Annotated in this window: 92 protein-coding genes, 7 tRNA genes, 1 other RNA gene and 3 pseudogenes (2 of these 103 running past the window's edge); 81 read left to right on the top strand and 22 right to left on the bottom strand. The window is 66.8% G+C overall.

Annotated elements, in window-relative coordinates:
* Positions 1–869, top strand: partial view of an MFS transporter gene (locus ACW4E8_RS14480; protein WP_456805114.1) — the 3' portion only. The gene continues 382 nt to the left of window position 1, outside the view; the window shows 869 of its 1,251 coding nt (coding positions 383–1,251); the start codon falls outside the window, past its left edge; its stop codon occupies positions 867–869.
* A gap of 100 nt (positions 870–969) precedes the next feature.
* On the opposite strand, the gene fabI is transcribed toward ACW4E8_RS14480, so the two are convergent.
* Positions 970–1,758: an enoyl-ACP reductase FabI gene (gene fabI, locus ACW4E8_RS14475; protein ID WP_456805113.1), complete on the bottom strand. Its 789-nt coding sequence runs from the start codon at positions 1,756–1,758 to the stop codon at positions 970–972.
* Between the two features lie 211 nt (positions 1,759–1,969).
* Here fabI and ACW4E8_RS14470 point away from each other — a divergent pair, with 211 nt between their 5' ends.
* From ACW4E8_RS14470 to ACW4E8_RS14450, 5 genes are all read left to right on the top strand, one after another.
* Positions 1,970–3,871: an extracellular solute-binding protein gene (locus tag ACW4E8_RS14470; RefSeq protein WP_456805112.1), complete on the top strand. Its 1,902-nt coding sequence runs from the start codon at positions 1,970–1,972 to the stop codon at positions 3,869–3,871.
* A gap of 40 nt (positions 3,872–3,911) precedes the next feature.
* Entirely contained in the window at positions 3,912–4,961 is a 1,050-nt protein-coding gene (locus ACW4E8_RS14465) for a microcin C ABC transporter permease YejB (RefSeq protein ID WP_456805111.1), read from the top strand.
* Entirely contained in the window at positions 4,958–6,094 is a 1,137-nt protein-coding gene (locus ACW4E8_RS14460; RefSeq protein WP_013957256.1) for an ABC transporter permease, read from the top strand. Before ACW4E8_RS14465 ends, ACW4E8_RS14460 begins: the two co-directional genes overlap by 4 nt.
* Positions 6,091–7,752: an ABC transporter ATP-binding protein gene (locus ACW4E8_RS14455; protein WP_456805110.1), complete on the top strand. Its 1,662-nt coding sequence runs from the start codon at positions 6,091–6,093 to the stop codon at positions 7,750–7,752. Before ACW4E8_RS14460 ends, ACW4E8_RS14455 begins: the two co-directional genes overlap by 4 nt.
* Before the next feature lie 390 nt (positions 7,753–8,142).
* Positions 8,143–8,823, top strand: a complete 681-nt coding sequence (locus ACW4E8_RS14450) for a C40 family peptidase (protein ID WP_456805109.1) — start codon at positions 8,143–8,145, stop codon at positions 8,821–8,823.
* Positions 8,824–8,897: 74 nt separating this feature from the next.
* On the opposite strand, the gene ACW4E8_RS14445 is transcribed toward ACW4E8_RS14450, so the two are convergent.
* Entirely contained in the window at positions 8,898–9,818 is a 921-nt protein-coding gene (locus ACW4E8_RS14445; protein ID WP_456805108.1) for a patatin-like phospholipase family protein, read from the bottom strand.
* 247 nt (positions 9,819–10,065) lie between these two features.
* On the opposite strand from ACW4E8_RS14445, the gene gltX reads away from it, so the two are divergent.
* From gltX to ACW4E8_RS14410, 7 genes are all read left to right on the top strand, one after another.
* Positions 10,066–11,466, top strand: coding sequence for a glutamate--tRNA ligase (gene gltX / locus ACW4E8_RS14440; protein WP_456805107.1), 1,401 nt, complete (start codon positions 10,066–10,068; stop codon positions 11,464–11,466).
* A 274-nt stretch (positions 11,467–11,740) separates the two neighbouring features.
* Positions 11,741–11,816, top strand: a tRNA-Ala gene (locus ACW4E8_RS14435).
* 66 nt (positions 11,817–11,882) lie between these two features.
* Positions 11,883–11,958: transfer RNA gene (locus tag ACW4E8_RS14430), tRNA-Glu, on the top strand.
* 69 nt (positions 11,959–12,027) lie between these two features.
* Positions 12,028–12,104 (top strand) — tRNA-Asp (locus ACW4E8_RS14425).
* Positions 12,105–12,302: 198 nt separating this feature from the next.
* A tRNA-Ala gene (locus ACW4E8_RS14420) sits at positions 12,303–12,378 on the top strand.
* Between the two features lie 105 nt (positions 12,379–12,483).
* Positions 12,484–12,559, top strand: a tRNA-Glu gene (locus ACW4E8_RS14415).
* Between the two features lie 68 nt (positions 12,560–12,627).
* Positions 12,628–12,704, top strand: a tRNA-Asp gene (locus tag ACW4E8_RS14410).
* 86 nt (positions 12,705–12,790) lie between these two features.
* Here ACW4E8_RS14410 and ACW4E8_RS14405 read toward each other — a convergent pair.
* From ACW4E8_RS14405 to trxA, 6 genes are all read right to left on the bottom strand, one after another.
* Positions 12,791–14,143 (bottom strand): MATE family efflux transporter, encoded by a 1,353-nt coding sequence (locus tag ACW4E8_RS14405; RefSeq protein WP_456805106.1) that lies wholly within the window; start codon positions 14,141–14,143, stop codon positions 12,791–12,793.
* Positions 14,144–14,255: 112 nt separating this feature from the next.
* Positions 14,256–16,043 (bottom strand): ArnT family glycosyltransferase, encoded by a 1,788-nt coding sequence (locus tag ACW4E8_RS14400; RefSeq protein ID WP_456805105.1) that lies wholly within the window; start codon positions 16,041–16,043, stop codon positions 14,256–14,258.
* A 245-nt stretch (positions 16,044–16,288) separates the two neighbouring features.
* Positions 16,289–16,549, bottom strand: a complete 261-nt coding sequence (locus ACW4E8_RS14395) for a type B 50S ribosomal protein L31 (RefSeq protein ID WP_010814268.1) — start codon at positions 16,547–16,549, stop codon at positions 16,289–16,291.
* A 201-nt stretch (positions 16,550–16,750) separates the two neighbouring features.
* Complete coding sequence (locus tag ACW4E8_RS14390; protein WP_456805104.1) at positions 16,751–17,602, bottom strand: M90 family metallopeptidase; 852 nt, start codon at positions 17,600–17,602, stop codon at positions 16,751–16,753.
* A 112-nt stretch (positions 17,603–17,714) separates the two neighbouring features.
* Positions 17,715–18,977: a transcription termination factor Rho gene (gene rho, locus ACW4E8_RS14385; protein ID WP_010814266.1), complete on the bottom strand. Its 1,263-nt coding sequence runs from the start codon at positions 18,975–18,977 to the stop codon at positions 17,715–17,717.
* Between the two features lie 179 nt (positions 18,978–19,156).
* Positions 19,157–19,483, bottom strand: a complete 327-nt coding sequence (gene trxA / locus ACW4E8_RS14380) for a thioredoxin TrxA (RefSeq protein ID WP_010814265.1) — start codon at positions 19,481–19,483, stop codon at positions 19,157–19,159.
* A gap of 443 nt (positions 19,484–19,926) precedes the next feature.
* On the opposite strand from trxA, the gene ACW4E8_RS14375 reads away from it, so the two are divergent.
* The 3 genes from ACW4E8_RS14375 to ACW4E8_RS14365 all read left to right on the top strand — a co-directional run bounded on the left by ACW4E8_RS14375 (position 19,927) and on the right by ACW4E8_RS14365 (position 26,831).
* Complete coding sequence (locus ACW4E8_RS14375; RefSeq protein WP_456805103.1) at positions 19,927–20,199, top strand: hypothetical protein; 273 nt, start codon at positions 19,927–19,929, stop codon at positions 20,197–20,199.
* Between the two features lie 138 nt (positions 20,200–20,337).
* Positions 20,338–23,205 carry a PD-(D/E)XK nuclease family protein gene (locus ACW4E8_RS14370; RefSeq protein ID WP_456805102.1) on the top strand — a complete coding sequence of 956 codons (2,868 nt, stop codon included), beginning with the start codon at positions 20,338–20,340 and terminating at the stop codon, positions 23,203–23,205.
* Positions 23,202–26,831: a UvrD-helicase domain-containing protein gene (locus tag ACW4E8_RS14365; protein ID WP_456805101.1), complete on the top strand. Its 3,630-nt coding sequence runs from the start codon at positions 23,202–23,204 to the stop codon at positions 26,829–26,831. The genes ACW4E8_RS14370 and ACW4E8_RS14365 overlap by 4 nt, the downstream gene beginning before the upstream one ends.
* 164 nt (positions 26,832–26,995) lie before the next feature.
* Here the strand turns inward: ACW4E8_RS14365 and ffs are convergent.
* Positions 26,996–27,094, bottom strand: an RNA gene (gene ffs, locus ACW4E8_RS14360) — signal recognition particle sRNA small type.
* Positions 27,095–27,261: 167 nt separating this feature from the next.
* Between ffs and ACW4E8_RS14355 the strand changes: the two genes are divergently transcribed.
* The 11 genes from ACW4E8_RS14355 (at position 27,262) to ACW4E8_RS14305 (ending at position 40,601) form a co-directional block, all read left to right on the top strand.
* Positions 27,262–29,748: an adenosylcobalamin-dependent ribonucleoside-diphosphate reductase gene (locus ACW4E8_RS14355; protein WP_456805100.1), complete on the top strand. Its 2,487-nt coding sequence runs from the start codon at positions 27,262–27,264 to the stop codon at positions 29,746–29,748.
* A gap of 120 nt (positions 29,749–29,868) precedes the next feature.
* Complete coding sequence (locus ACW4E8_RS14350; protein WP_456805099.1) at positions 29,869–32,193, top strand: DNA polymerase III subunit gamma/tau; 2,325 nt, start codon at positions 29,869–29,871, stop codon at positions 32,191–32,193.
* 70 nt (positions 32,194–32,263) lie between these two features.
* A complete protein-coding gene (locus tag ACW4E8_RS14345) occupies positions 32,264–32,596 on the top strand; it encodes a YbaB/EbfC family nucleoid-associated protein (protein ID WP_013957243.1) in 333 nt (110 codons plus the stop codon).
* Between the two features lie 8 nt (positions 32,597–32,604).
* Positions 32,605–33,219: a recombination mediator RecR gene (gene recR, locus ACW4E8_RS14340; protein WP_013957242.1), complete on the top strand. Its 615-nt coding sequence runs from the start codon at positions 32,605–32,607 to the stop codon at positions 33,217–33,219.
* A gap of 76 nt (positions 33,220–33,295) precedes the next feature.
* Positions 33,296–34,201 carry a LysR family transcriptional regulator gene (locus ACW4E8_RS14335; protein WP_340519885.1) on the top strand — a complete coding sequence of 302 codons (906 nt, stop codon included), beginning with the start codon at positions 33,296–33,298 and terminating at the stop codon, positions 34,199–34,201.
* A gap of 179 nt (positions 34,202–34,380) precedes the next feature.
* On the top strand, positions 34,381–35,577 hold the full coding sequence (locus ACW4E8_RS14330) for a CaiB/BaiF CoA transferase family protein (RefSeq protein ID WP_456805098.1): 1,197 nt from the start codon (positions 34,381–34,383) through the stop codon (positions 35,575–35,577).
* Positions 35,574–36,542 (top strand): hydroxymethylglutaryl-CoA lyase, encoded by a 969-nt coding sequence (locus tag ACW4E8_RS14325; protein ID WP_456805097.1) that lies wholly within the window; start codon positions 35,574–35,576, stop codon positions 36,540–36,542. The genes ACW4E8_RS14330 and ACW4E8_RS14325 overlap by 4 nt, the downstream gene beginning before the upstream one ends.
* Positions 36,543–36,591: 49 nt before the next feature.
* A complete protein-coding gene (locus tag ACW4E8_RS14320) occupies positions 36,592–37,608 on the top strand; it encodes a Bug family tripartite tricarboxylate transporter substrate binding protein (protein ID WP_456805096.1) in 1,017 nt (338 codons plus the stop codon).
* Positions 37,609–37,788: 180 nt separating this feature from the next.
* A complete protein-coding gene (locus ACW4E8_RS14315) occupies positions 37,789–38,832 on the top strand; it encodes an ABC transporter substrate-binding protein (RefSeq protein ID WP_456805095.1) in 1,044 nt (347 codons plus the stop codon).
* A gap of 132 nt (positions 38,833–38,964) precedes the next feature.
* A complete protein-coding gene (locus ACW4E8_RS14310; protein ID WP_456805094.1) occupies positions 38,965–39,777 on the top strand; it encodes an ABC transporter ATP-binding protein in 813 nt (270 codons plus the stop codon).
* 32 nt (positions 39,778–39,809) lie between these two features.
* Complete coding sequence (locus ACW4E8_RS14305; protein WP_114132535.1) at positions 39,810–40,601, top strand: ABC transporter permease; 792 nt, start codon at positions 39,810–39,812, stop codon at positions 40,599–40,601.
* 62 nt (positions 40,602–40,663) lie between these two features.
* On the opposite strand, the pseudogene ACW4E8_RS14300 reads toward ACW4E8_RS14305, so the two are convergent.
* Positions 40,664–41,014: pseudogene (locus ACW4E8_RS14300) on the bottom strand (sensor histidine kinase); the annotation flags it as partial.
* Between the two features lie 162 nt (positions 41,015–41,176).
* Positions 41,177–42,394 (bottom strand): RNA-guided endonuclease InsQ/TnpB family protein, encoded by a 1,218-nt coding sequence (locus tag ACW4E8_RS14295; RefSeq protein WP_456805123.1) that lies wholly within the window; start codon positions 42,392–42,394, stop codon positions 41,177–41,179.
* Between the two features lie 69 nt (positions 42,395–42,463).
* Between ACW4E8_RS14295 and tnpA the strand changes: the two are divergent.
* Positions 42,464–42,827, top strand: a pseudogene (gene tnpA / locus ACW4E8_RS14290) (IS200/IS605 family transposase).
* Positions 42,828–42,904: 77 nt separating this feature from the next.
* Positions 42,905–43,105: pseudogene (locus tag ACW4E8_RS14285) on the top strand (porin); the annotation flags it as partial.
* 187 nt (positions 43,106–43,292) lie between these two features.
* Here ACW4E8_RS14285 and ACW4E8_RS14280 read toward each other — a convergent pair.
* On the bottom strand, positions 43,293–44,267 hold the full coding sequence (locus ACW4E8_RS14280; protein WP_010814246.1) for an NADPH:quinone oxidoreductase family protein: 975 nt from the start codon (positions 44,265–44,267) through the stop codon (positions 43,293–43,295).
* Positions 44,268–44,474: 207 nt separating this feature from the next.
* Here ACW4E8_RS14280 and surE point away from each other — a divergent pair, with 207 nt between their 5' ends.
* From surE to ACW4E8_RS14255, 5 genes are read left to right on the top strand one after another with little or no spacing between them, the layout of a single operon-like run.
* Positions 44,475–45,227 (top strand): 5'/3'-nucleotidase SurE, encoded by a 753-nt coding sequence (gene surE / locus ACW4E8_RS14275; protein ID WP_035826912.1) that lies wholly within the window; start codon positions 44,475–44,477, stop codon positions 45,225–45,227.
* A 28-nt stretch (positions 45,228–45,255) separates the two neighbouring features.
* Positions 45,256–46,176: a protein-L-isoaspartate(D-aspartate) O-methyltransferase gene (locus tag ACW4E8_RS14270; protein WP_211979880.1), complete on the top strand. Its 921-nt coding sequence runs from the start codon at positions 45,256–45,258 to the stop codon at positions 46,174–46,176.
* A gap of 8 nt (positions 46,177–46,184) precedes the next feature.
* Positions 46,185–47,039, top strand: coding sequence for a peptidoglycan DD-metalloendopeptidase family protein (locus ACW4E8_RS14265; RefSeq protein WP_456805093.1), 855 nt, complete (start codon positions 46,185–46,187; stop codon positions 47,037–47,039).
* Positions 47,040–47,045: 6 nt separating this feature from the next.
* Positions 47,046–48,224 (top strand): RNA polymerase sigma factor RpoS, encoded by a 1,179-nt coding sequence (gene rpoS, locus ACW4E8_RS14260; RefSeq protein WP_456805092.1) that lies wholly within the window; start codon positions 47,046–47,048, stop codon positions 48,222–48,224.
* The gene (locus ACW4E8_RS14255; protein WP_013957227.1) at positions 48,221–49,060 is read left to right on the top strand and encodes a 3'-5' exonuclease; all 840 of its coding nucleotides are present in this window, start codon (positions 48,221–48,223) and stop codon (positions 49,058–49,060) included. Before rpoS ends, ACW4E8_RS14255 begins: the two co-directional genes overlap by 4 nt.
* Before the next feature lie 27 nt (positions 49,061–49,087).
* Here the strand turns inward: ACW4E8_RS14255 and ACW4E8_RS14250 are convergent, their stop codons facing one another.
* Positions 49,088–49,942, bottom strand: coding sequence for an endonuclease/exonuclease/phosphatase family protein (locus ACW4E8_RS14250; RefSeq protein ID WP_456805091.1), 855 nt, complete (start codon positions 49,940–49,942; stop codon positions 49,088–49,090).
* A 257-nt stretch (positions 49,943–50,199) separates the two neighbouring features.
* Here ACW4E8_RS14250 and rlmD point away from each other — a divergent pair, with 257 nt between their 5' ends.
* Positions 50,200–51,504 (top strand): 23S rRNA (uracil(1939)-C(5))-methyltransferase RlmD, encoded by a 1,305-nt coding sequence (gene rlmD, locus ACW4E8_RS14245; protein ID WP_456805122.1) that lies wholly within the window; start codon positions 50,200–50,202, stop codon positions 51,502–51,504.
* A 66-nt stretch (positions 51,505–51,570) separates the two neighbouring features.
* On the opposite strand, the gene ACW4E8_RS14240 is transcribed toward rlmD, so the two are convergent.
* Positions 51,571–52,275, bottom strand: a complete 705-nt coding sequence (locus ACW4E8_RS14240; RefSeq protein ID WP_010809421.1) for a Bax inhibitor-1/YccA family protein — start codon at positions 52,273–52,275, stop codon at positions 51,571–51,573.
* Positions 52,276–52,649: 374 nt separating this feature from the next.
* On the opposite strand from ACW4E8_RS14240, the gene ndk reads away from it, so the two are divergent.
* The 16 genes from ndk (at position 52,650) to ACW4E8_RS14160 (ending at position 70,143) form a co-directional block, all read left to right on the top strand.
* Complete coding sequence (gene ndk / locus ACW4E8_RS14235) at positions 52,650–53,075, top strand: nucleoside-diphosphate kinase (RefSeq protein ID WP_456805090.1); 426 nt, start codon at positions 52,650–52,652, stop codon at positions 53,073–53,075.
* A gap of 53 nt (positions 53,076–53,128) precedes the next feature.
* Positions 53,129–54,283 (top strand): 23S rRNA (adenine(2503)-C(2))-methyltransferase RlmN, encoded by a 1,155-nt coding sequence (gene rlmN, locus ACW4E8_RS14230; RefSeq protein WP_456805089.1) that lies wholly within the window; start codon positions 53,129–53,131, stop codon positions 54,281–54,283.
* Positions 54,280–55,059, top strand: a complete 780-nt coding sequence (pilW, locus tag ACW4E8_RS14225; RefSeq protein ID WP_456805088.1) for a type IV pilus biogenesis/stability protein PilW — start codon at positions 54,280–54,282, stop codon at positions 55,057–55,059. The genes rlmN and pilW overlap by 4 nt, the downstream gene beginning before the upstream one ends.
* Entirely contained in the window at positions 55,052–56,014 is a 963-nt protein-coding gene (locus ACW4E8_RS14220) for a helix-turn-helix domain-containing protein (RefSeq protein ID WP_456805087.1), read from the top strand. The genes pilW and ACW4E8_RS14220 overlap by 8 nt, the downstream gene beginning before the upstream one ends.
* A gap of 48 nt (positions 56,015–56,062) precedes the next feature.
* Positions 56,063–57,355 carry a flavodoxin-dependent (E)-4-hydroxy-3-methylbut-2-enyl-diphosphate synthase gene (gene ispG / locus ACW4E8_RS14215; RefSeq protein WP_456805086.1) on the top strand — a complete coding sequence of 431 codons (1,293 nt, stop codon included), beginning with the start codon at positions 56,063–56,065 and terminating at the stop codon, positions 57,353–57,355.
* A 39-nt stretch (positions 57,356–57,394) separates the two neighbouring features.
* The gene (gene hisS, locus ACW4E8_RS14210) at positions 57,395–58,789 is read left to right on the top strand and encodes a histidine--tRNA ligase (protein WP_456805085.1); all 1,395 of its coding nucleotides are present in this window, start codon (positions 57,395–57,397) and stop codon (positions 58,787–58,789) included.
* Between the two features lie 70 nt (positions 58,790–58,859).
* Positions 58,860–59,492, top strand: a complete 633-nt coding sequence (locus ACW4E8_RS14205; RefSeq protein ID WP_456805084.1) for a YfgM family protein — start codon at positions 58,860–58,862, stop codon at positions 59,490–59,492.
* A 68-nt stretch (positions 59,493–59,560) separates the two neighbouring features.
* Entirely contained in the window at positions 59,561–60,736 is a 1,176-nt protein-coding gene (gene bamB / locus ACW4E8_RS14200) for an outer membrane protein assembly factor BamB (RefSeq protein WP_456805083.1), read from the top strand.
* A 219-nt stretch (positions 60,737–60,955) separates the two neighbouring features.
* Positions 60,956–62,299, top strand: coding sequence for a ribosome biogenesis GTPase Der (gene der / locus ACW4E8_RS14195; RefSeq protein WP_456805082.1), 1,344 nt, complete (start codon positions 60,956–60,958; stop codon positions 62,297–62,299).
* Positions 62,300–62,510: 211 nt separating this feature from the next.
* Complete coding sequence (hfq, locus tag ACW4E8_RS14190) at positions 62,511–62,750, top strand: RNA chaperone Hfq (protein WP_010809431.1); 240 nt, start codon at positions 62,511–62,513, stop codon at positions 62,748–62,750.
* A 225-nt stretch (positions 62,751–62,975) separates the two neighbouring features.
* A complete protein-coding gene (hflX, locus tag ACW4E8_RS14185) occupies positions 62,976–64,238 on the top strand; it encodes a GTPase HflX (RefSeq protein WP_456805081.1) in 1,263 nt (420 codons plus the stop codon).
* A gap of 152 nt (positions 64,239–64,390) precedes the next feature.
* Positions 64,391–65,755 (top strand): FtsH protease activity modulator HflK, encoded by a 1,365-nt coding sequence (gene hflK, locus ACW4E8_RS14180; RefSeq protein ID WP_456805080.1) that lies wholly within the window; start codon positions 64,391–64,393, stop codon positions 65,753–65,755.
* A 10-nt stretch (positions 65,756–65,765) separates the two neighbouring features.
* Positions 65,766–66,674: a protease modulator HflC gene (hflC, locus tag ACW4E8_RS14175; RefSeq protein ID WP_456805079.1), complete on the top strand. Its 909-nt coding sequence runs from the start codon at positions 65,766–65,768 to the stop codon at positions 66,672–66,674.
* Positions 66,675–66,873: 199 nt separating this feature from the next.
* Positions 66,874–68,025, top strand: coding sequence for an ATP phosphoribosyltransferase regulatory subunit (locus tag ACW4E8_RS14170; protein WP_035816333.1), 1,152 nt, complete (start codon positions 66,874–66,876; stop codon positions 68,023–68,025).
* An 85-nt stretch (positions 68,026–68,110) separates the two neighbouring features.
* The gene (locus ACW4E8_RS14165) at positions 68,111–69,451 is read left to right on the top strand and encodes an adenylosuccinate synthase (RefSeq protein WP_456805078.1); all 1,341 of its coding nucleotides are present in this window, start codon (positions 68,111–68,113) and stop codon (positions 69,449–69,451) included.
* A gap of 125 nt (positions 69,452–69,576) precedes the next feature.
* A complete protein-coding gene (locus tag ACW4E8_RS14160) occupies positions 69,577–70,143 on the top strand; it encodes a phosphoribosyltransferase (protein WP_010809437.1) in 567 nt (188 codons plus the stop codon).
* 48 nt (positions 70,144–70,191) lie between these two features.
* Here ACW4E8_RS14160 and ACW4E8_RS14155 read toward each other — a convergent pair whose 3' ends face one another.
* The 3 genes from ACW4E8_RS14155 to ACW4E8_RS14145 form a co-directional block, all read right to left on the bottom strand.
* Positions 70,192–70,803 carry an NAD(P)-dependent oxidoreductase gene (locus tag ACW4E8_RS14155; RefSeq protein WP_456805077.1) on the bottom strand — a complete coding sequence of 204 codons (612 nt, stop codon included), beginning with the start codon at positions 70,801–70,803 and terminating at the stop codon, positions 70,192–70,194.
* A 65-nt stretch (positions 70,804–70,868) separates the two neighbouring features.
* Positions 70,869–71,303, bottom strand: coding sequence for an Rrf2 family transcriptional regulator (locus ACW4E8_RS14150; protein WP_456805076.1), 435 nt, complete (start codon positions 71,301–71,303; stop codon positions 70,869–70,871).
* A gap of 387 nt (positions 71,304–71,690) precedes the next feature.
* Positions 71,691–71,777: transfer RNA gene (locus ACW4E8_RS14145), tRNA-Leu, on the bottom strand.
* Positions 71,778–71,847: 70 nt separating this feature from the next.
* Between ACW4E8_RS14145 and rnr the strand changes: the two genes are divergently transcribed.
* The 3 genes from rnr (at position 71,848) to ACW4E8_RS14130 (ending at position 76,062) form a co-directional block, all read left to right on the top strand.
* Positions 71,848–74,451 carry a ribonuclease R gene (gene rnr, locus ACW4E8_RS14140; RefSeq protein ID WP_456805075.1) on the top strand — a complete coding sequence of 868 codons (2,604 nt, stop codon included), beginning with the start codon at positions 71,848–71,850 and terminating at the stop codon, positions 74,449–74,451.
* Positions 74,452–74,546: 95 nt separating this feature from the next.
* Complete coding sequence (rlmB, locus tag ACW4E8_RS14135) at positions 74,547–75,290, top strand: 23S rRNA (guanosine(2251)-2'-O)-methyltransferase RlmB (RefSeq protein ID WP_456805074.1); 744 nt, start codon at positions 74,547–74,549, stop codon at positions 75,288–75,290.
* A gap of 4 nt (positions 75,291–75,294) precedes the next feature.
* The gene (locus tag ACW4E8_RS14130) at positions 75,295–76,062 is read left to right on the top strand and encodes an SIR2 family NAD-dependent protein deacylase (RefSeq protein WP_456805073.1); all 768 of its coding nucleotides are present in this window, start codon (positions 75,295–75,297) and stop codon (positions 76,060–76,062) included.
* A 51-nt stretch (positions 76,063–76,113) separates the two neighbouring features.
* Here the strand turns inward: ACW4E8_RS14130 and tal are convergent, their stop codons facing one another.
* Entirely contained in the window at positions 76,114–77,070 is a 957-nt protein-coding gene (gene tal, locus ACW4E8_RS14125; RefSeq protein ID WP_456805072.1) for a transaldolase, read from the bottom strand.
* 180 nt (positions 77,071–77,250) lie between these two features.
* On the opposite strand from tal, the gene rpiA reads away from it, so the two are divergent.
* Positions 77,251–77,937 carry a ribose-5-phosphate isomerase RpiA gene (gene rpiA / locus ACW4E8_RS14120; RefSeq protein ID WP_018309230.1) on the top strand — a complete coding sequence of 229 codons (687 nt, stop codon included), beginning with the start codon at positions 77,251–77,253 and terminating at the stop codon, positions 77,935–77,937.
* 69 nt (positions 77,938–78,006) lie between these two features.
* Here rpiA and ACW4E8_RS14115 read toward each other — a convergent pair whose 3' ends face one another.
* Positions 78,007–78,279: an oxidative damage protection protein gene (locus tag ACW4E8_RS14115; RefSeq protein WP_010809445.1), complete on the bottom strand. Its 273-nt coding sequence runs from the start codon at positions 78,277–78,279 to the stop codon at positions 78,007–78,009.
* 99 nt (positions 78,280–78,378) lie between these two features.
* Complete coding sequence (gene argA / locus ACW4E8_RS14110; protein WP_456805071.1) at positions 78,379–79,845, bottom strand: amino-acid N-acetyltransferase; 1,467 nt, start codon at positions 79,843–79,845, stop codon at positions 78,379–78,381.
* Between the two features lie 23 nt (positions 79,846–79,868).
* Between argA and hrpA the strand changes: the two genes are divergently transcribed.
* From hrpA to ACW4E8_RS14080, 6 genes are all read left to right on the top strand, one after another.
* Positions 79,869–83,906 (top strand): ATP-dependent RNA helicase HrpA, encoded by a 4,038-nt coding sequence (gene hrpA, locus ACW4E8_RS14105; protein WP_456805070.1) that lies wholly within the window; start codon positions 79,869–79,871, stop codon positions 83,904–83,906.
* Between the two features lie 153 nt (positions 83,907–84,059).
* Positions 84,060–85,058: a YVTN family beta-propeller repeat protein gene (locus tag ACW4E8_RS14100; protein WP_456805069.1), complete on the top strand. Its 999-nt coding sequence runs from the start codon at positions 84,060–84,062 to the stop codon at positions 85,056–85,058.
* Positions 85,059–85,076: 18 nt separating this feature from the next.
* On the top strand, positions 85,077–85,937 hold the full coding sequence (locus ACW4E8_RS14095) for a polysaccharide deacetylase family protein (protein WP_456805068.1): 861 nt from the start codon (positions 85,077–85,079) through the stop codon (positions 85,935–85,937).
* Positions 85,937–86,911 carry a sterol desaturase family protein gene (locus ACW4E8_RS14090; RefSeq protein WP_456805067.1) on the top strand — a complete coding sequence of 325 codons (975 nt, stop codon included), beginning with the start codon at positions 85,937–85,939 and terminating at the stop codon, positions 86,909–86,911. Before ACW4E8_RS14095 ends, ACW4E8_RS14090 begins: the two co-directional genes overlap by 1 nt.
* Before the next feature lie 129 nt (positions 86,912–87,040).
* On the top strand, positions 87,041–87,940 hold the full coding sequence (locus ACW4E8_RS14085; protein WP_456805066.1) for an EI24 domain-containing protein: 900 nt from the start codon (positions 87,041–87,043) through the stop codon (positions 87,938–87,940).
* Between the two features lie 12 nt (positions 87,941–87,952).
* The gene (locus ACW4E8_RS14080) at positions 87,953–88,777 is read left to right on the top strand and encodes a competence/damage-inducible protein A (protein ID WP_456805065.1); all 825 of its coding nucleotides are present in this window, start codon (positions 87,953–87,955) and stop codon (positions 88,775–88,777) included.
* A gap of 71 nt (positions 88,778–88,848) precedes the next feature.
* Here ACW4E8_RS14080 and ACW4E8_RS14075 read toward each other — a convergent pair whose 3' ends face one another.
* Positions 88,849–89,313 (bottom strand): rhodanese-like domain-containing protein, encoded by a 465-nt coding sequence (locus tag ACW4E8_RS14075; RefSeq protein WP_010809453.1) that lies wholly within the window; start codon positions 89,311–89,313, stop codon positions 88,849–88,851.
* A gap of 461 nt (positions 89,314–89,774) precedes the next feature.
* On the opposite strand from ACW4E8_RS14075, the gene ACW4E8_RS14070 reads away from it, so the two are divergent.
* From ACW4E8_RS14070 to ntrC, 4 genes are all read left to right on the top strand, one after another.
* Complete coding sequence (locus ACW4E8_RS14070) at positions 89,775–91,190, top strand: 3-hydroxylaminophenol mutase (protein ID WP_456805064.1); 1,416 nt, start codon at positions 89,775–89,777, stop codon at positions 91,188–91,190.
* 141 nt (positions 91,191–91,331) lie between these two features.
* Complete coding sequence (locus tag ACW4E8_RS14065; RefSeq protein ID WP_456805063.1) at positions 91,332–91,907, top strand: DUF4124 domain-containing protein; 576 nt, start codon at positions 91,332–91,334, stop codon at positions 91,905–91,907.
* 4 nt (positions 91,908–91,911) lie between these two features.
* The gene (gene glnL, locus ACW4E8_RS14060; protein WP_456805062.1) at positions 91,912–93,090 is read left to right on the top strand and encodes a nitrogen regulation protein NR(II); all 1,179 of its coding nucleotides are present in this window, start codon (positions 91,912–91,914) and stop codon (positions 93,088–93,090) included.
* 87 nt (positions 93,091–93,177) lie between these two features.
* On the top strand, positions 93,178–94,725 hold the full coding sequence (ntrC, locus tag ACW4E8_RS14055; protein WP_456805061.1) for a nitrogen regulation protein NR(I): 1,548 nt from the start codon (positions 93,178–93,180) through the stop codon (positions 94,723–94,725).
* Positions 94,726–94,797: 72 nt separating this feature from the next.
* Here ntrC and ACW4E8_RS14050 read toward each other — a convergent pair whose 3' ends face one another.
* The gene (locus tag ACW4E8_RS14050; protein ID WP_456805060.1) at positions 94,798–95,589 is read right to left on the bottom strand and encodes an HAD-IIB family hydrolase; all 792 of its coding nucleotides are present in this window, start codon (positions 95,587–95,589) and stop codon (positions 94,798–94,800) included.
* Between the two features lie 187 nt (positions 95,590–95,776).
* Here ACW4E8_RS14050 and ugpB point away from each other — a divergent pair, with 187 nt between their 5' ends.
* The 16 genes from ugpB to ccoG all read left to right on the top strand — a co-directional run.
* Entirely contained in the window at positions 95,777–97,093 is a 1,317-nt protein-coding gene (gene ugpB, locus ACW4E8_RS14045) for a sn-glycerol-3-phosphate ABC transporter substrate-binding protein UgpB (protein WP_456805059.1), read from the top strand.
* A 144-nt stretch (positions 97,094–97,237) separates the two neighbouring features.
* Positions 97,238–98,119, top strand: a complete 882-nt coding sequence (gene ugpA, locus ACW4E8_RS14040; RefSeq protein ID WP_456805058.1) for a sn-glycerol-3-phosphate ABC transporter permease UgpA — start codon at positions 97,238–97,240, stop codon at positions 98,117–98,119.
* A gap of 12 nt (positions 98,120–98,131) precedes the next feature.
* Entirely contained in the window at positions 98,132–98,980 is an 849-nt protein-coding gene (ugpE, locus tag ACW4E8_RS14035) for a sn-glycerol-3-phosphate ABC transporter permease UgpE (RefSeq protein ID WP_013957190.1), read from the top strand.
* A gap of 37 nt (positions 98,981–99,017) precedes the next feature.
* Positions 99,018–100,118, top strand: coding sequence for a sn-glycerol-3-phosphate import ATP-binding protein UgpC (locus ACW4E8_RS14030; protein WP_456805057.1), 1,101 nt, complete (start codon positions 99,018–99,020; stop codon positions 100,116–100,118).
* A 2-nt stretch (positions 100,119–100,120) separates the two neighbouring features.
* Positions 100,121–100,891, top strand: coding sequence for a glycerophosphodiester phosphodiesterase (gene ugpQ, locus ACW4E8_RS14025; protein ID WP_013957188.1), 771 nt, complete (start codon positions 100,121–100,123; stop codon positions 100,889–100,891).
* A 329-nt stretch (positions 100,892–101,220) separates the two neighbouring features.
* Positions 101,221–104,073 carry a 2-oxoglutarate dehydrogenase E1 component gene (locus ACW4E8_RS14020; RefSeq protein WP_456805056.1) on the top strand — a complete coding sequence of 951 codons (2,853 nt, stop codon included), beginning with the start codon at positions 101,221–101,223 and terminating at the stop codon, positions 104,071–104,073.
* A gap of 89 nt (positions 104,074–104,162) precedes the next feature.
* Positions 104,163–105,410 (top strand): 2-oxoglutarate dehydrogenase complex dihydrolipoyllysine-residue succinyltransferase, encoded by a 1,248-nt coding sequence (gene odhB, locus ACW4E8_RS14015; protein ID WP_456805055.1) that lies wholly within the window; start codon positions 104,163–104,165, stop codon positions 105,408–105,410.
* 100 nt (positions 105,411–105,510) lie between these two features.
* Positions 105,511–106,935, top strand: coding sequence for a dihydrolipoyl dehydrogenase (gene lpdA, locus ACW4E8_RS14010; RefSeq protein ID WP_456805054.1), 1,425 nt, complete (start codon positions 105,511–105,513; stop codon positions 106,933–106,935).
* Positions 106,936–107,025: 90 nt separating this feature from the next.
* Positions 107,026–108,123, top strand: coding sequence for a cell division protein ZapE (zapE, locus tag ACW4E8_RS14005; protein ID WP_456805053.1), 1,098 nt, complete (start codon positions 107,026–107,028; stop codon positions 108,121–108,123).
* Between the two features lie 105 nt (positions 108,124–108,228).
* Positions 108,229–110,799, top strand: a complete 2,571-nt coding sequence (locus ACW4E8_RS14000) for a heavy metal translocating P-type ATPase (protein ID WP_456805052.1) — start codon at positions 108,229–108,231, stop codon at positions 110,797–110,799.
* Positions 110,800–110,802: 3 nt separating this feature from the next.
* Positions 110,803–110,949 carry a cbb3-type cytochrome oxidase assembly protein CcoS gene (ccoS, locus tag ACW4E8_RS13995; protein ID WP_010809469.1) on the top strand — a complete coding sequence of 49 codons (147 nt, stop codon included), beginning with the start codon at positions 110,803–110,805 and terminating at the stop codon, positions 110,947–110,949.
* A gap of 153 nt (positions 110,950–111,102) precedes the next feature.
* Positions 111,103–112,551: a cytochrome-c oxidase, cbb3-type subunit I gene (ccoN, locus tag ACW4E8_RS13990; RefSeq protein WP_013957182.1), complete on the top strand. Its 1,449-nt coding sequence runs from the start codon at positions 111,103–111,105 to the stop codon at positions 112,549–112,551.
* Positions 112,552–112,569: 18 nt separating this feature from the next.
* Positions 112,570–113,232, top strand: coding sequence for a cytochrome-c oxidase, cbb3-type subunit II (gene ccoO, locus ACW4E8_RS13985; protein ID WP_010809471.1), 663 nt, complete (start codon positions 112,570–112,572; stop codon positions 113,230–113,232).
* A gap of 3 nt (positions 113,233–113,235) precedes the next feature.
* Positions 113,236–113,400, top strand: coding sequence for a cbb3-type cytochrome oxidase subunit 3 (locus ACW4E8_RS13980; protein WP_010809472.1), 165 nt, complete (start codon positions 113,236–113,238; stop codon positions 113,398–113,400).
* A gap of 2 nt (positions 113,401–113,402) precedes the next feature.
* The gene (gene ccoP / locus ACW4E8_RS13975; protein WP_456805051.1) at positions 113,403–114,320 is read left to right on the top strand and encodes a cytochrome-c oxidase, cbb3-type subunit III; all 918 of its coding nucleotides are present in this window, start codon (positions 113,403–113,405) and stop codon (positions 114,318–114,320) included.
* 73 nt (positions 114,321–114,393) lie between these two features.
* On the top strand, positions 114,394–115,343 hold the 5' portion of the coding sequence (gene ccoG / locus ACW4E8_RS13970) for a cytochrome c oxidase accessory protein CcoG (RefSeq protein WP_456805121.1). It continues 499 nt past the right edge of the window; the window shows 950 of its 1,449 coding nt (coding positions 1–950); it begins with the start codon at positions 114,394–114,396; the stop codon falls past the right edge of the window.

Below are 115,343 nucleotides of genomic sequence, written 5' to 3'. Positions count from 1 at the left end.
TCACGGGCTTTCCGCATGGCACTTACTTCGGCGTGGCGTCGCTGGTGGCCGCCAGCCTGGTCCCGCGTGAGCGGCGCGCGCAGGCGGTGGGGCTGGTGATGCTGGGCCTGACCACCGCCACGCTGGTGGGCGTGCCGATCGCCGCCACGGTCGGCACCTGGCTGGGCTGGCGCTCGGCCTTCCTGATCGTCGGTGCCCTCGGCGCGCTGACGGCGCTGCTGGTATGGCGCTGGGTGCCATTCGTGCCGGCCGACCGGCGTGCCAGCCCGCTGCGCGAACTGACGGCACTCAGGCACAAGCAGGTGTGGCTGACGCTGGGCATCGGCGCGATCGGCTTTGGCGGCATGTTCTCGGTGTTCAGCTATATCAAGCCGACCATGCTGGAGCTGGCGCATATGCCGGCGGCGGGCATCCCGGTGGTGCTGGCCTTGTTCGGCGTTGGCACGGTGGCGGGCAACCTTGCCGGCGCGAAGCTGGCCGACAAGGCATTGATGCCGACCATCGGCGGCGTGCTGGTGTGGGCGGCGCTGGTGCTGGGCGCCTTCACCTTTACCGCGTCGCATCCCTGGCTGGGTGCCGTCAATGTGCTGCTGGTGGGCACCACGGTGGCACTGGGCCCGGCCTTGCAGATCCGGCTGATGGATGTCGCCGGCGACGCGCAGACGCTCGCCGCGGCCCTCAACCACTCGGCCTTCAATATGGCCAACGCGCTCGGTGCGTGGCTGGGCGGGGTGACCATCGCCGCCGGCTATGGCTGGGAGTCAACCGGTTGGGTGGGCCTGCTGCTGGCGCTGGGCGGCCTGGTGGTCTATGCGTGGTCGATGCTGAGCATGGGCCGGCAGGGCGCGCCCGCCGCGGCGCAGGCGTGATGCAGGCGGACCTGGTGCGCGCACAGGTCCGCAAGGAACAAAAAAAGGGGTGCCACATCGGGCACCCCTCTTTCATCTGCGGCCCGCTGGCGGGCCGGGCTTACTCCGCGTCCGCGACGCTTGCGCCGACCACGTTGAAGCCGCCGTCGACATAGGTGATCTCACCGGTCACGCCGCTGGCCAGGTCGGACAGCAGGAAGGCGGCCACGTTGCCGACTTCTTCGATGGTGACGTTGCGGCGCAGCGGCGCGGCCTGCTCGAAGTGGCCGAGCAGCTTGCCGAAGCCCTTGATGCCCGAGGCGGCCAGGGTCTTGATCGGGCCGGCCGAGATGCCGTTGGCGCGGATGCCGCGCGGGCCGACCGACGAGGCCAGGTAGCGCACGCTGGCTTCCAGCGAGGCCTTGGCCAGGCCCATGGTGTTGTAGTTGGGGACCACGCGCTCGGCGCCAAGGTAGGTCAGCGTCAGCAGCGAGGCCTTGTCCGACAGCAGCGGCAGCGCGGCCTTGGCCAGCGCCGGGAAGCTGTAGGCGGAAATGTCATGGGCGATGCGGAAACCTTCGCGCGACAGGCCTTCCAGGAAATCACCGGCGATGGCATCGCGCGGCGCGAAGCCGATCGAGTGCACCAGGCCGTCGAATTTTTCCCAGCGCTGGCCCAGCGCCGCGAAGGTCGCGGCGATCTGCTCGTCGCTGCCGACGTCGCACTCGAACACCAGGTCGGTGCCGAATTCCTTGGCAAAGTCGCTGATCCGGTCCTTGAACCGTTCGCCGACATAGGTGAAGGCCAGCTCGGCGCCTTCGCGTTTGCACGCCGATGCGATGCCATAGGCGATCGACCGGTTAGAGAGCAAGCCGGTGATCAGGATCCGCTTACCTGCCAGAAATCCCATAAGTTCTCCAAGGTGGTGTATCAGGCACGTTTCGTGCGTCCGCCGTGCGGCCGTGCGCGTGCCTTTGCTGTCCTGCGGCCGTTTTTATTGCGCCGCGCAGAGGGAATGTCCGGATGGCTGGCGCCACCCCGGACGCATGTAAAATTGTCTCATACTTGGCCCGGCCGCAGAATGCCGGGCCCCACAGGTCATAGTGAAGGAATCCAACGGGATGCCTATTCAAGCACGTTGGCCGCTTCAGGCGGCATGGCAGTGCTTCCGGCGGGATGCGGTACTGCGCGGTTGGGTCGCAAGCGGGCTGGCGATGGTGCTGGCGGCGGGGGTCTCTCTCTTTTCCAGTCCGGCGCTGGCGGCGCATGGCTTCGCGCTGCACGGGGACCTGAAGTACCAGGCGGATTTCCGGCATTTCGACTATGCCAATCCCAATGCACCCGCCGGCGGCACGCTGACACTCGCCAATCCGGACCGGCGCACCAGTTTCGACAAGTTCAATCCGTTCACGCTGAAGGGCACGTCGGCGCCCGGCCTGAACGCGCTGATGTTCGAGTCGCTGCTGATCAGCAGCGCCGACGAGAGCGCCAGCGCCTATGGCTTGCTCGCCGAGGACGTCACGGTGGCGCCGGATGAGCTGTCGGTCACGTTCACCATCCGGCCACAGGCGCGCTTCTCCAATGGCGACCCGGTGCTGGCGTCGGATGTCAAATATTCTTATGACATGCTGATGAGCAAGGCCTCGAGCCCGGGCTACCGCAGCATGTGTACTGATGTGAAGACGGTGATCGTCACCGGCGAGCGCACGGTGCGCTTTGATTTCAAGCAGCGCAACCGCGAGCTGCCGCTGATCGTCGGCTCGCTGCCGGTGTTCTCGAAGAAATGGACGGCCAAGGTCCCGTTCGAGAAGCTGACCTTCGAGCCGCCGGTCACCAGCGGCCCCTACCTGATCGAGCGCTATGACGCCGGCCGCGGCATTATCTTCCAGCGCGACCCGAAGTACTGGGGCAAGGATCTCGCGGTGCGCCGCGGCACCTTCAATTTCGCGCGCGTGGTCTACCGCCTGTACAAGGACGAGACCGCCAAGCTCGAGGCCTTCAAGGCAGGGGAGTTCGACGCCATCATCGAATACAAGGCCAAGAACTGGGCCAAGAGCTACCAGGGCACCCGCTTTCGCAACGGCGAGCTGCTGAAGACCGACTTTCCGCACCGCAACGGCGCCGGCATGCAGGGCTTCGTGATGAATATGCGCAAGCCGGTGTTCCAGGACGTGCGCGTGCGCCAGGCCCTGATCCTTGCGCTGGACTTCGAATGGCTGAACCGGCAGTTGTTCTACGGCGCCTACAAGCGGCTGGACAGCTGGTTTTCTAACAGCGAGCTGGCCGCCAGCGCCACCTTCGACGGCCGGCCCGGCCCGGGCGAGCTTGCGCTGCTTGAGCCGCTGCGCGCGGAATTGCCGCCAGAGGTGTTCGGCCCGGACGTGGTCCAGCCCAGCACTGCGGCGCCGCGTTCGCTGCGCGACAACCTGCGCGAGGCCCGGCGCCTGCTGGCCCAGGCCGGCTGGACCTATACGGATGGCGCGCTGCGCAACGCCAAGGGCGAGACGCTGGTGTTCGAGTTCCTCGACGACGGCGGCGCCATGAGCCGCGTCATCACCACCTATGTGCGCAACCTGGAGAAGCTCGGCATCCAGGTGAACCAGCGCACCACGGACTTTGCGTTGTACCAGAAGCGGCTGGAGGATTTCGACTTCGACATGGTGTCGATCCGCTTCCCCGACTCGCAAAGCCCCGGCAACGAGCTGCGCGACCGCTTCTCCAGCGAGGCGGCCGGCACGCCGGGCTCGGACAACCTGTTCGGGCTGAAGTCGCCCGTGGTCGACAAGCTGGTGGATAACGTGCTGCACTCCCATACCCGGCAGGAGCTGGTCACCGCCGGGCGGGCGCTGGACCGGGTGCTGATGCATGGCTACTACATCGTGCCGAACTGGTACAGCGCATCGCATCGGGTGTCATACCGCAAGACGCTGGCCTACCCGGAGCGCCTTCCGTATTACTACACGGCCGAAGGCTGGATCCTGAGCCACTGGTGGCGCACGGACCTGCAGCCGCAGGCGCGCTGACGCGCCCCGCCGCGACCAAGACAAGGAAGAGGACCGGCCGATGCTTGCCTACCTGCTCAAGCGCATGCTGTTGATGATCCCGACGCTGGTCGGGGTCATCACGCTGACCTTCGTGGTGATCCAGTTCGTGCCGGGTGGCCCGGTCGAGCAGATGATGATGGAACTGAAAGGGCGGGGCGGCGCCGGCGAAGCCAGCGGCGGCGGCGCCGAATACCGCGGGCGGCGCGGCGTCGACCCTGAGAAGATCAAGGAGATCCAGGCCCTGTACGGCTTCGACAAGCCGCCGCTGGAGCGCTACTTCCTGATGCTCAAGCGCTTTGCGCAGTTCGACCTGGGCCAGAGCTATTTCCAGCACCGCAGCGTGTGGGAGCTGGTCAAGTCCAAGCTGCCGGTGTCGGTCAGCCTGGGTTTGTGGACCTTCTTCCTGACCTACCTGATATCGGTGCCGCTGGGCATCTCCAAGGCCATCCGCGCGGGCAGCCGCTTTGACGTGGTGACCAGCATCATCGTGCTGGTGGGCTATGCCATCCCCGGCTTCGTGCTGGGCGTGCTGCTGCTGGTGCTGTTCGGCGGCGGCACCTTCGTGCAGTGGTTCCCGCTGCGCGGGCTGACCTCCGACAACTGGGAGCAGCTCTCGCTGATGGGCAAGGTGATGGACTACCTGTGGCACCTGGTGCTGCCGATCACGGCGTCGGTGGTGGGCAGCTTCGCGGTGGTCACCATGCTGACCAAGAATGCCTTCCTCGAGGAAATCCGCAAGCAATACGTGCTGACTGCGCGAGCCAAGGGCCTGGGCGAGCGCCGCGTGCTGTGGAAGCACGTGTTCCGGAACGCGCTGATCCCGCTGGTGACGGGTTTCCCGGCCGCGTTCATCGGCGCCTTCTTCACCGGCTCGCTGCTGATCGAAACGCTGTTCTCGCTGGACGGGCTGGGCCTGCTGTCCTATGAAGCGGTGCTGCGGCGCGACTATCCGGTGGTGCTGGGCACGCTCTACCTGTTCACGCTGATCGGGCTGGTCACGCGCCTGATCTCCGATGTCTGCTACGTGCTGGTGGACCCGCGCATCCATTTCGAGGGCTTGCACCGATGAAACTGTTCACGCACGCGGCCCCCAACGGGCTGCCGCATTCGCCCTCGCCGCGCCAGCGCGCCTGGCAGCGCTTTCGCCGCAACCGGCGCGGCTACTGGAGCCTGGTGATCTTCGTGGTCATCTTCGTGCTGAGCCTGGGCGCCGAGCTGCTGTCCAGCAACCGGCCGCTGGTGGTGCACTACAAGGGCGAATGGTATTTCCCCATCGTCAAGGTCTACCCGGAAACCACCTTCGACGGCGATTTCGCCACGCCCGCGGACTACCTCGATCCGTATATCCGCGACCGCATCACCACCAACGGCAACTTCGCGGTGTTCCCGCTGAACCATTATTCGTACGACTCGCTCAACTACTTTGCCAAGGAGCCCAACCCGGCGCCGCCGTCGGCAGAGAACTGGCTGGGCACCGACGACCGCGGCCGCGACATCCTGGCCCGGCTGCTGTACGGCTTCCGCGTGTCGGTGCTGTTCGGCATGGCGCTGACCGTGATCGGGGTGCTGGTGGGCACGCTGACCGGGGCGCTGATGGGCTTCTTCGGCGGGCGCTTCGACCTGTTCTCGCAGCGCGCCATCGAGATCTGGAGCTCGATGCCGGAGCTGTACCTGCTGATCATCTTTGCCTCGATCTTCGAGCCCAGCCTGGCGCTGCTGATCATCCTGCTGTCGCTGTTCGGCTGGATGGGCCTGTCCGACTACGTGCGCGCCGAGTTCTACCGCAACCGCTCGCTCGACTACGTCAAGGCCGCGCGCGCGCTGGGCCTGTCCAACGTGCAGATCATGTGGCGCCATATCCTGCCCAACAGCCTGACCCCGGTGATCACCTTCCTGCCGTTCCGCATGAGCGCCGCCATCCTGGCGCTGACCAGCCTGGACTTCCTCGGCATGGGCGTGCCGCCCACCACGCCCAGCCTGGGCGAGCTGTTGGCGCAGGGCAAGGCCAACCTGGATGCGTGGTGGATCTCGCTGTCGACCTTCGCGGTGCTGGTGGTCACGCTGCTGCTGCTGACCTTCATGGGCGACGCGCTGCGCGATGCCTTCGATACCCGCCTGGGCCTGGCGGCGCTGCGCGGCCGGGTCGAGCCCAAGATCCCGGCCGGCGCGCCGACCGGGGCAGCGCCGGAGGCCACGCCATGACCGCGGTGTCTCCCATGATCCAGCCGGCCGTGGCGCCGGCCGCGGCGCCGGCGCCCGGTTCCACGCTGATGTGCGTCGACAAGCTTTCCGTTACCTTCGGCCACGGCGAGCATGCCACCCGTGCCGTGCGCGAAGTCAGCTTCGACCTGCGCGCGGGCGAGCGCTACGCGCTGGTGGGCGAGTCGGGCTCGGGCAAGACCGTGACCGCGCTGGCGATGCTGCGGCTGGTGGAAGACGCCTACTACGACGGCGCGATCCGCTTCGAGGGCAAGAACCTGCTGGACGTGTCCGATCGCGAGATGCGGGCCATCCGCGGCGCCGACATCGCGATGATCTTCCAGGAGCCGATGACCGCGCTCAACCCGCTGTATACGATCGGCAACCAGATCGTCGAGACACTGGCGCTGCACGAAGACCTGGACCGCCGCGCCGCGCGCGAGCGCGCCATCGCGCTGCTGGAGCGCACCGGCATCAGCGACGCCGCGCACCGCTTCGACAGCTTTCCGCACCAGCTCTCGGGCGGCCAGCGCCAGCGCGCCATGATCGCCATGGCGCTGGCCTGCCGCCCCAAGCTGCTGCTGGCCGACGAGCCGACCACGGCGCTGGACGTGACCATCCGCGCCCAGATCATGGACCTGCTGCGCGACCTGCAGGCCGAGTTCGGCATGGCGGTGATGCTGATCACCCATGACCTCAACCTGGTGCGTTCCTTTGCCCAGCGCGTGGGCGTGATGGAGAAGGGCGTGCTGGTCGAGACCGGCGAGACCGCGCAGGTGTTTGCCGCCCCCCAGCACCCCTACACCCGCAAGCTGATCGACAGCCGCCCCAGGCGCGAGGTGCTGCCGCTGGTGCCGCTGGCGCCGGTGCTGCTGGAAGCGCGCAAGCTGAGCGTCAACTACGCGCGCAAGCGCCGCGGGCTGGCCGGCTGGTTCGGCAAGGACCAGTTCGCGGCGGTCAAGGACGTGGACTTCCAGCTGCGCGAGGGCGAGACCGTCGGCATCGTCGGCGAGTCCGGTTCGGGCAAGACCACGCTGGCGCATACCGTGCTGGCGCTGCAGCGCAAGAGCGGCGGCACCATCCATTTCCTGGGCCGCAGCTTCGACACCGCCACGCGCGACGATCGCCGCCAGTTGCGCGCGCGCATGCAGGTGGTGTTCCAGGACCCGTTCGGCTCGCTGGCGCCGCGCATGACCATCGAGCAGATCGTTGGCGAAGGCCTGGCGCTGCACCAGCCCGGCCTGTCGCACGAGGGCACGCGCCAGCGCGTAATCGAAGCCCTGCGCGAGGTCGGCCTGGACCGCACCGCGCTGGGCCGCTATCCGCATGAATTCTCGGGCGGGCAGCGGCAGCGCATCGCCATTGCCCGGGTGCTGATCCTCAAGCCGCAGATCCTGGTGCTGGACGAGCCCACCTCGGCGCTGGACGTGTCGATCCAGCAGCAGGTGCTGGCGCTGCTGTCCCAGCTGCAGCACAAGTACAACCTCACCTACCTGTTCATCAGCCATGACCTGGCGGTGATCCGTGCCATGGCGCATCGGGTTCTCGTGATGAAGGCGGGGGAGGTGGTCGAGGCCGGCGACACCGAAGCGGTGCTGGGCGCACCCCAGCACCCCTATACGCGCAAGCTGATGGCGGCGGCGCAGGTCGGCGCTGCCTGAGCCGGAAGTGTGCGGCGCAGCAACGCCGCAGCCCCGCCTGGCTAGCATCCGGTTGATCGGACTAATCCGATAAACAAGATGCGAAATCCCGCCTATATCGTTGATTCGCCAGTCAAATCTGGCGAATTTGTAACGAACTTTGACATGTGAATGACAACCCTTTACCATCCCGCGAGAACTAGTTTTGGGGGTGGTCCGTCCGACGCATTGGATCGTGCACGGCACGTTTGCGGTGCAAGACAGGCCCGGTAAGCCTGGTGCGGATGTTGCATAGGGTTCACCCCGCAGGTTCTCAAGAATTTCTCGCGAAGTTCACGCGAATTTCACAAATACCCAGCCCGCCCCGGACTTGTGCCGGGGCTTGCTTTGGAACGATCAACGGGAGAACCAATGCAGCGATCGGTACTTCATTCCCTGGCGCGTGCCGCCGTCGGAATTGCCATTGCCTGCGGTGCGACTGTGTCGAATGGAGTGCTGGCGGATACGGTATTCAAGGATGCCGACGCCCGTATCGATGCCACGGCCCAGGCCGCGGACTCGCATGCGGAAGGCAAGCGCGGCTTGCTGTCGTCGGTGGTGAATTCCACCAGCAACGTTGCCAGCAAGGCTGGCGACCTGGTCATGAATGCGCTGGGCCTGATTGGCGTGCGTTACCGCTTCGGCGGCAACAGCCCCGAATCCGGCCTGGACTGCAGCGGCTTCGTCCGCTACGTATTCCAGGACACCTTCGGCTTCATGCTGCCGCGCCGCTCTGTCGAAATCAGCCGTGTCGGCACCACCGTGGCAGCCAGCGACCTGCGTCCGGGCGACCTGGTGTTCTTCAACACCATGCGCCAGACCTTCTCGCACGTCGGCATCTATATCGGCGACAACAAGTTCGTGCATGCCCCGTCCACGGGCAGCAAGATCCGTGTTGACGACATGCGTGCGTCTTACTGGGTGACCCGCTACAACGGCGCCCGCCGTATTGAGGATGGCAAGGAGGGCGGCGCCGATGGCCTCGGCGACATGGTCGAGACGCTCAAGCGCTACGACCCCAAGGTCGTCCGCGCATCGATGTACGGCGGCTGAGGGTTCGGCACGCTTCAAGCAAAAAGGACTGCTGCGGCAGTCCTTTTTGCGTTGGCGAGGCGTGGCCTCCCGGGTTATTGCGCTGCGACCGTTCCGGCCGGTGTCAGGCGGGCCTGCTCCAGCCGCTGCCGCAGCGCTGCCATCACCGCCATGGTGGCCTGTTCGCCGGCCAGTATGGCCCGGTTGCGGGCGTTGAAGTCGCTGCCGCCCATATCGGGCAGCTCGGGGCGGATCACCACGTCGGCGCGCGCCAGTGCCATCTTGTTGATCGACTGGCCCATGATCGCGGTGGTCTGCAGCAGCACGCCGCTCTGGCCGGCGTTCTTCTGCGCCGACGGGTCGGCCGAGATATTGACCGCGATGACAAAGTCCGCGCCCATGCTGCGCGCGGAATCCACCGGCACCGGCTCGACCAGGCCACCGTCGACATAGTCGTGCCCCTGGATCGACACCGGCTGGAACACGCCGGGCACGCTGCTCGACGCGCGCACGGCCTGGCCCGTGTTGCCGCGGCGGAACAGGATTTTCTCGCCGCTCTTGAGGTCCGTGGCGACGATGCCCAGCGGCAGCTTCATGGCCTCGATCGTCCGGTTCTGCACCAGCCGGTTGATGTAGTTCTGCAGCGCCTCGCCCTTGAGCCAGCCGCCGAAGCGGGTGCCAAAGGGCAGGGCCCAGTCGGCGATGGCAGCCTCGTCCATGGTCAGGGCCAGCTTGTTCAGCTGGAAGCCATTCAGTCCGCTGGCGTAAAGCGCCGCCACGACCGCGCCGGCGCTGGTGCCAGTGACCAGGTCGGCATGGATGCCTTGCGCTTCGAGCGCCTTGATCACGCCGATATGGGCAAAGCCGCGCGCCGCGCCGCCGCCCAGCGCCAGGCCGATCTTGACGGGCCGCGGCGCGGGCGGGGTGGTGGCGACCGGCGGCGCGGGACGCGGGCCGAACGAGCAGCCCGCCAGCAGGGCGGCCGCGGAGATGCCGAGGAAATGACGTCGTTGCATGAAGCGGGATCAGTAACCAGGTGGGACCGGCGGATACGGGGATGTGATGCGGGCGCTCCTCCATGGGGGCTGGCATCGCATTGCCTGAATCACCGGCATCACCTCAGACCGGCGCAAGCATAAATGATTCCGTGCTGCCCCGGCACGCCGGGCGGGGCGAGGGATGCGCGTTGGTATAATGCAAGGCCTGCACATACACCAGCCTGCGCGCCGCTGCGCGCGGGCTTTCTTGTTTCTGCCCCTGACCATGACCCAACGCGTCCGCACCCGCTTTGCGCCGAGCCCGACCGGTTTCATCCACCTCGGCAATATCCGCTCCGCGCTCTATCCCTGGGCCTTCGCCCGCCGCATGCAGGGCGACTTCATCCTGCGCATCGAAGACACCGACGTCGAGCGTTCGTCGCAGGAAGCGGTCGACGTGATCCTGGAAAGCATGGCCTGGCTGGAGATGGATATCGACGAGGGCCCGTTCTACCAGATGCAGCGCATGGACCGCTATCGCGAGGTGGTCGCGCAGATGGTCGAGTCAGGCCTGGCCTACCGCTGCTACATGAGCACCGAAGAGCTGGATGCCCTGCGCGAAGCCCAGCGCGAGCGCGGCGAGAAGCCGCGCTACAACGGCTTCTGGCGTCCCGAGCCGGGCAAGGTCCTGCCCGAGCCGCCGGCGGGCGTCGATCCGGTGATCCGCTTCAAGAACCCGATCGGCAGCAGCGTAGTGTGGGATGACGCGGTCAAGGGCCGCATCGAGATCTCCAACGACGAGCTCGACGACCTGGTGATCGCGCGCCCGGACGGCACCCCCACCTATAACTTCTGCGTGGTGGTGGACGACCTCGACATGAAGATCACGCACGTGATCCGCGGCGACGACCACGTCAACAACACTCCGCGCCAGATCAACATCATCCGCGCGCTGGGCGGCACGCCGCCGGTCTACGCCCACCTGCCGACCGTGCTCAACGAGCAGGGCGAGAAGATGAGCAAGCGCCATGGCGCCATGGCCGTGACCGGCTACCGCGACGAGGGCTACCTGCCCGAAGCCGTGCTGAACTACCTGGCGCGCCTGGGCTGGGCCCACGGCGACGCCGAGATCTTCTCGCGCGAGCAGTTCGTTGAATGGTTCGACCTGGAGCACCTGGGCAAGTCGCCCGCCCAGTACAACCCCGAGAAGCTGGCCTGGCTGAACAACCACTACATCAAGGCCGGCGACAACCAGCGCCTGGCCACGCTGACGCAGCCGTTCATCGAGGCGCTCGGCGGCAAGGTGGAAGGGGCGGACCTGGCCGGCGTGGTGGCGCTGGTGAAGGACCGCGCCAATACGCTGAAGGAAGTCGCGCAGGCGGCGCTGCTGTTCTATCGCGGCGAGCCGCAGGCGGATGCCGCGCTCAAGGCCGAGCACCTGACGCCGGAGATCCAGCCCGCGCTGACAGCGCTGGCCAGCCAGTTGGCCGCGCTGCCGGAATGGAAGCGCGAAGCCATCAGCGCCACCTTCAAGGCGGTGCTGGCCGAGTTCGGCCTGAAGATGCCCAAGCTGGCCATGCCGGTGCGCCTGCTGGTAGCCGGCCAGCTGCAGACGCCGGGCATTGATGCGGTGCTGGAACTGTTCGGCCGTGACACGGTGCTGCGCCGCCTGGCGGCAGCTGCATAAAAAGTCGTGAAAAAGTCCGCGCCGGGGGCTTGCGCTCCGGGCCGGACTTGCGCATAATCTCTTTCTCCCTGCAGCGCGGTCCCTGACCAAGCGGGCTGGCGGATCCGCAAGGATCTTCGCGATCTCCGAACTGATTTTTGAAGTGACGGGAAAGCGAAAAAAGCTGAAACGGGAGCTTGCAAAGATTAGTGGTTGATATATAATCTTGGCTTCGCTTGAAACGGTAGTTAAATCAGGCGAAAACGCAGCAAGTTGCAGTAAATGGCAGTACCATGGGGCTATAGCTCAGCTGGGAGAGCGCTTGCATGGCATGCAAGAGGTCAGCGGTTCGATCCCGCTTAGCTCCACCAAGATTTAGGTGTCATCCAGGTATTTTCGGGTGGTGCCAGACGGAACGTGTTGAAAGACAAGTTTCTGTCCCCTTCGTCTAGAGGCCTAGGACATCACCCTTTCACGGTGAGTACAGGGGTTCGAATCCCCTAGGGGACGCCATAACAGCAGGGCGTAATCAGACGTCCAGCATGTCGTCTCAAGCATTAGCTTGAAACGGCAGCCGACTAAGGAGTGGTAGTTCAGTCGGTTAGAATACCGGCCTGTCACGCCGGGGGTCGCGGGTTCGAGTCCCGTCCACTCCGCCAAAACTAAACCCGCATGGTTTGCGCCATGCGGGTTTTTCTTTGGGTGAGGGATTATGTCGTTAATCGCTGCAAACGCAATAAAAAATGTTGCATTCGTTGCGAAATTCGCTATATAATCCTGTCTTCGCTGCAAATGCTGCGGTAAGCGGCAGACAGCGAAGGTGGTTCCAGCAGTAACCGTCCAGCCGTACCGGATACGGGGCTATAGCTCAGCTGGGAGAGCGCTTGCATGGCATGCAAGAGGTCAGCGGTTCGATCCCGCTTAGCTCCACCAGAATTTGGGAAGCGTCTGAAAAGAAGCTTCCCAGGCGCGAAAAAGCCTGCTATGATGGCAGACTTTCCAGCGCAAGACAGAAAACGCGTTGTAAAACAAGTTTCTGTCCCCTTCGTCTAGAGGCCTAGGACATCACCCTTTCACGGTGAGTACAGGGGTTCGAATCCCCTAGGGGACGCCAAAACAACAGGGCGTAATCAAACGCCCAGCCAGTCGTCCGGAGCCAAGGCTCCAGTCGGCGCCGACTATGGAGTGGTAGTTCAGTCGGTTAGAATACCGGCCTGTCACGCCGGGGGTCGCGGGTTCGAGTCCCGTCCACTCCGCCAAATTAGAACGCCCGCGCAAGCGGGCGTTTTTCTTTTCCGGCTACTGAAATTGCGGCCGCCGCCCTTGCGGGCGGCCAGTGGCAGAGTCAGTTTTCCGGATCCTTGCTGACCCGGCTGAAATACCGCACCAGCAGCACGCCTGCAATCGCCAGGCTGATGCTGTTGGCGAGCCAGAAGCCGCTGGCGCCGCGCGTGAAGGCGGGCATGCCCTCGATCAGCCCGAAGCCCAGCACATATCCCCCGCCCAGTCCGATGCCCCACAGCGAGCCGGCGTAGATCAGCGTCGGAATCAGCGCGATCTTGTACGCGCGCAGGATAAACGCCGTCATCACCTGCACCGCGTCGAAGGCCTGGTAGAACGCCACGAACAGCACCAGCGGCAGCGCTGCCGCGACCACCGCGGGATCGCTCGCGTAGGCATGCAGCACCGGCTTGCGCAGCAGCCACAGCAGGGCACCGGTCAGCACCGCCAGCGTCACCGCCATGCGGATACCGCGCCAGGCAAGGCGGCTGGCGCCGGCCAGGTCGCGCGCGCCGAGATGCTGTGCCACCAGCGTCGAAGTGGCAATCCCCAGCGATAGCGGCAGCATGTAGGCCACCGCGCCCAGGTTGGCGATGATCTGGTGCCCGGCCAGCGTCACCGTGCCCAGGCGCGTGATGAAGATCGACATCAGCGTGAACGAGGTGATCTCGATCAGGTAGGTCAGGCCCATCGGCAAGCCCAGCCGCAGCAGCGCGCGCAGCGGGCCGGCGGCCGGCCAGCTCCACGTACTGAAGATCCGCAGCGGGTGATAGGCGCTGCCGTAGCGCAGGATCAGCAGCCCGGCAATGCACCAGGCCCAGCTGATCAGCGTGGAGGCCAGGCCGCAGCCGGGGCCGCCCATGGCCGGCACGCCCAGGCCGCCATGGATGAACCAGGCATTGAGCGGCACCTTCAGCGCCAGCCCGCCGATCTGCAGCACCGTCACCATGATCGGACGCGACAGCGCATTGTTCAGCGCCGAGTAGATGCGGAAACCCAGCGCCGCCGGCAGCCCGAAGGCGCCGAAATGCAGGTAGGCGGTGGCCTTCTCGACCAGTTCGGGCGGCGCCTTGGCGAAAGCGAGCAGCGGGGCCGGGAAGGCCAGCAGCAGCACGCCCGGAATCGCAAGCGCGGCGCCCAGCCATGCGGCCTGCCTGACCTCGGCGCCGATCGCCTCGATGCGGCCGGCGCCATAGAGCTGCCCGGCGATGGGCGACAGCGCCTGCAATACGCCCATCAGGCTGATATAGATGGTGACGTAGATCGAGCCGCCCAGGCCCACGGCGGCCAGGTCGGTCGCCGAGGCGCGCCCGGCCATCACGGTATCGATGACGCCAAAGGCGATAACGGCAAGCTGGCCGGCCAGCACTGGGCCGGCCAGGCTGGCGATACGGCGAAGGTCTTGGAACAGGGTCATTCAGGGCTCGGCAGGCTTGGTCAGGGCTGGATGGTCAGCCCGGCAGCCGCCTGCGGCCGGAATGGTTCGATGGCGCGACAGGCGCTGCGGTGGTGGTGACGCCGGAAAGGGCTCAGGGCTGGCGCGGCAGGCGGCGCCGCGGCAGGTCGGGGCGCGGATGGACGGCGCGCGCGGTATCGACCAGCCGATACATGCGGAAGCGCTCGTCGCGGTCCGCGGGGCGGCGGCCTTCCCAGGTCAGCCGCCACTCGAAATGCGAGATATTGCCGGGCTCGCCATAGTCGACCGAGTCATGGCGCAGCAGCACGTCGCAGCCGTCGTTGGGGCCGCCAAAGCGGATATGGCCGAAATAGGCGAACGACGCCAGCTGCGCATCGCCCATGCGGATCGGCTGGACGCACTGGTAGGCAGGGGGCAGCGCCATCGCCGCGGCCTGGGCCACGTCGCGGTAGGTCTTGCCGTAGTTGATCGAGGGCAGCCACAGCGTCATTGCCATGACCCACATCAGGGTGGTGCCGGCGGCGGAAATCACCACCGGGCGCCAGATCTGCTTGGGCGCGCGCGACAGCCGCCAGCGCACGATCAGCACCCACGCGACCGTGGCCGCCAGCGCGAACACCACCGCGGCGATGGTGAACTCATGCTGGTAGCCGGGCAGCTGGCGGAAGACATTGCGAGCGATGCGCGGCGGCCAGCCGGTGGTCTTGGCGATCCACATGAACCAGACTGTGCCGCCGAAGATGGTGAAGAACAGCAGCGCGAACCAGTCGATCGCGTTGATCACGCCGCGCGCCAGCGTGGGCAGCGCGAATGCGGCCAGCACGGCCATCGGCGGCAGCAGCAGGATGAACTGCACGTCGCCGGCGCTGCGTTGCAGGAACAGCAGCACCAGCACCGGCAGCAGCAGCGCCAGCGGCGCCGCCACATGGGGCGCGCGGCGCATGCCGGTCCACGCGATCCAGGCCCAGCCCGCGATCGGCCAGACCGGCCACGTGTACAGGAACAGGTTGCGCATGTTGAAGCCGAAGGTCGCCATATTGGGCGAGCCGTAGCTGCGGCGGTCATAGCGCGACCATTCGCGGATGAAGGTCACCGCCTCGTCGCGGTCGGCCGCGCCGAAATAGGCGGCCGCCAGCCAGGCCGACACCATCAGCAGCGCCAGCGGAATGCCGATGGCGGCCAGGCGCCGCCAAGGCAGCGGCTTGCACACCAGCGCGCAGACCGCGCTGCCGCCCAGCAGCGCCAGCGACAGCATGGGCCCGCTGGCCAGCGCCAGCCCGCCCAGCGCGGCGCCATAGACCAGGCTGCCCTGGATGGGCTTGTCGAGGCTGCGCACCATGCCGTACAGGGCCAGTGCGATAAAGGCGACCTGGCCGACCTGCGGCGTGGTCTCGTGCCCGCGCATGGCCAGGCCCACGCAGGCCAGGAAGATCAGCAGCGCGCCGTCGGCCAGCGTGCGGCCGTAATCGCGCGCGTTGGGCTGGCCGCCGAAGGCATAGGCAAATGGCTGGACCTCGTCGCGCCGGCCCAGCAGGTAGGTCGTGTACCAGATGCAGGCGCAGGTCGCGAAGAAGAACAGTGCCGTGGCCAGCCGCGCGGCGTCTGCCGCGCCCAGCCAGCTGCCGAAGCCGCGAATCATCAGCGCGCCGATCCAGAACACCAGCGGGCCGTCCTCGCTGTACGGGCGGCCGACGATATTCGGCATCAGCCAGTCGTGCAGGTTGCCGGTGGCCAGCTGCCACATCACGCCAAAGCCGGCGGCGTCCTCGTTCTTCCACGGGTCGCGGCCGAACAGGCCGACCAGGCCATAGATGATGCAGATCGCCAGCAGCAGCGCGCGCGGCAAGGCGCCGGTCGCGGCAGCGGTCAACTGGACTGGTGAGGTATTGGCTTGACGCATCGATGCTCAGGTCGGGCCGTGGCGCAATGGCGCGAAGGCCACAGTATCGCGCATGCGGCGGCCGCGCGGGCCGTGGCATGGCGTGGAAGCCTCACGGGGTGTGGGGTAAATCCAATGAATGCAGCGGTACCGGTCATGGTCCGGCACAAAAGCAAAGAGGCAGCCGATGCTGCCTCTTTGCTGTTTCGCACAGGCCCCGGAGCATCTGTCCGCAGGCCTTGCGAAGCGGGGTTCGCTGAAAGCGATTACTTCGCAGCCTTGCCCAGCTTGTTGCCGAACTTCTGGCGGAATTTTTCCACGCGGCCGGCCGTGTCCATGATCTTCTGGGTGCCGGTGTAGAACGGGTGCGATTCCGACGAGACTTCGATCTTGGCCAGCGGATATTCCTTGCCGTCCTTCACGATCTTGTCCTTGGTCTGGATGGTCGAGCGCGTGATGAAGCTGAAGTCGCTGGACATGTCCTGGAACACGACTTCGCGGTAATTCGGGTGAATGCCTTCTTTCATGATGAGTCCTTTCTGGTTGGGTAGCCAGTCCGTTGCAATCCGCTGTTCTCTGCCGAGGGCGAGAGCTTGCATGGCGCGGCGACGAACGAACCACTTGCCGGTAACGGGCAAACCGGGATTATGGCAGAAAAACAAATACTTGGGGAAGAGGCTGCGTCACGCGCGGCACAGAAAGTGTTGCGTAGGAATACGGCAAAAACATCACATGGAGGCCGGGTCCTGGCGATAGAAAGCGGCCAGCGACTGGTATACAACCGGCCAGTGCCGCGCAAGCCCGGTTGGTTCGACAAAAAATGCCTCTGACGTCACGGCAAAGAACTCGCTCGGCGCCTCGGTCCCGTATGGGTCGATGATGCGCAGCGCCGGCGGCAGCCGCTCCGGGTGCTCCCAGTCGGCCTCGTTGCGCGCGTCCCAGGCCTCGGCAAAGCGGTCGTACTCAGTCAGGAAGGTCTCGGCCCAGGCTTCCGCGTCGATGTCCGGGTGCAGCACGCGCGAGAAGGGCGGCACGCCGTCGGGCTCGCCGTTGAGCATGTCGAGCTTGTGGGCAAATTCGTGGATGACCACATTGTAGGTGTCGGCCGGCAGTTCGTGGTCGCTGCCGATGCCGGCCCCGGGGGTGTGCACGTCGGGCCAGGACAGGATCACCGGCCCGTGCTCCCAGGCCTCGCCGCTGGCTTCCTCGACCACGCCGTGCACCAGGCCGATCTCATCCTGCACGGTCCGGCGGATGATGAACTCGCCTGGGTAGAGCACGATGCCGTGCCAGCCCCGGTACCACGGCAGCCCCAGCTTCAGGATCGGCACGCAGGCCTGCACGGCAACGCTGGCCACCATGTCGTCGGCCAGCGGCAGGTCGTGCGCGGTGGAATATTCCTTTTCGGCGATGAACAGCGTGGCCAGCTCGCGCAGGGCCGCCAGGTCTTCGCTGCCGTAGCGCTGCACGAACGGCAGCGTGGCGACCGTGCGCGCCCACAGCGCATCGGGGATGGCGTAGTGCTCCAGCTTGCGGGCCCGCGAGCGGGTGCGCAGGAATGAGGTCAGTTTGCCGAGCATGGGCGTAGCGCCGTGCGCTGTGAAATGGTCCGGCAACAAAAGGTCGGGCAACAAAAAAGGCGTGCCGTGGCACGCCTTCCTGTCCGCCTTGCGGCGATGCTGCAGCGAGGGCTCAGCCGCCTCTGCGCATCATATCGAAAAACTCGGCGTTGTTCTTCGTGGCCTTCATCTTGTCCATAATGAATTCCATCGCCTGCACTTCATCCATGTCGGAGATGAACTTGCGCAGGATCCAGATCTTCTGCAGGATTTCCGGCTTGATCAGCAGCTCTTCGCGGCGCGTGCCCGACTTGTTCAGGTTGATCGACGGGTAGACGCGCTTCTCGGCCAGGCGGCGTTCCAGGTGCACTTCCATGTTGCCGGTGCCCTTGAACTCTTCATAGATCACGTCGTCCATGCGGCTGCCGGTTTCGATCAGCGCGGTGGCGATGATGGTCAGCGAACCGCCTTCTTCCAGGTTGCGCGCAGCACCGAAGAAGCGCTTCGGGCGCTGCAGCGCGTTGGCGTCCACACCACCGGTCAGCACCTTGCCCGAGGCCGGCACCACGGTGTTGTAGGCACGCGCCAGGCGGGTGATGGAGTCCAGCAGGATCACCACGTCGCGCTTCAGTTCGACCAGGCGCTTGGCCTTCTCGATCACCATTTCGGCAACCTGGACGTGACGGATAGCCGGTTCGTCGAAGGTCGACGCAACCACTTCGCCGCGCACCGAGCGCATCATCTCGGTCACTTCTTCCGGGCGCTCGTCGATCAGCAGCACGAACAGGTCCGCTTCCGGATGGTTGTTGGCAATCGCGTGGGCGATGTGCTGCAGCATCACGGTCTTGCCGGACTTGGGCGATGCCACTAGCAGCGCACGCTGGCCGCGGCCGATCGGCGCGATCATGTCGATGATGCGGCCGGTGATGTTTTCTTCAGCCTTGATATCGCGTTCGAGCGTGAGCGGCCGGTTCGGGTGCAGCGGCGTCAGGTTCTCGAACATGATGCGGTTCTTGACCGCTTCGGGCGGCTGCCCGTTGACCTTGTCCACCTTGACCAGTGCAAAGTAGCGTTCGCCGTCCTTGGGCGTACGCACTTCACCCTCGATCGAATCGCCGGTGTGCAGGTTGAAGCGGCGGATCTGGGACGGGCTGATGTAGATGTCATCCGTGCTGGCCAGATACGAGGTTTCGGGCGAGCGCAGGAAGCCGAAGCCGTCGGGCAGCACCTCCAGCGTGCCGTCTCCAAAGATGGTTTCGCCCATCTTGGCGCGCTTCTTCAGGATCGCAAACATCAGTTCCTGTTTGCGCATCCGTTGTGCGTTGTCGATCTCGAGCGTAGCCGCCATTTCGAGAAGCGCAGACACGTGAAGCGATTTGAGTTCTGTCAGGTGCATAGACGAGGGGTACAGATGGGCCCGGACGGGCGAGACCTAAAGGGAAGGGGGGAAATGAGCGAACGCTCGGGGAGTTGTTGGTGGCATCTTAGCACAATCCGACCGGTGCGCCAGGATGTGGCGCACGCACGTCGGATCGTGACAAAACCGGGACCGTGGGTCAGGTCCCGGCGCGCAGCTTACAGGTTGCCGTCGAGGAAGGCGGTCAGTTGCGACTTGGACAGCGCGCCGACCTTCTGGGCCGCGACCGCGCCGTTCTTGAACAGGATCAGCGTCGGGATACCGCGGATGCCGAACTTGGCCGGCACCTGCTGGTTTTCATCGACATTGATCTTGGCGATCTGCAGCTTGTCGCCGTAGTCCTTGGCGACTTCGTCCAGGATCGGCGCGATCATCTTGCAGGGGCCGCACCATTCCGCCCAGAAGTCGAGCAGGACGGGTTTGTCGGACTGGAGGACGTCAGCGTCGAAGGAGGCGTCGCTCACATACTTGATTTGTTCGCTCATGGCGGAAAACCTCTGGTTTCGCTCTGTTTATGTTGAAGGCTGGAGACTTCGGAGGGCCGAACCGTTACCTTACACGAGATTGCGCGGACCCGTCGGGCAGCCTCCGCAGCCCGCAAACAGGCTGTGGGGGCCGCTGCCGCGCCCGGTGCTGCCGATATGTTACCAGTTTGCCGATTTTCAAGACCGGCCTGGCAAACGCTCGAAAGACCGCCGGCACGGAAATGATTCTGCTGCAATCGGGGGATTCATTGAAATGCTTATTTTCTATGGCGCCGAGAGATTCGGGCAATCGCTTGCGGCACGCGAAAGGGTGTGTCATAGAATGCACTTATGCGTGCGTCGCGGTGCCGGTTGCGTGTGGCGTGCGCGTAGAATAGAAAGCGGTTCGCGGGCGGCGCCAGCGGGCCAATCCTGCATCCTGCGCCACTGACTAGGTCATCGACATGAACACCGATCCCCGCAAGCCTTCGCAGCCCGAGCCCGGCCAGGCGCCGGACGTGGACCACCTGAGCGATGCGCTGGACCATATCAGCAGCGCCGTGGAGACCAACAGCATCGCCAGCGGCGCCGCACGCGGCCTGGTCTACAGCATCATCGAGACCCTCGGTGCCCTGGTGGGCGACCCGGACCTGCCCGAGCATGCGCGCTCCGGCTATGAGGGCCTGCTCGAGACCGCGCGCGAGATCCGCGCCCGGCTGGAAAGCGGTTCGGACTGAGCCGGTTCCGCCTGTCCCGCATCACACTTGCCGCCAGCCGCTCAGGCCGGCGGCGCCCGTATTGTTTCCGTTGCATCCTGACGCTTTCGCCGACCGACGCAGTTCGCGCAGCCTTTCCGGGCTGCGCCCCACGCGCCCATGACGTCGCTACGTTTTCGCCCTGGCCCTGATTTCCTCGACCAGGCGGCCACTGCTGCCTGGTATTTCCTCGACCGCTGCGGCGCGCCGGAGGCGGGCGCGCACGTGGTCGTGCCCACCGCCGCGCAGATCCCGGGCGTGCGCCAGGCACTGGACGCCGCCGCGCGCGCGGCGGGCCGCCCGCGGCTGCTGCCGCGCGTGCTGACGCTGGGCCACTGGCTGCTCGACCTGCCGCCCGAGGGCGCCCCGGTGCGCAGCCCGGCCGCGCGCCTGCTGGCCGTGCAGCAGGCGGTGCGCGGGCAGGACTGGCTGCGCCGCGCCTTCGGCGCCCAGAACGAAACCGCCGCGTGGGGCCTGTCGCAGACGCTGCTGTCGATCTGCGACGAGCTCAACGCGCGCTGGCTCGAAGACGCGGCCATCCGCGACGACGACGAGATCGACGGCGACGATCGCGCCGGCCTGCTGCAGGGCGCGCTGGAACGGACCTATTCGCATCTGTCTGAGCGCTTCCTCGGCGAAGAGGCGCGCATCGTGCTGGCATTCTGGCAGGCGCTGTCCGGGCCGGACGATCCGCTGCCGGCGCGGCGCCGCGCCTTGCGCGAGCTGTCGCAGCAGCTGCGCGGCCCGGTGATCTGGATTGCCCCGACCCCGCCCACGCCGCTTGAAGCCGCGTTCCTGCGCGATGCCGCCGAGCTGGTGCCGGTGCTGCAGGTCGGCTATGACTGGACCGGGCAGGGCGAAACCGATGCTGACTGGTACCAGACCCTGCTGGCACTGTGGCCGGAGGCAAGGATCGCCGACGATGCCGAAGCCGTCGCCCCCCCGCCGGCCATGCCTGCGCTGCCGCCGCAGCGTCCGGCGATCCGCGTGGTCGGCAGCGCGCGCTTCGAGGATGAAGCCGCCGCGGCAGCCGCGCAGCTGGTGCAGTGGCTCAATGAAGGCCGCCGCCAGGTGGCGCTGGTCGCGCACGACCGCGTGGTGGCGCGGCGCGCCCGCGCCTTGCTGGCGCGCGCCGGCGCACCGGTGCGCGACGAGACCGGCTGGAAGCTTTCCACCACGCGCGCGGCCGCCGCGCTGATGCGCTGGTTCGACCTGCTGGTGCGCGACGGCGACACCGCCGCGCTGCTGGACCTGCTCAAGAGCCCGTTCTGCCTGCCGGAGGTTGCCGGGCGCGGCATGGCCATCGCGCTGCTGGAGCGCCAGGTGCGGCGCGAGGGCATCACCGGCGGCTGGGCGCGCCTGCGCCAGCTGTTCGGTAGTGCACCGACCGCCGCGCAGCAAGCTGCCGCGGACGATGAGGATGCCGCCGAAGCGCCGCGCCGCGCCGCGCACGCGCTCATCGCCGTGCTCGCCGACGAAGCCGCGCGCTGGCCGCGCGGCCTGGCGCAGCATCCGCTGGCAACCTGGCTGGAACGGCTCGACGGCATGCTCGACGGCCTCGGCATGCGCGCTGCGCTGGCCGCGGACGATGCCGGCAGCCAGCTGCTTGATGCACTGGCGCGGCTGCAGGAGTTGCCGCTGGACGAGACCGGCGGCCATGCCACGCTGTCGCAGGGCGAGTTCCGCGCGATGCTGTCGGCGCTGCTGGAATCGGTCGCCTACAAGGAGCCCTCGGCCAGCGGCCCGGCGCGCATCACCATCCTGCCGCTGAACGGCGCGCGCATGCGCCGCTTCGAGGGCGTGGTGATCGTCGGCTGCGATGACGCGCAACTGCCGTCCAGCGCCGCCGAGCTGATGTTCTTCTCCAACCAGATGCGGCGCGAGCTGGACCTGGAAGACCGCGAGGCCCGCTTTGCGCAACAGGCGCGCGACCTGGCCGAGGTGCTGCTGAACAACGACGACGTGGTGCTGACCTGGCAACGCTACGGCAGCCGCGGCGAGCCGCATCATGTGTCGGGCTGGATCGAGCGGATGGCGGCATGCTGCGCGCGCGCGGGCGTCAGCATCGAAGCCGCCGCCGCACCGCAGGCGCACGAGACCTTTGCCGATCCGCAGGGCATGCCGGCGCCGGCGGCAGAGCCCGCGCTGGTGCCCGTGCGCTGGAGCGCGCAGGCCTACAACATGCTGCGCCGCTGCCCCTACCAGTTCTTCGCCGGCCGCATGCTGGGCCTGGCCGGGCTGGAGACAGTCAGCGACGAGCTGGAAAAACGCGAGATCGGCGAACACCTGCACCACGTGCTGCTGCGCTACCACAAGGACCTGCAGGCGCGGCGCGAGCGCGGCGAGGCGCTGGCGGAAGACCAGCGCCTGGCCCGCCTGGCTGAGATTTCCGACGATGTGTTCGGCGCGCTGATGGCCGAGGATGGCAATGCCATTGCCTACTACCGGCGCTGGCGCGAGGTGATGCCGTCGTACGTCGCCTGGCAATCCGCGCGCGAGGCCGAGGGCTGGTTCTGGCGCGGCGGCGAGCTCGACGCCGGCATCGACCTGCCGATGCCCGACGGCCAGCCGCTGCGCCTGACCGGGCGCATCGACCGGCTTGACCAGGGCCCGGGCGGGGCGCATGCCGTGCTCGACTACAAGACGCAGAGCGCCACCCGCCTCAAGCGCAAGCTGGCCGAGGTCGAGGAAGACTGCCAGCTGCCGTTCTACGGCCTGCTGCGCGCCGATGCGGCAGCGGGCAGTTGGGTATCGCTCGAAGGCGCGCGCGAGGGCGCACCGGCGGCGCAGCGCGAAGTCGGCCTGCCCGATTTTGAAGCCGCCGTCATCTGGCTGGAACGGCAGATGCGCGACGACGTCGTGCGCCTGCGCCAGGGCGCCAGGCTGCCGGCCTTCGGCGATGCCTCCGCCTGCCTGTATTGCACCGCCCGCGGCCTGTGCCGCAAGGGCTTCTGGGAATCCACCGCCGTGCCGGCGCTGACATCATGACGCCCCACGACCCGCACCACGTCCAGCCTTACCAGCGCGACGGGGAGCCCGTCTCCGAGGCCGAGTTCACGCGCGCCGCCTGCGATCCCGCGCGCTCGGTGGTGGTCGAGGCCTGTGCCGGCAGCGGCAAGACCTGGCTGCTGGTGGCACGGCTGGTGCGCCTTTTGCTGGCCGGCGCCGCGCCGCACGAGATCCTGGCCATCACCTTCACGCGCAAGGCCGCCGAAGAAATGCGCGACCGCCTGCTGGAGGTGCTGGCGCAACTGTCGCGCGACAGCGACGACGACGTGATCGCCGCGCTGGTGCAGCGTGGCCTGACGCCGGACGCCGCGCGCGAGGCGCTGCCGCGTGCGCGGCGCCTGCATGCACAGGTGCTGGCCGCGCCCGGGCGCATGGCCATCGACACCTTCCACGGCTGGTTCGGCACGCTGCTGCGCGGCGCACCGCTGGCCTCGGGCATCGTGCCGGGCGCGGCGCTGCGCGAAGATGCGCTGCGCATGAAGCGCGAAGCCTGGGCCCCGGTCTGGCGCGCGCTGGCTACGGAGCAATACACCGAGCTGCGCGCCGCGTGGGAAACGCTGGTCGATACCGTGGGCGACTTCCAGGCACGCGCGCTGCTCGACGCGATGTTCCATGCCCGCAGCGAATGGTCGGCGATGCAGGAGGGCGGCGACCCGCTGCAGGCCCTGTCCGACTGCCTGGGCGAAGACGCCCAGGGCGACGTGCTGCTGCAGGCGCTGGCCGACGAAGGCTGGCGCGATGCCTGCGAGTCGCTGGCGCTGCGCCTGGGCGCGGCCGGCAAGACCGAGCAGACCCACGCCGCCCGCATCACCGATGCGCTGATGGCGATCACCGCATGGCGCGAAGCCGGCGCGGCGCCCGGCAAGCCCGCCGAACGGGTGTTCGCGCAGTTGCGCGCCGCGTTCTTCACCACCACCGGCGGCCCGCGTTCGCTGCGGCGCACCGCGGCGCTGGTCAAGGCCGTCGGCGGCGAAGGCATGGTCGATGCGTTGCTGGACGAGCATGCCTCGATCTGCGCCATGCTTGACGACATCAGCGCGCGTTGCTGCGAAGCCGCGGTGCTGGCGATCAACCGCGCGCTGTTCTGCATCGGCGATGCCTTGCTGACGCGCTACCAGCGGCACAAGGACGAGCAGCGCGCGATGGACTTCGCCGACCTGGAATGGCAGGCCGCGCGCCTGATGTCGGACGAAGAGACCGCCACCTACCTGCAGGTGCGGCTCGACGCGCGTTACCGCCATCTGCTGCTCGACGAGTTCCAGGACACCAACCCGCTGCAGTGGCGCATCCTGCAGGGCTGGCTGGCCGGCTATGCGGGCCTGGGCGAGCGGCCGACGGTGTTCCTGGTGGGCGATCCCAAGCAGTCGATCTACCGTTTCCGGCGCGCCGATGCACGGCTGTTCGGCGCGGCCGGCGAGATGCTGCGCGATGCGTTCGGCGCCACCGTGCTGCGCACCAACCGCACCCGGCGCAATCGTGCCGAAGTGCTGGACTGGGTCAACGCCGTGTTCGACAGCGCGCGCGCCGAGGGCCGCTATCCGCTGTACGCGACCCAGACCACGGCACTGGCCGGCGGCAACGGACCGGTCTGGCTGCTGCCGCTGGTGGAGCCCGAGGACAAGGCCGACGACAAGGCCACTGAAGCCGTGGACGGCGCCGCCGAGGACGAACCGGCGCAAGCCGCCTCGGCCCATCGCGACACGCTGCTGCAGCCACGCCGGCAGGCCGGCGACTCGCTGCGCCTGGAAGAAGGCCGGCGCGTGGCCGCGTGGCTGCGCCTGGTGCGCGACACCGTGCCGGTCCATGAAGGCGGCGAGCAGCGCCCCGCGCGCTGGAGCGACATGCATCTGCTGGTGCGCCGCAAGACCCATCTGGCTGACTATGAGCGTGCGCTGCGCGAAGCCGGCATCCCGTGCCTGAGCCCGCGCCGCGGCGGCCTGCTGGCCACGCTTGAGGCGCTGGACCTGTCGGCGTTGCTGGCGTTCCTGATGACGCCGGAATCGGACCTGGATCTCGCGCACGTACTGAAGAGCCCGCTGGTGGGGGCGACTGACGACGACCTGCTGGCGCTGGCCCGGATCGAAGGCGAGGGCAGTTGGTGGGCGCGCATCGAGTCAGGCGGCCTGCCCGAGCACGTATCCGATGCGCTGCGCGAAGGCGTGCAGCGGTTGCGCCAGTGGCTGCGCGTCGCGCCGCACCAGCCGGTGCATGACCTGATCGACCAGATCTTCCACGGCGGCGAAGTGCGGCGCCGCTATGCCGAGGCCGCGCCGCCGGATATCCGCGAACAGGTGCTGGCCAATCTCGATGCCTTCCTGAAGCTGTCGCTGGACCTCGACGGCGGGCGCTATCCGAGCCTGCCGAAGTTTATCGACGAGCTGCAGGAAATCCGCCGCGGCGACGAGGGCGAAAGTCCCGACGAAGGCGGCATGGGCGAGAGCGCCGAAGACGTGGAGCCGGCCGAGGACGATCCGGCGTTTGCCGGCCTCGACGCGGTCCATATCCTGACCGTGCATGCGGCCAAGGGCCTGGAGGCGCCGTTCGTGGTGCTGCTCGATGCCAACCACAGTGAGCCGGCCGCGGACCGGGGCGGCATCCTGGTCGACTGGCCGCCGTCGTCGCCGGTGCCTCGGCATTTCTCGGCCTACGGCAAGCGCAGCGAGCGCGGGCTGGCGCGTGCGCCGTTGTTCGAGGCGGAGGTGGCGCTGGGCGAGCGCGAGAACTGGAACCTGCTGTACGTGGCCATGACGCGCGCGCAGCAGGGCCTGCTGGTCAGCGGGGTCAAGGGCCGTGCCAGCCGCAGCGGTTCGGGCGAGGGCAATGCCGAGATCGCCGGCAGCTGGTATGTGCGGCTGCAGGCCGCATGCGTCGGCGAGATGGTGCCGGCCTATCCGGGCGAGCTGGCCGATGCGCAGGACCAGGCCCCGATGCCCGCGCGCCTGAGTGAGCCGGTGCGCTTTACCGACTTCCGGCTGCGCTATCGCGATGCAGTGGATGCGCGGCAGGGGATCGCGTTTGAAGAAGAGGGCGAGGCGGAAGCTGAAGACGAGTCCGACGGCATCGTCTTCAACGCCGCGGCCGCCCGCCACGGCGAGCTGGTGCATGCCTTGCTGGAACGCCTGACGCGCTATCCCGAAGCCTTTGCCGGCGTGCCGGGGATCGACACCGTATTGCGCTGGTTCCCGCTGACGGGCGCGCACCCCGGGCCGGCACGGCAGGCGTGGCGGCAACAGGTGGCAGAAGCGCTGGAGGCGGTGGCTGCGATGCTGCGCGCGCCGGCGCTGGCGCCGTTGCTGGGGGCAGGGGACGCCCGCAGCGCGCGCAATGAAGTCGAACTCTATGATGCGCGCGGCAGGCTGCTGCGTATCGACCGGCTGGTGGAATTCGACGACCGCGTGGTGATCGTCGACTACAAGCTGCGGCTCTTGCCGCAGGAGCATGCCGCCTACCGCGCGCAGCTGGGCCGCTATGCGGCCGCGATTGCGCCGATGTTCCCGGGCAAGCGTATCGAGGCCGGCGTGGCCACTGCGGACGGCGAATGGATTCCCGCCGAGCGCCTGGCGCCGCCGGTGTCGCCAATGCCGCAGCAGGGCTCGCTGTTCTGACGGCTGGCGTGGCACCCGGACAGGGTGCCAGAATCGGCGCAAAATGGGGTGTGCGGCGCGCGCGATCGCGACCCGGCTGTACTAAAGTGACAGGGACTGCGCTGCAAGCGACTCGTGCGTGCGGGCGGATATAGCGGGAGGGGTACAGCAGGAGGGGGTGTGAGGTGGACGAGCCTGACCCTCGGCACTGGCGGAAAACGGCTGTGGCTGCTTCGTTCCCGACCTGACCAGGTTGACCGCGCCACCATGCGAGGAGGCCCGTCCGAGCGGCATTGTACCCCAGACCGCGATACCGCGGAGAAATTGCGTTGAATGCCCTTTGCAATGGTGGGTCATTGCCCGCGGCAAATGCGTCGGCTTGATCTGGCGCAGGCAACGCGGGCCGCGGCGGCCCGACCATTCACCGTCCCAGACCGTGGTGAGCCAATACATGAACGCAAACGACCAGATCATTCGCGGCGCCCTGGCGCCGCAGGAAATCTCCACCGAAGTCCTGATCGAGAAATACGCCAAGGGCGAAGAGCGCAGCATTGCCGAGGTCAGGCAACGCGTGGCGCGCGCGCTGGCGCAGGCCGAACCCGAGGACCAGCGCGAGGCCTGGAGCGCGCGCTTCCTGTGGGCGCAGGAAAACGGCTTCGTGCCGGCCGGGCGCATCAATTCGGCGGCGGGCACCGGCATCCAGGCCACGCTGATCAACTGCTTCGTGCAGCCGGTGGGCGATTCGGTGTCGGAGCCGCGCGAGGGCCGCCCCAGCATCTACACGGCGGTGGCGCAGGCCGCCGAAACCATGCGCCGCGGCGGCGGCGTGGGCTATGACTTCTCGGCGATCCGCCCCGCCGGCGCGCTGGTGCGGGCCACGCACTCGCGCGCCTCGGGGCCGGTGTCGTTCATGAGGGTGTTCGACGCATCCTGCGCCACGGTGGAATCCGCCGGCGCCCGCCGCGGCGCGCAGATGGGCGTGCTGCGCTGCGACCATCCCGATATCGAGAGCTTTATCCACGCCAAGGACAAAGGCGACCTCAGCAACTTCAATATCTCCATCGGCGTGACTGACGCCTTCATGCAGGCAGTGCAGGCCGACGGCGAGGTCGAACTGGTGCATGAGGCCGAGCCAGGCGCCGACATGATCGCCGCGGGCGCCTATCGCCGCGACGACGGCCAGTGGGTGTACCGGCGCGTGCCGGCGCGCAACCTGTGGGACCAGGTCATGCAGGCCACCTACGACCATGCCGAGCCGGGCATCCTGTTCCTGTCGCAGATCAACGCCGACAACAACCTTTATTACTGCGAGCGCATCGAGGCCACCAACCCCTGCGCCGAGCAGCCGCTGCCGTCCTATGGCTGCTGCTGCCTGGGCTCGATCAACCTGACGCGCTTCGTGCGCCAGCCGTTCTCGCCGCAGGCTGCGTTCGATTTCGATGCCTTTGCCGAAGTGGTGCGCGTGGCCACGCGCATGCTCGACAACGTGCTCGACGTGACCTTCTGGCCGTTGCCCGAACAACAGGCCGAGGCCCACGCCAAGCGCCGCGTCGGGCTGGGCTACCTGGGGCTGGGCAGCGCGCTGGTGATGCTGGGCCTGCGCTATGACACCGAGCCGGCGCGGCAACTGGCGGCGCGGATCTCGGAACGCATGCGCGACGATGCCTACCTGGCGTCGACCGAACTGGCGGTGGAGAAGGGTGCCTTCCCCTTGTTCGATGCCAATGTCTACCTGCAGAGCGGGTTTGCCGGCCGGCTGCCCGAACGCTTGCGCGATGCCATTGCGCGCAATGGGTTGCGCAACTCGCACCTGCTGTCCATCGCACCCACCGGCACCATCACGCTGGCCTTTGCCGACAATGCCTCCAACGGCATCGAGCCGGCCTTCTCGTGGACCTACAACCGCAAGAAGCGGATGCCGGACAACAGCTATCGCAGCTTCGAGGTGGCGGACCATGCCTGGCGGCTTTACCGTCACATGGGGGCCGACATGGCCCAGTTGCCGGATGCCTTCGTCACCGCGCTGCAGATGTCGGCGCTGGACCATATGCGGATGCTGGAAGCGGTGCAGCCCTATATCGACACCAGTATCAGCAAGACCGTCAACGTGCCGGAGGACTACCCGTACGAAGCCTTCCGCAACCTGTACCTGGAGGCCTGGAAAGCCGGCCTGAAGGGGTTGGCGACCTATCGCCCCAATTCGGTGCTGGGGGCCGTTCTGTCAGTAGAGGCCCCGGCGGCGGCCATGCCCGCTGCCGTGGCCGACGACAATCCGCTGGTGCGCCCCTTCGGCAGCCGGCCGGTGGGCGACCTGGAGGGGGTGACGTCCAAGGTCGAATACCTGACCTACGAAGGCCACAAGACCGTCTACCTGACCGTCAACTTCATGCGCGTCGCCGGCGTGGCCGATGGCAAGCCGGTGGAGATCGAGCGCCCGGTGGAGTTCTTCATGCCGGCGGGACAGCGCAGCGAGGGCCAGCAGTGGATCACCTCGACCATGCGGCTGTTGTCGATGGTGGCGCGCTCGGGCGGCTCAGTCGCCAAGGCGCTGGCGGACATGCGCAACGTGGTGTGGGACAAGGGCACGGTGCGCTACGGCACGCTGGTGCGCCAGGACGGTACCGAGGTGCCGCGCTTCCATGACTCCGAAGTGGCCGCGCTCAGCTACGCGCTGCAGCGCATCCTGATCAAGCGCGGCTTCCTGGATGCCGAGGGCGGCCAGGTGCCGGTAGCGGCGCTGGCCGCCAGGCTGGCCCAGCGCGAGGGCGGGGGGCAGGCGCTGGACGCCGGGGCGGATCTCGCCAGCCAGGTCAGAGCCCCTGGCACCCCCGGTGTCGGCACCGGCAAGCCGTGCCCGGAGTGTGGCGCGCACGCCCTGCACAAGGTCGACGGCTGCGCCAAGTGCGCCAATTGCGGCTACGTGGGCGAGTGCGGCTGAGTCCCGCCGCGGGCGGGTTGCGGCCGCCAGGGCCGGCCCGCGCCGCGCGGGGCAGATAAAGACCGCAAGCCCGGGGCGGCGGCGGCCGGAGGCGGGCCGCCTTTTGCTACAATCGCCGCCATGAGTTATCAAGTTCTAGCGCGCAAATGGCGCCCCAGGGATTTCACCACGCTGGTCGGCCAGGAGCACGTGGTCCGCGCGCTCACGCACGCGCTGGAACAGCAGCGGCTGCACCATGCCTACCTGTTCACCGGCACGCGCGGGGTCGGCAAGACCACGCTGTCGCGGATCCTGGCCAAGGCCCTGAACTGCACCGGCCCTGACGGCAACGGCGGCATCACCGCGCAGCCGTGCGGGGTGTGCAAGGCCTGCACCGAGATCGACAGCGGCCGCTTCGTCGACTACATCGAGATGGACGCCGCCTCCAACCGCGGCGTCGACGAGATGGCGCAGCTGCTCGACAAGGCGGTCTACGCCCCGACCTCCGGGCGCTTCAAGGTCTACATGATCGACGAAGTGCACATGCTGACCAACCACGCCTTCAACGCCATGCTGAAGACGCTGGAAGAGCCGCCCGGGCACGTCAAGTTCATCCTCGCCACCACCGACCCGCAGAAGATCCCGGTCACGGTGCTGTCGCGCTGCCTGCAGTTCAACCTGAAGCAGATGCCGCCGGGGCATATCGTCTCGCACCTGGACCATATCCTGGCGCAGGAAGGCATTGCCCACGACGGCAACGCGCTGCGGCTGCTGGCCCAGGCCGCGCACGGCTCGATGCGCGACGCGCTGTCGCTGACCGACCAGGCCATCGCCTACAGTGCGGGCCAGGTGTCGGAAGACGCGGTGCGCGGCATGCTGGGCGCGATCGACCAGGGCTACCTGGTGCAGTTGCTCGATGCGCTGGCCGCCGAAGACGGCGCCGCCATGCTGGCGATTGCCGATGCCATGGCCGACCGCAGCCTGTCGTTTGCCGGCGCGCTGCAGGACCTGGGCTCGCTGCTGCACAAGGTGGCGCTGGCGCAGGCTGTGCCGGCCTCGGTGCAGGACGAATGGCCCGAAGCCGACGAGGTGCGGCGCCTGGCCGGCGTGTTCGACGCGCAGGAAGTGCAGCTGTTCTACCAGATCGCCAACCTCGGCCGCAGCGAGCTGGCGCTGGCGCCGGACGAGTACGCCGGCTTCACCATGACGCTGCTGCGCATGCTGGCGTTCCGGCCGTCGTCGGCGCCGGAGCCGACGACGGCGCAGGGCGGTGGTGCCGCACCTGTGCGCCAGCGCGGCGTTGCTGCGCTTGAAGCCGCCCAGCCCGTTGATACCCGCTATGCGACGGCTGCTGTCAACGCCGCCGCGCAGGCCAAGGCCGGAACTGCGGCGGCACCGGCGCCTGCCGCTGCGCCCCCCGCACGGGCGGTACAGCCCGCGCCCGTGGCCGAACCTGCTGCAGCGCCTGCCACAGTTGCTGCATCCCCTGAAGCCGCGCCAGCGCGCCCGGCCGCGGCCACCGGCAACGGGGCCATGTCGCCCGCGGCCGCGGCGCTGGCTGCTGCCCGCCAGGGTTCCGCCGCCCGCGGCGGCGGCCGCAAGGCGCCGCCGCCGGCCATGCCGGCAGCGCCGGCTGCCGCGCAGCGCCCGCCGGCCCAACCTTTGCGCGCACCCGGCGCGGCAGCCGTGAGCCGCCCGCCGGCAGCGCCGGCACCGGTTGCGAAGCCGCCCGCGCAGTCGCCAGCAGCGGCGGCAAGGCCCGCGGCGCGCCAGCCCGAGCCGGCATCCGTGCCGCCGTGGGAAATGGCGGGTGGCAGCGACGTGCCGCCGTGGGAGGAACTGCCGCCTGACCTGCCGGTCATCGGCCCCTATGACAGCGATCCTGGCTACAGCGACAACGGTTTCAACGAACCGGCATCGCGTGCCGCCGCGCCGCGCAACGGCGCCGCCCGGCCGGCCAGGGCGCCCGCGCGCGAGGCCGAGCCAGCCCGCGAAGCCGCTGCCGTGCAGCCGGCCGCGGCGCCGGCAGAGTCCGCCAGATTCGTCGCCCCGCGCCCGCCTGCCGCGGGCGAGGATGGCACTCCGCCGGCCTTCACCGGCGAATGGCCGGTGCTGGCCGCCGGCCTGCCATTGAAGGGCCTGGCGCAGCAGCTGGCCTACCAGAGCGAACTGACACAGGTGGTCGGGCGCACCTTCCACCTGCGCATCCCGGTCGCGGCCCTGGGCGAGAACGGCGTGGCCGAGCGGCTGCAGCAGGCGCTGTGCGACCACTTCGGCGAGCCGGTGCGCGTGGTCTGCGAAGTGGGCGGGGTTTCGGTCACCGCGGCGGCCGCCGATGCCGAGGCCCGCGCCGAGCGCCAGCGCCAGGCCGAGGCCGTGATCGAGGCCGATCCCTTTGTACAGGGCCTGCTGCGCGATTTTGGCGGCCAGATCGTGCCGGGCTCGATCCAGCCGCGCGCTGCCTGATCCGCGGCCTGCGTTTGCTTTACCGAATTTACTTCACCGAATTTCTTACCGAATCCAGGAGCATTCCATCATGATGAAAGGTCAACTCGCCGGGCTGATGAAGCAAGCCCAGCAGATGCAGGAAAACATGAAGAAGATGCAGGAGCAGCTGGCCCTGATCGAGGTCGAGGGCCAGTCCGGCGCCGGTCTCGTCAAGGTGGTCATGACCTGCAAGAACGACGTCAAGCGCGTCACCATCGACCCCAGCCTGCTGGCCGAGGGCGAAGACAAGGACCTGCTGGAAGACCTGGTCGCCGCCGCCTTCAATGATGCCGTGCGCAAGGCCGAAGCCACCTCGCAGGAAAAGATGGGCTCGATGACCTCGGGCCTGCCGCTGCCCCCGGGCTTCAAGCTGCCGTTCTGAACGCCACTGTGAAGGCATCGTCCCCGACCTCGCTGCAGGCACTGGTCGAAGCACTGCGGGTGCTGCCCGGCGTCGGGCCCAAGTCCGCCCAGCGCATGGCCTACCACCTGCTGCAGCACGACCGCGAGGGCGCGCGCAAGCTGGGCGATGCACTGCGCGGCGCGGCGGACCATATCCGCCATTGCCAGCGCTGCAACACCTTCACCGAGCAGGAGATCTGCGCGACCTGCCTGGACGACCGCCGCGACGCCTCGCTGCTGTGCGTGGTGGAAACCCCGGCCGACCAGGTCATGATCGAGCAGACCCTGACCTACCGCGGCAAGTACTTCGTGCTGATGGGCCGGCTCTCGCCGCTGGACGGCATCGGCCCGCGCGAGATCCATCTTGACCGGCTGCTCGCGCGCGCCACCGAGCCTGAGCTGGGCGGCCCGGTCGGCGAAGTCATCGTCGCCACCAACTTCACCAGCGAAGGCGAGGCCACCGCGCACTATATCGGCGAGATGCTCAAGGCGCGCGGCCTCAAGGTGTCGCGCCTGGCGCGCGGCGTGCCGGTGGGCGGCGAGCTGGAATACGTCGATGCCGGCACCATCGCGCGCGCGGTGATGGACCGCCGCAACCTCTGAGCCTGATCGCGCGGGGCTGGAACGCCAACGCGCCCGCGCGCCGATCACCGGATTCCTCCGCTTACCTGCCTGCCCCATGAACCTGGCCCGCTTCGATCTCGTCACGCTTGGCTTGTTCGTCGCCGTGGCCCGGCAGGGCAGCATCTCGGCCGGCGCGCGCCAGTCGCACCTGGCCGTGGCCGCCGCCAGCAAGCGCATCTCCGACCTGGAAACCGCGGTCGGCGCGCCGCTGTTCTTCCGCCATGCCGCCGGCGTGCAGCTGACCGAGGCCGGCCAGGCCTGCTTTCACCATGCGCTGACCATCCTGCAGGACGTCGAACGCATGGCCGGCGTGATGTCGGACTACGCCTCGGGTGTGCGCGGGCAGGTGCGGGTGTGCGCCAACACCTCGGCGATCACGCAGTTCCTGCCCGACGACCTGGCGTCGTTCATGCAGCGCCATCCCACCATCCGCATCGAGCTGGAAGAGCAGAACAGCCGCGACATCGTCGCCGCGCTGATCGAGAACCGCGCCGACGTGGGCATCTTTGCCGACCGCACCCCCGCGGCCGGGCTGATGACGATCGAGTACCGGCAGGACGAGCTGGTCATCATCACGCCGCCCAACCATCCGCTGGCCGCGCGCGGCCCGGTGCGCTACGCCGATACGCTGGAATACGACTTCGTCAGCCTGCCGCAGGAAACCTCACTGGCCGCGCGCCTGCTGGAAGAGAGCAGCCGGCTGGACCGGCCGTTCCGGCTGCGCATCCAGGTGCGCAGCTTCGATGCCATGTGCCGCATGGTGATGGCCGGCCTGGGCGTGGGGGTGCTGCCGCGCATCGCGGCCGAGCCGCACGTCAAGTCGATGGGGCTGTCGCTGGTGTCGCTGCAGGACGCCTGGGCGCGCCGCTCGCTGCTGATCGGGCTGCGCGACCCGGCCGGGCTGACCGTCTCCGCGCGCTTGCTGATCACCCACCTGTGCGGGGACCGGGCGCCGTTCTGACGCGCGCTTCCTAGGGGTTTCCCAGGGCCTTTCGCGTTCCGAGAAAGCCCGCTTCTCCGATTGCCGATTCCTGGCAGGCACCCTGCTGGGGCACACTCCGTCCGAACGCAATGTATGGCACGCCAGTCATTGGCCTTGCCGCACTGCAACAAGACAGCCGCATCGCACGGAGACACCCCATGGCGCATCAGATCCTCGAGGGCATTCGCGTCCTCGAACTCGGACAACTCATCGCCGGCCCCTTTGCCGCCAAGACCCTGGCCGACTTTGGCGCCCACATCATCAAGGTGGAGCCGCCGGGGCAGGGCGACCCGCTGCGCAAATGGCGCATGCTGCATGAAGGCACCTCGGTCTGGTGGGAGGCGCAGTCGCGCAACAAGGAGTCGATCTGCATCGACCTGCGCCAGCCGGAAGGCCAGGCACTGGTGCGCAAGCTGGCCGCCGAGGCCGACGTGCTGATCGAGAACTTCCGCCCCGGCACCATGGAGAAGTGGGGCCTGGGCTGGGATGTGCTGCATGCCGACAACCCGCGCCTGATCATGCTGCGCGTGTCGGGCTACGGCCAGACCGGCCCGAAGAAGGATGAACCTGGCTTTGCCGCCGTGGCCGAAGCCATGGCGGGCCTGCGCCACCTGACCGGCGAGCCCGGCCGCGCGCCGGTGCGCGCCGGCCTGTCGCTGGGCGACACCATCGCCGGCCTGCACGGCGCCATGGGCGTGCTGCTGGCGCTGTACCAGCGCGACGCGCGCGGCGGCGAAGGCCAGGTCATCGACGTGGCGCTGTACGAGTCGCTGTTCAACCTGAGCGAAAGCCTGCTGCCGGAATACTCGGCCTTCGGCGCGGTGCGCCAGCCCGCTGGCGGCGCGCTGCCGGGGATCGCGCCGTCCAACGCCTATCCCTGCGCCAGCGGCGAATACGTGCTGGTGGCGGCCAATGGCGACGCCATCTTCAAGCGCATGATGCTGGCCATCGGCCGCGCCGACCTGGCGGACGATCCCGCGCTGGAACGCAACGACGGCCGCGTGCAGCGCGTCGACGAGATCGATGCCGCCATTGCCGCCTGGACCCGCACGCAGACCGTGGAATCGGCGCTGGCGCTGCTGCGCGACGCCCAGGTGCCGTCTGGCCGCATCTATACCGTCAAGGACATCGCCGAAGACCCGCACTACCGCGCCCGTGGCGTGATCGAGTCGGTGACCTCGGCCGGCGGCCTGACGGTGGAAGTGCCGGGCGTGGTGCCCAAGCTGTCGGCCAGCCCCGGCGCCATCCATGACCGCGCGCCGGCGCTCGGCGAGCATACCGATGCGGTGCTGAAGCAGGCAGGCTTCGATGACGCCGCCATCGCCGACCTGCGCGCGCGCAAGGTGATCGCATGAGCGCCGCCACCAACCTGCGCGGTCCCGCCCGCGTCGAGATCAATGAAGTCGCGCCGCGCGACGGCCTGCAGATCGAGCCGGTGGTGGTGCCGACCGACGCCAAGGTCGCTTTCCTCGACGCGCTGTCGGCCTGCGGCTTTGCCCGTATTGAGGCCACCTCTTTCACCTCGGCCCGCGCCATCCCCGCGCTGGCCGATGCCGAGGCACTGATGCACCGCATGCAGCGCCACCCGGGCGTGCGCTATACCGCGCTGGTGCCCAACCTGCGCGGGCTGGAGCGTGCGCTGTCGTGCCAGCCGGATGAGGTCAACCTGGTGATGTCGGCCAGTGAGACGCACAACCGCGCCAACCTGCGCATGACGCGCCAGCAGTCGCAAGCGCAATTGCTGGCGATGATCGAGGCGGCGCGCGGCGCCGGGGTGCCGGTCAACCTTTCGCTGTCGACCGTGTTCGGCTGTCCCTTCGAGGGCGAGGTCGATAGCGCCGCGGTGATGGCACTGGCCACCCGCTTCGCCGAGGCCGGCGCGGCCGGCATCACGCTGTGCGACACCACCGGCATGGCCTACCCGAACCAGGTTGCGGCGCTGTGCGAGGCCTTCCAGGCCGCGCTGCCCGATACCGGCCTGACCATCCACCTGCACAACACCCGCGGCATGGGCCTGGCCAATGCCCTGGCTGCCTGGCAGACCGGCGTGACGCGCTTCGACGCGGCCGCCGGCGGTCTGGGCGGCTGCCCTTACGCCCCCGGTGCCAGCGGCAACGTCAGCACCGAAGACCTGGTCCACATGTTCGACTGCATGGGCGTCGAGACCGGCGTCGACCTGGGCGCGCTGCTCGACGTGGTGGCCGGCATGCCGGCGCTGGTCGGGCGCGACATCCACAGCCAGCTGCTGAGCGCCGGCCCGCGCCTGCGCACGCACCAGCCGCCGGCCTGGATGGCAGAGCATTTCGCCGAGCAGGCATAGCCTGGCACCCAGACAAGAACAACACATCCAAGAGATAACGGAGACCCTCATGAAGCAAGCCCTTCAACACAAGTCCACCATGCCCGCACGGCGCAAGGCCGTAGCCGCCACGCTGGCGGCACTCGGTGTGGCATGGTTCGCGCCCGTCGCCATGGCGCAGGACGGTACCTATCCCACCCGTCCGGTGACGCTGGTGGTATCGGCCGCGGCCGGTGGCACCACCGACATCGCGGCGCGCATGATTGCGGAACCGCTGTCCAAGGCGCTCGGCCAGCCGGTGGTGGTGGACAACCGTCCCGGCGGCAACGGCAGCATCGCCGCGCAACTGGTGGCGCGGGCCAAGCCGGACGGCTACACGCTGATGCTGCAGTACTCGGGCTTCCACGTGATCACGCCGCTGCTGGTCAAGAACCTGTCATGGGACCCGGTCAAGGACTTTGCGCCGGTGGCCAACATCTTGTCGGCGCCGCAGGTGCTGGTGGTGCGCCCGAGCCTGCCGGTCAAGTCGCTGAAGGAACTGGTGGCCTACGCCAAGGCCAATCCGGACAAGCTCAACTACGCCTCGTCGGGCAACGGCTCGCTGCAGCACGTATCGACCGAGCTGCTGAACCAGATGGCCGGCACGAAAATCACGCACGTGCCCTACAAGGGCACCGGCCCGGCCATGACCGACCTGCTGGGCGGCTCGGTGGACCTGACCATCACCACGCCGCCGCCGCTGATGGCCCATATCGCCGCCGGCAAGCTGCGTCCGCTGGTGGTGACCAGCAAGACCCGCCTGCCCAGCCTGAAGGACGTGCCGTCGGCGCCCGAGGCCGGCTACCCCGACCTGGACGTGTCGTCGTGGTTTGCGATGTACGCACCGGCCGGCACGCCCAAGCCGGTGATCGACAAGCTGACCGGCGAAATCGACAAGATCATGCGCACCGAAGCCTTCCGCAAGAAGGCCGAGGACCTGGGCGCCGAGGCCAGGTACATGAACCCGCAGCAACTGGCGCAGTACCAGAAGGCGGAACTCGCACGCTGGGCCAAGGTGATCAAGTCCGCCGACATCCACGCGGAATGATGGCGAGGGCTGAGGCAAGGTGATCGAAAGGTAAGGGCGCTAAGCTGGCGGGTTTGCTAGGTGTTGATACCGATGCGGTGCATCGCACCGTCCGGTAGCATCGCAATTTGCCGCACCGCGGCGCGCCCCCTTCGAGCGCACGTTGCCGCAGCGCCAGTCCACACGGGTAGGAGATCTCGCATGTATAACAAGAAATTCTGGAAGCAATTCCTGATCGCGCTGGCGCTGTTCCTCGCCGGCTGGTTCACCTTCGGCTATGCGCAGGCGCAGGGCAAGCCGGAGAAGACCAAGGTCACCATTGCGGTGGGCGGCAAGAACCTGTTCTATTACCTGCCGCTGACCATCGCCGAGCGCCTCGGCTACTTCAAGGAAGAAGGGCTGGACGTCGAGATCGTCGACTTCGCCGGCGGCGCCAAGGCGCTGCAGGCCGTGGTGGGCGGCAGCGCCGACGTGGTCTCGGGCGCCTACGAGCACACCATCAACCTGCAGGCCAAGGGCCAGCGCTACCAGGAATTCGTGCTGCAGGGCCGCGCCCCGCAGATCGTGCTGGTGGTGTCGAACAAGACCATGCCCAACTTCAAGTCGATCGCCGACCTGAAGGGCAAGAAGATCGGCGTGACCGCGCCGGGTTCGTCGACCAACATGATGGCCAACTTCGTGCTGGCCAAGGCCGGCCTGAAGCCGTCCGACGTGTCGTTCATCGGCGTGGGCGCCAGCGCCGGCGCGGTGGCGGCGATGCGTTCGGGCCAGATCGATGCCATGGCCAACCTGGACCCGGTGGTGTCGATGCTGACGCAGAAGAACGAAGTGCGCATCGCCTCGGATACCCGCACGCTCAAGGACACCCAGGCGGTGTTCGGCGGCAACATGCCGTCGGGCTGCCTGTATGCCTCGCAGGCGTTTATCCAGCAGAACCCCAACACCACGCAGGCGCTGACCAATGCCATGGTGCGCGCGCTCAAGTGGCTGCAGAAGGCGGGGCCGTCCGATATCGTCAAGACCGTGCCGGAAAGCTACCTGCTGGGTGACCGCGCGCTGTACCTGGCCGCGTGGGAAAAGGTCAAGGAAGCGATCTCGCCGGACGGCACCATGCCGGCCGACGGCCCGCGCACCGCGTTCAACGCGCTGGGCCAGTTCGACGCCGAGCTCAAGGGCAAGCCGATCAAGCTGGAAGAGACCTACACCAACGCCTTCGTGCAGAAGGCCAACGCCAAGTACAAGTAAGACCCTCGCCGTCGATGCCATCGGCCCGCTGTCCGCAGCGGGCCTTTGCTTTGACGCATTGACGGCCAATCCATCATCACCCGCCCGCGCGCGCGCCCCGGCGCCGCCACGGCGGGACCGAGACGGTTCACCATGAGCACTCCCGCACTTTCCCTCGACAAGGTCACCTGCACCTTTGTCTCGCGCGATGACCGCAGCCAGCGCTATACCGCGGTCAAGGACGTCACGCTGTCGATCCAGCCCGGCGAATTCCTTTCCGTGGTCGGCCCGACCGGCTGCGGCAAGTCCACGCTGCTGAACGTCGGCGCCGGCCTGCTGGAACCCTCCAGCGGCGAGGTGCGCGTGTTCGGCGAGCCGCTGCGCGGCATCAACCGCCGCGCCGGCTATATGTTCCAGACCGAGGCGCTGATGCCCTGGCGCAGCGCGCTGGACAACGTCGTCGCCGGCCTGGAGTTCCGCGGCGTGGCGCGCGCCGAGGCCGTGCAGCAGGGCGAAGAATGGCTGCGCCGCGTGGGCCTGGGCGGCTTCGGCGACCGCTACCCGCACCAGCTCTCGGGCGGCATGCGCAAGCGTGTCGCGCTGGCGCAGACGCTGGTGCTGGACCCGGACATCATCCTGATGGACGAGCCGTTCTCGGCGCTGGATATCCAGACCCGCCAGCTGATGGAGAACGAGGTGCTGGAGCTGTGGGCCGCCAAGCGCAAGGCCGTGCTCTTCATCACCCACGACCTGGACGAGGCCATCGCCATGAGCGACCGCGTGGTGGTGCTCTCGGCCGGCCCCGGCACGCACCCGATCGGCGAGTTTGCCATCGACCTGCCGCGTCCGCGCGACGTGGCCGAGATCCGCAACCATCCGCGCTTTGTCGAACTGCACGCCGCGATCTGGGACGTGCTGCGCGAAGAAGTGCTCAAGGGCTATGCCCAGCAGCTCAAGGTGGCCTGAGCCTTCCCATCACAACAAGACCTGAATTCACGATGGCATTCCGTAACGACTCCAAGGGCATGCTGCGCGTGTGGCAGCTGCTCGTCCTGGTGGTGATCCTCGGCGTGTGGCATATGGCCACGCGCTCGCAGCAGGTTGCCTTTTTCTTCGGCGAACCGCTGATGGTGGCGCAGCGCATCTGGAGCTGGTTTATCGTCGAGCGCGATATCTACCTGCACCTGGGCGTGACGCTGATCGAAACCGTGCTGGCCTTCGGTATCGGCACGGTGGCGGGGCTGGGCGTGGGCCTGTGGCTGGCGCTGAGCCCGCTGACCTCAGCCATCCTCGATCCCTACGTCAAGGCCATGAACTCGATGCCGCGCGTGATCCTGGCACCGATCTTCGCGGTCTGGTTCGGCCTGGGCATCTGGTCGAAGGTGGCGCTGGCGGTGACGCTGGTGTTCTTCATCGTCTTCTTCAACGTCTACCAGGGCGTCAAGGAAGTGAGCCCGGTGGTGCTGGCCAACGCGCGCATGCTGGGCGCAAACCAGAAGCAGCTGCTGCGCCATGTCTACCTGCCCAGCGCCACCAGCTGGGTGTTCTCGTCGCTGCATACCTCGGTGGGCCTGGCCTTCGTGGGCGCGGTGGTGGGCGAATACCTGGGCTCGGCGCGCGGCGTGGGCTACCTGATCCTGCAGGCTGAAGGCACGTTCGACATCAATACCGTGTTTGCCGGCATCGTGGTGCTGACGGCGTTTGCGCTGGTGCTGGACTGGATGGTTGGCATGGGTGAGAAGCGGCTGATGAAGTGGCAGCCGCAGAGCGGGGAGACGGAGAAGCTCTGAACTGAAGCGCCGATGCGAAGGGAAGGGCGGCTGCGGCCGCCCTTTTGCTTTGCCGGCAGCGCTCAGCCTGCGGCGCCTGCCTCAGGCGTATCAAAGCAGACCGATACGGTCAGCCCGCCTCCCGGCGTATCCCCCAGCACCACCGCTGCACCATGCAGCCGCGCAATCTCGCGCACGATCGACAGCCCTAGCCCGGTGCCTTCCACGGACTGTCCGCTCTCGCCGCGATAGAAGCGCCGGAACACCGCATCGCGCTCTGCCGGCGCAATGCCGGGGCCATTGTCGATCACCTGCAGCCGCGGCGCGCCGCCGTCCAGCGCCACGCGCACCGTGACCATGGCGCCGCGGCCGGCGTAGCGGATCGCATTGTCGATCAGGTTGCCTGTTAATTTCTGCAGCAGCACTCGCCGGCCGACGCCAGGGACTACATCCAGGGGATCCATGCCGGCGCCAGCTATGACTTCAAGCCGCCCTTCACGCTGTTCGGCGCGGTCTACAAGCAGAACTTGACATCCTCCCCTCCCTCGGCCTGCGGCCATCGCCTTACGGCGGAAAGGGAGGGGATTCCTTTGGCGCTACGCGATGAGTTGCGCAGTCGCTGCGGTGGGTTCCTGCTTCACCGAGCGGTCCGACTGCACCGACTCTCCACAGGCTGCAACGCGGTGTCCCCGCGCCAGAATGTTGATCGCTCCGACCACATCGGCGTTTTCCCCGAATCCGCACTCGACGCAGGAGAATCTTGCCTGCATCGTACGGTTTTGCGCCGACACCTGACCGCAGCACGGACACGTCCTGCTCGTGTTCTGCGGTGGCACAGCGATAAGCCAGCCCCCGTTCCACGCCAGCTTGTACGCCAACTGCCGGCGGAACTCGAACCAGCCCTGGTCGAGAATGGCCTTGTTCAGGCCGGACTTAGCCCGAACATTCGCGCCTGGGCTTTCGCCTGTTCCCGCCGCCGACCTGGACATGTTCCGTACCTGCAAGTCCTCGATACAGACCATCGCGTGGTTTTTGCTGATCGTGGTCGTGGCCTTGTGCAGGTAATCGCGGCGGGCGTTGCCGATGCGGGCATGGATGCGCTGGACTCTGGCTTTCGCCTTCCTCCAGTTTTTGCTGAACTTCGTCTTGCGGCTCATCGCCCGTTGAGCGCGGTGCAGTCTGGCTTCGTGCCGTTTGAAACTGTTGAGCGGGGCGAGGAACGTACCATCGCTGAACGTAGCGAATCGGGTAATGCCAACATCGATGCCGACTGCGCTGGTTGCTTGCGGCACCGGCTTCTCCACCGCACGCGCGGTTTGGATCGAGACAAACCATTTGCCCGCATTCAGAGATACCGTGGCGTTGCGCACCTCGCCAGGCACATTCCGGCTGCTGCGGTATCGAATCCATCCGAGCTTGGGCAGGAAGATGCGACTGTTGGCCTGATCCAGCTTGATCTGCTTCGGGTCGGGGTAGCGAAAGCTGTCGCGCCGCCCCTTCTTCTTGAAGCGAGGATGTGCGGCCCGTTTAGCGAAAAAGTTCTTGTAGGCTCGCTCCAGCTCCTTGAGCGCGTGTTGCAGCGGGTGCACCGGGGAGTCCTTGAGCCAAGGTGTTTCAGGTCCATTGCGCCACTCGGTGAGACGCTTTGCCATGGCCACATAGCTGATGAACTTGCCGCCAGCCTCGTAGTTTTTGATCTGTAGCGCCAGCGCCTTGTTGTAGACGAACCGGCACGATCCGGCGAATCGGTGCATGTCGCGCTGCTGTTCACCGCGCGGCATCAGTTCGAACTTGAAGGCCTGGAGTCGCTGCATCGTGCCAATGTACATGTGGCCGAAGAGCCCAAACGTGAAACTCTGTAAGGTCGCCACTGTGCTTGCTTGATGCATGTCGACTTGGTCTTCGTGACCAGTATCGGCGCCACGTGTTCACTAAGGAAACGTCAGACGCCTTTCGGGTCGTCTATGCCGGCGAAGGGTTTCCAGTCCAAACGGGTGGAGTGCGACGGCGAGGGCGACCATTCATCTGCTAATGAGCTATCCACCCGACGTCTCCGACTCTCCCTTTCTGGTGAACAGCCCCGATGGTGTTTCCAGTCGCATGATCCAGCAGAAGCGCTATCCCAGTATCCGCCAGAAACTGTGGGGTGGTGCGCTATGGTCGCCATCCCACTTCGCCGGAAGTTGTGGCGGAGCACCCATCGAGATCGTGCGCCAGTACATCGAGCGGAAGAGGATGCCGCATTAGACGGTTACGGCAGCATTGAGCCGCCTCCCCGTCGCGCTATCCTTCCCCGCCCTGAAGGGCGGAGTATGCCGCGCATCTCGATCAAGGGCGGCAACAACGCCGACCCGATCCTGTTCTCGCTGCGCGGCCAGTACGCGCTGTCCAAGCGCACGCTGGCCTACCTGTCGGTCGGCTATGCCGATGCGCGCAACGGGCAGAACGTCAGCGTCTCGCGCGACCTGGTCGGCTTCGCCAACAACCAGACCGGCGTCATGGCCGGCCTGCAGCATCGCTTCTGAGGAAAGGGCGGCCTGAATGGCCGCATCGGCCTGTTGGGAACTGCCCGCCGCCTGGCGCATGGGTGTGCGCCATCCAGGGCGGCTGGCAGCTTGAGGCGTGTTGCCTCAGCCGGGCGCAGGGCGTAGCCGCACGCCTTGCGCCCTTCTTTTACCGGCGGGCAGAGCGCGCCGCCGGCGTGCGTGCCGCTCAGGGCACGATCACGATCTTGCCGGTGACCTTGCGCGCTTCCATGTCCTTGAGCGCCTGCGGGGCCTGCTCCAGCGGATAGCGCGCCGAGATATGCGGGCGGATCTTGCCTTCCTTCATCCAGCCCAGCATCTGCGCCATATTGGCCTGGTTGGCCTTGGGCTCGCGCCGCACGAAGTCGCCCCAGAACACGCCCACCAGCGAGGCGCCCTTGAGCAGCGCCAGATTCAGCGGCAGCTTCGGGATCTCGCCGTTGGCAAAACCCACCACCAGGTAGCGGCCGCGCCATCCGATCGAGCGGAAGGCCGGTTCGGCATAGATGCCGCCCACCGGGTCATAGATCACGTCCGGGCCCTTGCCGTCGGTCAGCGCCTTGATGCGCTCGCGCAGGTCTTCGGTGCTGTAGTTGATCAGCGCATCGGCGCCGTGCTCCTTGCACACCGCCAGCTTTTCGTCGGTCGAGGCAGCCGCGATCACGCGCGCGCCGATGGCCTTGCCGATCTCGATCGCCGCCAGTCCCACGCCGCCGGCCGCGCCGAGCACCAGCATGGTCTGGCCGGCCTTCAGCTCGCCCCGGTCGATGACCGCGTGGTGCGAGGTGCCGTAGGTCAGCGTGAAGGCCGCCGCGGTCTCGAAGTCGATGCCGGGAGGCATCGGCACCACCGACGCCGCCGGCGCCTTGGCCTGGCTGGCGAACGCGCCGTTGCCCAGGTAGGCGATCACCTTGTCGCCGGGCTTGACATGGGTGACGCCTTCGCCGACCGCATTGACCACGCCGGCCAGCTCCGAGCCCGGGCTGAACGGCAGGGCAGGCTTGGCCTGGTATTTGTTCTGGATGATGAGCACATCCGGGAAGTTGACGGCGGCCGCCTTGACGTCGATGACCACTTCGCCCTTGGCCGGCACCAGGTCGGGCAGGGTTTCGATGGTCAGCGAATCGGGCGGGCCCCAGGCTTTGCACAGTACGGCTTTCATCTTGTCTCCGGTGATGTTGGTGGCATTTCACGCCAGTCAAGCTTATGCGGGCGGGCAGGGCAAGTGTAGCGCAGAAATAGCACGGTCGTTCTGTTCCATGCCTAAGCGATGGAGGTGGTTATTTGCGGCCTGCATACAGCGCCAGAAACGTGCTTTCAGGGCGGCGCACGGGCCGCTTGCGCTCGCGCGCTCAGGTACAATCGCGCCATGCATATCCTTCTCGCCAACGACGACGGTTATCTCGCGCCGGGACTGGCCGTTTTGCATGCCGCGCTCGCGCCGCTGGGCCGGATCACGGTCATCGCACCGGAGCAGAACCATAGCGGTGCCTCCAATTCCCTGACCCTGCAGCGCCCGCTGTCGATCTACGAAGCGCGCGAAGGCGTGCAAAAAGGTTTTCGCTTCGTCAACGGAACGCCGACCGACTGCGTGCATATCGCGCTGACGGGCCTGCTGGAAGAGAAACCCGACCTGGTGGTGTCCGGCATCAACCAGGGACAGAACATGGGCGAAGACGTGCTGTACTCCGGCACCGTCGCCGCCGCCATCGAGGGCTACCTGCTGGGCATTCCGTCGGTCGCCTTCTCGCAGGTGGACAAGGGCTGGGAGCACCTGGACGCCGCGGCACGCGTGGCGCGCACCGTGGTGGAGCGCATCATCGGCACGCCGCCGGCCGAGCCGTTCCTGCTCAACGTCAATATCCCGAACCTGCCGTTCGAACATATCAAGGGCTACCGCGCCACGCGCCTGGGCAAGCGCCATCCGTCGCAGCCGGTGATCACGCAGGTCAATCCGCGCGGCGACACCAACTACTGGATCGGCCCGGCGGGCGATGCGCGCGATGCCAGCGAGGGCACCGATTTCCATGCAACCGCGGCGGGCTATGTCTCGCTCACGCCGTTGCAGCTCGACCTGACGCACCGCGGGCAGCTCGACGCGCTCGACCAGTGGCTGAAGTAGGCCACCGATCCGCAGTGTCGCGCCCCCGATGAGCTCCACGCCCCGTCGCAACAAGTTTCCGCTGCCGCTCGATGCGGTAGTCGAGCGCAAGCCCGCACCGGCCCGCACCGCCGGCATGCCTGCCGTGGGCACGCCGCGGCCGGCCGCGCCCACACCCACGCCAGCCAAGCCGGCCAAGCCGCGCCTGCCGCGCACCGCCGCACCGGCGCCCGCGCCGGTGCCTGCAAGCGCGGTCGAGCAACGCGCCTCGGCGGCCACCGCGGGCGGCGGCGGCATGGCCTCGGCGCGCGCGCGCGTGGCGCTGGCGGCGCGGCTGCGTGCCGCGGGCATCCGCGACGAGCGCGTGCTGTCGGCCATCGCCACCGTGCCACGCCACCTGTTCGTCGAGCCGGGGCTGGCATCGCAGGCGTATGAGGACGCCGCGCTGCCGATCGGCCACCAGCAGACCATTTCCAAGCCGTCGGTGGTGGCGCGCATGATCGAGCTGCTGCGCGAGGGCCTGGCCGCCGACGCGCCGCTGGAGCGCGTGCTCGAGATCGGCACCGGCTGCGGCTACCAGGCCGCGGTGCTGAGCCAGGTGGCGCGCGAAGTCTTCTCGATCGAGCGCATCCGCCCGCTGCACGAGCAGGCCAAGGCGAACCTGCGGCCGCTGCGCGTGCCCAACCTGCGCCTGCACTACGGTGACGGCATGCTGGGGCTGCCCCAGGCGGCGCCGTTTTCGGCCATCATCCTGGCCGCCGCCGGCATGGAGGTGCCCGAGGCGCTGCTGGAGCAGCTGGCCATCGGCGGGCGCCTGATCGCCCCGGTGGCGGTGATGCCGCCGGCGGGCGTGCCGGGCCAGACCGTCACGCAGCAGCTGTTGCTGATCGAGCGGCGCAACCGCCATCGCTTTCACAGAACCGCGCTTGAAGCCGTTTTCTTTGTGCCCTTAAAATCGGGCACCATCTGAGTCGAACTATGCACAACATCGTGAAATCGCAATATTTCGCACGCGCCGGACAACTTTTTGCGGCCTCGGCGCTGACGGCCCTGCTGGCCGCCTGCGCCAATTCGCCGATGCCGGCACCTGTGGTTGACCGTACCTCCACTTCCGGTACCACGGCCGCGACGCTGGAACCGGCGCCCCCCGGATACTATCGGGTCAAGCGAGGCGATACCCTTTACCGTATCGCGCTGGAACACGGCCAGTCGTATCGCGATGTGGCAACGTGGAACAACCTGACCAATGTGAACCAGATCGAGGTCGGCCAGCTGCTGCGCATCGTGCCGCCGGGTGCCGACGTCAACACTGCGCCCGGCGTGGCCACCATGCCGGTGGCGCCGGGCACGGTGCAGGCGCAGCCGATCGACCAGGCCCGCCCGGCCGCCACGCCGGTGCCGCCGGCTGCGGCCGCTTCGGCGCCTGCGGCAACGCCCACCGCGCCCGCCGCGGCGCCGGTCGCCGATGGCTCGATGAAGCTTGCCTGGCCGGCAACCGGCCAGACGGTCGGGAAATTCGACGACAAGGGCAATAAAGGCATTGATATTGCGGGCAGGAAGGGCGATGCGGTGCTGGCCGCGGACGATGGCCGGGTGATTCACGTTGGCCCCTTGCGCGGCTACGGGAATCTTGTCATCATCAAACACAACGAGACATTTCTTACTGCTTACGGGCACAACGACAAGGTGCTCGTGGCTGAGCAATCCGCGGTCCGAAAAGGCCAGAAGATTGCGGAGATGGGCAACAGTGATACCGACCGGGTAAAGCTTCACTTCGAAGTTCGCAAGAACGGAAAACCGGTTGATCCGATGCGGTACCTGCCGCCACAGTGAGGGTTCATGCCACGCCAGAAAACTGTCTCCTCCGGAACCGTCAGCAGGGCGCGCCGTCCCAAGCAGCCGGAAGTGAAGGCTGGTGTGGCACATCCCGACGCGCGCGCCGCTGCCGAAGGCTTCGAGCCTGATCTCGCCGCCGAACTGATTCCCGTGACCGACGAGCCCATCGCCACGTCCGCTTCGGTGGGCCTGCGCGAGGCCGACCTGCTTGCCGACGACAATGAGCGCATCGTGCGCGACGACGAAGAGGACGAGTCGGAAGACGAGGAAGAAGAGAGCGCGGAAAATGGCACCGACGGCGCCGTCGCCGAGCATGATGATTTCCGCACCGTGCTGCATACCGAGCTGGCCGCGGACACCGTCCAGCACTACCTGAACCGCATCAGCATCAAGCCGCTCTTGTCGGCCCCGGAAGAACTGCATTTTTCCACGCTGGCCAAGGACGGCGACTTTGCCGCGCGCCAGGTCATGATCGAGCGCAACCTGCGGCTGGTGGTCAGCATCGCCAAGGGCTACCTCAATCGCGGCGTGCCGCTGCTCGACCTGATCGAGGAAGGCAACCTGGGCCTGATGCACGCGATCGAAAAATTCGATCCGTCGCGCGGTTTCCGCTTCTCGACGTACGCGACCTGGTGGATCCGCCAAAGCATCGAGCGCGCCATCATGAACCAGGCGCGCACGGTCCGCCTGCCGGTCCACGTGATCCGCGAACTCAACCAGGTGCTGCGCGCCAAGCGCCATCTGGAGAAGGGCGGCACCGACGGGCGCGACGCCAGCCTTGAAGACATCGCCCACCTGCTGGGCAAGACGCCGGACGAAGTGCAGGACGTCCTGGCACTCAACGAACATACCACCTCGCTCGATACGCCGTTCGATCTCGATCCCGGCTCGAGCCTCCTGGATTTCCTCTCCGACGAGCACAACGCCGCCCCCGACCAGGAGGTGGCGCACCGCGAGCTGGAAGGGCTGATGAAGCTCTGGCTGGCGCGCCTGTCGGAAAAGCATCGCTATGTGGTTGAGCGCCGCTTCGGCCTCAACCATATCGAGCCCGCCACGCTGGAAGAGCTCGCCGAGGAAATGGGCCTCACGCGCGAGCGCGTGCGCCAGATCCAGCAGGAGGCGCTTGTCAAGCTCAAGCGGCATTTCGCTTCGCAAGGTGTCAGGAAGGACGCTGTTCTATGACCCCTGTGCTGGTATTCGACATCGAGACCATTCCCGATGTTGCCGGCCTGCGCCGTTTGCATGACCATCCCGATGCGATGAGCGACGCTGAAGTCGCCGAGCATGCGTTTGCCGCCCGCCGCGAAAAGACCGGCAGCGATTTTCTGCCGCACTACCTGCAGCGCATCGCCGCGATTTCCTGCGTGCTGCGCCGCACACACCGCGACGGCTCGGCGGTGTTCCACGTCGGCTCGCTGGGCACGCCGGAAGACGGCGAGGCCACGCTGATCCAGAAGTTCTATGAACTGATCGCGCGCTACAGTCCGCAACTGGTTTCATGGAACGGCGGCGGCTTCGACCTGCCGGTGCTGCACTATCGCGGCCTGGTCAACGGCGTCACCGCGCCGCGCTACTGGGAGATGGGAGAGGGCCGCGACGACGACAGCCGCGACTTCAAGTGGAACAACTACATCAGCCGCTACCACATGCGGCACCTGGACCTGATGGACCTGCTGGCCATGTACCAGCCCCGCGCCAGCGCGCCGCTGGATGACCTGGCCAAGCTGTGCGGCTTCCCCGGCAAGATGGGGATGGACGGCAGCAAGGTCTGGCAGGCTTTCCAGGCCGGCCAGCTCGACGAGATCCGCGCCTACTGTGAGACCGACGTCGTCAACACCTACCTGATGTACTGCCGCTTCCAGCTGATGCGCGGCGGCATGTCGCCGCGCGAGTTCGACGTCGAGATGGAGTTCGTCCAGGAGTCATTGGCCGAGCTGCCCGGCGAGCAGTGGATGGAATACCTGCAGGCATTCCGGCTGCAGCGTCTCACGCCCGAAGCCGAAGACCTCGAAGACTGAGGACGCCGGCGACGCGCCGACACGGATTCACAGATCCAGCGACAGCAGGATCGGCTGGTGGTCCGAGTCGGCCGTATCGGCATCGACCTCGCAGCGCCGGATACGCCCGGCGAGATTCTCCGTCACGAACATGAAATCGCAGGCGAACGGCGGCTCCGGCCATTGCTCCTTGTCGTACAGGGCGCAGGTCGGCGCATGCGGCAGGCCTGGGTGTGTGTGCAGCCAGGCATCGCGCCAGGGCGGCGTGGCATCGTCATAGGGCTCGAGCACACGGCGGTAGGCGATATCGTCGGGTTTGCTGTTGAAGTCGCCGCACAGGACGGCCTCGGCCGGGCGCGGCTCGGGCGTGAACGGGCCCGGCGATTTCTCGCTGCGGCCGGGGCGGCGCGCATGGTCGCAGGCTTCAGCGTGCCAGGTGCGCAAGGCTTCGGCCTGGGCGGCGCGCTGGTGTGATGAGTAATACTCCAGGTGCGTGCAGATCACGCGCAGCGGCCGGGTGCCGACCTCGACCGTGGCTTCCAGTGCCACGCGCGGCATCGAGGCGACCTGCGGATCCGCCGGCCAGGGCAGGGCGTGGCGGAAGACTTCGCGCACTGGCAGGCGCGTGGCGATCAGGTTGCCGAACTGCTTGCGCCCTCCGTTGGCGGTGCGCCGGTCGACACCCGGCGCGTAGAGCAGGTGGTAGCCGGGCAGCAGTGCGGTCAACTCCGCCACCTGGTCTTCACCCGGGCTGCCGCGCAGTTCGCCGAACCCGCGCGTGACCTCCTGCATGCAGATTACGTCGGCGTCGGCAATGCCGCGCAGGGTGTCGACCTGGCGCCCCAGGTCGACATGCCCGTCGGCGCCGCGGCCCCATTGGATATTCCACGAAATCAGTTCCATTTGCCGTCTCCGTCGTATCGTCAGGCTGCTGCCACCGGTGCGGGCCCGGTCTGGCATACAATCCCGCTTTCGCAAAACAATACGTCAGGTTTCGTCTGGTGTCCCAAGCCGTGTCCTCCCCACAAGAAACGCCGGCAGCCCCGGCCGCTGTAGCCGATCAAGGTGCTGCTCCCGTCGCAGAAGAGTCCCGTGTCCGCGCTGCCGCCGACGCTGGCGCCCCCGCGGCCGATCCCGTGGTGTCGATCGACAGCCTCGACATGGAGGCCCGCGGCGTTGGCCGCCTGGTGAACGAGGACGGCACGCCCGGCAAGGTGATCTTCGTCGAGGGCGCGCTGCCCGGCGAGACCGTCAGCTACCGCAGCTTTCGCCGCAAGCCCAGCTACGAGCAGGCCCACCTGGTCGAGGTCCGGCAGGAATCGGTGATGCGCGTGAAGCCCGGCTGCCAGCATTTTGGGGTCTGCGGCGGGTGCTCGATGCAGCATCTCGATTCGCGCGCCCAGCTGGCGATCAAGCAGCGCGTGCTGGAAGACAACCTGTGGCACCTGTCCAAGGTTAAGCCCGACGTGGTGTTCCGTCCCATCGCCGGGCCGGACTGGGGCTATCGCTACCGCGCGCGGCTGACTGTGCGCCATGTGGCCAAGAAGGGCGGAGTGCTGGTCGGCTTCCACGAGCGCAAGAGCAGCTACGTGGCCGACATGACCCGCTGCGAGATCCTGCCGCCGCATGTGTCGGCCATGCTGGTGCCGCTGCGCGAGCTGGTGATGGGGCTGTCGATCCGCGACCGCATGCCGCAGATCGAGCTGGCCGTGGGGCAGGAAGTCACCGCGCTGGTGCTGCGCATCCTGGAGCCGCTGACCGATGCCGACAAGGACCTGCTGCGCGCCTTCGCCGACCAGCACCAGGTGCAGTTCTGGCTGCAGCCCAAGGGTCCGGATACGGTCTACCCGTTCTACCCGGCCGATGTCGAGCTGGCCTATACGCTGCCGGAGTTCGGCATCCGCATGCCGTTCAAGCCGACCGACTTCACTCAGGTGAACCACCAGATCAACCGCGTGCTGATCGCCCGGGCGCTGCGTTTGCTGGACGCGCAGCCGCAGGACCGCCTGCTCGACCTGTTCTGCGGCATCGGCAACTTCACGCTGCCGCTGGCCACGCAGGGCAAGTCGGTGATGGGCATCGAAGGCAGCGAGGCGCTGACCACGCGTGCGCTGGCCAACGCCGAATACAACGGGCTGGCGGCCGGGACCGAGTTTGCCTGCCGCAACCTGTTCGAGGTCACGGCCGAGGACATTGCCGCGCTGGGCCGCTTTGACCGCTGGCTGGTCGACCCGCCGCGCGAAGGCGCGCTGGCCGTGTGCAAGGCGCTGGGCGAACTGGCGCAGCAGGGCAGCGACGTGCTGCCGCAGCGCATCGTCTACGTCTCGTGCAGCCCCGCCACGCTGGCGCGCGACGCCGGCCTGCTGGTGCACGAGGCCGGCTACCGGCTGAGCGGCGCGGGCGTGGTCAACATGTTCCCGCATACCTCGCACGTGGAGTCGATCGCGGTGTTCGATCGCGGCTGATCGCGCAGGGCGCACCAAAAGAAAAACCGGCCATCAGGCCGGTTTTTCATGCTGCGGCGTTTGCCGTCACTCGCGGCTGCCGCCGAAGATGCCCAGCAGCGCCAGCAGGTTGACGAAGACGTTGTACACGTCCAGGTAGATTGCCAGCGTAGCGGTGATGTAGTTGGTCTCGCCGCCGTTCACCACGCGCTGCACATCGAACAGGATGTACGCCGAGAAGATGCCGATCGCGATCACCGACACCGTGATCATCAGCGAGGGCAGCTGCAGCCAGATATTGGCGACGCTGGCCAGGATCAGCAGGATCACGCCGACGAACAGGAACTTGCCCAGGCCGGAGAAATCACGCTTGCTGACCGTGGCGATGGTCGCCATGGCGCCGAACACCGCCGCCGTGCCGCCAAAGGCATACATGATCAGCGCCGGCCCGTTGGAGAACTGCAGCGTCACGCCGATCAGCCGCGACAGCATCAGCCCCATGAAAAACGTGAAGGCCAGCAGCAGGACCACGCCCATGCTGCTGTTCTTGGTCTTCTCGATGCCGTAGAAGAACCCGAACGCAATGCCCAGGAACAGGATCAGCGACAGGAAGGGGTTGCCCGCCATGAAGCTGAAGCCGGTGGCCACGCCGATCCACGCGCCGAGCACGGTGGGGATCATCGAGAGGGCCAGCAGCCAGTAAGTGTTGCGCAAGACCCGGTTGCGAACGACGACGTCAGTGACGGTCGACGCACTGTTGCCGAAACCGTAGGTGTTCAGCTTGTTATCCATGGTGACTCCTGTCTCAAAACGGTGAGGCGCCGGGGCTGCGAGGCTTCGGATGCGAAGATTCGTATGGAACCCGGACGGAACCATCGTCAATGTGGCACCTGGGAGGCCGAATTGCAAGGGCGGGGTAACCCAGGAGTCACCTCGCGCATGCTTTGCGCCCGTTCGGTGCCGCTCACATTGGATGTTAGCCGGGGCGGCGTGTTCCTGGCATGACAAGGTTGTAATGTGCTCTTTGATCTACGTGATGCCGGGTTGTGCGGCAAGGGCGGCCTGACACACGGCAGAGCAGGGAAGACCCTCGAAAGGGTCATAGTCTTCGTGCTAGAATCGCACGTTTAATCCATTTGTAACCCCTTCATTTTTCGGAGTTTTTCATGGCGATCGAACGCACCCTGTCGATTATCAAGCCGGATGCCGTGGCCAAGAACGTTATTGGCCAGATCTACGCCCGTTTCGAGGCCGCCGGCCTGAAGATCGTTGCTGCCAAGATGGTGCACCTGTCGCGCGGCGAAGCCGAGCAGTTCTACGCTGTCCACAAGGAGCGTCCGTTCTTCAAGGACCTGGTGGACTTCATGATTTCCGGCCCGGTCATTATCCAGGCCCTGGAAGGCGAGAACGCCGTCGCCAAGCACCGCGACCTGATGGGCGCCACCGACCCGAAGAAGGCCGAGAAGGGCACCATCCGCGCCGATTTCGCCGACAGCATCGACGCCAACGCCGTGCACGGCTCGGACGCTGCTGAAACGGCTGCCGTGGAAGTGTCGTTCTTCTTCCCGGGCATGAACGTCTACAGCCGCTGATTGTCCGGCGCTGCTGCCAGGACTAGACTGACACCGAAGCTGAGTTTGCCGTCATGAACGCTCTCGTCAACCTGCTCGACCTCGACGCGGACGCGCTCACCGCTTATTGCGGCGAGCTCGGCGAGAAGCCGTTCCGTGCGCGGCAACTGCAACGCTGGATCCACCACTACGGTGCCAGCCGTTTCGACGCCATGTCGGATCTCGCCAAGTCGCTGCGCGAAAAGCTCGCGACGCGGGCCGAGATCCGCGCGCCTGCCGCCATCACCGACAACCTGTCGGCCGACGGCACGCGCAAGTGGCTGCTCGACGTCGGCCAGGGCAACGCGGTGGAAACGGTCTACATCCCAGAGGAAACGCGCGGCACGCTGTGCGTTTCCTCGCAGGCGGGATGCGCCGTCAACTGCCGGTTCTGTTCCACCGGCAAGCAAGGCTTTTCGCGCAACCTCAGCACCGGTGAAATCATCGGCCAGCTGTGGATGGCAGAGTTCGCCATGCGCGAACAACTGGGCCGCGGCCCCAAGGACGACCGCGTCATCTCCAACGTGGTGATGATGGGCATGGGCGAGCCGCTGCTGAACTACGACGCCGTCGTGCCGGCCATGCGCCTGATGCTCGACGACAACGCCTACGGCCTGTCGCGCCGCCGCGTGACGCTGTCCACCTCCGGCGTGGTGCCGATGATGGACCGGCTGTCCAAGGACCTGCCGGTAGCGCTTGCCGTGTCGCTGCACGCGTCCAACGACGCCCTGCGCGACGTGCTGGTGCCGCTGAACAAGAAGTACCCGCTGGCCGAACTGATGGCGGCATGCCGCCGCTACCTGGAATTCGCGCCGCGCGATTTCATTACTTTCGAATATTGCATGCTGGATGGCGTCAACGACGGCGTCGAGCATGCGCGGGAACTGCTGAAGGTTGTGGCCGACGTGCCGTGCAAGTTCAACCTGATCCCGTTCAATCCGTTCCCCGAATCGGGCCTGAAGCGTTCCAACAACGATCAGATCCGGCGCTTCGCGCAGGTGCTGATGGATGCAGGCATCGTGACCACCATCCGCAAGACCCGCGGCGACGATATCGACGCCGCCTGCGGCCAGCTGGCCGGGGAAGTGAAGGACCGCACGCGCCTGGCTGAGCGCGGCAAGTTCGGCAAGATCACGCCACTGGTGCCGGTCACTGCTTCCGGCCAGCCTCGGGAGGTTCGCCCTGCATGATCCGTCTGATCGCTGCGGCCCTGCTGGGGCTGCTGATGTTGTCCGGCTGCCAGCTGCCGCTTGCGCCGGCGCAGGATCCCCAGACCGCTTCCGACCAGACCGATGCAAGGCGCCGCGCCGGCATCCGGCTGCAGCTGGCCACCAACTATCTGGAGGCCGGCCAGAACACGGTCGCCCTTGACGAGATCAAGCAGGCCATTGCCATCGATCCGACGGTCGCCGACGCCTACCATGTGCGCGCGCTGATCTACATGAACATGAATGAGCGGACGCTGGCCGACGACAGCTTCCGCACGGCGGTGTCGATGCGTGCCAACGACGGCGACCTGCTCAACAACTACGGCTGGTTCCTGTGCCAGGAAGGGCGCTACGGCGAGGCCGTGCCGATGCTGCAGCGCGCGATGTCGGCGCCGTCCGCAGGCGGCCCCGCCAAGCCGCTGATCAGCCTGGGTGCGTGCGAGCTGCGCCAGGGCCACAGCGCCGAAGCGGAAAAGAACCTGAAGGCCGCGCTCGGCTACGACCGCAACAACCCGGTGGCCAACACCAACCTCGCGCTGGTCTTCTACCGGCGCGGCGACTTCGCGCAGGCCCGGCAGTATGTCCAGCGCGTCAACAGCAGCCAATTTGTCAATGCGCAATCCCTCTGGCTGGGAGCGCGCATTGCCCACCGTCAGGGCGACAGCCGCACGCAGGATGCGCTTGGGGCGCAACTGCGCAGCCGCTTCCCCGACTCGCGTGAGTTGACCGCCTACGAACAAGGAGCATGGGATGAGTGAGCACGACCGCGCCGCAAGCCAGGCCGTACCGACGCAACAAGTCGGCGGGGGCGCGCACGAAGGAGAACGCGAAGCTGCCGCACGCGAGATCGGCGCAGCGCTGGCGCGCGAGCGCGAGGCGCAGCGGATGTCGGTGGAAGACGTCAGCGCGCGGCTGAAGGTGGCTGCAGGCAAGCTGCGCGCGATCGAGGCCGGCAACCTGCAGGCACTGCCCGACGTGACCTTCGCCAAGGGCGTGATGCGTGCCTATGCGCGCATGCTGCACGTCGACATCGACCCGCTGCTGGCACGCTTCCAGCCGCGCCCGGTGGCGCAGGTGGCGGAAATTGCCCGGCAGCGCGAGGGTGGCATCAATGCGGCCTTCGACGACCGCAACCGCTTCCGCTCGGGCGGCAGCGGCGGCCGCTGGGTCTGGCTGGCGCTGGTAGCCGTGTTGGTGGCCGCGGGCGGCTGGTTCGGGCTTGACCATATCCGCGCATGGATCGAAGCGCGCAGCAGCGCTGCCGAGACCGTAACGGCTGAAGCGCCTGCCGTGATCCAGAGCACGGAAGCCGGCACCGTGACGGCGGCGCTGCCGCCGGTCATGGCCGCCAGCGATTCGCCGGCGCCGTCTGCCGAAACCGCTCCGGCCAGTGCCGCGGCCGCGGTGGCGCCCGCAGCCGTTTCCGCGCCTGCTGCTGCCACGGCACCGGCTGCACCGGCTGCGCCAGCAGGCGAGGGCGAACTGCAGATCCGCTTTGCCGCCGATACCTGGTATGAGATCCGGGACAATAGCGGCAAGATCGTCATGGGCGGTACCGCCAAGGCTGGCCAGACCATGGCCGGTGGCGGCACGGCCCCGTACAAGGTGGTGATCGGCAACGTCAAGGGCGTCGAGTCGCTGACGCGCAAAGGCACGCCGGTCGACCTGAAGGCAGCCAACCGCAACAACGTGGCGCGCCTGACGCTGCCCTGACGCGGGCGCAAGGTGCGGCAAGGTGCGTCTTTGCAAGGTGGTAACGCTATGAACCAACAGCTCTGTCTCCCGGTCCTGCCCGGTCCGCTGCCGCGCCGCCAGACGCGCCAGGCGCGCGTCGCGTGGGCCGACAACGTGGTGACCATCGGCGGTGGCGCACCGGTACGCGTGCAGTCGATGACCAACACGGATACGGTCGATGCCATCGGCACGGCCATCCAGGTCAAGGAACTGGCGCGCGCGGGTTCGGAAATCGTGCGCATCACGGTGAACACGCCCGAGGCGGCTGCTGCGGTGCCGTCGGTCCGCGAGCAGCTCGACCGCATGGGCGTGGATGTGCCGCTGGTGGGCGACTTCCACTACAACGGCCACAAGCTGCTGCAGGACTATCCGGCCTGTGCCGAGGCGCTGTCCAAGTACCGGATCAACCCCGGCAATGTCGGCCAGGGCGCCAAGCGCGACACGCAGTTCGCGCAGATGATCGAGATGGCGTGCCGCTACAACAAGCCGGTGCGCATCGGCGTGAACTGGGGCAGCCTGGACCAGGACCTGCTGGCACGGATCATGGACGAGAACGCCGGGCGCGCCGAGCCGTGGCCGGCGCAGAGCGTGATGATCGAGGCGCTGATCACCTCGGCCATCGATTCGGCGAAGAAGGCCGAGGAAATCGGCCTGCCGGGCGACCAGATCATCCTGTCGTGCAAGGTGTCGCAGGTGCAGGAGCTGGTCGCGGTCTACCGCGAACTGGCACGCCGCTGCGACTACGCGCTGCACCTCGGGCTGACAGAGGCCGGCATGGGCAGCAAGGGCATCGTGGCCTCGACCGCGGCGCTGTCAGTGCTGCTGCAGGAAGGCATCGGCGACACCATCCGCATCTCGCTGACGCCTGAACCCGGCGCGCCGCGCGAGAAAGAGGTGTACGTGGGGCAGGAGATCCTGCAGACCATGGGCATGCGCAACTTCACCCCGATGGTGATTGCATGCCCGGGCTGCGGGCGCACCACCAGCACGGTGTTCCAGGAGCTGGCGGCCAGCATCCAGGCCTACCTGCGCGAGCAGATGCCGCACTGGAAGACCGCCTACCCGGGCGTCGAGGAAATGGATGTGGCCGTGATGGGCTGCATCGTCAACGGCCCGGGCGAGAGCAAGCACGCCAATATCGGCATCTCGCTGCCGGGCTCGGGTGAATCGCCGGCGGCACCGGTGTTCGTCGACGGCGTCAAGGTGAAGACGCTGCGCGGCGAGCGCATTGCAGAAGAGTTCCAGGCGATCGTAGACGAATACGTTCGCACGCATTACGGCCCGGGCGCTGCGCGGGCCGACAAAGAAGTGGCAGCCTGAGCCGGACCGGCCGGGTGCCAGCAGCCTGACAAGAACAGAATGACGCAATCCGAGAACGTGGCCGCCGCAGGCGGTGAGAAGACCGAACTGAAGGCCGAGCAGAAAGCCGGGGAGAAAGTGCGCCCCGCCAAGGCCCTGCAGGGCGTGAAGGGCATGAACGACATGCTGCCGGCGGACGCGCCGCTGTGGGAGCATTTCGAGAATGCCGCACGCGCCATGCTGCGCGCCTACGGCTACCAGCAGATCCGCACGCCGATCGTCGAGCAAACGCAGCTGTTCGTGCGCGGCATCGGCGAGGTCACCGACATCGTCGAGAAGGAGATGTACTCCTTCACCGATTCGCTCAACGGCGAGCAGTTGACGCTGCGCCCCGAAGGCACTGCCGCGGCCGTGCGCGCCACCATCGAGCACAACCTGCTGTACGACGGCCCCAAGCGCCTGTGGTACACCGGCCCGATGTTCCGCCACGAGCGCCCGCAGCGCGGCCGCTACCGCCAGTTCCACCAGCTCGGCGCCGAGGCGTTGGGCTTTGCCGGCCCGGACGTGGATGCGGAAATCATCCTGATGTGCCAGCGCCTGTGGGACGACCTGGGCCTGGTTGGCGTGCGCCTGGAGCTCAATTCGCTGGGGCAGGCCCATGAACGCGCCGCGCACCGCGAACAGCTGATCAAGTACCTGGAAGGCTTCCAGGACATCCTGGACGACGACAGCAAGCGCCGCCTGTACACCAACCCGCTGCGCGTGCTGGACACCAAGAACCCGGCGCTGCAGGAGATGGCGGCCAACGCGCCCAAGCTGATCGACTTCCTGGGCGAAGAGTCGCTGGCGCACTTCGAGGGTGTGCAGCGCCTGCTCAAGGCCAACAACATCCCGTTCAAGATCAACCCGCGCCTGGTGCGTGGCCTGGACTACTACAACCTGACGGTGTTCGAGTGGATCACCGACAAGCTGGGCGCGCAGGGCACCATTGCCGGCGGCGGGCGCTATGACCCGCTGATCGCGCAGATGGGCGGCAAGCCGGCGCCGGCCTGCGGCTGGGCCATGGGCATCGAGCGCATCATCGAGCTGATCCGCGAAGAGGGCGTGGTGCCCGAAGCGGTGGGCTGCGACGTCTACCTGGTGCACCAGGGCGAAGCCGCGGCGCAGCAGGCGATGATCGCCGCGGAACGGCTGCGCGACGCGGGCCTGGACGTGGTGCTGCACGCCAGCCCCGACGGCAAGGGCGGCAGCTTCAAGTCGCAGATGAAGCGCGCCGACACAAGTGGCGCGGCCTATGCCGTTATCATTGGCGAGGACGAAGTGGCCGCCGGCGTGGTCCAGGTCAAGGAACTTCGCCAGCGCGAGCAGGCCGAAGGCGGTGGGCAGCAGGCCACCGTGCCGGCCGAAGGCCTGGTCGATTACCTGATCGACGCCATGGTCGGCGCCAGCGAATAAATCGCGCGCGGGCCAGCCGGAAAACCCCCAGTACACGAGTACCCAACCCAACGCAGGTGATTGCCTCGACATGGCTTACGATCTAGAAGAACAGGAACAGCTTGAGAATCTGAAGGCCTGGTGGCGCCAGTACGGCAATGCGCTGACCTGGGTGCTGATCGTCGCGCTGCTGGCGTTCGCCGGCTGGAACGGCTGGAAGTACTGGGAACGCAGGCAGGCCGGCGAGGCCGCGGTGCTGTACGAGCAGGTGCTCAAGGCCGCCGAGGCGCGCGACATCGAACGCATCAAGCGCGCCGCGACCGACCTGGAAGACAAGTACGGCCGCACCGCCTATGGCCAGATGAGCGCGCTGGTAGCAAGCCGCGTGCTGTACGATGCGGGCGACCTGGCCGCGGCCAAGAGCCAGCTGCAGTGGGCCATCGACCACGGCGATGAAGCATACTCGCACCTGGCGCGCGTGCGCCTGGCCGGCGTGCTGCTCGACGAGAAGGCCTACGACAAGGGCCTGGCGCTGCTCAAGGATGAACCGCCGGCAGCGTTCGTGGCGCTGTATGCCGACCGCCGCGGTGACCTGCTGGCCGCGCAGGACAAGCGCGACGATGCGCGCACGGCCTATCGCAAGGCGCTGGACAAGCTGGGCCAGGCCGAGCCGGCGATGCGCCAGATCATCCAGTTCAAGCTCGATGCGCTGGGCACGGCCTGATCCGGCCGCTCCCGAACGCGTGCAAACACCGCATATCCAGCGGATCGTATAAACAGGACCGTAACCCTATGACGTCAGTGCTTTCCCGTGCCGTACATCGCCAGCCCGCCCGCACCATGACCCGTGCGCTGGTGGCGGTTGCCTGCCTGGCCACACTGGGCGGCTGCTCGCTGTTCAGCAAGGAAAACAAGCACCCGCCCGCCGAGCTCAAGCCGGTCTCGGGCACGCTGTCGGTGCGCCAGGCCTGGAAGGCCGACGTGGGCAAGAGCGGCCCCTATTCGATGCAGCCGGCCGCGGCGGGCAACAACGTCTACGTGTCGTCCAACAACGGCAACGTGATGGCGCTGGAAGGCGCCAGCGGGCGCGTGCTGTGGAAGGCCAAGGCCGACCTGGACCTGACCTCCGGCCCGGGCAGCGATGGTTCGGTGACGGCGGTCGCCGGCGAGAAGGGCGCCATCTATGCCTTTGACGCCAGCGGCAAGCAGATCTGGAAGAAGCAGGTCAACGGCGAGGTGCTGTCGGCGCCGCTGGTCGGCAATGGCCTGGTGGTGGTGCGCACCACCGACACGCGCGTATTCGGCCTGGACGCCGAGACCGGCGAGCGCCGCTGGATCTACCAGCGTTCGCAGACGCCGCTGAACCTGCGCGCGTCGATGGGGATGGTGTTTGCCGGCGACGGCATCGTGATGGGCTTCCCCGGCGGCAAGCTGGGCGTGCTGACGCCGGGCAACGGCGTGCTGCGCTGGGAGAGCGCGGTCTCGTACCCGAAGGGCGTGTCGGAGATCGAGCGCCTGAACGACGTCACCGGCCTGCCGATGGTGAGCGGGCGCCAGGTCTGCGCCACCACCTTCCAGGGCCGGGTGGCCTGCCTGGAGCTGGCCAGCGGGCAGCCGCAGTGGGGCAAGGATTTCTCGTCGCCGAGCGGTCCGGCGCAGGATGACAATGCGATTTACGCCAGCGACGAGCAGTCGGTCGTGCATGCGTTCGACCGCCAGAACGGCAACGAGCGCTGGAAGAACAACGACCTGCGCAACCGCCGCCTGGGCGCGCCGATGGCCCTGGGCCGCTCGGTGGTGATGGGCGACTTTGAAGGCTATGTACACTTTCTGTCGCGCGAAGACGGCCAGGTCATCGCACGCATGAAGACCGATGGCAGTGCCATCACCGCCGCGCCCGTGGTGGCGGGGCAGACCATGGTAATCCAGACCCGCGACGGCGACGTCTACGGTTTCCAGCCTGGCTGACAGGTATCCAATGCGCGCTGCCGTACACCTGTCGGTACGGCCAGCGCCGAATCCGGTAGCATGATCCTTAGCGCGGCAATTGCAGCGGGTCCGTTGACCCGGCGCCGCGCCCGACAGGACAAGCGGCAGACCGCGCCCAGGTGGCGCGGCGTGCCGTCGGATCCATTGACTCCGGAGTTACCGGGGGGCGGCGTGCCGGCCCCCGTTTCCGTTTATTGCATGAAACCAGTTATCGCACTTGTCGGCCGCCCCAATGTGGGCAAGTCGACGCTATTCAACCGCATGACCCGATCGCGCGACGCCCTTGTCGCCGACCTGCCGGGCCTGACGCGCGACCGCCATTACGGGGAAGGGCGCATCGGCGAACGTCCGTTCATCGCCATCGACACCGGCGGCTTTGAGCCGGTGGTCAAGGAAGGCATCGTCGCCGAGATGGCCAAGCAGACCAAGCAGGCCGTGGTCGAGGCCGACGTGGTGATCTTCATCGTCGACGGCCGCCTGGGACTGGCGCCGCAGGACCGCGCCATTGCCGACTACCTGCGCAAGACCGGCCGGCGCATCATGCTGGCGGTCAACAAGGCCGAGGGCATGAAGTACACCTCGGTGGCGGCCGATTTCTATGAGCTGGGCATGGGCGATCCGTACGCGATCTCCGCTGCCCACGGCGATGGCGTGAGCGAACTGGTCGACGAGGCCATCCAGCTCGCGGTCCAGGAGCGCCCCGAGCTGGCCGAAGAGATTTCGGACGAAGGCAAGGGCGTCAAGATTGCCATCGTCGGGCGCCCCAATGTGGGGAAATCCACGCTGGTCAACACGCTGATCGGTGAAGAGCGCGTGATCGCGTTCGACATGCCCGGCACCACCCGGGATGCCATCTACGTGGAGTTCGAGCGCGGCGGCAAGCCCTACACGCTGATCGACACGGCGGGCTTGCGCCGGCGCGGCAAGGTGTTCGAGGCGATCGAGAAGTTCTCGGTGGTCAAGACGCTGCAGTCGATCGCCGATGCCAATGTGGTGATCCTGCTGCTCGATGCGCAACAGGATATTTCCGAGCAGGACGCGCATATCGCCGGCTTTATCGTGGAGTCGGGCCGCGCGCTGGTGGTGGGCGTCAATAAATGGGATGGGCTGGACGGCCATGCCCGCGACCGCATCAAGCACGACCTGGAACGCAAGCTGCAATTCCTGAGCTTCGCGAATTTCCATTTTGTCTCGGCGCGCGAGCGTACCGGCATTGGCGCGCTGATGCGTTCGGTCGATGACGCGTTCGCCGCGGCGATGGTCAAGCTGCCGACGCCGCAGCTCACGCGTGTGCTGCAGGAAGCGGTGGAATTCCAGCAGCCCAAGCGGGTCGGTGCATCGCGGCCCAAGCTGCGCTACGCGCACCAGGGCGGCTCGAATCCGCCCATTATCGTGATCCACGGCAATGCGCTGTCGGGCGTTGCGGAAACCTACCGGCGTTACCTGGAAAATCGTTTCCGTACGGCATTCAAGCTCAAGGGCACCCCTCTTCGCATCGAATTTCGTACGAACAAAAATCCGTTCGCGGACTCGAAGGATTGAGTCCGGAATCGGATCCCTGGCGGGGCAAGTTTTCGTTTGCGTTCGTTTGGAACTGCGGCTAAATTTGCGGTAGCAGGGGGTTCCCTGTGCATTGACGCCGACTTGGTACCGTTTTTGATCTTTTTTCTGGCGCGTTTTTGCGCCGACTGACTTGAACCGGGGATTTCCATCCCCATCATTCATCACTAAACCTATAAATTTGGAGTGTGCCATGAGCAACAAAGGGCAACTGCTACAAGACCCGTTCCTGAACGCGCTGCGCAAAGAGCACGTGCCGGTTTCCATCTACCTCGTCAATGGCATCAAGCTGCAAGGCAATATCGAATCGTTCGACCAGTATGTCGTCCTGCTGCGCAACACCGTGACGCAGATGGTCTACAAGCATGCGATTTCCACTGTCGTTCCTGCACGCGCGGTCAATTTCCGCGTGGATGACGCCGCCGAGGCCTGATCTCCTTGCGGGCATCGTGCGGGCGCCCCGCGGCGCCGCACCGATGCCCGGCGCCGGTGCGCCATCGCGTCCGGTGCCGCGCGGCCCGGCGGTTGCCAACGCAGCCGCCGCTGCCGCCACGTTCCGCACCATGCGGCGGCCTGTCCCGGCAGGGGCCAGGACAGTGTCCGACATCCGCCCGCCTTCCCCCTGAACCCGTTTTTCCCTGCGCTTTCGCGCCCTCCCTTGGACCCCAGAGCCACTTCCAATACCGCCCCTTCGCGCGCCATTCTCGTCGGCGTCGACTTCGGCAAGCATGATTTCCAGGAAAGCCTCAGCGAACTGGCGCTGCTGACCTCTACCGCCGGCTCGCTGCCGGTGCATACGCTGACGGGCCGCCGCTCGCGGCCGGATCCGGCGCTGTTCATCGGCTCGGGCAAGGCCGAGGAGCTGAAGGAGGCCGCCGACGCCCTGGATGCCGACGTGGTCGTGTTCAACCACGCCCTGAGCCCGGCGCAGCAGCGCAACCTGGAGCGCTTCCTGAACCGCCACGTGATCGACCGCACCGGCCTGATCCTGGACATCTTCGGGCAGCGCGCGCAGAGCCACGTCGGCAAGGTGCAGGTGGAGCTGGCGCAGGTCCAGTACCGCGCGTCGCGGCTGGTCCGCGCGTGGAGCCACCTGGAGCGGCAGAAGGGCGGCATCGGCATGCGCGGCGGCCCTGGCGAGCGCCAGCTCGAACTGGACCGGCGCATGCTGGACGAGCGCGCCAAGCGGCTCAAGTCCGATCTTTCGCGGCTGCAGCGCCAGCACAGCACGCAGCGGCGCGCCCGCGCGCGCAATGACACGCTCAGCATTTCGCTGGTGGGCTATACCAACGCGGGCAAGTCGACGCTGTTCAATGCGCTGACCAAGGCTGGCGCCTATGCGGCCGACCAGCTATTCGCCACGCTCGACACCACCTCGCGCCGGCTGTTCCTGGATGGCCTGGGCAACGTGGTGCTGTCCGACACGGTCGGCTTTATCCGCGACCTGCCCACGCAACTGGTGGCGGCGTTCCGCGCCACGCTGGACGAGACCGTGCATGCCGACCTGCTGCTGCATGTGGTGGATGCATCGAGCCCGGTGCGCCACGAGCAGATCGAGCAGGTCAATCGCGTGCTGGCGGAAATCAACGCGCTGGACATCCCGCAGATTGTGGTGATGAACAAGATCGATGCCGCGCCCGAGCTGTTGGATCAGGGCCCGCGCCTGGAGCGCGACGAGGACGGCATCCCCACCCGCGTGTTCCTGAGCGCGCGCGAGGGGATCGGCCTGGATGCGCTGCGCGAGGCCGTGGTCGAGGTGGCGCAATGGCTGGCCAGCCGTCCGCCCGAGCCGCAGCCCTATGATGCGCGCCTGGCCGACGTGCCGCAGTACGGCGATGCCGGCGATGATGAAAATGCAGATGGTGGCGGCGTGGCTGACGGCAGCGACGACGCCGATGCGGGGGATTCGGGCAGGCTGTAACCTGTCAACTTGCCGTCAGTTCGCAGCCAGTCCTCCGGCAGTTCTGCCCAATCCCGGTGCAATTGCTGCCGGGATTGCGCGAATTGGCCAAAAGTGGCGCGGATGACTGCTAGAATCCCCCTGTTACAAACTTCCCCGGACCCGTGCACTTCATGCCCCAGTTTCCCCGGAATGCTGATTCGAGCCTGACACCAGGCGGCCGCTTCGCGCTGCGCGCGGGCTGGCAGCGCCTGCGCGCCATCTTCTCGCTGAACGATCCGCGCTGGGGTCGCAACGGTCAGGACGACGACGACAACAAGAAGGACGGTCGCGACGACAACCGCCAGCAGAACCAGCGCCCGCAGCAGGACGGCGGCCCGCCCGACCTGGACGAACTGTGGCGCGACTTCAACCGCCGCCTGAACGGCCTGCTCGGCCGCAAGGACAACGGCGGTGGCGGCAACCAGGGCTTCGGCGGCCCGCGCACGCCGGGCAAGGGCTCGGGCGTGGGCGCCGGCGTGATCGCGGCGGCCGTGGTCGGCATCTGGCTGGCCAGCGGCTTCTTCATGGTCCAGGAGGGCCAGACCGCGGTGATCCTGCAGTTCGGCAAGTTCAAGTACGCAGCCGGCCCCGGCATCAACTGGCGCATGCCCTGGCCGGTCCAGTCGGCCGAGGTCGTCAATCTGTCGGCCGTGCGTTCGGTCGAGGTGGGGCGCTCCACGTCGATCAAGGACAGCAACCTGAAGGACTCGTCAATGCTGACGCAGGACGAGAACATCATCGACGTGCGCTTTACCGTGCAGTACGTGATCCAGGACGCCAGCGAATTCCTGTTCTTCAACAAGACCGACCGCGGTGGCGATGAAGAGCTGGTGACGCAGGCCGCCGAGACCTCGGTGCGCGAGATCGTCGGCCGCAACAAGATGGACGCGGTGCTGTACGAGAGCCGCGAACAGATCGCGCAGCAACTGGCCAAGTCGATCCAGGCCATCCTGACGGCGTACAAGACCGGCATCCGCGTGCTGTCCGTGAACGTGCAGAGCGTGCAGCCGCCCGAGCAGGTGCAGGCCGCGTTCGACGACGTCAACAAGGCCAGCCAGGACCGCGAGCGCGCGATCAGCGAAGGCCAGGCCTATGCCAATGACATCCTCCCGCGCGCCAAGGGTACCGCGGCGCGCCTGAAGGAAGAGTCCGAAGCCTACCGCTCCCGCGTGGTGGCGCAGGCCGAGGGCGATGCCTCGCGCTTCCGTTCGGTGCAGACCGAATACGCCAAGGCGCCGCAGGTGACGCGCGACCGCATCTATCTGGAAACCATGCAGCAGATCTACAGCAATTCGACCAAGGTGCTGGTGGACGCGCGCCAGGGCAACAATCTTCTCTACCTGCCGCTGGACAAGCTGATGGCGCAGGCCGATGGCCGCGCAGTGCCGCAGCCGGGCCAACCGGGTGCGGCCAGCCCGCCGGCGCCCGCGCCGGATGCGTCGACGGACGCCCGTTCGCGCGAAGCGCTGCGCAACCGCGACCGCGACTCGCGCTGAGGAGACCGTCATGAACCGACTGATTTCCTTCACGATTGGCTTTTTCATCCTGGTGGCCGTGGTCTCGTCCATGCTGTTCGTGGTCGACCAGCGCCAGTACGCCGTGGTGTTCGCCTTCGGCGAGATCAAGCAGGTGGTGCGCGAGCCCGGCCTGCACTTCAAGCTGCCGCCGCCGTTCCAGAACGTGGTGTTCATGGACCGCCGCCTGCAGACCATCGACGGGGCCGCCAGCGAGCGTTTCCTGACCGCCGAGAAGAAGAGCATGGTGGTGGACTGGTTCGTCAAATGGCGCATCACCGATCCGCGCAAGTTCTTCGTCGCCTTCGGCGGCAACCTGCGCGGCGCGCAGGACCGCATGACCCAGCGCATCGACTCGGTGGCGCGCGAGGAGTTCGGCAAGCGCACGGTGGCCGACGTGGTCGCCGGCGAGCGCGAGCAGGTGATGCAGGCCATCCGCAACGGCATGGCTGAATATGCCAAGTCGGTCGGCGTCGAGATCCTGGACGTGCGCCTCAAGCGCGTTGACCTGCTGCCCGCGATCAGCGAATCGGTTTACCGCCGCATGGAGGCCGAGCGCAAGCGCGTGGCCAACGAGCTGCGCTCCACCGGCGCTGCCGAGGGCGAGAAGATCCGCGCCGATGCCGACCGCCAGCGCGAAGTGGTGCTGGCCGAGGCCTATCGCGACGCCCAGGTGATCAAGGGCCAGGGCGATGCCAAGGCCTCGCAGATCTATGCCGACGCGTTTGGCCGCGATCCGCAGTTCGCGCAGTTCTGGCGCAGCATGGAGGCTTACCGCAACACCTTCCGCGACAAGCGCGACGTGCTGGTGCTTGAGCCCAACTCTGAGTTCTTCCGCTACATGCGTTCCAGCGGCGGTGCCGCCGCGGCCGCCTCGGGCGGATCCGGAGGCAAGCGCTAGCACCGTCGCTTGTCCGTGTGGCGAATTGACGAAACCCCGGCTTGCCGGGGTTTTGTCCGGCTGGAGCCATCCTCGCTGAGTGATGGCGCGGGCGCGCGGCGCCTGCAATGAAGTTCCTGGTCAAGGACGGGTGCCTTGGGGGCATTGCCTCGAGGCAAACCGAATGACAGAGACGAGATTGACTGAGAAGAGATTCACTATGTCCAACCATTGGCTGCTGCCAGAAAACATTGCCGACGTGCTGCCGTCGGAAGCGCGCAAGATCGAAGAACTGCGCCGCCGCATGCTGGACCTGTTCCGCACCTACGGCTATGAGATGGTGATGCCGCCGATGCTGGAATACCTGGAGTCGCTGCTGACCGGCACCGGCCATGACCTGGACCTGCGCACGCTCAAGCTGGTGGACCAGCTGTCGGGCCGCACCATGGGCCTGCGTGCCGATATCACGCCGCAGGTCGCGCGCATCGACGCGCACCTGCTGAACCGCCCGGGCGTGACGCGCCTGTGCTACGCCGGCAACGTGCTGCATGCGCGCCCGGCGGGATTCCATGCCACGCGCGAGCCGATCCAGATCGGCGCCGAGATCTATGGCCATGCCGGCCTGGAAGCCGACGTCGAGATCCAGGACCTGATGCTGGCCGCGCTGCAGGCGGCGGGGCTGTCGGATGTCCGCATCGACCTGTGCCATGCCGGCATCCTGGAAGCGCTGCTGGCAGGCCTGCCGTCGATCCGCAAGATCGAGGACGCGCTCTTTGCCGCGCTGGAAACCAAGGATGTGCCGGCCCTGCGCGAACTGACCGTAGGCATGCCGCAGACCGAGCGCGATGCGCTGCTGGCGCTGCCGACGCTGTACGGCGGCGTGGACGTGATCGAACGCGCCCGCGCGACGCTGCCGGCCAGCCCGGCCATCGGTCGCGCGCTGGATGAGCTGGCGGCACTGGCGGTGCAGGTGCGCGGCGCCAGCGTGAATATCGACCTGTCGGATTTGCGCGGTTACCACTATCACAGCGGCGTGATGTTCGCGGCCTATGTTGCCGGCCTGCCCAATTACGTGGCGCGTGGCGGCCGTTACGACAAGGTGGGCGAGGCCTTCGGCCGTGCGCGCCCGGCCACGGGTTTCTCGCTGGACCTGCGTGAAGTGGCGGCGCTGTCGCCCGTGGAAGTGCGCGCCCAGGCGATTTTTGCGCCCTGGGATGCGGATCCGGCACTCCGGGCCGCGATTTCCGCGCTGCGTGCGGCCGGCGAGATCGTGATCCAGTCGCTGCCCGGCCATACCCACGAACTCGATGAGTTCAACTGCGACCGGCAACTGGTGCGCCAGGACGCCGGTTGGGCCGTGGTGCCGCGCTGACGCTCGCGCGCCGGGCGTGCCCAAAAATCGAGAATCGCCCGGCAACAAGAGTAGAATACGTTTTTAACCTATTGACCAAAGCAATATGTCCGCATCCGCAGTAGGCCAGGGACGCAATGTCGTCGTGATCGGCACCCAATGGGGTGACGAAGGCAAAGGAAAAATCGTCGATTGGCTTACCGACCAGGCAAAGGGCGTGGTGCGGTTCCAGGGTGGCCACAACGCTGGCCACACGCTGATCATCGGTGGCAAGAAGACCATTCTCCGCCTGATCCCGTCCGGGATCATGCGTGACGGCACGGTCTGCTACATCGGCAACGGTGTGGTGCTGTCGCCCGAAGCTTTGTTCCGTGAAATTGAAGAACTGGAAGGCGCCGGCCTGCAGGTGCAGAACCGCCTGCGCATTTCCGAGGCCGCCACACTGATCCTGCCGTACCACGTTGCCATCGACAAGGCGCGCGAAGCCCGCCGTGGCGCCGCCAAGATCGGCACCACCGGCCGCGGCATCGGCCCGGCCTATGAAGACAAGGTGGCCCGCCGCGCGCTGCGCGTGCAGGACCTGTTCGATCCGCAGCAGTTCGCCGAACGCCTGCGCGAGAACCTGGACTACCACAACTTCATGCTGACCCAGTACCTGGGCGCCGAAGCCGTGGACTTCCAGCAGACCCTGGACGAAGCGCTGGCCTATGCGCCGCGCCTGGCGCCGATGGTGGCCGACGTGTCGGCCGAGCTGTACGCGGTCAATGCCGCCGGCGGCAACCTGATGTTCGAAGGCGCGCAAGGCACGCTGCTGGACGTGGACCACGGCACCTATCCGTTTGTGACCTCGAGCAACTGCGTGGCCGGCGCGGCCGCAGCGGGCGCCGGCGTCGGCCCGGGCCGCCTGAACTACATCCTGGGCATCACCAAGGCCTACTGCACGCGCGTGGGCGCGGGCCCGTTCCCGAGCGAGCTGTACGACAACGACAACCCGTCGCGCCAGGACCCGGTCGGCGTGCGCCTGGCCAACGTCGGCAAGGAATTCGGTTCGGTCACCGGCCGTCCGCGCCGCACCGGCTGGCTGGATGCCGCCGCGCTCAAGCGCTCGGTGCAGATCAACGGTGTGTCGGGCCTGTGCATGACCAAGCTGGATGTGCTCGATGGCCTGGAAACCATCAAGCTGTGCGTGGGCTACGAGCTCGACGGCAAGACCGTCGACATCCTGCCGCGCGGCTCGGACGCCGTGGCGCGTTGCGTGCCGGTCTACGAGGAATTCCCCGGCTGGAACGAGTCGACCTTCGGCGTGAAGACGTGGGACGCGCTGCCCGAGCAGGCCCGCGTCTACCTGAAGCGCGTGGAGGAAGTGGTCGACATTCCGATCGACATGATCTCGACCGGCCCGGACCGCGACGAGACCATCCTGCTGCGTCATCCGTACAAGGCCTGACCCGGCAACCGCACACCACAAGGCAGCGGCGCCACGAGCGCTGCGGCCCGCCAGAAATAAATCGGCCCGCGCAAGCGGGCCGAGCCATATCGGTCAACCGACCCGACGATACAAAGCGTAAAAAGATGAACCTGCCAACGAACGATGACGAGAACCTGTGGGTCTCCTGGGACGAATACCATCGCCTGATCGCACGCCTGTCGCTGAACGTGCATGAGTCGGGCTGGAAGTTCGACAAGATCCTGTGCCTGGCGCGCGGCGGGCTGCGCGTGGGCGACCAGATGTCGCGCATCTTCGACGTGCCGCTGGCCATCCTGGCCACCAGCAGCTACCGCGAGGCCGCGGGCACGCAGCAGGGCAACCTGGACATCGCGCAGTACATCACCATGACCCGCGGCGAGCTGACGGGCAGGGTGCTGCTGGTCGACGACCTGGTGGATTCGGGCATCACGCTGGAACGCGTGGGCCGCCACCTGAAAGAGCGCTATCCGGCCGTGACCGAGGTGCGTTCGGCCGTGCTGTGGTACAAGGCGTGCTCGAAGGTCGAGCCGGACTACCACGTGACCTTCCTGCCGTCGAACCCCTGGATCCACCAGCCGTTCGAAGAGTACGACACGCTGCGCCCGCACAACCTGGCCGCCTGGCTCAAGCGCGGCAAGCGCGCCAGCCAGGACGACGGCGCGCAGGCCTGATGCGCTTGCGCCGGGGCCTGCCGCTACAGGCGGGCCCCGGCGGCCGGCTTAATAGCCGACCGTGAAACGCTGGCGCGAATGCGCCGGCTTTTCGATCTCATCGAGCATCGCGATGGCATAGTCTTCCATCGAGATCCAGCTCTTGCCTGTTGCGTCGCTCAGCAGGGTTTCCTCGCCAACACGGAACTTGCCGGTGCGCTCGCCCGGCTCGAACAGTGCCGACGGCGACAGGAAGGTCCAGTCGATCTGTTGTTCGCCGCGCAGGGCGTTGAGGAAGTCTCGGCCTGCGAGGGCCTCGGGCTTGTAGGCATCGGGGAAGTTCGGGGTGTCGACCAACTGCACCCCCGGCGCGACATAGAGGCTGCCGGCCCCACCCACCACCAGCAGGCGCGGCACGCCGGCCTGGCGCACGGCCGAGGTCACCTGCAGCGCGTTCAGTTGCGCGAAGCGCGCGGTGCTGATGACCACGTCGTTGCCGGCCAGGGCGGCAGCCAGTGCGGCGACGTCGGCGCCGTCCACGTCCCTGGTGGTCACGCCGTCGCGTGCGGGCAGTTTGCTGGCCTGGCGCGCAATGGCGGTCACCTGGTGGCCGCGGCGCAGGGCTTCGTCGGTCAGGCGCGTGCCAACGCGGCCGGTGGCGCCGATGATGGCGATCTTCATGGTCACTCCTTCTTTCGGTCAGATTGATATGAAACCATTGTGGTTACATATCGGGGCAAAAAAATTCAGCGCTTGCGGCGCTGGTTGCTGCCTTCGACATCGGCGAGCATGCTGGCGATGGTGATGCCGGCAAGGGTATCGTCCATGGCCGCCTGAGCACGGTCCGCGACCTTGCGCAGCGCACCGGTGATCTCGCGCCCGACCGGGCAGGCCGGATTGGGCGCGCTCTGGTGCAGCGTGATCAGCGCAGTGGTTTCCACCACGCGGAACACGTCGAGCAGCGTGATCGACCCGGCCGGGCGCGCCAGCGTGGCGCCGCCGGTGCTGCCCATGGTGGTCGCCACCAGCCCGGCTTCAGCCAGTTGGCCGACCAGCCGCCGGATCAGCGCCGGGTTGGTGCCCACGCTGCCGGCGATCAGCGACGAGGGCACCGGCTCAGCCGAACTGGCGAGCAGGGTAAGGATGTGGACCGCCACGGCGAACCGGCTGCTTGTGCTCAATGCTTGTGCTCAGGATGTCAGGTTCAATGTGAAACCATGATAGTTACACATTGGCGGGCGTGTCAAGCACGGGCAGCGTGCAAAGTGGGCGGAGTACCGGGCGGGAAGGAGGTGATACGCCGATGTGGCAGCCAATGGCCGGTGGAATGCCGGAATCGCCACTGAAGCTGTTACACTCCTCGACATTGCCGTACCCTTGTGGTTCGGCTGCCGCGCGGGGTACGGTGCGCGGTTTCACGGACGGGAAAAAACCCGTACGCTCGCAGGTATGACATCGCGGCATGGCCGCCAAGCAAGGAGTGCAAGTTGCCGGATCTGATGCGCGAAACAGGCGTCAAAAACAAAAAACCCGCAGGGCTTGAAAGCGCTGCGGGTTTTCCGGTGATCTGGTGCCCAGGAGAGGACTCGAACCTCCACAGTGTTGCCACCGCTAGGACCTGAACCTAGTGCGTCTACCAATTCCGCCACCTGGGCAGGTGTCGAAACAACCGAAGCGCTCATTATAGAGAGCGCGAGAATTTTGTCAAATAGTTTCCAGAAAAAATTGAATCAGAACAACTATCCGATCCCCAGCCGGGAAGAAATCCTGGGCGTGTTGAGAACGTCGGGATCCCCCCAGTCGGCCGGCGATATTGCCAAGGCCCTGTCCGTCACGCGCAAAGAGCATGACGGCTTCCAGAAGCGCCTGGCGGCCATGGAGCGCGACGGCCAGATCGAGCTGAACCGCAAGGGCCACTATGAGCTGGCCCATCAGCCGAACTTCGTCACCGGCCGGGTGCAGGGCCACCGCGACGGCTTTGGCTTCCTGATCCGCGACGACGGCGAAGACGATATCTTCCTGCCCGAGCGCGAGCTGCAGAAGGCCATGCACAACGACCGCGCGCAGGTGCGCGTGGTGGGCTACGACCGGCGCGGGCGCCCCGAAGGGCAGATCGTCGAGATCATCGAGCGCGCCAACCGTTTTGTCATCGGCCGGCTGCTCAGCGAAGGCGGCGTGCTGGTGGTGGCGCCCGAAGACAAGCGCATCAGCCAGGACATCCTGATCCCGCCCAAGGCGCAGGGCAAGGCACGGGTGGGGCAGGTGGTCAGCGTCGAGCTGATCGAATTCCCCGACCGCTACGTGCAGCCGGTGGGCCGCGTGGTGGAGGTGCTGGGCGACATCGACGATCCCGGCATGGAGATCGAGATCGCCGTGCGCAAGTACGGCGTGCCGCATGCGTTCGCGCCGGCCGCCGCCCAGGAAGCCGCCGCGCTGCCCGACGAGGTGCGCCAGGCCGACCTGGACCACCGCATCGACCTGCGCGACATCCCGCTGGTGACCATCGACGGTGAAGACGCGCGCGACTTCGATGACGCGGTCTATTGCGAGCCGGTCAAGATCGGCCGCGCCAAGGGTTGGCGCCTGATCGTGGCGATCGCCGACGTGTCGCACTACGTGCGCCCCGGCACGCCGCTGGATGCCGATGCGCTGGACCGGGCCACCTCGGTCTACTTCCCGCGCCGCGTGATCCCGATGCTGCCGGAGAAGCTGTCCAACGGCCTGTGCTCGCTCAATCCGCACGTGGACCGGCTGTGCATGGTGTGCGATGCCGTGATCACCGCCAAGGGCGAGCTCAAGGGCTACCAGTTCTACCCGGCCGTGATGCATTCGACCGCGCGCCTGACCTACAACGAGGTCTGGTCGGTGCTGTCCAACACCAAGGGCCCCGAGGCGCACAAGCGCAGCGAGCTGGTGCCGCACCTGCAGAACCTGTATGAGCTGTTCCAGGTCCTGCTCAAGTCGCGGCGTGCGCGCGGCGCGATCGACTTCGACACCACCGAGACCTATATCGTCTGCAATGCGCAGGGCAAGATCGAGCAGATCCTGCCGCGCACGCGCAACGATGCGCACCGGCTGATCGAGGAGTGCATGCTGACCGCCAACGTGTGCGCGGCCGACTTCCTCGAACGCTTCAAGCACCCGGCGCTGTACCGCATCCACGCGGGCCCCAGCGAAGAGAAGCTGAAGAACCTGCGCGACTTCCTGCGCACCGCCGGCCTGTCGCTGGGCGGCGGCGACAAGCCGCAGGCATCGGACTACGCCGAGGTGATGGACAAGATCAAGTCCCGCCCGGATGCGCCGATGCTGCAGACCATGCTGCTGCGCTCGATGCAGCAGGCGGTCTACAGCCCGGACAATATCGGCCACTTCGGCCTGGCGTACGAGGCCTACGCGCACTTCACCAGCCCGATCCGCCGCTACCCCGACCTGCTGGTGCACCGCGCGATCAAGGCGGTGCTGGCGCATACCAAGTACCAGCCGGCGTTTGCGCACGGGACCGAGCTGAATACCGCGATCTCGCCCAAGGCGCGCCGGCTGCAGGCCAAGGACGCCGAGCAAAAGGCAGAACTGACCGCGGCGCGCGCCAAGCGCAACGAGGCCATCTGGGACGAGCTCGGCCTGCACTGCTCGGCCAATGAGCGCCGCGCCGACGAGGCTTCGCGCGATGTCGAGGCCTGGCTCAAGTGCTACTTCATGCGCGACAAGCTGGGCAGCGACTACGCCGGCACCATCAGCGCCGTGACCTCGTTCGGCATCTTCGTGCAGCTCGACGAGCTGTATGTGGAAGGCCTGGTCCACGTGACCGAGCTGGGCAGCGACTACTTCCAGTACGACGAGGCCCGCAACGAACTGCGCGGCGAGCGCACCGGCATCCGCTACCGCCTGACCGACCGCGTGCGCGTGCAGGTGTCGCGCGTGGACCTGGATGCGCGCAAGATCGACTTCCGCCTGGTGCAGGAGCCGTCGGCGAAAACCCTGCGCGCCCGCGCGGGGGGCACCGAGACCCAGCCGCGCGTGCCTGCCGCCCATGCGGTGCCGGCACGCAAGAAGGGCCGCCAGCTGGCGGCGCTGCTGGGCGGCTCGTCCAAGCCGGAAGAGTCGTTCGACGAGACGCTGGACCGCGTGATCGAGGAGCAGCCGGTGTTCGAGGCGGTGATCACGCCGCTCAGGCCGCACGTCAAGACCGGCGGCAAGCCGGCCAAGCACGCGGCCAAGCCCAAGCCCCCGCACCTGGAAAAGCCGCGCAAGCCGGCTTCCAAGTCGCACCAGGCCAAGCCGGCGGGCAAGACGCCGGCCAAGGGCCCGCGCACCCCGCGCAAGCGCTGAAGCCTGCGGCGGCCGCCATGGCAGCCGCCGTCCCGCCCAACGCCGTGCCCGCGCGCGGCGGCGGGTTTGGGGGCGGGGCGAGTACAATCGCCCCCATGGCTAAAAACAAACTCCTGATCGGCTTTCACGCCGTCACCGCACGCCTGCGCCAAGATGCCAAGGGCGTGACCGATGTCTATATCGAATCCGCCCGCCGCGACCGGCGCATGCAGGACTTCGTGCGCCTGGCCGAAAGCCTGGGCGTGCGCCTGCATCCGGTCGATGCCGAGCGCCTGCGCGGCATGGCCGGCACCGACCGCCACCAGGGCGTGGTGGCACGTGCCGAAGACGTGGCACTGGCGCTGAACCTGGATGAACTGCTCGACGGCATCGAAGGCACGCCGCTGCTGCTGGTGCTGGACGGCGTCACCGACCCCCACAACCTGGGCGCCTGCCTGCGCGTGGCCGACGGCGCCGGCGCGCATGCCGTGATCGCCCCCAAGGACCGCAGCGTCGGCCTCAATGCCACCGTGGCCAAGGTCGCCAGCGGCGCCGCCGAGACCGTGCCCTATATCACCGTCACCAACCTGGCCCGCACCCTGCGTGAACTGCAGGAACGCGGCATCTGGGTCATCGGCACCGCCGACGGCACCGAAAAGTCGCTGTATGACATCGACTTCAAGGGCCCGACCGCGATCGTGATGGGCGCCGAAGGCGAGGGCATGCGCCGCCTGACGCGCGAAACCTGCGACGATCTGGTCGGCATCCCGATGGCGGGTGGCGTGGAAAGCCTGAACGTCTCGGTCGCCAGCGGCGTATGCCTGTACGAAGCCGTGCGCCAGCGGCGCCTGCCGCGATAAGTCCATGGCCGCTGATTCCGGTCTCTTTGAAATGCCGGGGCTTGAGGAAGCACGCCGGCTGATCGCGGCCGCCGGCAATATCTTCGTGCTGACCGGCGCCGGCATTTCCGCCGAATCCGGCGTGCCGACCTTCCGCGATGCGATGACCGGGCTGTGGGAACAGTTCGACCCGGAAGAGCTGGCCAGCGAGGACGCCTACCGCCGCCAGCCGGCGCTGGTCTGGGAGTGGTACCTGCACCGGCGCGAGCTGGTCGCAGCCGTGCATCCCAACCCGGCGCACCATGCGCTGGTCGCGCTGGCTGCGCAGAAACCTTTCACGCTGGTCACGCAGAACGTGGACGGCCTGCACCAGCGCGCCGGCAGCGCGGGCGTGATCGAACTGCATGGGAACCTGTTCGCCAACAAATGGCTGGGCGGGTGCGGACGCTGCAACGAGGCGACCGCGCTGCCCGGCATGCCGCCGCGCTGCAACCTGTGCGGCGCGCTGATGCGTCCGGGCGTGGTGTGGTTCGGTGAGGACCTGCCGCGCGTGGCGCGCTACCGCGCCGAGCATGCGGCGCAGAACTGCGACCTGTGCCTGGTGGTCGGCACCTCGGGGCTGGTCTATCCGGCGGCGGGGCTGCCGGGCCTGGCGCGCGAGCATGGCGCGCCGGTGATCGTGGTCAATCCGCAGCCGTCGGCGCTGGACCAGACCGCGGATATCGTGCTGTCCGCCGCGGCGGGCGCGTGCCTGCCGCTGCTGTGGCCGCGGCTGGCGCCATCAGCCGGCTGAGCCTTGGGTCCGGGCGTTGCCGCCCGGGCGTGTCTTGCGCTGAACTGGCGCTTATTTCGCAATCTCGCCGATCAGCTTCTCCAGCTTGACCGCATCCGCCGCAAACAGGCGGATGCCTTCGGCAAGCTTTTCGGTCGCCATCGCATCCTCATTCAACTGCCAGCGGAAGGACGCCTCGTCGGCCGCGATGCGGGCGATATTGGCGGCCTGGGCCTGGTCCACCGACAGCTTGTGTGCCACCGGGCCCTGGCCGGCGGCCAGCTGCTCAAGCAGCTCGGGGCTGATGGTCAGCAGGTCGCAGCCGGCCAGCGACAGGATCTGCGCGGTGCTGCGGAAGCTGGCGCCCATCACCTCGGTCGGGTAGCCGAACTTCTTGTAGTAGTCATAGATCTGGCGCACCGAGCGCACGCCGGGGTCGTTGTCGCTGCCGTTGGCGGCTGCGTCCCATTGCTCGCCGGCCTGCTTCTTGTACCAGTCGAAGATGCGACCGACGAAGGGCGAGATCAGCTGCGCGCCGGCCTCGGCGCACGCCACCGCCTGCACCAGCGAGAACAGCAGCGTCATGTTGCAGCGGATGCCGTCGCGCTGCAGGATCTCGGCCGCGCGGATGCCTTCCCAGGTGGAGGCGATCTTGATCAGCACGCGCTCGCGCGCGATGCCGCGCTGCTCGTACAGCTGGATCAGGTGGCGCGCCTTGGCCACGCTGGCCTCGGTGTTGAAGGACAGGCGCGCATCGACTTCGGTCGACACGCGGCCCGGCACGATCGCCAGGATCTCGCAGCCGAAGGCGATCAGCACTTCATCCATCACCGCATCCACACCGCCGTTGCCGTGGTGGTCGCGCACGGCCTGCTCCAGCAGGTGGCGGTATTCGGGTTTCTGCACCGCCTTCAGGATCAGCGACGGATTGGTGGTCGCGTCCTGCGGGGTGTACTGCTTCATCAGCTGGAAGTCGCCGGTATCGGCCACCACCGTGGTGAACTGCCTGAGTTGTTCGAGCTGGTTCATGGTCGCTAGTTGGTCTGCTTGAGCGTCTGCAAAATCGTTCGCGGGCATCAGGGGGCGCGCAGGTCGCACACGGGTCGCGCACCCGGCACCCCGGCCTGATCCATTGTACCGTCGCCCGCGTGACCTGCCGCCGCAATCCGCTACACTACGCGTTTCCCCCAACGCAATCTGGCTGTTGTCATGACTCAGGATGAACTCAAGGCGCTGGTCGCGCAAGCTGCCGCCGACTACGTGAAGCAGGAAGTGCCCGAAGGGGCGGTGCTCGGCGTGGGCACGGGCTCCACCGCCAATCTCTTCATTGACGCCGTGGCGGCATTCAAGGAGCGCTTCGCCGGCGCTGTGTCGAGCTCCGAGGCGTCCACGCGCCGCCTGCAGCAGCATGGCTTCAAGGTGCTGGACCTGAACGAAGTCGACGAGATCCCGGTGTATGTCGACGGCGCCGACGAGATCGACGCCAGCGGCGCCATGATCAAGGGCGGCGGCGGGGCGCTCACGCGCGAGAAGATCGTGGCCTCGGTCGCAAAGCGCTTTGTCTGCATCGCCGACGGCAGCAAGCTGGTCCAGACCATGGGCACCTTCCCGCTGCCGGTCGAGGTGATCCCGATGGCACGTGCGGCGGTGGCGCGCAAGCTGCAGGCCCTGGGTGGCCAGCCGCGCCTGCGCATGACCAAGGAAGGCGGCATTTACAAGACCGACAACGGCAATGTGATCCTGGACGTGGTCGGCCTGAAGATCGACGATCCGCGCGGCCTGGAGCACGCCGTCAACCAGGTGCCAGGCGTCGTCACGGTGGGCCTGTTCGCGCTGCGCGGCGCGGATGTGCTGCTGCTGGGCACCGGCGACGGCGTGCAGCGCACGGACTACTGAGCAAAGTCGTCCGCTACCAAGCAAAAAGGGGTGCCTGAGGCACCCCTTTTGTCATTGGCCGGTCCCGGTTCAGGACTGCGGCGGCACGTAGCCCTGGGCCTGGTCGGCGCCTTCACCGAAGAAGTACTTCTCGGTCTGCTTGAGCAGGTACTGGCGCGCGCGCGCATCGGCCATGTTCAGGCGGTTTTCGTTGATCAGCATGGTCTGGTGCTTGAGCCAGCCAGCCCAGGCTTCCTTCGACACGCTTTGCCAGATCTTCTTGCCCAGTTCGCCGGGCAGCGGCGGGAAGTCGAGGCCTTCGGCTTCCTTGTTCAGCTTGATGCATTGGACCATGCGGGCCATGGGGACTCCTTGGTTTGTTTGTCAGGTGCTGAGGCGCTGGCGCTATTGTAGCCAAGCGGGGCGGCAGGCCGCGGGATGGCGGCGATTGCCCCTACGGCATTACAGCTTTTTCATCAGCACCATGGACTTGCGCTGCCAGTTGTAGAGCTTGCGCTTGTCCTCGGGCAGGTCGTCGACGTTGGCGTGGACGAAGCCGCGCTTCAGGAACCAGTGTTCGGTCCGGGTGGTGAGCACGAACAGCTTCTCCAGGCCGAGCGCGCGGGCGCGGCGCTCGATGCGCTTGAGCAGGCGCTCGCCGTCGCCGGTGCCCTGGGCTTCCTGCGATACCGTCAGGCAGGCCATCTCGCCCATGTTCTCGCGCGGGTAGTCGTAGAGCGCCGCGCAGCCGAACAGCACGCCGTCGTGCTCGATCACCGAGAAGTTGGCGATATCGCGCTCGATCAGGTGGCGTCCGCGCGGCACCAGCGTCCCGTCCTGCTCCAGCGGGGCGATCAGCTGGACGATGCCGCCGACGTCGTCGAGCGTGGCTTCGCGCAGGCTTTCCAGGTCGGTGTCGGACAGCATGGTGCCGACGCCGTCGTGCAGGAACAGTTCCAGCAGCACCGCGCCGTCGAGCGAATAGGGGATCAGGTGCGCACGCGGCACGCCGCCCTTGAGCGCCTTGACCAGGTGCTGCAGGTAGTTGGCCACGTCTGGCGGCAGGTGCTTGTTCTGCAGGCGCTCCACCGCGGTGCGCAGCGACATTTCCTGCATCATCTTGCCGACCGGGTCGGGCACGCCCGGCACTTCGGTGATGAAGATCAGCTTGTCGGCCTTGAGCGCCGTGGCGGTGGCGCTGGCCACGTCTTCCATCGACAGGTTGAAGGCCTGGCCGGTGGGCGAGAAGCCCAGCGGCGACAGCAGCACCACCTTGCCGTGCGACAGTGACATGCGCACGGACTCAGCGTCGATCTTACGCACCAGGCCAGTGTGCTGGTAGTCGGTGCCGTTGACGATGCCGATCGGGCGGGCAGTCACGAAGTTGCCGGAGATCACCGACAGCTGGGCGCCGGCCATCGGCGTATTGGGCAGGCCCTGGCTGAAGGCGGCCTCGATGTCCAGGCGCAGCTCGCCGGCGGCTTCCTTGGCGCATTCGAGCGCGGCATTATCGGTGACGCGCACGCCATCGACGAACTGTGACTCGACATGGCGCAGCGCCAGCTGTTCTTCCACCTGCGGGCGCGAGCCGTGCACCAGCACGATCTGCATGCCCATGGCGTGCAGCAGCGCGACGTCGTTGACCAGCGCATTGAGCACGCCCGACTTGACCAGCTCGCCGGCGAAGGCGATCACAAAGGTCTTGCCGCGGAAGGCATGGATATACGGCGCCACCATGCGCAGCCAGTCGACGAACTGCTGGTGGTCGGGGCCGCTGCGCTCGGGGTCGGCCGCCGTGGGCAACGGGGTGGCGGGCACGGGGGAGGCCGGGGCAGGCGCGGGGAGTTCAGCCGCAGGCGGCTCCGCCGGCACGGGGGCGGCGGGCGAGGAGGCAGGCGCCGTCTGCGGCGCGTCGGTTCTGGCGTTCATCCCGCGGATTATAATCCCGGCCAATGTCAGAACAACGCCCCGTCAAGCCTAAACCACCCGCCGCGCCGAGCCAGCGCGCCGGTGCCGGTCAGTCCGCCTCCCCAACCCAGTCCCGGCCGGCCCCAGGCCCGGTCAGGAAGCCGGACGTCCGTCCGCAGCCAGCCGCTGCCCGGCCGGCCGGTGAAGCCGGGCAGCGCCCGCCACGCGGTCCGCGCGAGCCGCGTCCGCCGCGTGCGCCAAGGCCGGTCAACCCGCTGCCGCCAATCACCTTCCCGGAGGCCCTGCCGGTCTCCGGCCGCCGCGACGAGATCGCCGCGGCGCTGCTGGCCAACCAGGTGGTGATCGTCTCGGGCGAGACCGGCTCGGGCAAGACCACCCAGCTGCCCAAGATCTGCCTGTCGATCGGGCGCGGCCCGGGGCGCGACGGTGGGGGGCTGATCGGCCACACCCAGCCGCGGCGCATCGCCGCCACCTCGACCGCCAAGCGCATCGCGCAGGAAATCGGCACGCCGCTGGGCGAGCACGTGGGCTACCAGGTGCGTTTCAACGACACCATGTCGTCGGGGGCGTCGGTCAAGCTGATGACCGACGGCATCCTGCTGGCCGAGACCCAGAACGATCCGCTGCTGCGCGCCTACGACACGCTGATCATCGATGAGGCGCACGAGCGCAGCCTGAACATCGACTTCCTGATCGGCTACCTGCGCGAGATCCTGCCAAAGCGCCCGGACCTGAAGGTGATCATCACCTCGGCCACCATCGACGCCCAGCGCTTTGCCCAGCATTTCGCCTCGGGCGACAAGCCGGCGCCGGTGATCGAGGTCAGCGGCCGCTTGTACCCGGTGGAAGTGCGTTACCGTCCGATCACCGAGGACGTGCCCGCGGGCGCGCCGCGCAGCCCGCAGGCACGCGAGCGCGACCTGTACGATGGCATTGTCGAGGCGGTCGACGAGCTGTGCCGCGTCGGCCCGGGCGATGTGCTGGTCTTCCTGCCTGGCGAGCGCGAGATCCGCGAAGCCGCCGAGGCGCTGCGCAAGCACCACCCGCCGCATACCGAGATCCTGCCGCTGTTTGCGCGGCTGTCTGTGCAGGAGCAGGAGCGGGTGTTCAAGCCGTCCAACGCACGGCGCATCGTGCTGGCGACCAACGTCGCCGAAACCTCGCTGACGGTGCCGGGCATCCGCTACGTGGTCGATACCGGGCTGGCGCGGGTCAAGCGCTACTCGTACCGCAACAAGGTCGAGCAACTGCAGGTCGAGTCGATCTCGCAGGCCGCTGCCAACCAGCGCGCCGGCCGTTGCGGCCGGGTTGCCAACGGGGTTTGCATCCGGCTGTATGAGGAATCGGATTTCACCGGCCGCCCGCGCTTTACCGACCCCGAGATCCTGCGCTCGTCGCTGGCCGCGGTGATCCTGCGCATGAAGGCGCTGCGGCTGACCGAGATTGAGTCGTTCCCGTTTATCGAGCCGCCGCTGGGCCGCGCCGTGGCCGACGGCTACCAGCTGCTGCAGGAACTGGGCGCGGTCGACGACGCCAACCAGCTAACCGGCACCGGCCGCCAGCTGGCCAAGCTGCCGCTGGACCCGCGCGTGGCGCGCATGATCCTGGCCGCGCGCGAGCACCAGTGCCTGCGCGAGGTGCTGGTCATCGCCAGCGCGCTGTCGGTGCAGGACCCGCGCGACCGCCCGCAGGAGGCGCAGGAAGCCGCCGACCAGGCCCACCGCAAGTTCATGGACGAGAAGTCCGAGTTCCTGGGCTGGGTCAAGCTGTGGAAGTGGTTCGAGGATGCGGTCGCGCACAAGAAGTCCAACCGCCAGCTGCAGGACCAGTGCCGCGCCCACTTCCTGTCGCACCTGCGGCTGCGCGAGTGGCGCGACGTGCATTCGCAGCTGATGACCACGGTGACCGAGCAGGGCTGGCGCCTGAACGACAGCGAGCCCACCTATGAGCAGGTGCACAAGGCGCTGCTGACCGGCCTGCTGGGCAATGTCGGCTGCCGCATCGAGGACGGCGACGGCAAGGGCCGCGAATACCTGGGCGCGCGCGGCATCAAGTTCCACCTGTGGCCGGGCTCGCTGATCGCGCGCAAGGTCGGGCGCTGGATTGTCGCGGCCGAGCTGGTCGAGACCAGCCGGCTGTTCGCGCGCACGCTGGCGCGGATCGAACCAGAATGGCTGGAGCAGGTGGGCCGCCACCTGCTCAAGGTCAGCTGGAGCGACCCGCACTGGGAAAAGAAGGCGGGCCAGGTGCTGGCGCTGGAGCGCGCCACGCTGTACGGGCTGGTGGTCTACCAGCACCGCCGCGTGCACTACGGCCCGATGAACCCGCAGGAAGCGCGCGAGATCTTTATCCGCCGCGCGCTGGTCGAGGGCGAGTTCGATACGCGCCTGCCGTTCTATGCGCACAACCAGCGCCTGGTGCGCGAGATCGAGAACCTGGAGCACAAGTCGCGCCGCCAGGACGTGCTGGTCGACGATGAACTGATCTACGCCTTCTACGATCGTGCGATTCCCGCTGACATCTGCCAGCAGGCCACCTTCGAGCAGTGGTATCAGGCCGAGAGCGTCAAGGACCGCAAGCTGTTGTACCTGAACCGCGACGAGCTGATGCGGCACGAGGCGGCCGGCATCACCACCGACCTGTTCCCCAAGGCCATGAACGTGGCCGGGGTGGACATGGGGCTGACCTACCACTTCGAGCCAGGCAGCCACCGCGACGGCGTGACCCTGACCGTGCCGCTGTACGCACTCAACCAGGTGCGCCAGGAGCGCGCCGACTGGCTGGTGCCGGGCATGATCAGGGAGAAGGTGCACCTGCTGCTCAAGTCGCTGCCGCAGAAGCTGCGCCGCCACTGCGTGCCGCTACCGGAGTATGCCGCGGGCTTTGTCGCGCGCCAGCCGCTTGGCGAGGGCGAGCTGCTGGACGTGCTGATCGCCGATATCCGCGAGCAGACCGGCACCATGGTCAAGCGGGCCGACTTCAAGCTGGAAACGCTGCCCGCGCACCATACGATGAACTTCAAGGTGGTCGACGAGCACGGCCGCCAGCTTGAGATGGGCCGCAACCTGGCCCAGCTGCGCGCCGAGCTGGGCGGGCAGGCGCAGCAGTCGTTCCAGCGGGTGGCCGCGCAAGCCGCGGCACAGGCGGCAACCCAGGCCCCGGAGCAGGCGGCGCCGCTGGCCGCGGCCGAGCCCGGCAAGTACGAGGGCCTGACCGGGTGGACCTTCGGTGAGCTGCCCGAGCTGCTGGAGATCCGCAAGGGCAGCCAGACCCTGTTCGGCTACCCCGCGCTGGTCGACCGCGGCACGCACTGCGACGTGGAAGTCTTCGACGACCCGCAGGAAGCCGCCCGCGTCCACCACCTGGGGCTGCGCCGGCTGTTTGCGCTGCAGCTGCGCGAGCAGGTCAAGTTCATCGAGAAGAACATCCCGGGCCTGCAGCAGATGGCGATGCAGTACATGACGCTGGGCACGCAGGAGATGCTGCGCGAGCAGATCGTGATGCTGGCGCTGGAGCGTGCCTGCATGCAGGCGCCGCTGCCGCGCAACGAGGCCGAGTTCAATGCGCGCAAGGACGAGGGTCGCACCCGGCTGTCGCTGCTGGCGCAGGAGATCGCGCGGCTGGTGGGGACCATCCTGGCCGAGTACGCCGGACTGCCGCGCAAGCTGCTGCAGGCCAAGCCGTTCGCCGGGCCCCATGCGGACATGGAAGCGCAGCTCGGGCGGCTGATGGGCAAGCGCTTTGTCGACGAGACCCCGTACACGCAGCTGGTCCATTTCCCGCGCTACCTGAAGGGCATCGCCATGCGGGTGGACAAGCTCAAGGGCGACCTGGCGCGCGATACGCAGCGCACGCAGGAGATGGCGCCGCTGGTGCAGCAGTGGCAGCGGGCCGAAAAGCAGCTGCGCACCCAGGGCCGCGGCGGCGAGGACGCGCGGCTGGAGGAATTCCGCTGGATGCTGGAGGAACTGCGCATCGCGCTGTTCGCCCAGGAGCTGCGCACACCGGTGCCGATGTCGGTCAAGCGGCTGCAGAAAGTGTGGGAATCGATGCAGCGCTGACCGCCGGCGCGGGGCGGAATGCCGGGGCGAACCGCAAATGGTCGCTCCGGCGCAACAATCTGCCAAAATCTTGATGGGGGTCAGTCGCGACGTCAGCGGATTCTCATGCTCAACCGTTAGAATCGCCGGTTCAGTCTTCTTCTGGCAGGTCTTATGTTTGCGCTGCAGTTCGCATTGCGTCGTGTTGTAGCTGGTGGTTTCACGGTGGGCGCCCTGGCGCTGGGCCTGCTGGCCGCACCGGCATCGGCGGAAGTGGTGGTGATCCTGAATTCAGGTGATGCAACCGTCACGCTGATCGACAAGGATACCCAGAAGGTGCTGGAGACCTTCCCGATCGGCAAGGAGCCGCACCACCTGATCGCCACGCCGGACGACAAGTCGCTGATCGTTGCCAACGCGGTCGGCAACGACCTGGTGTTCCTGGACCCGGTCTCGGGCAAGGTCCAGCAGCGCGTGCCCAATGTCGACGACCCGTACCAGATCGGCTTCTCGCCGGACCAGAAGTGGTTTGTCGCCACCGGCAACCGGCTTGACCGTGTCGACCTCTACCGCTGGGACGGCAAGGCGCTGAAGCTGGCCAAGCAGTTCCCGCTGGCCAAGACCCCCAGCCATATCGCCTTTACCGCCGACAGCCGCATCGCCTTCATCACGCTGCAGGACTCCAATGAGGTGGTAGCCATCGACCTCGTCACGCAGAACGTGATGTGGCGCATGGAAACCGGGTCGGCGCCGGCGGGCATCTGGGTCACGCCGGACCAGAAGTACCTGCTGGTGGGCATGACCGGGGCTGATTACGTGGCCGTGATCGACTGGCGCACGCGCACGGTGGTCAAGCAGATCCAGACCGGCAAGGGCGCGCACAACTTCCGCGCCGTCGGCGACAAGCGCCATCTGTTCCTCAGCAACCGTGTCACGGGCAGCATCAGCATCATCGACCAGCAGACGCTGACCAAGGTCGGCGACATCACCGGCCTGCCGCCGGGCCCGGACGACATGGAACTGACCGCCGACGGCAAGACGCTGTGGGTCACCTTCCGCTGGGCGCGCTCGGTCGGCCTGGTCGACGTGGCCAGCCGCAAGCTGGTCAAGACCGTGCGCGTCGGGCGCTCGCCGCACGGCATCTATTTCCGCACGCGCGCGCCGTTGTATTGACCGGGCAGGGCAGGGACCATGGACGACACCAAGGCATCGCGATCCGGACGGCTGGGCAAGCTGCTGGCTGCGCTGGCGCTTGCCTGCGGCCTGCCGTCTGCGCTGCAGGCGGCTGATGCCCCCAAGCCTGCCGCCAAAGCGTGCCCGGCCGGCACGCTCTACCTGACCTTCGACACCGGCAGCATGAGCCAGGCGCAGCTGATCGCCGACACGCTGCGCCGCCACCATATCCGCGCCACCTTCTTCCTGGCCAATGAGCCGACAGTGCGCCAGGACAGCTCGCTGGACCCAGCCTGGGCGCCGTACTGGAAGGGGCTGGTGGCCGACGGCCACGCCTTCGGCACGCATACCTTCGACCACGTCTACCTGCGCAGCGTGCGAGCCGGCCATGTGACCATGCGGCCGCAGTTCGGCACGCTGGCGGGCAAGGACATGGCCATGGACGCGGCTGGATTCTGTCAGGAGCTGCGGCGCAGCGCCGACGCCTTCCACGGCATGACCGGCGCCGACATGGTGCCGCTGTGGCGCGCCCCGGGCGGGCGCACCGCGCCGCAGACGGTGCAATGGGCCGAGCAGTGCGGCTTCCGCCACGTCGGCTGGGCGCCGGCGGGGTTCCTGGGCGATGAGCTGTCGTCCGACCGCTATCCCAACGCGGCGCTGCTGGAGCGCGCGCTGGCCAACCTGCGCGACGGCGATATCACCATGGCGCACCTGGGCATCTGGTCGCGCAAGGATCCGTGGGCGCCTGGCGTGCTGGAGCCGCTGCTCGCCGGCCTTGAGCGCAAGGGATTCTGTTTCGCGACGCTGCGCGAGCACCCGGCCTACCGCGACTGGATCGCCAGGCCGCAGCCAGTCGGGCAAAAGGAGGGCAGGCGGTAATGTGGGAGACGCTGAACGGCTGGATCGGCCAGGTTGAGGGCACGCTGTTCCAGGACGTGGTGCTGCCTGTGGTCTACGACCTCGGGTTTGGCCGCTATGCCGAGGAAGCCTTCACCGGCACCGAATGGCTGCTGGTGGGCCTGGTGCAGATCGCGGTGATGGCATTGATCCTGGGGCCGCTGGAGAAATGGCGCCCGGTCGAGCCGGTATCCGACCGCGCCGCCATCCGCACCGATATCTTCTACACGGTGATCCACCGGCTCGGGCTGTTCCGGTTGGCCATGTTCTTCCTGCTGGCGCCGCTGACCGACGCCCTGGAAGGCGACCTGCGGCTGATGGGCTGGCACCGCATCAATGTGGAAGACTGGTGGCCGGGCGTGACCTCGGTGCCGCTGGTCAGCTTCTTTGTTTACCTGCTGCTGTTCGACTTCCTCGACTACTGGTACCACCGGCTGTCGCATTCGTTCCGCTGGTGGTGGCACCTGCATGCGGTGCACCACAGCCAGCGCCAGATGACGCTGTGGAGCGACAACCGCAACCACCTGCTGGACGACATGCTGCGCGACCTGGTGTTCGCGCTGGTGGCGCTGGGCGTGGGCGTGGAGCCGTCGCAATACGTGCTGCTGGTGGCGTTGTCGCAGCTGCTGCAGAGCCTGCAGCATGCCAACGTGCGGCTGCACTTCGGCGCCATCGGCGAGCGGCTGCTGGTCTCGCCGCGCTTTCACCGCACCCACCACGCCGTGGGCATCGGCCATGAGGCCGACGGCGCACCGGCCAAGCTGGGCGGCTGCAACTACGGCGTGATCTTCCCGTGGTGGGACATGCTGCTCGGCACTGCGGTCTTCACCGAGACCTACCACCCGACCGGCATCCGCGACCAGCTGCCGCCGCCGCTGGGCAAGGGCCACGACTATGGCGCGGGCTTCCTGGCGCACCAGTGGTACGGCATCAAGCGGCTGCTGCGGCTGCGCTGAACCAGCGGGTCTGGAGGCAGTCCGCCGCGGCAGCAAGTGGCGTATGCTAGTGTTTCGGGTTGCCGCCGGTCCGGCCCAGTCGGACTTCTGCCGCGCCCGACGCCTTTTCTCCTGTTTGCCTTCGACTGCATGAACGATATCTTCCGCTCGTTTGGCCGCGCGCTGGTCAGCCAGCTGCATCCCCGCATGCTGATGCTGACCGTGCTGCCTTTCGTCCTGGCCACGCTGCTGTGGGGCGGTCTGCTCTGGTGGGGCTGGGACCCCATCATGGGCGCCACGCGCAGCTTCCTGGAAACCTCCATCCTGACCAGCTGGATCTACAGCGCGCTCGACTGGTTCGGCCTGCAATCGATGCGCACCATCGTGGCGCCGCTATTCGTGGCGGCGCTGGCGATCCCGCTGGTGATTGCCTCGATGCTGATGTTTATCGGCGTGTTCTCGGTGCCGGCGGTGGTGCGCCACCTGGAGCGCAACTACCCGGACCTGGCCAAGGCCCATGGCGGCAGCATCCTGGGCAGCGTGTTCCAGTCGCTGGGCAGCACGCTGGTGTTCCTGGTGCTGGTGCTGGTGACGCTGCCGCTGTGGCTGATCCCGCCGTTCTTTGCGCTGATCCCGCCGGTGCTGTGGGGCTGGCTGACCTACCGCGTGATGACGTATGACGCGCTCGCCGACCACGCCAGCGCCGAAGAGCGCAAGACGCTGGTGCGCCGCCACCGCACGCCGCTGCTGGTGATCGGGGTGGCGGTGGGGCTGCTGGGCTCGGCGCCGACGCTGCTGTGGGTGTCGTCGGCGGCGGTGATCTTCCTGTTCCCGTTCGTGCTGGCCGGCACGCTGTGGCTCTATGTGCTGATCTTTATCTTCTCGGCGCTGTGGTTCGGCCACTTCTGCCTGCGCGCGCTGGCGCAATTGCGGGCCGAGCGCGCGGCGGTGCCGGCCCAGCCGCCGGCGCATCAGCCGGACAAGCCGGCGCTTGACGGCGACGTCATCGACCTGGCGCCGACCGACGTGCGCCGCATCGAAAATTCCTGAAGCGAGGGCAATATGGGTTTTGGCCTGATCGTCATTGGCGACGAGATCCTGTCGGGGCGGCGTGAAGACAAGCATCTGCGCCGCACCATCGAACTGCTGGGCGCGCGCGGCCTGGCGCTGGGCTGGGCCGAATACGTCGGCGACGACCGCGCCCGCATCACCGCCACGCTGCGGCGCACGCTGGCCGGCCCGGACGTGGTGTTCTGCACCGGCGGCATCGGCGCCACGCCGGACGATCACACCCGCCAGTGCGCGGCTGCCGCGCTGGGCGTGCCGCTGGTGCTGCATCCCGAGGCGCGCGAGCTGATTGCGCTGCGCATTGCCGAGACCGCCGGCGGCGACCCGGTCAAGGCCGACCTGAACCAGCCGGAAAACCAGCACCGCTTCAAGATGGGCGAGTTCCCCGAGGGCGCGCGCATCATCCCCAACAGCTACAACCGCATCCCGGGCTTTTCGGCCGGTCACCACCACTTCATGCCGGGCTTCCCGGTGATGGCATGGCCGATGATGGAATGGGTGCTGGACCACGACTATGCGCACCTGTTCCACCAGGTGCAGCAGCAGGAGCGGGCCTTCTACGTGTTCGAGGCGCCGGAGTCCACGCTGACGCCGCTGATGGAGAAAGTCGAAGCGGCGCATCCCGGCATCCGCGTGTTCAGCCTGCCGTCGGTCGGCGACGTGCAGCGCGGCGACCGCTTCGCGCGCCGCCATATCGACCTGGGGGTCAAGGGCCCGGCCGATCTGCTGGCGCCGGCCTATGCGATGCTGCTCGAAGGCGTGCAGGCGATGGGGTTCGAGACCGTGGAGCAGCCGCCGCGCGAAGCGGCGCAGGCTTAAGGCGCCACGGGTCGCAAAAAGAAGAAGGGGCAGCCTTGGCTGCCCCTTCTCTCATTCTGGCCCGACCGCGATCAGGCGCCGTGCCACGGCAGTCCGCGCACGCACCAGCCTTCAACCGTCTTGCGGTGGTGGTGGTCGTCGCGGTTGCCCTCGAAGCCTTCCAGCACGTCCATGGCGAAGTGGTAGCCGGCTTCGGTTGCCACGCGCGCGGCGTGCTTGGAGCGCGCCGCGCTGCGGCACAGGAACAGCACCGGCACGTCGGCCGGCACGCGTGCCCTCAGCTCTTCGACAAAGCGGGCATTCTGCGCACCGCCCGGATAGGACATCCATTCGACATGAGCGAACTGCGCGTCCGGCACATCAACGCCGCCGACCCAGTCCAGCTCGGCCTGGGTGCGCACGTCGACCAGCACGGCGGAAGGATCGTTCTGCAGCAGCGCAAAGGCTTCCTGCGGCGACAGCGCGCCGAAATACGGGAGCTGGTTCTGTTGCTGGCGCTGGCGGGCGGCCTGGAGGAGATCGTCTCGGGTGGTCATCTGCGTGACAAATTTGAGGAATGGAATGGGGGCGGCAAGACCGCAACGTACTATTCTATAGCGCCGGGCCGGTTCGAAGCCTGATTGCCGGCTGCCGGGGCGCCGAATGACTCTTTTTGGTGCGCCTGCACTGTTACAGTGCTACACCTTGCTGAATGCACCATTGTGGTGTTTTATTAGGAGGCGCTACGCCGGAATGCGTGTAACCGGTGCGCCACTCGGCAGCGAAGCAGCTGCTTGCCTAGCGGACGCTGACGCCGCCGCGGTGCGCGGTTCGCCGACGTTGCACATTTTTCGGGCCACCGGTGGCAGTGGGGCGTTTGCATGGCACGCTTTCTGCTAACATTCCTCGTCCTTTCGTGGCTGGTCGGGACGGCGCGGCAGAGCATGCATCGGCGCCGGTGACGACAGGCCCAAGAATTGGCTTTCTCAGACTTCCGCCGAATATCCAGGAGATTGGCATGGCCCACAGCGTTGCAGACGTGATGAAGCTTGTGAAGGAAAACGACGTCAAGTTCGTCGATTTCCGTTTCACCGATACCAAAGGCAAGGAGCAACACGTGTCCGTGCCCGTGTCGCACTTCGATGAAGACAAGTTCGAAAGCGGCCACGCCTTCGACGGTTCGTCGATCGCCGGCTGGAAGGGTATCGAAGCTTCGGACATGCTGCTGATGCCGGATTCGAACACGGCCCACATCGACCCGTTCTACGAAGAGCCGACGCTGGTGCTGTCCTGCGACGTGATCGAGCCGTCGGACGGCAAGGGCTATGACCGCGACCCGCGTTCCATCGCCAAGCGCGCCGAAGCCTACCTGAAGAGCACCGGCCTGGGCGACACCGCCTTCTTCGGCCCGGAGCCCGAGTTCTTCATCTTCGACGGCGTGACCTGGAACGTCGACATGCAAGGCTGCTTCGTGAAGATCCACTCCGAAGAAGCCCCGTGGTCGTCGGCCAAGGAATTCGAGCATGGCAACAGCGGCCACCGTCCGGGCAAGAAGGGCGGCTACTTCCCGGTCGCCCCGATCGACACCTTCCAGGACATGCGTTCGGAAATGTGCCTGATCCTGGAATCGCTGGGCATCCCCGTTGAAGTCCACCACCACGAAGTGGCTGGCCAGGGCCAGAACGAAATCGGCACCAGGTTCAGCACGCTGGTGCAGCGCGCCGACTGGACCCAGATGCAGAAGTACGTGATCCAGAACGTCGCCCACACCTACGGCAAGACCGCCACCTTCATGCCGAAGCCGATCGTTGGCGACAACGGTTCGGGCATGCACGTGCACCAGTCCGTGTGGAAGGACGGCCAGAACCTGTTCGCGGGCAACGGCTACGCCGGCCTGTCGGAATTCGCGCTGTACTACATCGGTGGCATCATCAAGCACGCCCGCGCCCTGAACGCCATCACCAACCCGGGCACGAACTCGTACAAGCGCCTGGTGCCGGGCTTCGAAGCTCCGGTGAAGCTGGCCTACTCGGCCCGCAACCGCTCGGCTTCGATCCGTATCCCGTATGTGGCCAACCCGAAGGGCCGCCGCATCGAGACCCGCTTCCCGGATCCGCTGATGAACCCGTACCTGGGCTTCTCGGCGCTGCTGATGGCCGGCCTGGACGGCGTGATGAACAAGATCCACCCGGGCGAAGCTGCCGACAAGAACCTGTACGACCTGCCGCCGGAAGAGGATGCAAAGATCCCGACCGTGTGCTCGAGCCTGGACCAGGCGCTGGAGTACCTGGACAACGACCGCGAGTTCCTGACCCGCGGCGGCGTGTTCTCGAACTCGATGATCGATGCCTACATCGAACTGAAGATGGAAGAAGTCACGCGTTTCCGCATGACCACGCACCCGGTCGAGTTCGAAATGTACTACTCGCTGTAAGCGGCCCTTGCCCGGGAATGACGCAGGTTGTGACCGGGCAACAGTTGCACCAGAAAGGGGCGGCTTCGGCTGTCCCTTTTTGCTTTGCTCGCTAGAATGGGGAATCCTGTTCCACCCCCGTTCAAATCTAACGCCATGTTCATGGACGCCTCTTCACGCACGGCTCGCCGGACCCTGACCTTGCCCCGATCTCTGCACCAATTTCGTCTCGGATTCCCTGTTCTGGTGAGTGCCGTGGCGCTGACGCTGTGCGCATGGGCCGGGCAGTCTTCCGCGCAGTCCTCGGATGTCTATGTCTGCACCGGGCCCAACGGCGTGCCCGAGTATCGCAACGGCAATGCCGGCAAGGGCTGCAAGAAGCTGAACCTGCCCGAGGTGGTGACAGTTCCGGGCGGGCGCATCGCTGCGCCGGCCAAGGGCGCTGGCACCACAGCCGGCGCGGCGGCCGGCAGCACCAGCTTCCCGCGGGTGGACAGTGCCACGCAGAGGAGCCGCGACGGCGAGCGCCGCTCGGTGCTCGCGCAGGAGCTGCAGGCCGAAGAGGCCAAGCTGCAGGCGCTGCGTGCCGAGTACAACAACGGCCAGCCGGAGCGCCAGGGCAATGAGCGCAACTATCAGAAATACCTCGATCGCACGGCAGCGCTGCGCGACGACATCGCCCGCAGCGAGGCCAACGCGGCGTCACTGCGGCGCGAGCTTGGCAATTTGAAGGACTAGTCTTATGCGTCGCCTGATTCGCGGAGTGTCGCGCAAGGTCAGCGGTGCCGACGGCGCCCGTGGCGAATCGCCGGCGGCTGACGCGGTACCGGCCGCAGGCAGCGCCCAGGTGCTGACCATGGGCGCCGTGGCGTTCCATGCCGGCCTGGACGTGGTGGCCAACCCGGTGCTGCTGGTGCGGCAGCCGGGGCTGCGCGTGGTCTTTGCGAACCCGGCGGCCGAAGCCACCTTCGGCGTGTCGCGCAAGGGCATGGTGGAACTGACGCTGCCTGACCTGTTCGGGAGTTCCGATGAGCTGCACAGCATGATCGACACCGTGGTCACGCGGCAGTTCGATGTGCGCCGGCAGGACCTGATCCTGCACCCGCCGCTGCAGGAGCCGCTCCATGTGCACGTGGTGATCGCCGCGCTGGAAGCGGTGGGCGACACCGTGGTGGTGGAGATCCTGCCCAATGAACAGAAGGTGCGCAGCGAACGCGAAGAGCGCATCCTGGACCTGACCTCGGCCAACAAGGAACTGATCCGCAACCTGGCCCACGAGATCAAGAACCCGCTGGGCGGCATCCGCGGCGCGGCGCAGCTGCTGGAGTTCGAGCTGCCGGAGCGCTCGCTGCGCGAATACACGCAGGTCATCATCAAGGAATCGGACCGGCTGCAGACGCTGGTGGACCGGCTGCTGGAGCCGCACCGGCATCCGCATATCGTATCGAGCCTGAATATCCACGAGGTGCTGGAGCGCGTGCGCTCGGTGGTGCTGGCGGAGTTTCCCAACGGGCTGGAGATCGTGCGCGACTACGATGCCAGCCTGCCCGAGTTGCAGGGCGACATGGAGCAACTGATCCAGGCCGTGCTCAACATCGTGCACAACGCCGCGCAGGCGCTGGCCGAGCGCATGGCGCGCGGCGATGCGCAGATCGTGCTGCGCACGCGGGTGGCGCGCCAGGTCACGATCGCCAAGCGTTTGTTCAAGCTGGCATTGGACTTGCATGTCATCGACAACGGCCCGGGAATTCCCGAAGACATCCGCGAACGCATCTTCTTCCCGCTGGTATCGGGCAGGGATGGCGGCAGCGGACTCGGTCTCACACTCGCTCAAACCTTCGTGCAGCAGCACGAGGGCTTGATCGAATGCGAGAGCAGGCCGGGCTGTACCGACTTCCGCATCCTGTTGCCGCTGCACTAGCTTTTGCTGGCGTCCGCGAGCGATGGTGCACCCGCCGTGGCCGGGCATGCGGAAGACCAAATGACACCGAGCAGACAAGCGACGCACATGAAGCCGATCTGGATAGTCGACGACGATCAATCAATCCGCTGGGTCCTGGAAAAGGCCCTTGCCCGTGAAAGCCTGCTCTCGCGCAGCTTCACCAATGTGCGGGATGCGCTGGCCGCGCTGGAAGACGACCAGCCGCAGGTGCTGATATCGGATATCCGCATGCCCGGCGGATCGGGCCTGGATCTGCTGCAGGCCATCAAGGCGCGGCATCCGGGCCTGCCGGTCATCGTGATGACGGCCTACTCGGACCTGGACAGTGCCGTGGCCGCGTTCCAGGGCGGCGCCTTCGAATACCTGGCCAAGCCCTTCGATGTCGACAAGGCGGTCGAGCTGATCCGCCGCGCGCTGGAAGAAAGCCTGCGCGAGGAAGAATTGGACGACCGCCTGGTCGATGCGCCCGAGATCCTCGGCCAGGCGCCGGCGATGCAGGACGTGTTCCGCGCCATCGGCCGGCTCTCGCAGTCCAACGTGACGGTGATGATCACCGGCGAGTCCGGCACCGGCAAGGAACTGGTCGCACGCGCGCTGCACAAGCACAGCCCGCGCGCCAACGGGCCCTTTATCGCGCTCAATACCGCAGCCATCCCCAAGGACCTGCTCGAATCCGAACTGTTCGGCCATGAGCGCGGCGCCTTCACCGGCGCGCAGACCATGCGGCGCGGCCGCTTCGAGCAGGCCGAGGGCGGCACGCTGTTCCTCGATGAAATCGGCGACATGCCGTTCGACCTGCAGACGCGCCTGCTGCGCGTGCTGTCCGATGGCAACTTCTATCGTGTCGGTGGCCATAACCCGTTGCGCGCCAATGTGCGCGTGATTGCCGCCACGCACCAGAACCTGGAGCTGCGCGTCAAGGAAGGGCTGTTCCGCGAGGACTTGTTCCACCGCCTGAACGTGATCCGGCTGCGCTTGCCGCCGCTGCGCGAACGCCCGGAGGACATCACGCTGCTGGCGCGTCATTTCCTGCAGAAGAGCGCCAAGGAACTGGGCGTCGAGCCCAAGCGCATGTCCGACGAAGCGCTGGTCTATGTCAGCACGCTGCCGTTCCCCGGCAACGTGCGCCAGCTGGAGAACCTGTGCAACTGGCTGACCGTGATGGCGCCGGCGCAGACCATCGAGGTCAAGGACCTGCCGCGCGAGATGCTGGAGGCCGGCACCAGCGAGCCGGTCAATGCGCCGCGGCCTGAGCGCGTTGCCGAAGCGCGCGCGCCCGAGTATGAAAGCGCGCCTGACCTTGCCGACTACGGCGGGTATGCGACGCCGGTGGCAGAGGCCGACACGGCCACCGCAGTCCGGCCCGCGTCCGTGGCGACGGTGGTCCCGGCCCCGGCCTCGGCCGGCTGGGAAAGCCTGCTCGCCGGCGAGGCACGGGCGATGCTCGAAGCCGGCCAGCCGGAGGTCATGGATGTGCTGACGCGCCGGTTCGAGAAGGCGGTGCTGGAGGCCGCGCTGGGCGTCACGCGCGGGCGCCGCGTCGAGGCGGCGACCCGGCTTGGGATCGGGCGCAATACCATCACGCGCAAGCTGCAGGAGTTGGGGTTCGACTGAGCCAGGGCAGGGCAGGCGACAAAAAAACCGGCCGGGACTTTCCCGGCCGGTTTTTTGTTTTGCGTGACGTATTCAGCCGCGCGCTTCGACCAGCCGCTGCGCCATCTCGGCAAAGCCTTCGCCACCGGCCGCTGCGGTGATATAGGCCGGCGGCACCGGCAGCTGCGGCAGGATGTCGCGCACATTGGCCACGCCAACCGACAGCGGAAAGTGGGCGAACATGCTGGCATCGTTGGCCGAATCGCCGATAAACAGCCATTCATCGCGGCGCGCGTCCATGTCTTCGCCCAGCAGTTCGGCCACGCACAGCTTGCTCATCGACAGCTTGTCGTGCAGACCGAACCAGCCGTTGACATGGATCGAGCTGACCGTGGCGGTCATGCCGGCCTCGCGCATGATGGCGGCGATGCGGGCCACGGCGCCTTCAGGCAACGGCGCGACGTCTTCGGCATGGTCGATGGCCAGGTCGGCGGCATGCCAGGCCTGGTCCGAGGCCAGCGCGCAGCCCGGCACTTCGTGCAGGATGCGCTGCCCCAGCGCGTGGATGCGCTCCAGGTTGCGCGCGCGCGTTGGCGCATCGTCCAGGAAGCGTGTTTGCAGGCGGCCGTTGTGCAGGTGCGAGTAGAACGCACCGTTCTCGCCGATGATGGCGTCGACCGGCCACAGCCGGGTCAGGATCTCGGCCCAGGCGATGCAGCGCCCGGTGACCGGGATCACGTGCAGGCCCGCGCGGCGCAGGCCGTCGAGCGCCAGGTAGGTCGAGGCCGGCAGCCGCCCGTCGGTGGTCAGGGTGCCGTCGATGTCGGTCAGCACGCCGCGCACGCTGCGCAACGACGTATTAGAGAGCTTGTTCAGGGATTGCATGGCGGGCCATTGTAACCGTGGATCTGGCGGTAATTTCTCTTATTGCACTGCAAAAGGCATCGTACTGGCCATGCTGGTGAATCTTCTGATTTGCTAGCGCGGGTGCGACAGGCGTAACATGCCGCTGTCACAAAAGAATCACATAGTGTCGGATTTTACCGACCGAGACACACACCAGGAGCCACTGATGTCCTTATCCCGTACCGTGCTCAAACTCGCAGCGCTGGCGGCCCTGACCGGGGCCGGCAGCGCCCATGCCGCCGTTGAAATCCAGTGGTGGCACGCCATGCAGGGCGCCCTGAACGACAAGGTGAACGAGATCGCCAACAAGTTCAACGCCAGCCAGTCCGAATACAAGGTGGTGCCGGTCAACAAGGGCAACTACGACGAAACCATGGCCGCGGGCATTGCGGCCTTCCGCGCCGGCGGCTCGCCCGCCATCCTGCAGGTGTTCGAAGTGGGCACCGCCACCATGATGAGCGCCAAGGGCGCGATCAAGCCGGTGTCGGCGGTGATGAAGGACGCCGGCGAGAAGTTCGACCAGAAGGCGTATATCCCGGCGGTGGCGGGTTACTACACCTCGTCCAAGGGCGAGATGCTGTCGTTCCCGTTCAACAGCTCGACCACGGTGTTCTACTACAACAAGGACGCCTTCAAGAAGGCCGGCCTGGATCCGGAAAAGCCGCCCAAGACCTGGCCCGAGGTGATGCAGTACTCGGCCAAGCTCAAGGCCTCGGGCACCAACTGCGCCTACACCACCGACTGGCAGGGCTGGGTCCACCTGGAGAGCTTCTCGGCCTGGCACAACACCCTGTACGCGACCAAGAACAACGGCTTCGGCGGCACCGATACGCGCCTGCTCTTCAACAGCCCGCTGCACGTCAAGCACATCACCAACCTGCAGGACATGGTGAAGAAGGGCTACTTCAGCTATGGCGGGCGCAAGGCCGAGTCGCAGGCCAAGTTCTATAACGGCGAGTGCGCGATGTTCACCGGCTCGTCGGCATCGCTGGCCAATATCCGCAAGAACGCCAAGTTCGCGTTCGCGGTGGCGCAGTTGCCGTACTACCCGGAGGTGCAGGGCGCCCCGCAGAACACCATCATCGGCGGCGCTTCGCTGTGGGTGATGGGCGGCAAGAAGCCCGACGAGTACAAGGGCGTGGCCAAGTTCTTCAATTTCCTGTCGCGCCCCGAGATCCAGTCTGACTGGCACCAGGCCACCGGCTACCTGCCGGTGACAACGGCGGCCTACGAACTGACCAAGAAGTCGGGCTACTACGACAAGAACCCGGGTGCCGACGTGTCGGTGCAGCAGATGGTGGTCAAGACCACCGACAAGTCGCGCGGCGTGCGCCTGGGCAACATGGTGCAGATCCGCACCGTGGTGGACGAGGAACTGGAAGCCGTCTGGGCCGGCAAGAAGGAGCCCAAGGCGGCGCTGGATTCGGCCGTGGCTCGCGGCAACGACCTGCTGGAACGCTTCCAGAAGACTGCCCGCGAATGACCCGGGCCTTGCCAGCAAGCTGATGTGACAAGCGGGCGGCGGCGAAACCTCCGCCCGCTTGCATTGCGGCCGCCCTCATCGGGCCGGCCGCAACTCCGTACCTAGTCCGATGCCGCGACCCGCGGCGTCCGCCGGAATCCGTTTATGGAAAAACGCGTTGTTTTCCGCTCGCCGTGGCTGCCGTATCTGCTGGTCTTGCCGCAGATCGCGGTCACGCTGATCTTCTTCTTCCTGCCCGCCGGGCAGGCGTTATACCAGTCGATGCTGCAGCAGGATGCCTTCGGCATCAACCTGGAGTTCGTCGGCCTGGACAACTTCCGCATGCTGTGGAACGACCCGCTGTACGTGGAGTCGTTCCAGACCACCGCCATCTTTGCCGTGGGCGTCACGGTGGTGGGATTGACCACCGCGCTGGCGCTGGCCTATTTTGCCGACCGCATCATCCGCGGCGCCGTCGGCTACAAGACGCTGCTGATCTGGCCGTATGCGGTGGCGCCGGCCGTGGCCGGCGTGCTGTGGATGTTCATGTTCAATCCGACGCTGGGCGTGGTGTCCTATGCGCTGCGCAAGCTCGGCGTGGAATGGAACTTCCTGCTCAACGGCGACCAGGCATTGCTGCTGGTGGTGCTGGCCGCCGCCTGGAAGCAGATCAGCTACAACTTCCTGTTCTTCCTGGCGGGGCTGCAGAGCATCCCGCGCTCGCTGATCGAGGCCGCCGCCATCGACGGCGCCGGCCCGTGGCGCCGTTTCTGGTCGATCGTGTTCCCGCTGCTGTCGCCGACCACCTTCTTCCTGATGGTGATCAACGTGGTCTACGCGTTCTTCGATACCTTCGCGATCATCGACGCGGTCACCCACGGCGGCCCGTTCAATTCGACCAACACGCTGGTCTACAAGGTCTTCCATGACGGCTTCCGCGGCATGGACATCGGGGGCTCGGCCGCGCAGTCGGTGGTGCTGATGGTGATCGTGATCGCGCTGACTGTGGTGCAGTTCCGCTACGTGGAACGCAAGGTCCAGTACTGACGGAGACAGCACATGGTAGAACGTCGTCCCTTCCTAGATTTCCTGAGCCACGCGGTGCTGATCCTGGGCATCGTGATCGTGGTGTTCCCGGTGTACCTGACCTTCGTTGCGTCCACGCTGACCGCCGAAGAGGTGCTGGACGCGCCGATGACGCTGATCCCCGGCAGCCACCTGATCGAGAACTATCGCACCGTGCTGTTCCAGGGCGTGGGCGAGGCCGCATCGCCGGTCTCGACCATGATGAAGAACAGCCTGATCATGGCGCTGGGCATTGCGCTGGGGAAGATCGCCATCTCGATCATCTCGGCCTTTGCCATCGTCTATTTCAAGTTCCCGCTGCGCAAGACCTTCTTCTGGCTGATCTTCATCACGCTGATGCTGCCGGTGGAGGTACGGATCCTGCCGACCTACAAGGTGGTTTCCGACCTGGGCATGCTGGACAGCTACTTCGGCCTGACCATCCCGATCATCGCGTCGGCCACCGCCACCTTCCTGTTCCGCCAGTTCTTCCTGACGATCCCGGACGAGCTGGCCGAGGCCGCGCGCATCGACGGCGCCGGGCCGCTGCGTTTCTTCTGGGACGTGGTGCTGCCGCTGTCGCGCACCAGCATCGCCGCGCTCTTCGTGATCCAGTTCATCTACGGCTGGAACCAGTACCTGTGGCCGCTGCTGATCACCACGCAGAAGTCGATGACGCCGGTGGTGGTGGGCGTGACGCAGATGATCTCGCGCTCGGGCGATGCCGCCACTGACTGGAACCTGGTGATGGCTACGGTGATGCTGGCGATGATCCCGCCCGCGGTGGTGGTGGTGCTGATGCAGAAGTGGTTCGTCAAGGGCCTGGTCGAAACGGAAAAATAAGGCGCGGTGGCCACGAGCCACGCGCAGGACAATAGCAATGGCAAAACTGTCGCTACGCAACGTACAGAAAACCTACGCCGGCAACGTCAAGGTGGTGCACGGCATCGACATGGAGATCGCCGACGGCGAGTTCATCGTCATCGTCGGCCCCTCGGGCTGCGGCAAGTCCACGCTGCTGCGCATGGTGGCGGGGCTGGAAACCATCACCGGCGGCGAGATCGATATCGGCGACAAGGTGGTCAACGACCTGGAGCCGGCCGAGCGGGACATCGCCATGGTGTTCCAGAACTACGCGCTCTATCCGCATATGAGCGTGTACGACAACATGGCCTATGGCCTGAAGATCCGCGGCATGGCCAAGGCCGAGATCGCGCAGCGGGTGAACCATGCAGCCGGCATCCTGGAGCTGGCGCCGCTGCTGGACCGCAAGCCGCGCCAGCTGTCGGGCGGGCAGCGCCAGCGAGTGGCCATGGGTCGCGCCATCGTGCGCGAGCCGGCGGTGTTCCTGTTCGACGAGCCGCTGTCCAACCTGGACGCCAAGCTGCGCGTGCAGATGCGGCTGGAACTGAAGGAGTTGCACCGGCGCCTGGGCACCACCAGCCTCTACGTGACCCATGACCAGGTCGAGGCGATGACGCTGGCCGACCGCATGATGGTGCTCAACGCCGGGCGCGTGGAGCAGATCGGCACGCCGCTGGAAGTCTATTCGCGGCCGGCCAGCACCTTCGTGGCCGGCTTTATCGGCTCGCCGCCGATGAACCTGATCCCGGTGGCGCGCAACGCCGGCGGCGACACCAGCGCGCAGATGCGCGTAGTGGCGAAGGAGGGCGAGGCCGCCAACGCCACGCTGGGGCACCTGCCGATGGGACTGCACCTGCCGGAGCAGGCATTGCTGGGGCTGCGCCCGGAGCATATCGAGCCGTGCGCCGCGCATGAGGCCATCGCCGAAGTCGATGTGCGCGTGGTCGAGGCGCTCGGCGCGGATTCCTTCGCCTATGGTTCGCTCGGCGGGCAGCCAGTGGTGGTGCGGCTGGACAGCCATGCGCACGTGCGCGCCGGCGACCGCCTGCCGGTCACGTCGTCGGCGGAGCACCTGCATTTCTTTGCGCCCGACACGGGCAAGCGCATCGAGGCCTGATCATGGCGGACGAACAGACAACCTGGCCAGGCGCGGTGACCACCGACAACTGGCCGTATCCGCGCCATATCGCGCACCGTGGCGCGGGCAAGCTGGCGCCGGAGAACACGCTTGCAGCCTTCCGCCATGGCGCGTCCTTCGGTTACCGGATGTTCGAGTTCGACGTGAAGCTGACAGCTGACGGCAAGCCGGTCCTGATGCATGACGCCACGCTGGACCGCACCACCTCCGGCAGTGGGCGGGTGGACAGCCTGACGCTGGGCGAAGTGGCGCAGCTCGACGCCGGCAGCTGGCACAGCGCCACCTTTGCGGGCGAACCCGTGCCAACACTCAGGGCGATCGCACGCTACACCTGCGCCAACGGGTATTGCATCAATATCGAGATCAAGCCTGTCCCGGGCCGGGAGACGTTGACCGGTGCCGCCGTGGCGCTGGACGCGCAGAGCCTGTGGCGCGGCGCGCCAGTGCCCCCGTTGCTGTCGTCCTTCTCCGAAGACGCACTGGCGGCGGCGCGCCGGGTTGCGCCGGACCTGCCGAGGGCGCTGCTGCTCGACAAGCTGCCCGTGGACTGGCTGGACCGGCTGCGCGAGCTCGATTGCGTGGCGCTGGATGCCAACCACCGTGTGCTCAATGCCAAGGTGATTGCCGACGCGCATGCTGCCGGCTTCCGGGTCCTCAGCTACACGGTCAATGACCCGGAGCGTGCTGAACAGTTGCTGGCCTGGGGCCTGGACGGGCTGATCACCGACGCCGTCGACCAGATAGCGCCTTGATGCAAATTGTTGTGCTGATGTTGCTAATTCGCTGATTGCGCACTGAATTGTCGTGGGTGGCTGTTTCGTATCGCGAAAAGTCCACATTGATCCAAGGCAATTCATGCTATTCTTACCGCCGTGAAGACTTTAGGTCCTTCCCCGCACAACTTGCCCTTTCGGGCCTTGTGAGGAAGCCATCACATGCAGCACCCTGGCGGTGCCGTTTGCGTAGGCGCCTCGTTCGGGCTCCCAAGAGTTGTTTGCGATCCGCTAACCGGTCAAGCCGTGTCGCGGAAGGTTGAATAACCCGCTGAACTCCGGCATTCCCGGAGAATAGTGAGCGTCCCATGATGCAGCAGTATCAGAGCAACTCGTACCTCTTCGGCGGTAACGCCCCGTATGTCGAAGAACTGTACGAAGCCTACCTCCAGAACCCCGCCTCGGTTCCCGACAATTGGCGCGCGTATTTCGACGCCATGCAGAACGTTCCTGCGGTCGACGGCACCAGCGCCCGGGACATCCCCCACGCCCCCATCGTTGCCTCGTTCGCCGAGCGCGCCAAGCAAGGCCCCATCAAGACCATCGTTGCCTCGGCCGATTCCGACATGGGCCGCAAGCGCGTCGCTGCCACCCAGCTGATCGCCGCCTACCGCAACATCGGTTCGCACTGGGCCGACCTGGACCCGCTCAAGCGCCAGGAGCGTCCGCCCCTGCCGGACCTGGACCCGGCGTTCTACGGCTTCTCCGAAGCAGACCTCGACATCGTCTTCAATGCCAGCAATACCTACTTTGGCAAGGAGTCGATGAGCCTGCGCGAGCTGCTCAACAACCTGCGCGAAACCTACTGCGGCACCATCGGTTTCGAATTCATGTACGTGAGCGACCAGGCGCAGAAGCGCTGGTGGCAGGAACGCCTGGAAACCACGCGTTCCAAGCCCGTGTTCACGCTGGACAAGAAGAAGCACATCCTGGACCGCCTGACCGCGGCTGAAGGCCTGGAGCGCTTCCTGCACACCAAGTACGTCGGCCAGAAGCGCTTCTCGCTGGAAGGCGGCGAAAGCTTTATCGCCGCCATGGACGAACTGGTCCAGCACGCCGGCAGCAAGGGCGTGCAGGAAATCGTGATCGGCATGGCCCACCGCGGCCGCCTGAACGTGCTGGTCAACACCCTGGGCAAGATGCCCGCCGACCTGTTCGCCGAATTCGAAGGCAAGCACGTCGACGACCTGCCGGCCGGTGACGTCAAGTACCACAAGGGCTTCTCGAGCGATGTCTCGACCGATGGCGGCCCGGTCCACCTGTCGCTGGCGTTCAACCCGTCGCACCTGGAAATCGTCAACCCGGTGGTCGAAGGCTCGGCCAAGGCCCGCCAGGAACGCCGCGGCGAAGTCGGCCACAAGGAAGTGCTGCCGGTGCAGGTGCACGGCGACGCGGCCTTTGCCGGCCAGGGCGTGGTGATGGAGACGCTGAACCTCGCGCAGACCCGCGGCTACGGCACGGGCGGCTCGATGCACATCGTCATCAACAACCAGATCGGCTTCACCACCTCCGACCCGCGCGACGCGCGTTCAACGCTGTACTGCACGGACGTGGTCAAGATGATCGAGGCCCCGGTGCTGCACGTGAACGGCGACGATCCCGAAGCCGTGGTGTACGCCATGCAGCTGGCCGTGGACTTCCGCATGGAGTTCAAGAAGGATGTCGTGGTCGACATCATCTGCTTCCGCAAGCTGGGCCACAACGAGCAGGACACCCCGGCGGTGACGCAGCCGCTGATGTACAAGAAGATCGCCCAGCACCCCGGCACGCGCAAGCTGTACGCCGACAAGCTGGCCGCGCAGAACCTGGTCCCGGCCGAGTTCGGCGACGAGAAGGTCAAGGAATACCGCGCCGCGATGGACGCCGGCAAGCACACTGCCGACCCCGTCCTGTCGAACTTCAAGAACAAGTTCGCCGTGGACTGGATGCCGTTCCTGAACCGCAAGTGGACCGACGCCGCCGACACCGCCGTGCCGGTGACCGAGCTCAAGCGCCTGGCCGAACGCATCACCACCACGCCTGAGACGCTGAAGCTGCACCCGCTGGTGGAAAAGGTCGTCAAGGACCGCGCCAACATGGGCCGCGGCGACCAGCCGCTGGACTGGGGCATGGGCGAGCACCTGGCCTTCGCCTCGCTGGTGTCCTCGGGCTACCCGGTGCGCATCACCGGCCAGGATGCCGGCCGCGGCACCTTTACCCACCGCCACTCGGTGCTGCACGATCAGAACCGCGAGCGCTGGGATGCCGGCAGCTATGTGCCGCTGCAGAACGTGTCGGAAAACCAGGCACCGTTCACGGTGATCGACTCGGTGCTGTCCGAAGAAGCCGTGCTCGGCTTCGAATACGGCTACTCGGCCGCCGAACCGAACGCGCTGGTGATCTGGGAAGCCCAGTTCGGCGACTTCGTCAACGGCGCCCAGGTGGTGATCGACCAGTTCATCTCGTCGGGTGAAGTGAAGTGGGGCCGTGCCTCGGGCCTGACGCTGATGCTGCCGCACGGCTACGAAGGCCAGGGCCCGGAACACAGCTCGGCCCGTATCGAGCGCTTCCTGCAGCTTTGCGCGGACCACAACATGCAGGTCTGCCAGCCGACCACGCCGGCCCAGATCTTCCACCTGCTGCGCCGCCAGATGATCCGCCTGTTCCGCAAGCCGCTGGTGATCATGACGCCGAAGTCGCTGCTGCGTAACAAGGACGCCGTGTCGCCGCTGTCGGACCTGGCCAAGGGCCACTTCGAGACGGTCATCCCTGACCACGAAGAGCTCAACGCCAGCAAGGTCAAGCGCGTCATCATGTGCTCGGGCAAGGTCTACTACGACCTGGTCAACACGCGCAAGGAACGCGAGGCCAACGATACGGCCGTCATCCGCCTGGAACAGCTGTATCCGTTCCCGCACAAGGCCGTGGCAGCAGAACTCAAGAAGTATCCGAACGCCACCGAAATCGTGTGGTGCCAGGACGAGCCGCAGAACCAGGGCGCCTGGTTCTTCGTGCAGCACTACATCATGGAAAACATGACGGATGGCCAGAAGCTCGGTTATGCCGGTCGTCCCGCTTCGGCTTCGCCGGCAGTGGGCTACTACGCAAAGCACAACGAGCAACAGAAGGCGCTGCTGGATGCTGCCTTTGCCAAGCTCAAGGGCTTTGTTCTGACCAAGTAATCAAGCGGCAGCCGCGGCGGCGCGCGCAGATGGCCGCCGTGGCATAGCCAGCATAAAGACAACACGCATAACACGAGGAATTCACAACCATGGCTATCGTTGACGTCAAGGTTCCGCAGCTCTCCGAATCGGTCGCCGAAGCGACCATGCTCAACTGGAAGAAGAAGCCGGGCGAGGCTGTTGCACAGGACGAAATCCTGATCGAGATCGAAACCGACAAGGTCGTGCTGGAAGTGCCGGCCCCGTCGGCTGGTGTCCTGTCGATTATCGTCAAGAGCGACGGCGACACCGTCGTGGCCGATGAAATCATCGCCAAGATCGACACCGAAGCCACCGCTGGCGCCGCCGCACCGGCCGCCGCTGCTCCGGCACCCGCCGCTGCCGCCCCCGCACCCGCTGCTGCCGCTCCGGCCGCCGCCGGCGCCGTGGCGATGCCGTCGGCTGCCAAGCTGATGGCCGAAGCCGGCCTGTCGGCTGGCCAGGTTGCCGGCACCGGCAAGGATGGCCGCATCACCAAGGGCGACGTGCTGGGCGCAGCCGCTGCGCCGGCTCCCGCTGCCAAGGCTGCCCCGGCTCCGGCCGCCAAGCCGGCGCTGCAGCAGGTTTCGGCCCCGGTCGACTTCGCCGCGCTGGGCGACCGCCCGGAAGAGCGCGTGCCGATGAGCCGCCTGCGCGCCCGTATCGCCGAGCGCCTGCTGCAATCGCAATCGACCAACGCCATCCTCACCACCTTCAATGAAGTGAACATGAAGCCGGTGATGGACCTGCGCAACAAGTACAAGGACCGCTTCGAGAAGGAACACGGCGTGAAGCTGGGCTTCATGTCGTTCTTCGTCAAGGCCGCGGTGCACGCGCTGAAGAAATTCCCGCTGATCAATGCTTCGATCGACGGCAACGACATCGTCTACCACGGCTACTTCGACATCGGTATCGCCGTGGGCTCGCCGCGCGGCCTGGTGGTGCCCATCCTGCGCAATGCCGACCAGATGAGCCTGGCCGACATCGAGAAGAAGATTGCCGAGTTCGGCGTCAAGGCCCGTGACGGCAAGCTGTCGCTGGAAGAACTGACCGGCGGTACGTTCTCGATCTCCAACGGCGGCGTGTTCGGCTCGATGCTGTCGACCCCGATCATCAACCCGCCGCAATCGGCCATCCTGGGCGTGCACGCCACCAAGGACCGCCCGGTGGTGGAAGACGGCCAGATCGTGATCCGTCCGATGAACTACCTGGCGATGTCGTATGACCACCGCATCATCGACGGCCGTGAAGCCGTGCTGGGCCTGGTCGCCATGAAGGACGCGCTGGAAGATCCGGCCCGCCTGCTGCTGGACCTGTGAAACGGTCCCCCCGCGCACGTCTGCCGTGCGCGGGGCGCGCTTCCCCCGTGATGAAGGCGCGCCGGCACAAGCTGTCGCCGGCGCCCACAAAGGAATTCCCATGAGCAAACAATTCGATGTGCTGGTGATCGGCGCCGGCCCCGGCGGCTACATCGCCGCCATCCGTGCCGGCCAGCTGGGCCTGAACGTGGCCTGCTGCGAAGGCAATCCGTATGACGATCCCAAGGGCGAAGCCCGCCTGGGCGGCACCTGCCTGAACGTGGGCTGCATCCCCTCCAAGGCGCTGTTGGCTTCCTCGGAAGAGGTCGAGAACGTCCAGCACCACCTGGGCGACCACGGCATCACCGTGGGCGACGTCAAGGTCGACGTGGCCAAGATGCTCAAGCGCAAGGACGAGATCGTCGGCAAGATGACCAAGGGCATCGAGTTCCTGTTCCGCAAGAACAAGGTGACGCTGCTCAAGGGCTACGGCAAGTTCGTCGGCAAGACCGCCGAGGGCTTCCAGGTCGAGATCGCCGGTGAAGTCGTGACCGCGAAGCAGGTCATCATCGCCACCGGTTCGAAGGCCCGCCACCTGCCGGGCGTCAAGGTCGACAACGACCTGGTCAGCGATAACGAGGGTGCGCTCAAGTTCCCCGCAGTGCCGAAGAAGCTGGGCGTGATCGGCGCCGGCGTGATCGGCCTGGAGCTGGGCTCGGTGTGGCGCCGCCTGGGTTCCGAAGTGACCGTGCTGGAAGCGCTGCCCGCTTTCTTGGGCGCCGCTGACGAAGGCGTGGCCAAGGAAGCGCAGAAGCAGCTGACCAAGCAGGGCCTGAAGTTTAGCCTCGGCGTGAACGTCAACGAAGTGACGACCGGCAAGAACGGCGTGACCGTCAAGTACACCGACAAGGACGGCAAGGCCCAGACCCTGGAAGTCGATCGGCTGATCGTGTCAGTCGGCCGCGTGCCCAATACCGACAACCTGGGCCTGGACGCTGTCGGCCTGGCCGCGGACCAGCGCGGCTTCATCGAGGTGGACGACCACTGCGCCACCAAGGTGCCGGGCCTGTGGGCCATCGGCGACGTGGTGCGCGGCCCGATGCTGGCGCACAAGGCCGAGGACGAAGGCGTGGCCGTGGCCGAGCGCATCGCCGGCCAGAAGCCGCACATCGACTACAACTGCGTTCCGTGGGTGATCTACACCTTCCCGGAAATCGCATGGGTAGGCAAGACCGAAGCCCAGCTCAAGGCCGAAGGCCGCGAGTACAAGGCCGGCCAGTTCCCGTTCATGGCCAACGGCCGTGCGCTGGGCATGGGCCATGCCGACGGCTTCGTCAAGATGCTGGCCGACGCCAAGACCGACGAGATCCTGGGCGTGCACATCGTTGCCGCCAACGCCTCTGACCTGATCGCCGAAGCCGTGGTGGCGATGGAGTTCAAGGCCGCCAGCGAGGATATTGGCCGGGTCTGCCATCCGCACCCGTCGATGTCGGAAGTCATGCGCGAAGCCGCGCTGGCCGTCGACAAGCGTCAGCTTAATATGTAAGGCGCATGCTTCGCATTGCCTGAGTACCGGCGCGCCGCATCCGCGGCGCGCCGTTTTCACTTGCGGCCCGTGCCGCAGGAACCCGTCAGCATGAACGTCACCGAGTACTACGAGAAGGAACTGAAGGAGCGCGGCTACCAGTCCGACGAAGCGCAATTGCGCGCCGTGGCCCGGCTGCAGCAGTGCTACGACGAATGGGTGGCCTACAAGAGCCGCCGCAACAGTGCGCTGAAGAAGCTGCTGGTCCGTCCCGACGTGCCCAAGGGCGTCTACTTGTGGGGTGGGGTGGGGCGCGGCAAGTCCTTCCTGATGGACAGCTTCTATACCTGCGTGCCGGTGGTGCGCAAGACGCGGCTGCATTTCCACGAGTTCATGCGCGAGGTCCATCGCCAGCTCGAAGAGCTGCGCGGCCGTCCCGATCCACTGGATGAGCTGGCCAAACGTATCGCGCGCCGCTTCCGGCTGATCTGCTTCGATGAATTCCACGTCAGCGACGTCGCCGATGCGATGATCCTGCATCGCCTGCTGCAGCAGATGTTCGAGAACGGCGTGCAGTTCGTGATGACTTCCAACTACCGCCCGGACCTGCTGTATCCGGATGGCCTGCACCGCGACCGCGTGCTGCCGGCCATCGCGCTGCTGCAGCAGAAGCTCGACGTGCTCAACGTCGACGCGGGCATCGACTATCGCAAGCGCGCGCTGGAGCAGGTGCAGGCGTACCACACGCCGCTCGGCGCCAAGGCGAGTTCCGCGCTGCGCGACGCCTTCACCTCGATCGCCGGCGTGGCCGACGAGTCACCGCTGCTGCATATCGAGCACCGCGAGCTGCGCGCGCTGCGCAAGGCCAACGGCGTGGTGTGGTTCGACTTTGCCACGCTGTGCGGCGGCCCGCGCTCGCAGAACGACTACCTGGAACTGGCGTCCCAGTTCCATACCGTGATCCTGTCCGACGTGCCGCGCATGACGCCGCGCATGTCGTCCGAGGCACGCCGCTTCACCTGGCTGATCGATGTCTTCTACGACCACAAGGTCAAGCTGCTGATGTCGGCGGAAGTGCCCGCGGACGAGCTCTACACCGAAGGCCAGATGGCCAATGAGTTCCATCGGACCGTATCGCGCATCATCGAGATGCAATCGCGCGAATACCTGGAATCCGAGCGCCGCACCATGGATACCACGCTCACCTGAGCGTTGTTTTCCGGCCCGGCGCGACAATAGCCGGGCCGCATTGACCTATATCAAGGTCGATTCGGGGACCCGCATATACCCTCCATTGGGTAGAAAAAGGTCCCCATGTCGTCGCCCCCAGTCACCAGTCCTTCAGCCAGCTTGCTGGCACCGTACCCGCCGGCCGCGCTCCGTGACGCCGCGGGCCCGGCTGCGTCCGGCGCCGGTGCGCGGCTGGCCTGCTTCCATTGCGGCCTGCCCGTCACGGACACCGAGCCGCTTGCCGCCGAGCTGGACGGCAGCCGCCGGGTGTTCTGCTGCGGCGGTTGCCAGGCACTGGCGCAGACCCTCCATGCGGCCGGCTTTGCCCACCTGTATGGGGAAGAAGCCCGCTTCGCCCGCCCCATCGACGACGACGCCCGGCGCGAGGCCGAGCCGATCTGGGCCGCCTACGACACCCCTGAGTTGCGCTCCCAGTTTGTCCGCCCGCTTGACGGCGGCCGCGCCGAGATCACGCTGGCACCCGAAAACATCCGCTGCGCCGCCTGCGCGTGGCTGATCGAACAGCACCTGAGCCGCCAGCCGGGCGTGGAGTCCGCGGTCGCCAATGTCACCACGCGGCGCGTGGTGGTGCGCTGGCGCGATGGCGCCCAGACGGTGGCGGGGCTGCTGGCCGCGCTGGCCGGGATCGGCTACATGGCCTGGCCGTTCGAAGTCTCGCGCACCGACCAGCAGGACCGCCGCGCGCGCCGCGGGCTGCTGATGCGCATGGCCGTGGCCATGCTCGGCATGATGCAGGTCATGATGTACGCTTGGCCGATCTACACCCATGAGGCCACCATCGACCCTGGCCAGCTCCAGTTGATGCGCTGGGCCAGCTTTGCGCTGACGCTGCCGGTCGTGTTCTATGCCGCCTCGCCGATCTTTGCCGGTGCCTGGCGCAGCCTGCGCCAGCGCCATATGGGCATGGACGTGCCGGTGGCGATCGGCATCGGCGCCGGCTTTGCCGCCAGCGCGCTGGCAACAATGCGCGGCGTGGGCGAGGTGTATTTCGATTCGGTGACGATGTTCGTCGCCTTCCTGCTGCTGGCCCGCTACCTGGAACTGCGCGTGCACCAGGCCTCGCGCAGCGGCGCCGAGATGCTGGCGCGCCAGCTGCCGGCCACCTGCGAACGGCTGGCCGCCACCGGTGCCGCCGGCGAGCGTGTCCCGGTCGCGCGCCTGCGCGCGGGCGATCTCATCCGCGTCAAGGCCGGCGAGATTGTTCCCGCCGATGGCGCCGTGGTGGCGGGCGCGAGCGAACTCGATGAATCCATGCTGACCGGCGAGAGCCGCCCGGTGCGCCGCGCCGCCGGCGAGACCGTGCTGGCCGGCAGCTTCAATACGGCAAGCCCGCTCGAACTGCGGATCACGCGCGTCGGCGCCGGCACCCGCCTGGCCGAGATCGTCGCCGTGCTGGACCGTGCGCTGGCTGAAAAGCCGCGCCTGGCCACGCTGGCCGACCGCGTCGCGGGCTGGTTCGTGGCGACGCTGCTGGTGCTGGCGGCGCTGACCGGGCTGGTATGGGGCCTCTGGATCGATCCGTCGCGCGCCTTGCTCGTGACGATTGCGGTGCTGGTGGTCAGTTGCCCGTGCGCCTTGTCGCTGGCCACGCCGGCCGCACTGGCCGCGGCCGGTGCGGCGCTGTCGCGCCGCGGCGTGCTGCTGACACGCGGCCACGCGCTGGAGACGCTGGCGCGCGTCACCGACGTGGTGCTCGACAAGACCGGCACGCTGACCGAAGGCCGCTTTGCCGTGGCCGCGGTCGAGCCGCTGGCTGACGCCGATCGGGCCCAATGCCTGGCACTGGCCGCCGCGATGGAGCGCGGTGGCGAACATCCGATCGCGCGCGCACTGGTGGCCGCGGCACAGGGCAACGCCGGCATGCCGCTCCAGGTGTCCGACATGCGCAACGTCCCGGGCCAGGGCCTGGAGGCGCTCGTCGATGGCCGACGCCTGCGGCTTGGCCGCGCCGACTTTGTCGCGGCGCTGAGGCCTGACAGCGGCCAGGCACCGGACACCGGGCGCAGCGACGCAGACCATCCTGGCGCCACCGTGGTGTGGCTGGGCGCGCAAGCGGGCCCGCTGGCGCGCTTCGTCCTGGCCGATGTCGAGCGGGCGCAGACGCCGGGGCTGCTCGCGCGGCTGAGCGAACTGGGCGTGCGCTGCCACCTGGTATCGGGCGATCACGCCGATGCGGTCCGCTGGTGGGCATCGCACTTCGGCATCGAATGCGTGGCCGGCGCGGTCACCCCGGAAGGCAAGCGCGACTACGTGGCGCAGCTGCAGCAGGGTGGGGCGGTGGTGCTGGCCGTGGGGGACGGCATCAACGACGCGCCAGTGCTGGCGCAAGCGCAGGTATCGATTGCCATCGGCAGCGGCGCGCCGCTGGCCCAGGCCGGGGCGGACGCGGTGCTGACGCACGGCGGCGTGGCCGAGATCGCCACCGCGCTGGCGGTGTCGCGCCAGACGCGCCGGGTGGTGCGCCAGAACCTGGGTTGGGCCTTCTTCTACAACGTGGTGGCCATTCCGCTCGCAGCGACGGGGCTGGTCACAGCCTGGATGGCCGGCATCGGCATGTCGCTGTCGTCGTTGCTGGTGGTGGCCAATGCCTGGCGCCTGCTGCGCGCCGGCAAGCCGCGCCACAAGGGAGTCTGACTGATGGAAACGCTTTACCTGCTGGTGCCGATGAGCCTGGTGCTTGTCGTGGTCATCGCGGGCGCGCTGTGGTGGGCCCTACATGCCGGGCAGTACGACGACCTGGACCGGCCCGCCGAATCGATCCTGCTGGACAACGACAAGCCCTGAACCCGCCGGGCGACGCGCCCTCCGACCGGGGCCCCGCACGCAGGTTCCTCATGCCCTGAGCGACTTGATAAAGATCAACGCACACGCAGCATGGTTTTTCTAAAGTCACACTGTCGGTAGGTTTTTTCTCTTCTCTAAGCTTTGGGGGTCTGAATGGATGTCACTGCCGCGTCTTCACGCGTCGACACCTTCAATTACGGCGTCGTAAGACAGTTCGCTGTCATGACGGTAGTCTGGGGGATCGTCGGCATGGCCGTCGGCGTGCTGCTGGCAGCACAGCTGATCTGGCCCGAACTCAACTTCAACACACCCTGGTTGTCGTTTGGCCGGCTGCGACCGCTGCATACCAATGCGGTGATCTTCGCCTTCGGCGGCAGCGCGCTGTTCGCGACCTCGTACTACGTGGTTCAGCGCACCTGCCAGGCCCGCCTGTTCTGCGGCCCGCTGGCCGCGTTCACGTTCTGGGGCTGGCAACTGGTTATCGTCGCCGCCGCCATCACGCTGCCGCTGGGGATCACCAGCTCCAAGGAATACGCCGAACTGGAATGGCCGATCGACCTGCTGATCACCGCGGTCTGGGTGGCCTACGCGATCGTGTTCTTCGGCACCATCGTCAAGCGCAAGACCCGGCATATCTACGTCGCCAACTGGTTCTTCGGCGCCTACATCCTGACCATCGCGCTGCTGCATATCGTCAACAACATCGAGATGCCGGTGTCGCTGTGGAAGTCCTACTCGGCCTATGCCGGCGTGCAGGACGCGATGATCCAGTGGTGGTACGGCCATAACGCCGTGGGCTTCTTCCTGACCACCAGCTTCCTGGGGATGATGTACTACTTCATTCCCAAGCAGGCCGAGCGCCCGATCTACTCCTACCGGCTGTCCATCGTCCACTTCTGGGCGCTGAACTTCACCTACATGTGGGCCGGCCCGCACCACCTGCAGTACACCGCGCTGCCGGACTGGGCGCAGTCGCTGGGCATGGTGTTCTCGCTGATCCTGCTGGCGCCGTCGTGGGGCGGCATGATCAACGGCATCATGACCCTGTCGGGGGCCTGGCACAAGCTGCGCACCGACCCCATCCTGAAGTTCCTGGTGGTGGCGCTGTCGTTCTACGGCATGGCCACGTTCGAAGGCTCGATGATGTCGATCAAGACCGTCAACGCGCTCTCGCACTACACGGACTGGACCATCGGTCACGTGCACTCGGGCGCGCTGGGCTGGGTCGCGATGATCTCGATCGGCTCGCTCTACTACCTGATCCCGCGTCTGTTCGGCGAGAAGCAGATGTACAGCGTCCGGCTGATCGAGTGGCACTTCTGGATCGCGACCATCGGCGTGGTGCTGTATATCGCCTCGATGTGGATTGCCGGGGTGATGGAAGGCCTGATGTGGCGCGCCACGCAGCCTGACGGCACGCTGACCTATGCCTTCGTCGAAGCGGTCAAGGCCAAGTACCCGTTCTACCTGATTCGCTTGCTGGGTGGCCTGTGCTTCCTGTCCGGCATGCTGCTGATGGCCTACAACGTGCTCAAGACCATCGTCGGCAAGCCCGCCGTGGATGCGCCGATCCCGGCCAGCATCCCTGCCTCTGCCCACTGATCAATCCAGGATAGAAAGATGTCCGACAAACAACGCTTCTTTTCCCACGAAACGCTGGAGAAGAACATCGGCTGGCTGATCATCTGCACGATCCTCGTGGTCAGCATTGCGGGTCTGGTCCAGATCGTGCCGCTGTTCTTCCAGCACTCCACCACCGAGCCGGATCCGGGCATCACCCCGTATTCGCCGCTGCGGCTGATGGGCCGCGATATCTATATCCGTGAAGGCTGCGTCGGCTGCCACTCGCAGCAAGTGCGCACGCTGCAGGCCGAGACCGAGCGCTACGGCCACTTCTCAACGGCGGGCGAGTCGGTCTACGACCACCCGTTCCTGTGGGGCTCCAAGCGCACCGGTCCCGACCTGGCGCGCGTGGGCGGGCGCTACTCGGATGACTGGCAGCGCATCCACCTGCGCAATCCGCGCGACGTGGTGCCGGAATCGGTGATGCCGTCGTACCCGTGGCTGGAAAAGGCCGAGCTGCCCACCAACGATATCCAGGCCCGCATGCGCGCGCTGGTGCGCCTGGGCGTGCCGTACACGGATGCCGAGATCGCCAAGGCACCGGACGAGCTCAAGGGCAAGACCGAAGAGGATGCGCTGGTTGCCTACCTGCAAGGCCTGGGCACCAACCGCCGCAACGTCCGCGTGGATTCCGCCGCGGCCGCGGCACCCAAGGAGTAAGCCGTGGCCATGATCACTGCCATTGCGACCGTCGTGTCGATGGTCGTCTTCCTGGGGATCTGCTGGTGGGCCTGGTCCGCCGGCCGACAGGCCGCCAACCGGGAATCCGCCATGCTGCCGTTCGCGCTGCCTGACGAAACTACGACAACATCGAGCCGGAACACCTAGCCATGAGCGATTTCATTTCCGAATTCTGGAGTTATTACATTGCCGCCATCGCGCTCATCGGCATCGTCTGGTGCGTGTGGCTGCTGTTCTCGCAACGCAAGGTCACCAAGACCGCCGGTGGCACTGAAGACACCGGCCATGTCTGGGACGGTGACCTGCGCGAGCTGAACAACCCGCTGCCGCGCTGGTGGATGTGGATGTTCCTGCTGGCCTGCATCTTCAGCCTGGCCTACCTGGTGCTGTACCCGGGACTGGGTTCGTATGCCGGCGTGCTGAAGGTCTCCACGCAAGGCGAACTTGCCGCCCACCGCGCGGCGCAGGAGAAAATGCAGAACGAGATCTACGCCAAGTACCTGAAGATGGACGTCAAGCAGGTGGCGGCGGATCCGCAGGCGCGCGAGATCGGCCAGCGCCTGTTCGTGAACTACTGCGCGCAGTGCCATGGCTCGGACGCACGTGGCAGCCGCGGCTTCCCGAACCTGACGGACAGAGACTGGCTCTATGGCGGCGAACCCGACACCATCCAGCAGACCATCACCAAGGGCCGCAATGGCGTGATGCCGCCGCTTGCCACGACCATAGACGCCAAGCAGGCGGGCGACGTCGCGCAATACGTGCGCTCGCTGTCGGGGCTGTCGTCGGACCCGATCCGTGCGTCGCGTGGCGAGGGCACCTTCAAGACGACCTGCGTGGCATGCCACGGCGCCGGCGGCAAGGGCAACCAGGCGCTCGGTGCGCCCAACCTGTCGGACAACGTCTGGCTGTATGGCAGCTCAGAAGGCAGCATCGTCGACGCCATCCTGAAGGGCCACAACAACCACATGCCCGCGCATGAGGAGATCCTGACGCCTGAACGCATCCGGATGCTGACGGCCTATATCTGGGGTTTGTCCAACACCGGGAGCGGAGCCGGGCAATGAACGACGACTCATGTGAGCGGGCGCTGGTGGCTCGCGGGAGAGCATGCCCATGAACGCACCCGGGACCGAAGAAATGGCCCGGGCGGCCGACCTGCAACGGTCGGCCGCTGCGCCGGGCGAGACCTCTGACGAAACGCTCTACGAGGTCCGCCGCAAGATCTACCCGCGCTCGGTGACGGGCGCCTTCTCCAGCTGGCGGGTCTGGCTGGTGATCCTGACCCAGCTGGTCTACTACGGCACGCCCTGGCTCCAATGGAATGGCCGCCAGGCCGTGCTGTTCGACCTTGGCGCGCGCAAGTTCTACATCTTCGGGCTGGTGCTGTGGCCGCAGGATGTGATCTACCTGGCGGTGCTGCTGGTGATCTCGGCGCTGGCGCTGTTCCTGTTCACGGCGATCGCGGGGCGGCTGTTCTGCGGCTATGCCTGTCCGCAGACGGTCTATACCGAGATCTTCATGTGGATCGAGCGACGGGTCGAAGGCGACCGCATCGCCCGCATCCGGCTCGATGGCGATCCGTGGAGTCTGCGCAAGTTCCGTCTCAAGGCGACCAAGCACTTCCTGTGGGTGCTGATTGCGCTCTGGACTGGCTTTACCTTCATCGGCTATTTCGCGCCGATCCGCGGGCTGGGCGGCGAGGTGCTCAGCCTGTCGCTGGGGCCGTGGCAGTCGTTCTGGATGCTGTTTTACGCGTTCGCCACCTGGGGCAATGCGGGCTTCATGCGCGAGCAGGTGTGCAAGTACATGTGCCCGTATGCGCGCTTCCAGAGCGTGATGGTGGATCGCGATACCTATGTCGTGACCTACGACGTCGGCCGCGGCGAGCCACGCGGCAGCCGATCGCGCAAGACCGACCACTATAAGGCGGGGCTTGGCGACTGTGTCAACTGCAGCATCTGCGTGCAGGTGTGCCCGACGGGCATCGATATCCGCGACGGCCTGCAGTACGAGTGCATCGGCTGCGGCGCCTGCATCGACGCCTGCAACCAGGTCATGGACAAGATGGACTATCCGCGCGGCCTGAT

Source organism: Cupriavidus sp. CP313 (assembly GCF_054072015.1).
This window is presented reverse-complemented; position numbering and strand designations above follow the sequence as displayed.

Coding starts and splice junctions, on each gene's coding strand:
- fabI (WP_456805113.1), bottom strand. CDS start 1,758: ATGGGATTTCTGGCAGGTAAGCGGATCCTGATCACCGGCTTGCTCTCT.
- ACW4E8_RS14470 (WP_456805112.1), top strand. CDS start 1,970: ATGCCTATTCAAGCACGTTGGCCGCTTCAGGCGGCATGGCAGTGCTTC.
- ACW4E8_RS14465 (WP_456805111.1), top strand. CDS start 3,912: ATGCTTGCCTACCTGCTCAAGCGCATGCTGTTGATGATCCCGACGCTG.
- ACW4E8_RS14460 (WP_013957256.1), top strand. CDS start 4,958: ATGAAACTGTTCACGCACGCGGCCCCCAACGGGCTGCCGCATTCGCCC.
- ACW4E8_RS14455 (WP_456805110.1), top strand. CDS start 6,091: ATGACCGCGGTGTCTCCCATGATCCAGCCGGCCGTGGCGCCGGCCGCG.
- ACW4E8_RS14450 (WP_456805109.1), top strand. CDS start 8,143: ATGCAGCGATCGGTACTTCATTCCCTGGCGCGTGCCGCCGTCGGAATT.
- ACW4E8_RS14445 (WP_456805108.1), bottom strand. CDS start 9,818: ATGCAACGACGTCATTTCCTCGGCATCTCCGCGGCCGCCCTGCTGGCG.
- gltX (WP_456805107.1), top strand. CDS start 10,066: ATGACCCAACGCGTCCGCACCCGCTTTGCGCCGAGCCCGACCGGTTTC.
- ACW4E8_RS14405 (WP_456805106.1), bottom strand. CDS start 14,143: ATGACCCTGTTCCAAGACCTTCGCCGTATCGCCAGCCTGGCCGGCCCA.
- ACW4E8_RS14400 (WP_456805105.1), bottom strand. CDS start 16,043: ATGCGTCAAGCCAATACCTCACCAGTCCAGTTGACCGCTGCCGCGACC.
- ACW4E8_RS14395 (WP_010814268.1), bottom strand. CDS start 16,549: ATGAAAGAAGGCATTCACCCGAATTACCGCGAAGTCGTGTTCCAGGAC.
- ACW4E8_RS14390 (WP_456805104.1), bottom strand. CDS start 17,602: ATGCTCGGCAAACTGACCTCATTCCTGCGCACCCGCTCGCGGGCCCGC.
- rho (WP_010814266.1), bottom strand. CDS start 18,977: ATGCACCTGACAGAACTCAAATCGCTTCACGTGTCTGCGCTTCTCGAA.
- trxA (WP_010814265.1), bottom strand. CDS start 19,483: ATGAGCGAACAAATCAAGTATGTGAGCGACGCCTCCTTCGACGCTGAC.
- ACW4E8_RS14375 (WP_456805103.1), top strand. CDS start 19,927: ATGAACACCGATCCCCGCAAGCCTTCGCAGCCCGAGCCCGGCCAGGCG.
- ACW4E8_RS14370 (WP_456805102.1), top strand. CDS start 20,338: ATGACGTCGCTACGTTTTCGCCCTGGCCCTGATTTCCTCGACCAGGCG.
- ACW4E8_RS14365 (WP_456805101.1), top strand. CDS start 23,202: ATGACGCCCCACGACCCGCACCACGTCCAGCCTTACCAGCGCGACGGG.
- ACW4E8_RS14355 (WP_456805100.1), top strand. CDS start 27,262: ATGAACGCAAACGACCAGATCATTCGCGGCGCCCTGGCGCCGCAGGAA.
- ACW4E8_RS14350 (WP_456805099.1), top strand. CDS start 29,869: ATGAGTTATCAAGTTCTAGCGCGCAAATGGCGCCCCAGGGATTTCACC.
- ACW4E8_RS14345 (WP_013957243.1), top strand. CDS start 32,264: ATGATGAAAGGTCAACTCGCCGGGCTGATGAAGCAAGCCCAGCAGATG.
- ACW4E8_RS14335 (WP_340519885.1), top strand. CDS start 33,296: ATGAACCTGGCCCGCTTCGATCTCGTCACGCTTGGCTTGTTCGTCGCC.
- ACW4E8_RS14330 (WP_456805098.1), top strand. CDS start 34,381: ATGGCGCATCAGATCCTCGAGGGCATTCGCGTCCTCGAACTCGGACAA.
- ACW4E8_RS14325 (WP_456805097.1), top strand. CDS start 35,574: ATGAGCGCCGCCACCAACCTGCGCGGTCCCGCCCGCGTCGAGATCAAT.
- ACW4E8_RS14320 (WP_456805096.1), top strand. CDS start 36,592: ATGAAGCAAGCCCTTCAACACAAGTCCACCATGCCCGCACGGCGCAAG.
- ACW4E8_RS14315 (WP_456805095.1), top strand. CDS start 37,789: ATGTATAACAAGAAATTCTGGAAGCAATTCCTGATCGCGCTGGCGCTG.
- ACW4E8_RS14310 (WP_456805094.1), top strand. CDS start 38,965: ATGAGCACTCCCGCACTTTCCCTCGACAAGGTCACCTGCACCTTTGTC.
- ACW4E8_RS14305 (WP_114132535.1), top strand. CDS start 39,810: ATGGCATTCCGTAACGACTCCAAGGGCATGCTGCGCGTGTGGCAGCTG.
- ACW4E8_RS14295 (WP_456805123.1), bottom strand. CDS start 42,394: ATGCAGCGACTCCAGGCCTTCAAGTTCGAACTGATGCCGCGCGGTGAA.
- ACW4E8_RS14280 (WP_010814246.1), bottom strand. CDS start 44,267: ATGAAAGCCGTACTGTGCAAAGCCTGGGGCCCGCCCGATTCGCTGACC.
- surE (WP_035826912.1), top strand. CDS start 44,475: ATGCATATCCTTCTCGCCAACGACGACGGTTATCTCGCGCCGGGACTG.
- ACW4E8_RS14270 (WP_211979880.1), top strand. CDS start 45,256: ATGAGCTCCACGCCCCGTCGCAACAAGTTTCCGCTGCCGCTCGATGCG.
- ACW4E8_RS14265 (WP_456805093.1), top strand. CDS start 46,185: ATGCACAACATCGTGAAATCGCAATATTTCGCACGCGCCGGACAACTT.
- rpoS (WP_456805092.1), top strand. CDS start 47,046: ATGCCACGCCAGAAAACTGTCTCCTCCGGAACCGTCAGCAGGGCGCGC.
- ACW4E8_RS14255 (WP_013957227.1), top strand. CDS start 48,221: ATGACCCCTGTGCTGGTATTCGACATCGAGACCATTCCCGATGTTGCC.
- ACW4E8_RS14250 (WP_456805091.1), bottom strand. CDS start 49,942: ATGGAACTGATTTCGTGGAATATCCAATGGGGCCGCGGCGCCGACGGG.
- rlmD (WP_456805122.1), top strand. CDS start 50,200: ATGGAGGCCCGCGGCGTTGGCCGCCTGGTGAACGAGGACGGCACGCCC.
- ACW4E8_RS14240 (WP_010809421.1), bottom strand. CDS start 52,275: ATGGATAACAAGCTGAACACCTACGGTTTCGGCAACAGTGCGTCGACC.
- ndk (WP_456805090.1), top strand. CDS start 52,650: ATGGCGATCGAACGCACCCTGTCGATTATCAAGCCGGATGCCGTGGCC.
- rlmN (WP_456805089.1), top strand. CDS start 53,129: ATGAACGCTCTCGTCAACCTGCTCGACCTCGACGCGGACGCGCTCACC.
- pilW (WP_456805088.1), top strand. CDS start 54,280: ATGATCCGTCTGATCGCTGCGGCCCTGCTGGGGCTGCTGATGTTGTCC.
- ACW4E8_RS14220 (WP_456805087.1), top strand. CDS start 55,052: ATGAGTGAGCACGACCGCGCCGCAAGCCAGGCCGTACCGACGCAACAA.
- ispG (WP_456805086.1), top strand. CDS start 56,063: ATGAACCAACAGCTCTGTCTCCCGGTCCTGCCCGGTCCGCTGCCGCGC.
- hisS (WP_456805085.1), top strand. CDS start 57,395: ATGACGCAATCCGAGAACGTGGCCGCCGCAGGCGGTGAGAAGACCGAA.
- ACW4E8_RS14205 (WP_456805084.1), top strand. CDS start 58,860: ATGGCTTACGATCTAGAAGAACAGGAACAGCTTGAGAATCTGAAGGCC.
- bamB (WP_456805083.1), top strand. CDS start 59,561: ATGACGTCAGTGCTTTCCCGTGCCGTACATCGCCAGCCCGCCCGCACC.
- der (WP_456805082.1), top strand. CDS start 60,956: ATGAAACCAGTTATCGCACTTGTCGGCCGCCCCAATGTGGGCAAGTCG.
- hfq (WP_010809431.1), top strand. CDS start 62,511: ATGAGCAACAAAGGGCAACTGCTACAAGACCCGTTCCTGAACGCGCTG.
- hflK (WP_456805080.1), top strand. CDS start 64,391: ATGCCCCAGTTTCCCCGGAATGCTGATTCGAGCCTGACACCAGGCGGC.
- hflC (WP_456805079.1), top strand. CDS start 65,766: ATGAACCGACTGATTTCCTTCACGATTGGCTTTTTCATCCTGGTGGCC.
- ACW4E8_RS14170 (WP_035816333.1), top strand. CDS start 66,874: ATGTCCAACCATTGGCTGCTGCCAGAAAACATTGCCGACGTGCTGCCG.
- ACW4E8_RS14165 (WP_456805078.1), top strand. CDS start 68,111: ATGTCCGCATCCGCAGTAGGCCAGGGACGCAATGTCGTCGTGATCGGC.
- ACW4E8_RS14160 (WP_010809437.1), top strand. CDS start 69,577: ATGAACCTGCCAACGAACGATGACGAGAACCTGTGGGTCTCCTGGGAC.
- ACW4E8_RS14155 (WP_456805077.1), bottom strand. CDS start 70,803: ATGAAGATCGCCATCATCGGCGCCACCGGCCGCGTTGGCACGCGCCTG.
- rlmB (WP_456805074.1), top strand. CDS start 74,547: ATGGCTAAAAACAAACTCCTGATCGGCTTTCACGCCGTCACCGCACGC.
- ACW4E8_RS14130 (WP_456805073.1), top strand. CDS start 75,295: ATGGCCGCTGATTCCGGTCTCTTTGAAATGCCGGGGCTTGAGGAAGCA.
- tal (WP_456805072.1), bottom strand. CDS start 77,070: ATGAACCAGCTCGAACAACTCAGGCAGTTCACCACGGTGGTGGCCGAT.
- rpiA (WP_018309230.1), top strand. CDS start 77,251: ATGACTCAGGATGAACTCAAGGCGCTGGTCGCGCAAGCTGCCGCCGAC.
- ACW4E8_RS14115 (WP_010809445.1), bottom strand. CDS start 78,279: ATGGCCCGCATGGTCCAATGCATCAAGCTGAACAAGGAAGCCGAAGGC.
- argA (WP_456805071.1), bottom strand. CDS start 79,845: ATGAACGCCAGAACCGACGCGCCGCAGACGGCGCCTGCCTCCTCGCCC.
- hrpA (WP_456805070.1), top strand. CDS start 79,869: ATGTCAGAACAACGCCCCGTCAAGCCTAAACCACCCGCCGCGCCGAGC.
- ACW4E8_RS14100 (WP_456805069.1), top strand. CDS start 84,060: ATGTTTGCGCTGCAGTTCGCATTGCGTCGTGTTGTAGCTGGTGGTTTC.
- ACW4E8_RS14095 (WP_456805068.1), top strand. CDS start 85,077: ATGGACGACACCAAGGCATCGCGATCCGGACGGCTGGGCAAGCTGCTG.
- ACW4E8_RS14090 (WP_456805067.1), top strand. CDS start 85,937: ATGTGGGAGACGCTGAACGGCTGGATCGGCCAGGTTGAGGGCACGCTG.
- ACW4E8_RS14085 (WP_456805066.1), top strand. CDS start 87,041: ATGAACGATATCTTCCGCTCGTTTGGCCGCGCGCTGGTCAGCCAGCTG.
- ACW4E8_RS14080 (WP_456805065.1), top strand. CDS start 87,953: ATGGGTTTTGGCCTGATCGTCATTGGCGACGAGATCCTGTCGGGGCGG.
- ACW4E8_RS14075 (WP_010809453.1), bottom strand. CDS start 89,313: ATGACCACCCGAGACGATCTCCTCCAGGCCGCCCGCCAGCGCCAGCAA.
- ACW4E8_RS14070 (WP_456805064.1), top strand. CDS start 89,775: ATGGCCCACAGCGTTGCAGACGTGATGAAGCTTGTGAAGGAAAACGAC.
- ACW4E8_RS14065 (WP_456805063.1), top strand. CDS start 91,332: ATGGACGCCTCTTCACGCACGGCTCGCCGGACCCTGACCTTGCCCCGA.
- glnL (WP_456805062.1), top strand. CDS start 91,912: ATGCGTCGCCTGATTCGCGGAGTGTCGCGCAAGGTCAGCGGTGCCGAC.
- ntrC (WP_456805061.1), top strand. CDS start 93,178: ATGAAGCCGATCTGGATAGTCGACGACGATCAATCAATCCGCTGGGTC.
- ACW4E8_RS14050 (WP_456805060.1), bottom strand. CDS start 95,589: ATGCAATCCCTGAACAAGCTCTCTAATACGTCGTTGCGCAGCGTGCGC.
- ugpB (WP_456805059.1), top strand. CDS start 95,777: ATGTCCTTATCCCGTACCGTGCTCAAACTCGCAGCGCTGGCGGCCCTG.
- ugpA (WP_456805058.1), top strand. CDS start 97,238: ATGGAAAAACGCGTTGTTTTCCGCTCGCCGTGGCTGCCGTATCTGCTG.
- ugpE (WP_013957190.1), top strand. CDS start 98,132: ATGGTAGAACGTCGTCCCTTCCTAGATTTCCTGAGCCACGCGGTGCTG.
- ACW4E8_RS14030 (WP_456805057.1), top strand. CDS start 99,018: ATGGCAAAACTGTCGCTACGCAACGTACAGAAAACCTACGCCGGCAAC.
- ugpQ (WP_013957188.1), top strand. CDS start 100,121: ATGGCGGACGAACAGACAACCTGGCCAGGCGCGGTGACCACCGACAAC.
- ACW4E8_RS14020 (WP_456805056.1), top strand. CDS start 101,221: ATGATGCAGCAGTATCAGAGCAACTCGTACCTCTTCGGCGGTAACGCC.
- odhB (WP_456805055.1), top strand. CDS start 104,163: ATGGCTATCGTTGACGTCAAGGTTCCGCAGCTCTCCGAATCGGTCGCC.
- lpdA (WP_456805054.1), top strand. CDS start 105,511: ATGAGCAAACAATTCGATGTGCTGGTGATCGGCGCCGGCCCCGGCGGC.
- zapE (WP_456805053.1), top strand. CDS start 107,026: ATGAACGTCACCGAGTACTACGAGAAGGAACTGAAGGAGCGCGGCTAC.
- ACW4E8_RS14000 (WP_456805052.1), top strand. CDS start 108,229: ATGTCGTCGCCCCCAGTCACCAGTCCTTCAGCCAGCTTGCTGGCACCG.
- ccoS (WP_010809469.1), top strand. CDS start 110,803: ATGGAAACGCTTTACCTGCTGGTGCCGATGAGCCTGGTGCTTGTCGTG.
- ccoN (WP_013957182.1), top strand. CDS start 111,103: ATGGATGTCACTGCCGCGTCTTCACGCGTCGACACCTTCAATTACGGC.
- ccoO (WP_010809471.1), top strand. CDS start 112,570: ATGTCCGACAAACAACGCTTCTTTTCCCACGAAACGCTGGAGAAGAAC.
- ccoP (WP_456805051.1), top strand. CDS start 113,403: ATGAGCGATTTCATTTCCGAATTCTGGAGTTATTACATTGCCGCCATC.